Origin of the sequence: Asprobacillus argus, from assembly GCF_032248395.1 — a bacterium.
In the GTDB taxonomy this organism is placed as follows: domain Bacteria; phylum Bacteroidota; class Bacteroidia; order Flavobacteriales; family Flavobacteriaceae; genus Polaribacter; species Polaribacter argus.
The window spans coordinates 288,358-403,700 of the sequence record NZ_JAVTTO010000001.1 but is presented as its reverse complement, the minus strand read 5'-3'; the positions used below and the strand labels follow the sequence as shown (position 1 = coordinate 403,700).

The window sequence follows — 115,343 nt, the reverse complement described above, 5'->3', positions numbered from 1 at the left end:
TAGAAACTTTTAAGGCGGCTTGATTATAATCTACACCAATAATCGTTAAAGGATAATCGTCTAAAATAGTTCCTCGATATGTTTGATTTTCAATCACTGAGAACAAATGCGTTAAAAATGCACCGTTGCCACAACCCATGTCAAGGATTCCTTTAGGTTGTTCATCAATGGGTTTATTGAACAGATCGATAATGATCTTATCTACAACTTTAAAATATGTGCTATGTGCCCCTCCGCTTCCCCATACATTCATTTCTCTATCAACATGTAACTCATCTGCACTTGTTTCTTGCGTTTTAAGGATCAGTGGATTGCCAAAAATGAGATCGTCCAATTTTCTAAGTGTTGGAATATAAGAAACAGTAACCCCATAAGCACTAGCTCTTTTGGCAAAGAACAACCCGTATTCCTTAAACTCATAAGAGCCGTTTTTTATATTAAACCAGCCAAGATCTGCCAAAATATGTAGTAACTGGTCAAAATCTTCATGGTTTTCATGGAACTCCTCTGGTTTGAATCGAGTTTCCATAAAATATTTATGAAACATTCCGTTCATTCCAAGTCGAACAATAGTTGGTCCTACAATAATGCCTTCAATATGTGCTAAAATTTGTTCCTGAATTTCTCTTTGAGGCTGATTATTTGAGAATTCAATACCATAGTTTAGTTGATACTTTTCATGAATATTTTTCAACTTTAAAAATGGTTCAATCTCAAATTTCCTTGGATGATAATTTTCTGACATTTTTAAAAGTGTCACCACATCCAGATAGAGATAGAAATATTGAAAAGCTATTGAAGATCTCGCATTGATTTCATAATAAATTTCATCATTTTGATTATCAATACATTGATTGAGCCACCCTTGAGAACATAATCCTCGCAATGCAACATTTAGATATCCTTCATTAGCTTTAAATTTTGTAACAAGATCTTTTAGGGTTGCTTTTTTGTGCTTCAGTAAAAAATCGGTTACACCATGTTTTTTTAAGGTGTACGCACTGGGAGCGATAACAATACCATCGAGGTGACGAAAAAGCCTAGCTCTTAAAAGCTTTTTTTGTTCAGGATTCATAGGGATTTAAATAATTCATAAAAGGTTGTTTACGCACTAAGTTAATGAAAAGGAAGGAGAATCGTAAACAGCACAATGCTGTGTTTAACTTACACCCAAACAACCATTTCAATTTTTGTATTAATTTGAAGGTTTGCTTTCTTTCTAATGTCAGCTTTAATAGGTAGTACATAGGTTTCGGCTTTTGTGTCAAACCAAATAGAAGTTTTCCAGGAGTGTTGTTTATACTCTGCAATTACCTTCATTCTTCCCCATCCTTCTTCTTGCCATCCAAAACTCTCTCGTATTTCTTTAGAGATGGTTTTAGGTAGTGATACAAAATGCCAGCCTCCAGTGGGAGCATGTTTCCACATTTTGGTTGAAAATTGATATTTAATCTTTCCAGTCATATATTTTCTTTGAGAGATACTTTGTGCAAAGAACGAGTTTTAATTGTCATTAATTTTAGTTGCTTCTAATTCTGATCAATATGTTGTCAATACTTTGTAGTTGATCTGTTAATACTATAGTATCTAGCCCCTTTTTTTCTAACATCAATTTTTCGCTGCCAATTTTTATAGAACAGTTAGTATATGTTCCAATGCTTCCCGATTCATTTTTATAATACTGTAGGATGCTTTCTGGAGTATAATTTCTTAATTCCAGTTTTTTTACAATCTTGTTAGGTGTAAATACATAAAATGTTTCAAAATTTTGATAAATGAAATGCGTCGAATCTATGTTTTTCGCGTGTTTCGTCCATTCTTCTTTCCAAAATGAAATCTTTTTTCTTTTATGATAGATTCTATGCTGTTTTACCAGTTTATAGGCAATGGGTTTATTAATTGTTAGAAATTCTTTTTTTGAGCAACAAGAACTGAAGACTATCAAAATAAACATTGTGATTAGTGTATGTTTTTTACGCATTTTTTTACAAATAATGTGATTAGATTTTTTTCCGCTATTCCTTCTTCGAAGGTGTTGTTTTTTTGAACATCAAAGTCACTATCATTAAATAGGATACTGAAAAGAGATAACCCTGTTGTAGTTGTAGTTCCGATATCGGCTTCTATCAGTTTTGGATTGCTGTCAGTTGTTTTGTAAATGTATCCTTTCATATACAGTTCGACGTCCACTTCCATGGTACTTTCACAATCGGAATCTGTTCCCTCCTCATTCTTTTCTATTAGAATGATCTCGTCTATACGTAACCGGATGGCTGATTTGCTCTCTGTTACATGTATATTGGCTGTGGCCAGTTCTTGTATAAGTTGCTCTCGAATAGTATGCACGTACGTAGAGTCAATATTCTGTAAAAAGAAACCGAATTGTTTGTCAATATGTATGTTTATTTTGGGATCGTAGGTCAGTTCTATGGAAACAGGAGATGCCAATTTTACTTTTTCAAGAGTGACCTCCTTGTTAAAAAGATTCATAGTTATATGCTTTTCGATAATTGGAGAACAAGCCATAATAAGGACAAGAGAACTAAGGGAGGCAAGCAAGTAGTGTATTTTCATCTTGAGTAACTATTTTTGCTGAACACAGCAAAATTGATGCCAACGAAATTTAGAGCTGTTGCCACCTAAGATTTAAGATGGAAAATAGAGAAGTTAGCGATGCGTTATTCGCTAAATATGGCCCTTTTATGATACTTCTTATGAATGTGATCAAATTCGATAACATAAATATCCGTGTCAATACTAGGTAAGCTATCGCTCGAAGTATAGTATAATAATGTATCTCCATGCGTCAATTCTGCATAGAGGTCACTCCCTGTTGTATTTAATTCCTCCATGTTTTGCGGTACTGACCATTGGTTGTTTAATCGAAAGCTTATGTATAGGTCTCCATAAGGAGAAAGGTTTTCATCTCTGCCAGAAGATTCAAAAATGAGAATATCTCCGTTGTCATTGATTTCTACATTCCATTCACCGCTATCAGCATTAATAACGGCACCCATATTAACAGACGAGGCAAATGTATCTTTTTCTTTTTTTGCAAAATAGATATCACCCTGACCATATCCGCCAGAACGATTCGACGCGAAATACAAATTACCCCATTTATCCGTGCTCGGACTGTATTCACTTCTTTCGGAATTTATTGGAAACGCTAGTCGTATAGGAGAACCCCAAACATTGTTGATACCTCTTTCTACTTTCCAGATGTCCTTGGAAGCTTTCTCTACCCCGATCACAGGTCTTGTAGAAGTAAAGTATAAGGTTTTTCCATTAGCACATAAATGAGGAGCACCGTCATTGTATTCACCAGAAAAGGAAGCAAGTTTAGGAGTAGACCATTTTCCATTTTTATTAACCGAATAGTAGATTGAACTTTTTCCTCCTCCCATGCCCCATTTGCCTGTACTCCGAGTAAAGTATACTTCTCTACCATCGCTTGAAAAAGTAGGCGAAAGTTCTACTGATTTTGTCGATATATTATTATCCTCAAAAACCCGTCGCGCAGGTTCCTTGGATATATTAGAGCAACTGATGTAGCTAAATAGACTACTAAGTGTAAGTAGACCAAACTTAAATAGTGTCTTGTTCATTCCTTAAAGTATTATAGGCAGTTTTTTTTGATCTTTTCCAGTGCTTTCGGAAATGTAGCTGTCATAAAATCGAGATGTTCATCCATGACATCTATTTCAACACAAAGTATGTTTTTATGTACTCCTTCTGTAAGCCTGTAAATTTCGATTGCTCCAGACCATCGTTTTGTTTCATCATCAATCGGTTGTTCCTCTCCGTTTACTACGTTTCCGATATGCCTAAAACCTATAATCTCATTCGGAATATGCGTTTCAATAATACTATAGATACCGCTTTGATCTGGAGCTAGAAACAATACTTTGCTGCCTTCTTTCCAATTATCGGAAATAGCATAAGAACCTTCAAAGAATACACTGGCCCATTCACGATACGCATCCTCATTCCAAAGAGCATTCCATATCTTGGCTTTCTCTGCTTCTATATCAATTGAAAACTGTAACCTGTTGATCATTATTTTATTTTTAAAGTTAGCTATTCTTCTCGTTTTTACTTGAAGAGATCATATCCAGCGTCTTACTTTTTGACAATACAAATGATATTCTTCTCCAAAATCTTTTCTCAAACGAGGTTCTTCCACAAGCAATATGAATATATTGAAAGTTATAAAGATAAAAAGAGAATACACCCATAGGTCTGCGGATTGAAGAAACAGAGCTTCTCCTATAAGCATAAGTACTACGCCAACATACATGGGGTTTCTGGAAAAATAATACAACCCAGAAACAACCAATTTTTTTGTGGGATCAACAGGAGAGAGTGTCCCGCGTCCTTTTACAGCAAAACTGATAATACACCAAAGCATTATTGTAAATCCAATCAGAAATATAAGGACCCCAATATAATGATGCCATGACCAGGCCTTATCGAATATACTAGTGATATCGAAACTGGTAATCCACCATGGTATGAGCCCAGCTACTAATCCTGGTTGCAATATTGTAAAGAGCAGGTTACGTATGAATAGCGATATCATACTATTTTAAATTAGTTGTTCCATCTACTACTTCTTTATATGCGGATTCCATGAGTTCGCAGTGCTATTGAACTGCCAAAAATCCATTAAATACATATTTTCATTGTTCCCACCACCGAATAGCATCATACTTTTTTCCAGAGTATTGAAGATCAATCCGGGTTTTCCTGCTCTTGCAGGGCCTTCAGTGGTTTTCAGAATCCATTTCTTCCCGTTCCAGCTCCAGGTATCTCCAAGATACCCTTTGTTATAGCCTCCAAAAAGCATGATCTTTTTTGAATCTGGATCATATGCCATTGCATGATGATCCCTTGCCATTTTAGTGTTCTCATCTTTTAGCATCCATCCCTGCGAGATACTCCATTCCCAGGTATCTCCGTATATCGTTTTACCATTATCATCCCTATGACCCCCCCCAAACAATACCATCTTTTTACGTTGCTGATCGTAAGATAAAGTGTGTTGAAATCGTGGAGCAGGCGATTGTTTCGGAGTTAGCCTTTTCCACTTACCATTTCTAAAAATCCAAGTATCATTTAAAGATTGCTTAGAAATATTTGAACCTCCAAAAAGGAAAATATCTCCATTATCACTATTGAAAGCTATTCTATGAGATTGCCTTGGAGTTGGCCCTTCATTGCTTAGCAGGGTCCAGTTCGTTCCGTCCCAGGACCATAGATCGTTAAGAAGCTCTCTCTGTTGATTCTTTCCGCCAAATACGATTAGACGATCTCTAAATGAATCATACACCATTGCATGACCACTTCTTGGAGTAGGGGCCATTTTTGATTTTACCAGTTCCCATTTCTTACCATCAAATTTCCAAAGATCATTGAGTCTTTTTTTAGTAGTACTACAGAAACCTCCAAAAAGAAAAATGTTATTTGTTTTACTATGATAGGTAAGAACTGGTTGATTTCTTGGGCAAGGGCTCTCTTGACTCTGTGAATAGACTTGTTCTATAGGAAGTATAAGTATAAACAGTACTATTTTAAGTAGACAATGTTTAGCAAAAATATGGGTCATACATTCTTTGGTACGAATCAAATTGGGAGATCGACCGCATTAAAGTTAGTTATTTTGTTTTAGTTTTCTAGGTAAACTCTCTCCTATATGCAGTTTTTATGAATCTCTAAATAACTTGCCCTCCTTCAATACAGTATGAATGTCTTTTGTATGGGAGATGTCAAGTAACGGATTACTATTTAAAATGATCAGGTTTGCCTTTTTACCGATCTCTACAGAACCATAGGCCGTATCAATATTGAGAAATTTTGCAGGATTTATGGTTGCCGTTTTTAACGCTTGTAATGGTGATAAGCCAGATGCAACCAGGATGCCTAATTCGTCTTGAAGCTCATATATATTGTTGTCGTTAAGAATACCTCGATCCGTACCTGCTAGTAACAATACCTCATTATGCGCCATCCATCGAATGATATTGTTAAAGACACGCATCATACGAAGCCCTTTCGCTCTAGCTGCTTCTCCTTCTAAATTAGCGTACATATCATTCATAGCATACAAAGTAGGAGTTAACGCAATACCGTTCTTTTTAAAGTAAGTCGATAATTTAGAAATATACGTGGAGTCTAAAGCATGCAGACCTTCGTTAAGGTTGTTTACCCCATTAGCCTTCTTTAAAACGATGCTGCTAATGAGGGAGTTTATATGCTCAATACATTTGATTCCAACTGAATCCAATTCAAATAGCCCAATGCCTACGGGAATGTGCCCCGCAATTTTTATACCTATTTCATTTCCGGCTTTCTTCAGTTCGACTAATTTGTGAGTCGGAAAGTAATTGTGAACTTTTAAAAAATCTATCCCTATAGCTTCCAGATTAGAAACCAGCTTTTTTATATCGGTAGTATCATGGACCTTTAAATGAAAGGGATCATTAGTTTGAGTACCATCCAGTGTATAACCTGCAAAATAAATATCTGGGCCTAGTAGATCTCCATTTCGGATCATTTTTTTTGCTTGTGCAACGGTGTCCGCAATCCCTCCCATATCTCTAATTCCGGTAATTCCACTCTTTAATAATCTATGGAGTTCAGGGATGCTATTCTCTTTTTCTACAAGATGCATATGCATGTCAAATAGACCTGGAATAACATATTTCCCGGTACAGTCTACTACTTGTGTAGCTGTCTTTTTAGCCAGCTCGTTATAATCTCCCATTTCTTTGATAACACCATTTTCTATCAAGATTGAATTGGTATACAATTGCCCGTTTGAAACATCAATGATGGTTGGATCTTTTAATAATATTGATTGCTCATCGGAGTTCTTGCAAGAAGTAATAATGATGCAAGTCAATGCAGCAATTACCGTTTTAAACAAATGTTTCATACTCTAACGTTGTTAAATGATTATCTTAAGATAAGGTATTACAAGTTAGTTATTTTGTTTTGATCAACTCAATACCGATCAAGAAAAAACCTGTTCCCAAGATTACACCTCCAATGATACCTCCTAATACAGGTGTCAATAGTCCTGAAATAAATGGAATAATCAAAAACCCTGTAATGACTAGTGCAGGCCCTATTCGTTTTAATTTTTTACTGAGTAAAAGTGATATGCTATTCAAGATCCAACCAAAGGAAAATAGCGATAATGCGATCAAAGCACCGATACTATATCTGCCTATATGATCGGAAGAACCTACTTTATTTACGGCTTCAAGGTGTATATTGGCCATATCAGGAAGCACAAATATTTGATGCCATTCATTTGCTAACATAAAGGCACTGCCAAAAAAAGCCAGTAAAAAAGTAACTAACCTAAATAATTTGAGATGTTTAATTTCGGTATGATATAAGAAAATTCCGATGGTACCAAATAAAAGAAAAGCTACAGTCGATGCAGCAAAGATCATTCTATAAAAAAAAGGAGTGGATGCTTGCAATTCACCAAAGGGTGCTCCAAAATCTACAAAGGGTAAAATAATTGTGTTGGGTATTGCAAAAAAAATCCCTGCCATTACCAGAGCGTATCCACTGTATTTTGTCAACTGATTCATAAGGTATTTGTATTTAAAATATTTGTACTAGGACGACAATATAGGAGAAGAGGTTACAGTCTAATAGTTTAGGTTGCTAATGCTCATTAGAAATCAACCGTTGATTCATGCTTTTATTTTGGTGTGTTATAACGCCACAATGAATTATGGCTAATAAATGGAATCGTGAGCACTGGTCTAAAGGAGAAAGATAAACGCGAGTTATAGGATTAAACTATGATTTTTTGTTAAAAGAATTAATCGTTAGCAATTCGAGTCAGGATCGGTTTACCCTAAGGTAACCGAACCTACTCTTCATAATGAAGTGGAGAGTGAAGCACATTGCCCTTATACATTATTGTATATAGTTTTTAACTCTATTTCGCTATGAGATCATGGGCCTTTATTAGGCTCTCTATACCAGAATCCATATTTCCATTCATCAACCATAACCCTGTCGTTAGTAAAGAATTACCCGTGAAATTTTGTTCTACTAAAGTCAAATTTTGATTTGGATTTATGATCAGAAACCTTTCTCCATAACCATCTGCCCATATAGTATTAGTGTCAGATGAAAGCCACCACTGATAACCGAACCCATCATAACGCCCATAATTTATATGATTTTCTTTAAGGTTACTATAAGAAATAGTGCTTTGAGCTACCCACTTTTTGGATACTATTTGTTTTCCACCCCACTGCCCTTCATTTGCAATCATTGCACCTATTCTGGCTAGATCTCTTGTACTCAAATAAATGTAATATTGCTTGTGTTTTGATTCTTTTTTGGGCCAAAACCAGGGGTCTCCTAAGATCACATTTTGTTCTGAAAAATCTTGAAGTCCCATTGGTATGGCAAGGTACTTCTCCATAAATTTTCCAATAGACATTCCTGTTTCTTGCATAAATATTGTTCCTAAAGCATTGGCATCAAAATTATTTGAGAAAAAATAATCACCAGGTTTATAACTCTCTCTTTTGGGTCTATCCGTTATTTGTGAATCGTGCTCTCCTTGAGATGGTAAATAAATGCCAGATTTAAACATTAACAAATGTTGTATAGTAGCTGTTTTCTCTTGGTTGGTTAAAGGGATTGATTCATCAATTTTGAGTTCGGCAAGAGTCTTTTTAATATTAACTAGCCCCCTGTCAACGGCTATCCCATACAATATTCCAAGAATAGATTTACGTATAGAGGCCGTATTCATGATTTTATCTGTAGGGCCATATTCGTATATTATTTTTTCATTTTGAAGAATAACGATGGACCTAGTTCTCTTTGGCTCTTTTTTTGGTGTTAAGATGTTTTTAATTGTTGTATCAATAGGGTCTCCATAAATTAATTCAGTTTGAAATTTAGGATCAGTATTGGTAACCCTTGGAGTGGCAAGATAGATAAACAGAAAAGTTAAGAGCAATAATAGAATAGCGAGTGTTCTTTTTAAGAATTTTTTAATTGTCATAGGTGTTAATTATTTGATATACACAAAGGACAAAAACTTAACTGAATCTGTTACTGTAAAATCAAATGATTAACTCTCAATACGTGTTTTGAGAGTAAATAATAGAAGGTTATTCATTGTTTTTTTGTTGGATAAATTCTTTTGGGGAAACTCCCGTGTTTTTTTTGAAGATGCGATAAAAACTCGCTTCAGAATTAAAACCAGATTCTAGAGCAATACCTAAAATAGACATGTGGCTATAATTCTCATCTTTCAATTTGGATTTTACGTCTTCCAGGCGATATTGGTTTATAAAATCTCTAAAGCTTAATTTATAGTATTGATTGATAATGTGAGATAAATCTCTTTGAGGGATGTTAATCATATAGGACAATTCTCGAATCGTAAGTTTTGGGTATAGGAAAACTTTATCGACGTCCATTACTTTTTGCAGTTGCTCAACAGTTTCTTTGAATTTGACATCAGATATTTTAGAAGGGAGATTAGTAGTAGTAGCAATTTCATTTTTACTAAACGTATAATCTGGTTGAAGATATCCTTTTAATCCTAAATAATATATCATAAAAGCAATGAATAGATTAAGTAAATTGTAATGCAGAACGGTTGTGTCTCCTAAATCAAAGAATATGTCTAAAAAATGATTTACAAGCAAAAAGAGGCCAATTAATAGAGAAAGCTTAAATATATTCTTCAACCAACTAAAATCAGGAAATGTACTATCTGATATTGTATTGTCAAGCCATTTTTTATAATTCATAAGCTCTTTATAGCTATAAAATAGATAAAATGGCAACAAAAGTAGTAGTAGATATTCTTCGGACTGTTTTACAAAATCAAAACTAAAACTTTGTGCAATACTATCTTTTTCATTAAAATCATTTACTCGTAAAACCGAAAAATAAACTATAAAAGCATAGATCTGAGCTAGTAAAAATGGAATAAAGTGTATCCAATGTCTAGGTTTAAAACGAAATCTTGAAGTGACAAGTGATTTTATATAAAAATAAATGAGCGGAGAAAGAGCTAACTCGATACCATTTGGAAAAAACCGAAAGAAATTGGTCTCCCAAAGATGGAATGTATGTAAAAGAGGTTTGGTACTTAAAAAACAAAAAGAAAGAAGCGCTAAAGCAAGAAGTTTATTACTTTGTATATTTTTTTTTGAGTTGAGTAATAATATGCTAGTAATGATTCCTTGGATTATTCCAAGTAAAATTAATAAATCAAATAAAGAGAATTGAGGATTCAAATTAAATATGTGAAGTTTTAAATTATGCACGACGATCTTGTGCATGGATTATTCTGTTTGGACTAAGATAGCAAAAAGAACAGTCTAATATTTAGTAGCTAGAAATTTTAGATAGGTATATTAAAGCAATGAATTATACACGTTTTTGTGCTTTCGTTATTTGAATCTTACATCAAGTTCTTGTTGAATAGACTTTATGAGGTGTTCATTAGTACTCATAAAACGCTTCCAATCACTTATTTGAGCTCGTAAAATAAGATATTTCCCTGTTAATATTCTGTGATATTTTGGATTGTTAGAAATACCTTTAATATCAATATTGGGAAAATTTGTTTTTAGCCCTAACACCATAGCATATTCTTGGGTACCGCCAAGTAATTCATTAAAATCAGCTGATAAGTCTTTCATTATAGGGATTATAGTTTTATCGGCACCGAGAGTTTGAACCGCAATTTCATAATAATCCAAAATTTCCCCCTTCAAAGTATCGGTTGAAATCAATGAAAATTTGCCCGAAGATAAATTTTCGACATAAGTTCCTTTTGAAATTAAAAATTGGTTGAAATATAGAAAAGAAGCGTTGTGTCTTAAGAAGTCCATGATATTATAATTTGAATTAGAACTAATGTTATAAAACATAGTATCCATTACTTTAAGGCTATATTGATTGTTTGCTGTGGATCGAGCCAGTCCAAGTTTATCTTTTTCTAAGTCCTTCAGTAGATTTTCTAGAAGCAGTTGTTCTATTTCTCTGTCTTTTTGGTAATCATTCCAATTATTTATTGAGAGAGCGATCAAAATTCCAATAACAACTAAAATTATTTCCCCAATAGCATAAATCAAGTATTTGCTGAATTTATTTTCAGACAGCAGTTTATGGCGAATTCGCCGAAAGAATTTTATCATTGGAAGTTGATTTCTCTAAAGGTAGTTTATTTGAACTAGAACTGTTTCAAAAATGAAGTACAACGGATTTGTTAGCAATTAGTTTGTGTGTGCAAAATTATTTTGTACACACAAACTACCTTATAATTTAGACCCTTAGCCCTTATTATGCTTATACTATGTTGGTTAACGGTATTTGTAATCTAGTGAAATTAATTTTAGAATTGTCTACATTCGAAAAAAATTATAGTTGGATTACAGGAATCAAATAGGTAAACTTAACGCAATCACAAAAATAATATGTAAGGCAAACTAAATCTGAATTACCAGTTTTTAGGTTTAAAGTTTTCATCAAATCTGTTGTTTCTCCTGAAATACTTGAAACAATACAATCTCCTTCTCTTGTAGAAGAAAGCCATTCATTTATGTCTCGAGCGGTTTGAGAAAGTTCAACTACTGGATTATCTGGATATAAAAATTGATTATCTAATTCTAAATCTAAATTATTTACATTGTCATAAATATATTGTAATTCATCCATAGTAGGAATTCTCCATGTATTCATGTTGGATAGATTATCATTTATTCCCTGAATAATTTCATCTGCATTTAATAAAATAGGTTCATGTAGAAAAGCCATGATATAAAAACCTGTTCCATTTATCTCTAAAATTAACCCTTCTTGTTTTAACCTTTCTTCATCATACCCCAATTCTATAAAATCTAAAGTAGTAGGAGCATGGATTGATTGAGCTGTTGCTAATTGATGTGGTGTATAAAAATTTAATAAAGCTTCTATATCTCTATTTACTTCTAAAAGTTCCTCTAGAGAATAGTCTTCACTCATTCTTTTTATTATGCTATGGTGTGATTCAGAATTATTATTTGAAACGGTCCATTTAATTTCATATTCCTCATAAATATTACCTTTTAAAAATGTTCTAGAACTAGATTCATCAGAAAAAATCCCGACCACTTGATTATTTGATAAAATTTCCCATTTTCCGGTTTGTCCTACTAATAATGGAGTTCCCTGTAATTCTATTTCTCCATCATTAAGATTTACATTTAAAACCTCTATTTCTACTGTTTGTGGCAATGGAAGTTCATTTTCGCTACAAGCAGAAAAAACCAGACTAAAAGTTAAAAAAAAGATGATGATTTTAAATTTCATGTGAAAATTACTTTGTGAATTTGGTTTTATTTAATGTTTGCCAACCAGTTATATGTCTTTAAATATATGCTTTTTTCATATGTTTCATCGGGATAATAAAACATTTTTCTAATGTTTTTAAGGATCATTGCATTTTGAGCGTTTTTTGATGTCTTGTTTTCTGGCTAAAATCTATCATTATCTAGCTTGTAACTAACGTTCTAGTGTATGATTTCGTTACGTGTGTTAAGCGACTAATTTAGCAAAAACAAACCGAACCTGCCAACCAGCCTGTCCTGAGCGCAGTCGAAGGGTAGGCTCTAACTAGCAACTGGCTTTCCATGATTGTCTAATCATATTTCTTAATAAATCTATGTAATTCCAGCCTATTTTTCTCGAAGCCAATAAAGTCAAACTATCTTGATTTCCTCTATGTGGTCTTGATGGTCCAGTCATATTAGGTTTCATATTTAAATCGAACAAGAAATAATCTCCTTTTTCGTCTGCACGACAATCTATTCGTATTGGTGCTTTGATATTTAACAATTCGCTCGCTTTTTCACATTGTCTGTAAGCATCAATTATTTTTTTTGAACTTAGCTCGTTATTTTCAAGAACTGAACTGTTTTCCATTACTGCTACAATTCCGTTATATGGTACTATTCCATCTTTATGATTAAATCTTTTTACAGCAGGAAGACACCAAGGATTTTTATAAATCTTTTCCTGTTCGTCAATCAAATAATTTCCAGAAGGCATTACAGTAACTGTTATTTCTTGTCCGCTGAAAAATTGCTCAACATAAACTGTATTTCCATATTCGTTATTCGAGAATATTTCTTTTAGTGTATTGTCCAATTCTCTTTGATTTCTAACCAGCGAAACACCTTGACTTCCTCTTCCTCTTATTGGCTTAACGACTATTGGGAAATCAATATCCAATTTGCAATTGGTCAAATTTTCTTTTGAGATTAATTTCGTTTTAGGAATAGAAATTTTATTTTTTCTTAAAAGTTCATTTGTAAAATATTTGTCATCGTACATATCAACTTGACTTGGTAATTGTCCGATAAATTGAAAATTTCGTTCAAAGAAGCTTTCTATTTCGTGGGTTTTGTATAAAACAGTGTTTAACCAAAAGGTGTTTGCTCCTTTATCTAACGCATCTTGAATTCCTTTTTTTGTATCAGGAAATACCCAATCTAAATCTGTTTTAATGTTTGGCTTACTGATTGGCGTAACTATCCTAATACCATTTTTTTGCAATTCATAAGCGATGTCAGCTCCACTATCCGAATAACCACCTGGTTTCATTGGTTTCTGAATGCCATTTTTTATTGGCGGAAGTTTGGATTGGTATAGAATTGCTATTGATTGCACTGTATTTTTTTAGCTTATTGCTAACGTTTTTGTGTATGGCTCGTTGCAGAAAATCAACTATGATCTTCCGCCGTAACCGAAAGATAGCAAATTGCAAGGAATTCTGATTAGGAATTCAGCTGCAATGAGCTATACACGTTGTTGTGCTCTTTTCATGGATTTGTTATTTACTACTGGTTAGCACCGTCCATTTGGTTTTAAATTTCATAGTTTCTTGTTTTTTATATTCTTCTTTAATTTTCTCGTCAGAATAGCCCATGTCTTTATACATTTTAGTCATTGTTTTACTTTCGGCAAACTTTTGATGCATTACACCTGTAGTACCAATAATACCAACCCAGCTATTTGCGGAAGCGTCCGACACTAAAACAACTGAAGCGGTTCCAGATGCTGAAAAACTTGGCCCTTGTTGAAAAATACCCTTTACTTGAGCGAAGACATTCCCGTTTAATGTGGTAATAAAATTTGCATCGGTCCAATGCCACATTTCTATTACTTCTTTATCAGGCATTTGCATGGCTAAACTCCAGCCAACTCTAATTGGGTTCCCATTGTTTACATATTTTATTAATTCTTCTAAGCTTCCTGAGATAGCGTTGCCTTTTCTGTCTGCTTCATAGATAACTTTATAAGCACTATTGTCTTGTCCAAAAGATAGTATTCCTTTAAAAAGGAATATTATTAACATAAGGTGTTTTGTTTTTTTCATGATTGTTTGATTTATTGATTGTTAGTACTTAAGACCAGCGATTTGCTGAACCTTTTGAAATTTTTTTTAAAAAAAGAAGGAGACTTTTTCAAAAAAGTTACGTGTTTATATTTCACTTTTTGAAAGTAGTAATTGTGTGAAAATAAAGTAGTTAACGATTCTTATTTAGTGTTAATTATTGTTAACTAAAAAGTATTGGTTATAATGAAGCCCAACGGTCTGTGTGCGGCTAGTATCCCAAAGGGTATGCTCTATGCACCTTGTTGTACTTTCGTTATTTTTTTATTTCTATTTCAATCCTAGTTATAAGACTTTCAACCTGTTTAATCATCGATTCGATTTCAGGCAACGACCTTTCGTAAGAATCCATAGCATTCATTAGTCCACTTCGAAATTTTCTTGAGTCTAACACCTTTTTAAAATCTTGTTTGAGCGCTATGATCATATTTTCTATCTCACTGGGTTTCAATCGCTCATTTATTCGAAATTCTTTGTTTAAATTAGGTTCAAGGACTAAATAGTTGTATGGATCTATAAGGTCGGCAGCTGGCCATAAATTTGATACATACGGTTCCTTATTCGTCTTGTCATCATTTATTAAAGATTTGTAAGACCTATCTAAACTCAATAACCCATCTTTTATAGAATCACTTTTAATAATATTTAAATTCCCACTGCTCATTAATTCGAGGAAAGTGTTTTGATTTGAAGTTGTTTCTTGCCAACTCGAAATAGTCAGCATATTAGGTAATTGATATATAATTGAATCTATTTTGGTCTCTATTGAAAAATCAATAATAGCTTTTGCTGCTCTTATCTGGTTTTCCCGCCTAGAATGAATACTTTCTAGATAAGCCTTGTCTTTATTCAAATCCACTAATAGGCGCTTCAAGAAAACGTTCTCCACTCTATCGGCTTTATTCTGTTCATTCCAATTATTAATCTGAAGTGCTATCAAAATTCCAATGACCACAAGTACAATTTCTCCAATAGCATATTTCAGATACTTTCCGGTTTTCCCTTCGGAAAGTAAGTTTTGTCTGATTCGTCTAAAAAATTGAATCATAATTTCTATTTATGTTTAGTGAATGCCCGCAAGCGGCTATCTCAACCAAAAGTCTACTAGACTTTTGATTTTGTTTCACAAAATTGAGTTTCGATAATCTAAAGAATTTTATCATTGGTTAGTTGTTTCTCGAAAGTTAGTGTTTTTTCTTTTTTATTCATTCAGCTCGCTGAATTATAGCCATTGTTGGCTGTAGTATTTAATTATTCAATTTTATCTCCTAACCATGCTATGCCTAATTTTATTCCAATAAATATTCCAATTCCAGTAACTAAGAACATTATTCCTTCGCCATATAATTTATTGAATTTTATAGCAATAAAAATTGTTTTTAGGAATCCATAAGATATTATCCAAAACGCAACAAAAAGATGAAGGTTTAAGCTCTTAGAATAATTTAAGGAAATTGGATTTTCATTCCAATTCGGCTTTTGGAATTTAATTCCAAATACACTCCAAAGTTTAATCACTAAAGGAAAAAAAAGTAATGCAACAAGAAAAGTGATTAAACTTATACCTAAATAAAAGTCATTTCGTTCCTCAGCATTCTCGTTGTAGTCAAAAAGAATCAACGATAGTACACATATTACTAATATAACTAAAGCTTTAACTTTTCCAGTTTTATTCCAATTTTTCATTTCAATTATATTACAGCCAACGGTTTTGTGTATGGTTAGTTGCGTGTTTCAACAACTAATTTAGTAAACAAAAACGAACGCGAGAAAATTCCGAAGGAATTTTCCAAATAAGCACTTGCCATAGCAATTAACTTTACACGTTGTTGTAAGCAGTTATTTATCCTCAATTTTAAATATAGGACTTTGTATTTCAGCGAAACATTCTGGATTCGGTTTAATACTCGGATTGTTGAAAAAATCATTCGCTGCTTGCATTGCACATTGATTAGTCCAATTGGTAGTTGGGCCGTGTTTCCAACCTCTAAAAACCAAGTGAAAACTATTCGTCAGATTATTGGCCATTGATTCAGCCCATTTAACAGGCGTTTCATTGTCATATTCGCCACTTATTAATAGAATTGGGATATCACTTTTTATCGCTTCATTCTCTATTTTTGAAACTTTCTTAACATTCCAAATATTACAGACTTCATTCTTAAAAACTGCTGGTGACAATCCCATAACTGCTGGATATTTGTTTGTTTCCAGAGTGATTTTTTCTTGAGAATTGAATGGATTTTCTTCCGCACACCATACTGATAGCCGCATTCCTTGTCCAATTCCTTTTTTGGGTTCTTGGAATACATACTTAAGTCTTTCCTTTACAGAAGACAAATCATTATCAAGTAATTTTTTTATCTCGAAGGGAATATTAGAAACACTTCCTGTATTAGCAGAAGTAAAAACGGTTATTAAATCTTTTCCTTTTAAATAAAATGTTTCTAAATTTCCATTTATAGGATTTTCTATTTGCACTAAAAGTGGATTGATTGTTTTTTCTTCTAAGTATTTGAGAAATCGAGTTTTAATATTTGGATAAGCATTATTACAATCAGCATCTGCTTTGCAGTCGTTAAGTATTACCTCTAGTGATTCTAGAATATTCTTCACACTTTCTTCATCGTAATTGACTTCCAATGGAAGTGGTGAGTCCATTACTACACTTCTAATTTTATCTGGATAATCTCTAATTAAAACCTGACCAATTTTAGTACTGTAAGACATAGTAGCTAAATTATATTTTTCAATTCCCAGCACATTTATTAAGTCATTTATATCGGCAGCAATTTGGTTTGTAGTGTATCTATTTAGGTCAATCCCGTTTTTTCGCAATCTTTCATTGCATTTTTTGGCTGCATTTTGAAATAGACTATCATTTTTTGTTGAATCAAAATTTGGAAGATTCGAATGATAAACTGCTTTAGCCCATTCTGGACAGTCTAAACTTGGTTTTGCAAATTGAGTACCTCTTTGTTCAAATAAAATTAAATCTCTATCATCAAGGTACTTGTAATATTCCATATATTTTGATGCACGCATAGAGGTATAACCTGGTCCGCCAACAGTATATAAAATCGGATCTTTATTTGGGTTATCACTTCTGCTTTTGAATATATAGACTGGGATTTCTATAGTTTTACCATTTGGGTTTTGCCTGTTTTCTAGCACTTCCAAGTATCCAAATGTATAGTTCTGTTCTTCAGGAATTTTATGTGTTGTTTCTTTTGATTCTGAAAATGATGATTTAAAAATTTGCTCAGTTTCCTGAGTGTTTTGACAGCTACTAAAAATAGTAACTAGGATATATGGCAATAAATTGAATTTCATTTTCGAATTATTTGTTTCCAATACAAAGAAACATTTCTTTTTAGTTTAATAAATTCACATTTGTTAAGAAATCAATCCTTTTTTATTCTACTCAAACTTTGTTCGGAAACGCCTAAATATGATGCAATATGTTTTTGTGGTACTTTTTGAAATAATTCCGGATTTTTAATAACTAAACTTTTGTAGCGTTGTTTCAAATCAAGTGTTTGCATATTTGATAGTTTTTCAACTGTTGATAGATATGCTCTTTCTGAAATTATTCTGCCTAATTTTTCTAATTGATGATAATTTTTGTAAAGGTTTATAAGGTCTTTTTTGTTGAATTCATAGTAAACAGATTCAGTAAGTGTTTCAATGCAGATTTGACTTGGTTTTTTTGTTAAAAAACTTTCAAAATCAGTTGCAAACCAATTGGGAAAATAAAAATGATGTGTGTAGTCTTTACCGTCTATATTTTTGTAACCTCGTAAAAGTCCTTTTTCAAGAAATAAAATTTTACTTGTAGCCCTATTTGGCTTGAATAATATTTGATTTTTTTTTACTTCTTTTCTTTTTGATGAGTTCAGAAACAATTCATAAATTTCATCGGATAAATTAATGGTTGATTGAATTATTTCTTTCATTTTGTTTGAAGCACTATTTTTATTTTAATTGCTTACAACGTGTTCGTGTATGGTTTCGTTGCGTGAAGCACTAAGTTAGTAAATTAACAGAAACCTATTGTTCAGAAGCGAGGATTTTCCGAAAGGAAAATCAGACGCAATGAACTATACACGTTGTTGGCTGTTCGTTTTTAGTACCTAAATACTTTGTCCAAAAGTTAATAGGTTATTATCTGGGTCAAGTAAGGCAAACTCTCTTTGTCCCCAAGGTTTATTTTCCAAGGGTCCATTTGGATGAATTTCTATTTTATTTTCAAGCATAGATTTATACAAACCTTCTATATTATCAGTTCTGATATAAATCATTCCATAATTCTCTTTTGGATTAAGTTCTTTAAATTCAAAGAAGTGAATTTCTATGCCATCCTTCTTAACCATTAAATACCCCTCGTAATCACCTAATTCTTGAAAACCTAGTTGGTTTACATAATAACTTCTTGTATTGGATTTATTACGCATTGGTAATTTAGGGTTAATATCTGTTAACATAAATTTACTATTTATCTTAAATTTTTAAATTGACACGTTTTCTTAAATGACTGCCAACGGTCTCGGCTATGATTTCGTTGCGACTTCAGACTGCGACGCGCCTGTGGCAAGTCGCGCTGAAAAAGACGCAGTAGAAATCAAGCGTTTGTTTTTTGTTATTAGGTTTAAAGTTAGCAATTCTTTTCGTTTTTAATCTTTCAACTAGCAATGAATTATAGCCATTGTTGTAGGTAGTTTAATTCAATCATCCTGTGTTTTTTCATCGGATTCAAAATATTCATCATAGATTACGCTAATCACTCCAAAAGTTTCAATTACAAAAAGAGACAAAACTGAGTACTTGAAACCAAGATAGTCTTGAAAATTGATAGTAAAAAAGATTAATACTAAAATGACCAAAGAGTGATTTAAAAATATGATCAATTTGTTTTTATTATCAAATTGACTCTTGAATAAGAATTTTTTTAAAATCAAATATATCCCACTAATTATTAACATAATTAAGTAAATAATTATAGAAGAAATTACAAAACCAAAAGTTATTACCTCTTCATGCTCTTCGATAAAATCTATTAAATATGGATAAAGAATAAAACTCAATAGAATAACCAATACTATTCTTAATATTCTTAAAACAATTTCTCTAGCGATATTTTTTTTCATTTCTAAATTACCTACAACGGTCTCGGCTATGAGTAGTTGCGTGGGTTAGCACTTAACTTTGCAAGTACACACCAAGCTGAAAATCCGCGAGGATTTTCAGAAGTAGGCGAGAACAAGCAATTACTTATAGCCATTGTTGTGGTTAGTGTTTTTTATTTATTTACTTAATTTTAAAATTCTTAATGCTCCTTGAATTACCAAAATAAAAACGATTGTTCCGATAATCAAATCGGGTTTGCTCGAACTCAACCAATTTACCAAAAGTCCAGCGATTATGACTCCTAAATTAATAATCACGTCATTCGAAGTGAAAATCATACTTGCTTTCATATGTGCCTCTTCTTTACTTTTCGACTTTTGTAAAATGTAAAGACAAATTCCATTTGCGATAAGCGCAAAAATTGAAACGATAATCATTGTCGAAAAATCGGGAAGTTTCTCGTCTCCGAAAAACCTCCTTAACACTTCCACAAATCCAATAATTGCAAGTGTTATTTGAAAATATCCAGCAAGTTTCGCAATCCGCTTTTTTCTTGTCAGAGTTCCGCCAACCGCAAACAAGCTAATTCCGTAAACGAAACTGTCCGCAAGCATATCCAAACTGTCTGCAACTAATCCCATCGATTTTGAGATTAATCCAGTTGTCATTTCGATTATGAAAAAGGCAAAATTTATGGTAAGTACAGACCAAAGTAACTTTTTTTGGTTTGCATTTTCTTTAAATTCCGTTTGTTCGGTTTGTTCAGTCGAGATTTTCTTTCCGCCTAAATTCAGTTCGATAACGGACTTTTCGATTTGGTCAATTTGTCCGCTGTGAAAAACAGTTAGTTTTCGGTTGGGAATGTCAAAGTCCAAATTCGCAATACTTGAGATTCCATCCAATTTCATTCGGATTAAATTTTCCTCTGAAGGACAATCCATTTTGGTAATCTCAAATATCGTTTTGTTCATTCAATTTATCGGTTTTTGGACATTAACCACAACGGCCTTGTGTATGAGCTGTAGCGGATTTAAAGCTACAACTTTTCAGTTTACAACATACCTATTAAAATGAAAAAACGATTCAAATATGCACTTAAACCGCTATTGCTTATACACGTTGTTGTACTTTGTTATTCTTTTAAAATTTGAAAGGTTTACATCGTATTATTTTTTAGATGCTAGACTAGCTAAATGCTTAAAAGCTTCTATTATTTTACGACTACGACTATTATCTTCTTTTTCTAAAAAAAAATCAATAAAGTCAACTTCTAATTTATTTGCGGGTTCTCTCTCAACCCCTTTCTTATATGTTCCTTTATATTCGTATCTAGTGCACTTCTCTGTATTAAAATCAAGGAATATTTGTGCTCCTTCATTGTTTACTTTATCAAGTTTTGTGATAGCACATTTAGTGATAGCATAAACACCATCAGTGATGTAAGTAATTTTTAAATCGGTTTTATCTAATTGAAAAATAAAATCATCAGGGGATGTGAAAATAGCAGTTTTAAACTCTGATTTATTCTTATTGATAAATTCAATAGTTTCTTCCCAATTCATTTTATTCGAAGTTTCTTGAGCACTTATGCTTGATATTGAGCTTATTACTATAATTAAAATTGTAATCTTTGTTAGTTTCATATTACTGTTATTTAATGAAGTACAACGTTCTCGGCTATGAGTAGTTGCGTGGTTTAGTACTTAACTTTGCAAGTACACACCAAACTGAAAATCCGCGAGGATTTTCAGAAGTAGGCGAGAACAAGCAATTACTTATAGCCATTGTTGTGCTTAGTGCTTTTTGATTTTATTTATTAGTTCTTCTAATCCAGTCAATTGTTTATTATACTGAGTAATAATACTATCTAAGTTTTTTGACATATAGTCTTTTTCTAATTCTATACCTCTTATTGCATTCAGTCCCTTGGTCATAGCTTTTGCAAGTCCTTTTGTTCTTGGGTCAAGTCTAAGATGAGCTAAAATATCAACTAAGGGAAGGAAAAACTCTCTCCTCAAAACAAATGGATTAAAGTTTCCCTCTTTTAGATAAGGCATTATTTGGGCAGAGTATAAATCTGCAATTGGTCTATACCTTGGGTCATCCAAAGGGTCAGAATTTAATTCCTTTTCAAGTTCAACACCATAATCTTTAAAAGCACTGCTAAAATCTTGCAGACTTAAACTTAAGGAAGTAGTATGTTTTGAAGTTCCAGTTAGGTATCTGTTGAATTTATCTCTTAAGGTTTCGTAAAGATGTTCTAAAACACTTACATAGCCGTGAGTACTATTCGAAATTTTGACAATTTCTTTAAAGTCTGTTTTCTTATTATTAAGCTCAATATACTTTATTAAATCATTTTTGTCGAGAGATTTGAAGACTTCTCCGCTTAGTGAGGAAATCAATTCCAAGTTTCGAATTTTAAAATCTTCTTTTTTATGTTCATCCGAATATTCTTGTAAGAATTGAATTTGCTTTTTTATCGGTTCTTCTACGCTTCTTAATTCAGCTATCCAACGTTCTCCTGATTTTATTAATTTCTTTTTGTCTGAACGTTTTTCAATTATTCCTTTAACCCAGATACCTAAGAATAAGGTGAAAATCGGTAAAAGATATTTTAACCAGTCAACCTTAGTTTTTTCTTTTACCATAACAACTTTAGTAAGATTGTCTTTTGCTATAGGGATTGTTATGTCATTTTTAAAGCTAAGTTTTATAGTGTCAGTTTTTTGCGACTTCTTAGTTTTTACTGTGTCCTCTGGTTGGATTATTTTCTTCTCCTGTTTTAGAGAATCTGATTTTATTCCAATAGAATCTTGACAGTAAAGATTAACTGAAACAAAAATCAAAAATATGGTTAGTGTTCTATTCATTTTTCGCATTAAGCACAACTTCTCGCTAAACGGAAGGTGTATTTATATTTATTATATCGTCTTTAGTGTTAATGATCTTAAAATCAGTAGTATTAGCATCAAGAAAAGTATCCAAAGGACTCTTTATCTTTGACAAAGCCTTGCTGCTAACATGAGTATATATTTCTGTAGTTTTACTACTGCCGTGTCCTAACAATTGCTGTATATAGCGTAAATCTAAACCCTGTTCAAGTAAGTGAGTAGCAAAAGAATGTCGCAACATATGAGCACTTACATTTTTATGAATTCCTGCTTTCTTAGCCATGGATTTAACAATTTTATTTACACTAGATGAACTATATTTAGTTCTTTTTAAACTTTCAAACAAAAAATATTTAGGTTTAAATGTATCTAAATAAATGCTTAAAAGTTGTTGGATTCGATCAGATAAGACCATTGTCCTATCTTTCTTTCCTTTACCATTCCTAACAAATATAAGATTTTTATCATACAATATATCTTCTTTTTTCAATCCTAAAAGTTCACTCATTCTCAACCCCGCAGAATATAATAATGAGAGAATTAATTTGTGTTTTAAATTATCACAGACTTGTATCATTTTTAATACTTCTTGTTCGCTTAAAACTTTAGGGAGTTTCTTTTCTTTCCTTGGTCGCTCAATAGAGATAGCAAATCGTTCCCATCTCAACATATTTTGGTAATAACATTTTAAAGCATTGATCGCTTGATTTTGTGTACTAGAAGAAACTCTTTTTGAATTCACCAAAAAATTGATATACCTTTTTATATCTTCAAACTCAACATTATCTAATAATTTTGGAGATATAAACCCGATAAATTCAGAAAGAAATGAGCAATATGTTTTTATAGTATTTTCACTATATCTTTTCCTTTTTAAGAACAATAAAAACTCTTCAGGAATATTGAATCTTTTAGCTTTCGCAACTGCTTTCTTAGGAGTAATTTCCTGCTGGACTTGTTCTTTATTTTTAAAAGGAATTTTACTGGAGTCAATCAATGCTTTTCCTTTAAAAAGCGAAAAAAGAAATTTTAAGTTTTTCGGATTATTATTAACATGCCAAGCCTTCTGAGATTTACTCCATCGAGAATCTTCAATAGTTTTTAACAATGAGATAAAATCTTCATTATATGGGAAACGAATAAAAAGTTTGTTTTCGTTTTTAAAATAGTTGACTTCTAAAGAAACGGTAGGTAATTTTTTCATTTTTCATAACAATAGCAGTTATAAAAATAATAAAAAAACTTTAATGCGCCTCTAACCAATTTTCGCCAATACCCATTTCAACGTCTAGAGGAACGGCCATTTTGTAAGCATTCTCCATCTCTTCTTTAATAATAGGTTTGATGGTTTCTAATTCGTCTTTATGCGCATCAAAGACCAATTCATCATGTACCTGTAACAACATTTTAGATTTAAAGTTTTCTTTTTCAAAACGATTATGGATGTTGATCATCGCTAGCTTGATAATATCCGCAGCAGATCCCTGAATAGGCGCATTTACCGAATTTCGTTCAGCGGCACCACGTACAATGGCATTTCTTGAATTGATGTCTTTTAAATAACGACGTCTTTGTAAAACAGTTTCTACATAACCATGATCTCTGGCAAAATCTACCTGTTCTGCCATATACGCCCGTAACTTTGGATAGGTCTCATAATAGGTGTCAATCAAGGCTTTTGCCTCTTTTCTAGATAAGTCCGTTTGATTACTCAATCCAAAAGCCGAAACACCATAGATGATTCCGAAATTCACGGTTTTTGCATTGCTACGTTGCTCCCGTGTTACTTCTTCAAGCGGCACATTAAAAACCTTGGCAGCCGTAGAAGCATGAATATCTTCCCCATTTTTAAAAGCTTCGATCATGGTTTCTTCTTCACTCAATGCGGCAATAATTCGTAATTCTATTTGCGAATAATCGGCAGCTAGCAACACATGATTTTCATCACGTGGGATAAATGCCTTACGCACCTGACGTCCACGTTCCGTTCTAATCGGAATGTTTTGTAAGTTCGGGTTGTTAGAGCTCAAACGACCCGTAGCAGCAACTGCCTGTGCATATACAGTATGTACACGTCCTGTTTTTGGGTTGATCTCATTAGGCAACGCATCCACATACGTGCTTTGTAATTTTTTATACTGACGGTATTCTAAAATATCCGCAATAATTTGATGGTCTTTAGCTAAGTAAGACAAGACATCTTCAGCCGTAGAATACTGACCTGTTTTAGTCTTTTTAGGCTTCTCTACCAATTTCATATTTTCGAACAACACAATCCCCAATTGCTTCGGAGACGCAATGTTAAATTCCTCCCCAGCCTGTTCAAAGATGTTTTTCTCTAAACGGGCAATATCGTCAGATAAAGCAACCGATAATTCTTTTAGAAAATCTGTATTTAGGTTAATGCCTTCAATCTCCATAGCAGTTAATACAGAAACTAGAGGGAGCTCGACATCATTAAACAATTTCGTCACATTTCCACTATCTAATTCTTTAGTGAAGTGCTCTTTGAGCTGCAACGTAATATCCGAATCTTCCACAGCATATTCGGTTTGATCCTTTACAGGAACAACGCGCATGGATAATTGATTCTTTCCTTTTTTCCCAATCAACTCGGTAATAGAGACTGGTTGATAGTTCAAATAAGTCTCGGATAAGATGTCCATATTATGACGCATATCCGGATTGATCAGATAATGTGCGATCATCGTATCAAACAATTTTCCTTTCACAGGCATATCGTAATTCGATAGCACTTTGATGTCGTATTTTAAATTATGCCCAATCTTCTCGATCGTTTCACTTTCAAAAAAGGGTCTAAACGCTTCTAAAATGGTTCGTGTTTCTCCTTGATCTTCGGGAAAAGATACATAATACCCTTTTCCAGCTTCCCACGAAAAAGCAATACCGATCAACTCAACTTCCAATGCTTTTAACCCCGTCGTTTCTGTGTCAAAGCATACCGAAGGTTGTTGTAATAACTTCTTAAGCAATAACGCTCTAGATAAAGGTGTATTTACATGTTGATAAAAATGATTCGTGTTGGTAATGGTTTTAAATCCGCTGCTACTTTCTTCTTCAGTTACATTACCTGTTCCCGGAGCAGCAAAAAGATCGAACTGACCATCCGATTTTGCCACGGGTTTTTTAACTACTGGAGCACTTGTTTCCGTTTTTTGGGTTGATTCCTCTGGAGGAGCAAAAGTTTTTTCAAAATTATCTGTAAGCCTTCTAAACTCTAATTCGTTAAAGATCTCTTTGGTAGCATGTATATCTGGCATACACATTTCAAAATCTTCTTGGTGAAATTCTACAGGAACGTCCAGCATGATCGTTGCCAAATCTTTAGAGAGTAACCCTAATTCTTGACTGGCTTCAACTTTCTCCTTCATTTTTCCTTTTAACTCATGGGTGTTTTTAAATAAGTTTTCCATAGAACCATAAGCCGCTAAGAATTTCTTTGCCGTCTTTTCTCCTACACCTGGTAATCCCGGAATATTATCCACAGAATCGCCCATCATTCCTAAGAAATCTATGACCTGTTCTGGCCGCTCTACACCAAATTTTTCCTGTACTTCAGGAATTCCCCAAGTTTCATACCCACCTCCAAAACGAGGTCGATACATAAATATATTTTCAGAGACCAATTGGGCAAAGTCCTTGTCTGGAGTAACCATAAAGGTTTTATAGCCCTCTTTTTCGGCTTTTTTTGCCAAGGTTCCAATAATGTCATCCGCTTCGTATCCTGCTTTTACTACGGCAGGAATGTTCATGGCCTGTAGGATTTTTTCGATATATGGAACCGCAATTCTAATGGCTTCAGGAGTTTCTTGCCTATTCGCTTTATACTCAGGAAAAGCTTCCGTTCTGGCAACACTACCTCCTTTGTCAAAACACACAGCTAAATGATCTGGCCGCTCTCGCTTAATCACATCTAACAATGAATTGGTAAACCCTAAAATAGCGGAGGTGTCCATTCCTTTAGAGTTAATTCTAGGATTCTTGATAAATGCATAATAACCTCTAAAGATCAATGCATAAGCGTCCAGTAAAAAAAGTCTTTTTTGATCTGCCATTTATCTATTTTGTTAAGATTATAAATCTACTAAAAACTTATGTTTTTAAAAGGTGTTGAGCACAGTAATTTTAAGGTATGGGGATTTGCGGGTTCTTATAACTATCCTTTCTTTCTTAGTTCCCAGGAAGCACCACTTCCCATTTCAAAATCCCAATCGCTGATTTGACTATCAATGTTACCCATGATTTCTTCTACTTCTCTGTAAATGGTTGCCAAATTTCTGTAGTTTGCTAAAATATTCTCATTCTTTGGATCTAAATAACGTTCCTGGCACCAAACCAAATAATCTTGAGCATACGCGTACCCTTCTAGCTCACGTAGAACCAGGCAAAGGTTAAGCAAAGGATAATTGTATCTCAGATCATCCAGTTCATCTTCTACATAGAAGTTAAAAGTTTTTCCTCCTAGTTTAAATGTGACGGCTCTATATTCTTTGCTATCTACGAGAAAATCTGTGGTGGAAAAACGAATTTCTACTTTGTGTTTAACATAAATCTCATTCAATGCCTCAATTTCCCGATACTTGCTCATCTCTGGGTTGTTCAAGTTAATAAATGTATAGTAGAGGTGTTACACCGTTAAAGCTACAAAACTTTAACAAGACGTTAAAATGATGCCTAATTTTTCGCAGTATCTTAGCGCATTAAATTTTTATGCATTTATGCCACGTTGGATCATCCCTCTTATTATCGCTGTTGCGGTTATATGTTTACTAGAATTTTATGCCTTTCAGGCGATTAAAACGGTTTCTAAAAATAAACTGATTCGTTGGATCTGGTTATTGATAGGTGTAGGCATCTACCTAAACTTCTTCATCACCATTTTCACAACGCCCAGATCGGCAGGTCAGACAAAAGGATTTCAATTGGCAGCAGGATTAATGCTTACGGTGCTCATTCCAAAGATCATTCTATTGGTGGTCCTATTTGGAGAGGATATATATCGTTGGAGTGTAAAACTAATTTCTGTGATTAGTGGTCCAACACAACCCTTACCAGGAAGACGAACCTTTATTTCTCAAATAGCGCTAGGGTTAGCTGCTATTCCTTTTGCATCTTTCATCTATGGAATGATTCAAGGGAAATACAATTACAAAGTATTGAAGTATCAGTTGGCATTTAAAGATTTGCCTGATGCTTTTGATGGTTTTAAGATAACTCAAATATCCGATATCCATTCGGGAAGTTTTACCAATAAAGAGAAGATCCAGTATGGAGTAGATATGATCAACAAGCAGCAATCGGATGTGATCTTATTTACCGGAGATATTGTAAATAACAAGGCGGATGAAATGGAAGACTGGGTAGAGATGTTTGGTGCTTTAGAAGCTCCTTTTGGAAAGTACTCCATTTTAGGAAATCATGATTATGGCGATTATACGCAATGGGAAACGGAAGATCATAAAAAGGCCAATTTTGATGCGATCAAGAACTTACATCCTAGAATGGGTTTTGATCTTTTGTTAAATGAAAATCGATTTATTGAAAAAGATGGAGAAAAGATTGCGTTAGTAGGTGTAGAGAATTGGGGAACTGGATTTAAACGCGTTGGAGATTTGGAAAAAGCGAAGCAGAACATCGCTCAAACAGATTTTAAAGTATTGATGACACATGATCCATCACATTGGGATGTGCAGGTAAAAGAAGATGAATTTAACTACCATTTAACCTTAAGCGGTCATACGCATGGTCTGCAAATGGGAATCGAAATTCCGGGTCTTATAAAATGGAGCCCAGCTAAGTATCGATATAAACAATGGGCGGGAGTATATGAAGAGTTTGGAAGGTATATAAATGTGAATAGAGGATTTGGGTACCATGCCTTCCCTGGAAGGGTAGGAATTTGGCCAGAAATTACAGTGATAGAGCTGAAAAAAGCTTGATAATCAAGTCATTTAATCAGAAATGTTATATTTGTATATATTAAATGTAGAAATTTTACGTTTAACCCCTATAAAAACTAAGAAAAATGACAAAGTTTGGTGAATTAATCAGTCTTAAAAAACCGGTCTTGATAGATTTCTATTTTGATTGGGAAGATGCTGATAATAGCTTAGATACTTTAAAGGATGTTGCGGCAGCTTTGGGTGATAAGGCCAAGGTAATAAAGATTGACATAAAGAAGAACGAAATGCTTGCTGACGCACTGCGTGTTAAGGGGAACCCAACGTTTATGATCTACAAGGACGGGGAGATGAAGTGGCGCCAAACTGGCGAGCAAGACGCCAATACACTCATTGGTCTTGTACAGCAGTATTTTTAAGAAATTTCTTTAAAAGAATAACCTTCTTTTGTAAAGTGCTCTAAAGCTTTTGGAAGTGCAAATTCCATGTTTTTTCGAGCTTTTAGGCTATCGTGAAATACAATGATGCTTCCTTTTTTGGCATTCATTTTTACGTTTTCCCAACACTTTTCTGGAGTAATTTCAGTGTCGAAATCTGCACTAAGTACATCCCACATGATAATTTGATAACCCTGCTCTAATAACGCTTTCGCTTGCTTTTTTTTGATCTTACCGTAAGGAGGACGAAACAACTTAGAATGTATGTATTGATCTGCTTTGGCTATATTTTCAAGGTATTTTCTAGTCTTGACTTTCCAGCCTTTTAAATGATTGTGTGTGTGATTCCCAACAACATGACCTTCAGACAGAATTCGGTTGTAGATATCGGGATTCTTTTTTACATTTTTCCCAATGCAAAAGAAAGTGCCTTTCGCATTGTACTTTTTTAATTGCTCCAATACAAATTCCGTTACTTCGGGTATAGGACCATCGTCAAAGGTTAGGTATAGTATTTTTTCATCAGAATGAAAATGCCACCTATATTTTGAAAATAGTTTAGGAAATACAGATGGCGTTTTAGATGTGTATAATTTCATTTACTATTCTCCACGTTGCGGAACCTTTAAAAACTCTAAAGACTTTTTCCCTTCGGCTTCATATTTTTTAAATACTTCTTGCGTATCGTACAGCTCAATTTGACGCAATACTTCATCATACATATAAATGTTTGTTTGCAAATCGTCAATGATGAGGTTTATTTCTGATTCAGGGAATGTTTCTAGCCAAAGGATATTTTCTCGAATAAGACCTAGAAGAACATCCGCACTTTCTCGTGCTTTTTCAGCCTCGTTAATTCTGTAGTACAATTCCGGATATCCTAAAGAAATACTATAGTGCCCAAAATCTTTGATAGGCATTTTCTCCAAAGAAAGGTCTAATACTTCTTTAGATCGTAATGTGTCTCCTTCAGCGGCAAAAGCTTCTGCCAAACGAAGCATATTGTTTCGCATGCTAATGGCATTTCTCTTTGTCTGTTCATCAATATAGATCTTACCATCATTAATGCTGCCCCATTCTAATTTCTGTATGTTATTGTACATCTTTTCAGTGTCAATACGTCCCATATCAAACATACTTCTTTCCGTTCTTGACCCATCAGGATTGATCTGTATCATCGGTGTTCTTATTGGCACAAGCTTATAAGCCATACCATCTAACTGAAGATAATCCTTCAGCCAAATGTATTCTTCCTCGTCATTAGAGCCTCCTGTAAAATAGATTGGCTGTTTCCATTTGTTGTTCGCAAGAATGTCTAACATCAAGATCTTGTTCTTTAAAAGGCCTCTATCGCTCACTGTAATGTCAATATAATCAACAATCTTATCAGCATCTTTTTGAGCTACAATACCATTCTTAAGAACTGCTTCCTTATCTACTGGAATACGAATTCTATTCGTTGGATATATTTTTTCTTTAAGGCCATTCTCCGTTTCAACGTAGGTCACATCGCTTTTACTTTGAATCCATCTCATAAAGTAATCGATGTTTACAATAGTATCTTTAAATTGAGGTAGTGGATAGTAATAAGCAACGTCTAACGTTCCATATTTGTATTCGTCATGCTTCAGTTGCGATGGAATTGGAGGTGCGTCATAGGTCTTCCTTTTCATTTGATCAATATACCAATCCGTTGCAAAAAGGCTTGTATTCACCAACTTAATGTCGGTCCTAATACCTTCTACTTCCTGCATATACCACAGTGGGAATGTGTCATTATCTCCAATGGTAAACATGATCGCATTTGGATCGCATGATTCTAAATACGCTTGCGCATTTAAACGCGCCGTATATCTGTTAGAGCGATCATGATCATCCCAGTTTTGAGCACCCATCAATATGGGGACTGCAACTAAGGAAATAATAGAAACCGCCATGGCTACTATTCTTTTATTGGCAAAGGATTTAAAATACTCGTATAAGGCTAGCACACCAAACCCGATCCATATAGCGAAAATGTAAAAACTTCCGACGACGGCATAATCTCGTTCTCTGGGTTCAAAAGGTTTAGGGTTGGTATAAAAGATGATCGCAAATCCAGTAAACAGGAAAAAGATCAGTAAGGTGAAAAAGTTTTTCTGATCCCACCGAACTTGGTATAGTAAGCCTATGATTCCAAGGATCAACGGCAAGAAATAATAGGTGTTTCGCCCTTTATTCTGTAACGCTTCAGAAGGTAAATTTTTCTGAGACCCTCTAAAGAAGGTGTCTACTGCTGGAATACCACTGATCCAGTTTCCGTTTCTGTTATATTGACCTTGAATATCGTTTTGACGTCCAACAAAGTTCCACATAAAATAGCGCCCATACATATAACCGAATTGATATTCGACCATAAATTTTAGGTTTTCACCAAAGGTGGGCCTTCTCTTGCTATTTGGCGGAATATCTGCAATTCGTTTATACCAGGCCTCAGAAGCTGGGTTTGTCATTCTTGGAATAAAACCTTTGTGCTTTCCAGAATAGTTTGGAATTACGTTTTTGTAATTATTTACAATCTCGTATTTACCATTACGCTTCTCATATTTAGGCTTGTCATCCTTGTAGGGATTCTTTTTGTCTCTAGAATCTCCATATTTGTTGGAGTAGTAGGTGTCATAAAAGACATTCGCATCACCATATTGTTCTCTATTGTAATAGGCAAGTAATTCTCTAGCACTAGATGGATCATTTTCATTAATCGTTGTGTTCGCATTCGCTCTAATAGGAAGCATTACCCAAGAAGAGAAACCGATCATGATAAATAAGATCGAAAGAATTAATGTGTTTGCAGTTACCTTTTGCTTTTTTCGGGTATAATTTAATCCCAAATAGAAAAGGACGATTAAAATAACTCCAGCAATAATGGTTCCTGAATTATACGGCATCCCAAAGGAATTTACAAAGAACAATTCAGAAACACTGAAGAACTTTAAGGTAAAAGGGAATAAAAATTTAAAAACAAAAGCCAATACTAATACGGAAATTACCGTGGCTATGGCGGTAGTTTTTAAAGTAATATTCTTGTATGTCTTAAAAAAGTACAATAGAACGATCGATGGAATTACCAATAGTGATAAAATGTGTACTCCAAAGGATAGTCCTACTACAAAACTGATCAGTACTAGCCATTTATTACCTCTAGGAGTATTAATTTCGCTTTCCCATTTAAGTCCGAGCCAAAATAAAACAGCCATTAAAAAGGAAGACATTGCATATACTTCACCTTCAACAGCACTGAACCAAAAACTATCAGAAAAGGTGTAGGCCAAAGAACCTACTACTGCACTGCCTAAGATAGCAATGTGCTTACCTTCAGAGATCTCTCCTGTTTTTAACGCAAGTTTCTTGGCCAAATTTGTAATGGTCCAAAACATAAATAAAATGGTAAATGCACTTGCTAAGGCCGACATGAAGTTGACCATTTTTGCAATCTGTGCAACATCACTTGTAAACATAGCAAAAAAGGCTCCTAGCATTTGAAAAAGAGGGGCTCCTGGTGGATGCCCTACTTCTAATTTAACGGAGGTAGAGATATATTCTCCACAATCCCAAGAACTAACTGTGGGTTCTAACGTTAGCGTGTAGGTTATTAATGCGATTAAAAAAACAGCCCATCCTAAGATGACGTTCCATTTATTATAGTTTAGTGATGACATAGACCAATGAATAATTGTGGCGAATTTACTAATTTCTACGAGAAAAAACGTTTAAGAAGTGGTAAGCGAGATATGAGTGTTATTAAAAGTTTGTTAAAATCAAAAAAATGCATAAAATATTTGCAGGATAAAAAGTTTGACTTAAATTTGCATCCGCATTTAGGTATTGGCCTATGGTGTAATTGGTAACACACCGGTTTTTGGTACCGACATTCAAGGTTCGAGTCCTTGTAGGCCAACAAAAAGCTTCACTGATCAGTGAAGCTTTTTTTATGTTCAAGATTTATATTTTAAAGGTAATCAATGGACGAATGACATTTTTGGATAAGTTTTTAGAGATACTCCCATTAAATAAATGAGATAAACCGCTTCTTCCATGTGTACTTAATGCAATAAGATCGGCATTGATCTCCTTCGAGAAGTTAATAATCCCTTTTACTACAGACACATCGTTGTATACATTGATCGTACTTTTTGGAACACTGAATTCACTTATAAACTCTTTGATCTTTTCTTTAGAGGCAGAAGAGCTTTCAAACTTATCGATAGTATTTACTTTGAGTAAATGGATCTTACTCTTAAACTGTGTAGAGAAATCGACCAATTTGGTAAAGGAGTCTTTGCTTTCATCCTTAAAGTTAGAAGCAAAGACTATATTTTTCATTTTAAAATTCTCTACATCCTTTTTAACAACGATTACTGGAATTTTAGAAGTACGTACCACCTTTTCTGTATTAGAACCTATCAAGATCTCTTCAAAATCTGAGATCCCTTTCGACCCCATTACAATAAGGTCTGCTTCAATTTTAGCGCCGTATTCGGTAATCCCTTCATAAGGATTCTGAAACCGAATACCGTGTTTTACAGTATCATCTTCAGGGAAGAAGGATTCTTTAAGTTTTGTGATCTTTTCTTTAACTTTTCTCAGGTACATCATACTCTCTGGAATACTAAAGTTACTTCCAGCGCCCATGTCAACAATTCCGGTTGGTAATTCGACCATATGAAGCAAGTGAATTTCGCACTCAGAATTCTTTGCAATATTGGACGCAAGCTTAACAGCATATTCAGATTTTTTTGAGAAGTCTACGGGTACTAATATTGTTTTCATATACGGATAGTTTTAGTGGGTTATAACACATCTAAATTTACTAAAAATTATTGATTTATCCTATTTGGTTATTAGTAAACTAGTTACTATATTTGCAGCGAAAATAACAGCAAAAGAGAATGAAGGGGACGTGAGTCCCCTCTTTTTATATTTTAAGATGAATCAAGAGAAAGTTCAAAATCTTGTTACAGAAGCGTTAGAAGAAAATCAGTCATTATTTTTAATAAGTCTACAATTTCTAGCAAATAACAAGATTCATTTAGTAGTTGATGGAGATGAAGGAGTTTCATTAAAAGAAATTGTTAGAATCAGCAGACATGTAGAGCATAACCTGGACAGAGAAGAAGAAGATTTTGCTTTGGAAGTAACATCGCCTGATATTAAAGAGCCTTTGGTTACCCAAAGACAATATTTAAAGAATATCAGTAGAATTCTAAAAGTGAAAACAGAAGATCAGGAATATGAAGGGACCCTAACCAAAGCAGATGACAATGAAATTGTTTTGGAATGGAAAGCAAGAGAACCAAAACCTATAGGTAAAGGTAAAGTTACAGTAGAAAAAATGGCTACGGTGGCATATAAAGATATTAAAGAAGCAAAAGTGAAGATTGTATTTTAAGTATATAATGTAATGGAAAATATAGCGTTAATTGATTCGTTTTCAGAGTTTAAAGACAATAAAAGTATAGACAGAGTAACATTGATGTCTATCTTGGAAGAGGTGTTTAGAGCAGCCTTAAAAAGAAAGTTCGGTTCTGATGATAATTTCGATATTATCATTAATCCAGACAAAGGAGATTTAGAGATCTGGAGAAACAGGATTGTAGTAGCAGATGGAGAGGTAGAAGACGATAATGAAGAAATTGAATTATCAGCAGCACAAAAGATCGAACCTGATTTTGAGATCGGAGAAGATGTGTCTGAAGAGGTAAAATTAATAGACTTAGGAAGAAGAGCAATTTTGGCATTACGTCAGAACTTGATTTCTAAGATTCACGAGCATGATAGCACCAATATCTTTAAACAATTTAAAGATTTAGAAGGAGATATTTATAGTGCAGAAGTGCACCATATTCGTCATAATGCGATTATTTTATTAGATGATGAAGGCAATGAGATTGTATTACCAAAGAGCGAACAGATCAGATCTGATTTCTTTAGAAAAGGAGATTCAGTAAGAGGTGTAATCAAATCAGTAGAGCTTAGAGGTAATAAACCTGCAATTATATTGTCAAGAACGTCTTCTGATTTCTTAGTAAAATTATTCGAGCAAGAGATTCCTGAAGTATTTGATGGATTGATCACAGTGGAAGGAGTTGCTAGAATTCCGGGAGAAAAGGCAAAGGTTGCCGTTGACTCATATGATGATAGAATTGATCCAGTTGGAGCTTGTGTTGGAATGAAAGGTTCAAGAATTCACGGAATCGTGAGGGAGCTAGGAAACGAAAACATAGACGTAATTAATTATACAAAGAATGAGCAATTGTTTATTGCTAGAGCGTTAAGTCCAGCGAAGATTGTTTCTATGGAAATTGAAGCTTTTGAAGAAGAGAAAAATGGGAAGAAAGGTCGTGTTAACGTATTTTTAAAGCCGGAAGAAGTTTCAAAAGCTATTGGAAAAGGCGGTGTAAATATCCGTTTGGCAAGTGAGTTAACAGGATACGAGATCGATGTGCAAAGAGAGGGTCTAGAAGAAGAGGATGTTGAGTTAACAGAATTCGTAGATGAAATTGAAGATTGGGTAATTGCCGAATTTAAAAATATTGGTTTAGATACAGCAAAAAGTGTATTAGACACCAATGTAAAAGAACTTTTAAAAAGAACTGATTTAGAAGAAGAAACTATTTTAGAAGTTCAAAAAATATTAAAAGAAGAGTTTGAGGATTAATCAAACAATACGTAAAAGATAATTTTTACAATAAAGTAAGATAATTTATGGCTGAAAGCAAAACAATGAGGCTTAACAAAGTTCTAAGAGAACTTAACATCTCTTTAGATAGAGCAGTAGAATACCTAGCTAAAAATGGGCATGAAATAGAAGCTAGACCTACTACGAAGATATCTGGAGAAGTGTATCAGGTGCTACTTGATGGTTTCGAAACAGATGCAAATAAAAGAGCTGCATCTAAAGAGGTAGGAGAAGAGAAGAGAAAAGAGAAAGAAGCTATTCGATTAGAACTAGAAGCTAAATTAGAGCAAAAGAAAGCCGAAGAAGCTAAAAAAGAAGAAATCTTTAAAGCGAAAGCTGAAAAGCTTGAGCTTAAAAAAGTTGGTAAGATCGATTTGGACGGCCCAGAAAAATCGAAAGAAGAACCCAAAGAAACGCCTAAAGAACCAGAAGCGGAAGTCGTAAAAGAAGAAGCTGTAAAGGAAGAAATTGTAAAAGAGGAAACACCTAAAGAAGAAAAGGTACAGGAAGTAAAGGCAGAAGCAAAGAAAACGGAGACGCCAAAAACTGAAGAAAAGAAGGAAGAAGCACCGAAGCAAGAGGGAGAAGAAAAAACTTCAGAGTCTGGAACGTTAAAGACACAGTATAAAAAATTAGATGGACCTAGATTAACAGGTAAGAAGATTGATCTTAAACAATTTGAAAAGGCTAAAAAGAAACCTGAAGAAAAGAAAACAGGCACTAATGCCAATTCAAATGACGCCAATAAGCGTAAAAGAAAAAGAATAAGTAAACCTGGAGGAGGACCTGGTCAAAACCAAAATAGAGGAGGTCAAGGTCAAAACCGGGGAGGTAACGGAAATAACAGAGGAAGAGGTCAAAGAAGACAGGTTGTTCAAAAAGAAGAACTGACAGAAGCACAAATCCAAAAGCAAGTAAGAGAAACACTTGAAAAACTTCAAGGAAAATCTTCAAAAGGAAAAGGAGCTAAATATCGTAGAGAGAAGCGTGATGCACACCGTCAGCAATCGGAGGCAGATTTACAAGCGGCAGAAGCAGAAAGCAAAGTACTAAAAGTAACAGAATTTGTTACCGTTAGTGAAGTTGCTACGATGATGAATGTGCCAGTAACAGATATTATTTCTGCGTGTATGTCTCTAGGAATGATGGTGACCATGAATCAGCGTTTAGATGCTGAGACCTTATCTATCGTTGCTGAGGAGTTTAATCATACGGTTGAGTTCGTAGGTGCTGAGGTTGAAGAGGGAGTAGTTGAAGAAGTAGATAAACCAGAAGATCTAGAAAAACGTGCACCAATTATTACGGTAATGGGTCACGTAGATCACGGTAAAACATCGTTACTGGATTATATTAGAAAAGCAAATGTAATTGAAGGAGAATCAGGAGGAATCACACAGCATATTGGAGCGTATTCCGTGAATGTAGGTGATGAAAAGATTGCATTCTTAGATACACCAGGTCACGAGGCCTTTACAGCAATGCGTGCTCGTGGAGCGCAAGTTACTGACCTTGTAATTATCGTTGTTGCAGCAGATGATGACGTAATGCCTCAAACTAAAGAGGCAATTTCTCACGCACAAGCTGCTGGAGTACCAATCATATTTGCGATCAACAAAATTGATAAACCAAATGCGAATCCAGATAATGTGAAAACGCAATTATCTGCGATGAACTTATTAGTTGAAGATTGGGGAGGTAGCATTCAATCTCAAGATATTTCGGCTAAAACAGGTCAGGGAATCGAAGAATTATTAGAAAAAGTATTACTAGAAGCCGAAGTATTAGAGCTTAAGGCAAACCCTAGTAAGAATGCTGTTGGAGCTGTTGTGGAAGCGCAGCTAGATAAGGGTAGAGGATATGTATCTACGATCTTAGTTCAAGCAGGAACCTTAAAAATTGGAGATTATATCCTAGCAGGAAAGCATAGTGGTAAAGTAAGAGCTATGTTCGATGATAAAGGTGTAAATCTTGAGGAAGCAGGTCCTTCTACACCAGTGTCTATTTTAGGATTGGATGGAGCGCCGCAAGCAGGAGATAAATTCAATGTATTTGATGATGAGCGTGAAGCAAAACAAATTGCAACGAAACGTTCTCAACTACAAAGAGAGCAGTCTGTAAGAACTCAGAAAACATTAACGTTAGACGAGATTGGAAGACGTATCGCGTTAGGAGATTTCAAAGAATTAAACATCATCTTAAAAGGAGATGTAGATGGTTCGGTAGAGGCATTAACAGATTCATTCCAGAAATTATCTACAGAAGAGATTCAAGTAAATATCTTACATAAAGGAGTTGGAGCAATTACAGAATCTGACGTATTATTGGCTTCTGCTTCAGATGCGATTATCGTTGGATTTAATGTGCGTCCACAAGGAAATGCAAGAACAGTAGCAGATAAAGAAGAGGTAGATATCAGGTTTTACTCCATCATCTACGATGCGATCAATGATCTGAAAGATGCAATGGAAGGAATGTTATCTCCAGATATGAAAGAAGAGGTAACAGGTAATGTAGAAATTAGAGAGGTGTACAAAATCTCTAAAGTTGGAAACATTGCAGGATGTATGGTGATGACTGGTAAGATCTTTAGAGATTCTAAAGTGAGAATTATTAGAGATGGAATTGTTGTGCATGATGGTGTGTTAACTTCATTAAAGCGATTTAAAGACGATGTGAAAGAAGTAGCAAAAGGATATGATTGTGGTCTTCAGATCAAAGGATTTAATGATATTAAAGAAGGTGATACTATTGAAGCATATCAAGAAGTAGCTGTTAAAAAGAAGTTGAAATAATACGGATTTTCCAAACAGTATATAACACAAAAGAGCCGCAATTATGCGGCTCTTTTGTGTTATTATTGTCTTGAGCTTACCTTCCTAAAGGAACTACAAGAGCTCCGTAGAATTCGTCCTTAAAGGCTAATAAAGCTCTATCGGCTTCTAATTTTGTTTTGTAATTCCCAACCTGAACTTTCCATTCAGGAGATTTATAAATGATGTACGTTTTAACATCTGGAAACTTAATTCTAAACTTAGCTCTGGTCTTTTTTACCTCTGTCTCAAAACCATTATACAGCTGAATTCTATAGCCGTAACCGTACTTTTTGTTATAGGCTCTCTTTTTCTGGATGAACTTTTTCAAAGTATCATTCTGAGCCGTGTTATTCTGAGAATAGCCCGTCATAACTCCGCAAAATAGCAGCGCGATTAAAGCAATATAAAAATGTCCTTTTTTCATTGTCGTTATTGAGGATACAAAAGTAACGAGTTGTTTTTTAATATATTGAAAAGTAAGTTTATTTAGAACGGTTATAAATTACGATTTAACATTCCCTTAGCATTTCAAAATAAAGAGAGATGTAGTACTTTTGTGCAGCTAATCAGAGAATGTTTTTTAGATTTTTTGGATAGCATTTTTTGCAGAAATTAAGATACTAAATTTAGTTTGTAAATATGAAAAGTGTAGAACTACACAATCGATTAACCAAAGTACTTCTCAAGACTTTTACTTTCCTATTACTATTTTCTCTAAGTTTTTCAGCACATGCACAAGATGCGGTGGATGAGGTTAGGCAAAAAGAAGGAAGAAAATTATTCAAATCTTTATGTGCTTCTTGTCACAAGTTAGATAAGAAATTGATTGGGCCAGCCTTAGGTGGTGTCGAAGAGAGAAGAGAAAATGATTGGTTAAAAGCATGGATCAAGGACAATGCAGCATTAAGAGCTTCTGGCGATAGAGATGCCATTGCGATCTTTGAAGAGTACAAAGGCTCGCCAATGACGGCTTTCCCTCAGTTATCAGATAAGCAGATAGACGATATCCTGTATTATACAACAGTTGGAGATCCTGCACCAGTAGACCCTTGTCTTAAAAATCCTAATGGCCCTGGATGTGGCGATGATAAGGGAGGCTCAGGAGGAGAAAGTCCAAAGTGGTTGATCTATTTATTAGCAGTAGTGGTGATTTCTGCATTCTTGATTATTGCAAGTTTATTAAAAACTATCAGTGAACTAAATGGTGCGCCTAAGACACCTGGTGCGATAGGTACACTTGCTGAAGTTTGGGCAGGAATTAAAAAGAACACATTCTTACATGTGATGTTCACGATCTTTATGCTGTTCTTATCAGCTTACTTCATCTTTGGATTATTATTCCAGGTAGGGGTAGATCAAGGGTATGAGCCAATTCAACCCATTGCATTCTCGCATAAGATTCACGCAGGAGATAATAAGATCGACTGTCAATACTGTCACTCCTCAGCAAAACATAGTAAAACATCTGGAATTCCATCTGTAAATGTATGTATGAACTGTCATAAGAATATTTCAGAAGTAGCAGACGATACGAAAATGGAGTTTGACGGAATCACCTATGGTAAAACAGAATTAGATAAGGAAATTCAAAAAATATATGACGCAGCTGGTTGGGATCCTGAAACGCTAGAGTATACAGGAGAAACAAAACCAATCAAATGGGTGCGTGTTCATAACTTACCGGACTTTGCATACTTCAATCACTCACAGCACGTAACTGTTGGAGGATTAGAATGTCAAAAATGTCACGGTCCTGTAGAGACAATGGACGAATTGTATCAATACTCTCCATTAACAATGGGATGGTGTATTGACTGTCATAAACAAACAAAAGTAGACTTAAAAGGTAACGCTTACTACGAGAAGATTCACAAGCAATTAGCTGAGAAGTATGATGTAGAGCAAGTAACTATTGCTCAACTAGGAGGTAAGGAATGCGGTAAGTGTCACTATTAATTAAATAAGAAAGAAAAAAGTATATACATGGCTTCAAACAAAAAATACTGGCAAAGTGTTGAAGAACTTAAAGATAGTTCTGTTGTTGAAACGCTAAGTACAAAAGAGTTTGTAGAAGAAATTCCTACAGACGAGTTCTTAGGTGATAAAAGCACATTAGAAAAGTCTTCTACCTCTCGTAGAGATTTCTTAAAGTATGTTGGATTTACAACTGCTGCTGCGTCATTAGCTGCTTGTGAAGGACCGGTTAGAAAATCGATCCCTTACGTAGTGAAACCGAATGACATTACAGTAGGAGTTGCAGATTGGTATGCTACATCTATGGCAGACGGATTTGACTTTGCAAACGTATTGGTAAAAACAAGAGAAGGTCGTCCAATTTTGGTAATGCCAAATAAAGACGCTAACGGAGTTACTAATGCAAGAGTACAAGCGTCTATTCTTTCTTTGTACGATGATCAATTACGATTAAAAGAACCTAAAAAAGGAGAGAATCAAATTTCTTGGGCAGATGCAGATAAAGAAATTGGTGCTCAATTGGCACAGCTAAGAGATGCAAATCAACCTGTTGTATTATTAACAGGAACTTTAGCAAGCCCTTCTACAGATAAAATTATTTCAGAATTTGTTGCAGCGTATCCAAATGTAAAGCATGTAGTATATGATGCTGTTTCTGAAAGTGGAACCTTGGATGCATTTGAAGCGATGTACGGTAAGAGAGCGTTGCCAAATTATCACTTTGACAAAGCACAAACAATTGTTTCTTTCGGAGCAGATTTCTTAGGAGATTGGCAAGGAGGTTTTGAAAAAGGATATGCGGCAAGCAGAAAACCAGAATCTGGTCATATGTCGTACCACGTACAGTTTGAGGCAAACATGTCTTTAACAGGTGCGAATGCTGATAGTCGTGTGGTTACAAAACCATCGGATCAAGTGTATGCATTGATCAATTTATACAATGCGATCACTGGTGGAAGTTTACCATCAAAATCGACTCCAGTAGATGGAGAAGTAAAGAAGGTGGCAGATGCATTGAAAAAAGCAGGATCAAAAGCAGTAGTAGTTACAGGATCAAACGATAAGAATGCACAGTTAATCGCTATGGCGATCAATTCAGCATTGAATAGTGAGATCATGGATGCTGCGAATCCTACATATAACAGACAAGGAAATGACACTGAGGTAACTCAGTTAGTTTCTGATATGAAATCAGGAAAAGTAGCAGGATTAATTACCTATAATGTAGATCCTGTATACTCTTTAGCAAATGCAGCTGATTTCTCAGAAGGAATAAAGAAATTAACACTATCGGTTGCAATTTCAGAGCAGAACAATGAAACTGCAAATGCGACTCAGTATACATTACCGGCAACTCACTTTTTAGAGTCTTGGGGTGATGTAATGGTTACAGAAGGTCACTACGGATTAATGCAACCAACGATCCAGAAATTATTTAACACCAATCAATTACAAGATGTGTTATTAAGATGGTCTGGAAATACAACAACATATTATGACTACTTAAAAACATTCTGGTCAGCAGATGTATTAGGTGGTCAATCTTGGAACCAGGCATTACATGATGGATTCTTTGCAAAAACAACTGAAACTACGGTTAACCAAGGTTCAGTAGATCTTTCTGCAGCGGCTGCAGCATTGAATGGTAGCAAGCCTTCAGGATTTGAATTGAACTTATTTACATCTACCGCGTTAGGTGATGGTAAACAAGCAAACAACCCATGGTTACAAGAGTTCCCAGATCCAATTACAAGAGCGGCTTGGGATAACTACTTAACCATGTCTATTGCGGATGCAAAAGAATTAGGGTTTACGAATCCAGTAAAAGATAATGGAGCGATCAACGGTAATTATGCGACGGTTACTATTAACGGTACAAAATTAGAGAACGTTCCAGTAATGATTCAACCAGGACAAGCAAAAGGTTCTGTTGGATTAGCGCTAGGGTATGGTAGAACGCATGGTATGAAAGATGTGATGCACGTTGGTGTAAACGCATATGGATTATACGCAAATGGAATGAACGTTCAATATGGAGCAACTATAGAGAAGACTTCAGGAGCAGTGCATGAGTTTGCTTGTACGCAGGTACAAAAAACCATTGCTGGACGTCATGATATCTTAAAAGAAGCTACATTAAAAGAATACCTTACAGTAGATCCTAAGGATCACAAAAAGGGATGGAATGTTCCTGCTATGGTTTCTTATGACCATCAGGAAACTGAAGCTAGTAAAGTAGATCTTTGGGATGAACATAACAGAGAAATAGGACATCACTTTAACTTATCTATCGATTTAACATCTTGTACAGGATGTGGTGCTTGTGTGGTTGCATGTCATGCAGAAAACAATGTACCTGTAGTTGGTAAAGATGAGGTAAGAGTAGGTAGAGATATGCACTGGTTGCGTATCGATCGTTACTATTCTTCTGAGATTGAAACAAGAGAAGAAGCATTAGCAGCAGGAAAAAGAGGTGGAGAATTGTTCGAAGTATTAGAACGTTCTGCAGAAAATCCTACTGTGGCTTTCCAACCAATGATGTGTCAGCACTGTAACCACGCTCCTTGTGAAACGGTTTGTCCAGTAGCAGCAACATCACATGGTCGTCAGGGTCAAAATCAAATGGCATACAATAGATGTGTAGGTACAAGATATTGTGCAAACAACTGTCCATATAGAGTTCGTCGTTTCAACTGGTTTAACTATGCTGATAACAATGAATTTGACTTCAACATGAACAATGAGTACGGTAAGATGGTATTAAACCCAGATGTAGTTGTTCGTTCTAGAGGAGTGATGGAAAAATGTTCCATGTGTATTCAAATGACACAAGCAACGATCTTAAAAGCGAAAAGAGAAGGAAGAGCAATAGAAGCTGGTGAATTCTCTACGGCTTGTTCTGCAGCATGTACAACAGGAGCTTTAGCTTTTGGAGATGTGAACAACGAGAAAGAAGAAGTTGCAAAATTAGTAGAAGATAAAAGAGCTTATCACGTATTAGATTATCTACAAACGAAACCGAATGTAGTGTATCAAGTGAAAGTAAGAAATACAAACGAAGCGTAATTAAAAATTAAGATATAGAATATGTCTCATTACGAAGCACCCATAAGAGAACCCTTAGTATTAGGTGATAAGAGTTACCATGACATTACCGAAGATATTGCAAAACCAATAGAAGGAAAAGCAAATAAAAATTGGTATATGGCATTTTATATTTCTTTAGCAGCAATGCTATGGGGATTTGGATGTATCTTCTATACCATAGGAACTGGTATTGGAGTTTGGGGATTAAGTAAAAACATTGGTTGGGCATGGGATATCACCAACTTTGTATGGTGGGTAGGTATCGGTCACGCCGGAACCTTGATCTCAGCAGTATTATTATTATTCCGTCAAAAATGGAGAATGGCCATTAACCGTTCTGCAGAGGCGATGACGATCTTTGCCGTATTCCAGGCAGGATTGTTCCCGATCATTCACATGGGACGCCCATGGAACGGATATTGGGTATTACCAGTACCAAATCAGTTTGGATCACTATGGGTAAACTTTAATTCACCGTTATTATGGGATGTATTTGCGATCTCTACCTATTTATCTGTATCATTAGTATTCTGGTGGACAGGTTTATTACCAGATTTCGCGATGATCAGAGATAGAGCGATCAAGCCATTCCAAAAGAAGATCTATTCATTACTATCATTTGGATGGTCTGGAAGAGCAAAAGATTGGCAACGTTTTGAGGAAGTATCATTGGTATTAGCAGGTTTAGCAACACCATTAGTACTTTCTGTACACACGATTGTATCTATGGACTTTGCTACTTCGATTAACCCGGGATGGCACTCCACCATTTTCCCACCTTACTTCGTGGCAGGAGCGATCTTCTCAGGATTTGCCATGGTACAAACCTTATTAGGTATTATGCGTAAGGTAACGAACCTAGAAAATTATATTACTCGTTTACATGTCGAGTATATGAATATAGTAATCATATTAACAGGAGGTATTGTAGCCGTTGCTTATGCATCAGAATTCTTTATCGCCTGGTATACAGGATCTCCATATGAAGATTATACATATATGTCTATTGGAGCAGCAACTGGACCTTATGCTTGGGCATTCTGGTCGTTGATCTTATTCAACATTGCGATTCCTCAACTATTATGGTTTAGAAAGATCAGAAGAAGTTTTATCTGGTCATTCATTATCTCAATTGCGATTAACATTGGTATGTGGTTCGAGCGTTTCGATATCATTGCAATTGTATTAAGTAAAGGACATTTACCATCGACTTGGTGGCGTTTTGAGCCAACATTTGTTGATGTAGGTATATTTATAGGTACTATTGGTTTCTTCTTTGTTTTATTCTTATTGTATGCAAGAACATTCCCTGTTATTGCACAAGCGGAAGTAAAAACGATCTTGAAATCATCAGGAGAGAATTTTAAAAAATTAAGAGACGGTAAACATGAGTAGTAGTAAAGTAATTCACGCGTTCTACAACGACGATGAAGTTGTACTTGACGCTGTAAAGAAAGTAAAAGCAGCTCACCATCATATCGAAGAGGTATTTTGCCCATTCCCTGTGCATGGTCTTGATAAAGCAATGGGATTAGCACCTACTAGAATAGCCATAGCGTCTTTTATGTTCGGTGTAACTGGTTTAGCAGTAGCTATTTGGATGACCAATTATATGATGATCCAGGATTGGCCACAAGATATTGGTGGAAAACCAAGCTTTAGCTGGTTTAAGAACATGCCTGCATTTGTACCAATTATGTTTGAAATGACAGTATTTTTCGCTGCCCACTTAATGGTGATCACTTTTTATATGAGAAGTAGAATCTGGCCATTTAAGAAAGCAGAGAACCCAGATCCAAGAACTACAGATGACCATTTCTTAATGGAAATTCCAGTTCACAATAATGAAGAAGAGTTGATGACCTTGTTAAAAGAAACTGGAGCTGTAGAAATTAACGTAGTAGATTCAGATTCCCATTAATATAAATGATAATGAAGAAGTATATAAAATTTAGTATCGTTTTACTAATCGCAGCAACAATGACATCTTGTGGCGATAAAAGAAAGCCTCAAGTGCAATATATGCCAGATATGTATGTATCTGTGCCATATAACACGAATGGAGCTGCTGGAATTAACGGGAAGCCGGTAAACATGAAACCAGTTGCAGGAACTATTGCAAGAGGAAATGTACCGTACGAATATGCAGATACCAATGCAGAGTACGAAAGAGCAAAATTAGAATTGAAATCTCCGTTAGAAACGAATGAGGCAAACCTTGAAAATGGTAAGAAAATGTACGATATCTACTGCATTTCGTGCCACGGAAAGAAAGGTGACGGAAACGGAGTATTATCGCAAAGAGAAAAATTCGAAGGGATTCCAAATTATAAAGACAGAGATATTACAGAAGGAAATATCTATCACGTGATCATGTATGGAAAAGGATTAATGGGATCTCATGCATCACAATTAACTGATAAAGAACGTTGGCAAGTAGTTCAGTATGTTGAAAAGCTTCGTAACGATTTATTAAAATAATAGTACAACAAGAAGAATACGAAAGATATGTATCAATTCTCAGGTAAATTAAAAATATTCTCAATTGCTTTGATCTTGGTTGGAGCGTTAGGTATTGCTTATAGTTTCTTAAATGTTCCGTCAACACCAGAAGAGGCCATGGAAATTGTGGCGAGTCAAGCTGGTCATGGAGATGGACATGGTGACAGCCATGAAGATACTTCTCATGCAGATAAAAAAGACAACCATAAAAAAGAAGGAACAGAAGAGCATCACTCAGATGATAAGAAGGAAGAGCATAAAATGGATGGCGATCATGCAAAGAAGGATGCACATGCTACCACAGATGCTCACGGAGAGGGACATGATGATGCGCATGCAGAACATGTATTACATCAAATGCAAAACAAACCTTGGTCGGCATTCTATGTGGCCTTATTATTTTTCTTAGGAATCAGCTTGTTAGTATTAGCATTCTATGCATCGCAAAGAGTGGCACAATCTGGATGGTCTATTGTATTATTTAGAGTTATGGAAGCAATCACTGCCAACCTAGTACCAACTTCGATCATTATGATTATTGTATTGGTATTGACAGGAATGCATTACAATCACTTATTTGCCTGGATGGGTGAAGGTGTTGTAGATCCTAATAGCGCTAATTTTGACCCAATTGTTTACGGAAAGAAACTTTGGCTAAACACGCCAAGATGGTTAATTATGAGTATTGTATACCTTTTAGGATGGAATGCGTACAGATGGTTTATTAGAAAGAACTCTATCGCTGAAGATACTGCAACTACCATCAAAATCTATAAGAAAAACTATAATGTATCGGTAATTTTCTTAGTATTCTTTATGGTTACTGAGTCTATGGCTTCTTGGGATTGGATCATGGGATTAGACCCACACTGGTTCTCTACCTTATTTGGATGGTATGTATTAGCAACCTTATTAGTAAGTGCAATCACCATTATTGCAATGGTAACTATTTATTTAAGATTTAAAGGATATTTACCAAAAGTAAACGATAGTCATATCCATGATTTAGCGAAATTCATGTTTGGATTTAGTGTATTCTGGACGTATTTATGGTTTGCGCAATTTATGTTGATCTGGTATTCTAACATTCCAGAAGAAGGAACGTATTTCTTAATGAGATTCAACGAGTATAAATTACCGTTCTTGTCTTTAGTGGCAATGAACTTTGTATTCCCAATATTACTTTTAGTAAACAGTGACTTTAAGAGCAAGCCTTGGTTTGTGATCATAGGAGGAATTGTAATCTTAGCTGGACATTACTTAGATCTATTTGTAATGATCATGCCAGGAACAGTTGGAGAGTATTGGTCATTTGGATTAGGTGAAATTAGTGCAGTATTATTCTTTGTTGGAATATTGATCTATGCTACGTTTAATTCATTTGCCAAAGCAGATCCTGTAGCAAAAGGAAACCCATTCTTAAAAGAGAGTGAGCATTTCCACTACTACAATATTGAACACGAAGGAGAAGAAAATCATCATTAATAATAAAATAATTAAGACAAAATAATATGCTAGCTCTATTTTATATTTTTATAGGTGTTGCAATCGGAGTAAGTTTCTGGCAGATTACCAGAATCATGAATTTAAGAGGTGTTATTGCAACTGATAAAGATAATGATACCCAAGGAAAACTGTTTTTAGTATTTACAGCATTTTTCTATGCAATGATGATATACTGCCTGATCGGTATGAATGTTATGATGCTCCCTGAGTCGGCTTCAGTAGAAGGAGAACACGATGATACTTTATTCGATGTTACATTCTGGTTGATTGGTATTGTACAATTTATCATGCAATTCATATTGTTCTATTTCTCTTATAAGTACAGAGGAAAAGAAGGGAAAAAAGCAAAATTCTATGCAGATAGTCACAAGTTAGAATTGATCTGGACGATTACCCCGGCGATTGTATTGGTGGGATTGATCGGGTATGGACTATGGCAATGGAACAATATAATGTATGTATCTGATGATGAGAACCCAATCATAATTGAAGTATACGCACAACAGTTTAGATGGGATGCACGTTATGCTGGAGCTGATAACACACTAGGTTTAGGAAATGTAAACTATATCAAAGGTAGAAATACTATGGGTGTAGATATGAGTGACAAGAACTCTCAAGACGATAAGCAAGTAACAGAGCTGCATTTACCGAAAGGTAGAAAAGTATTATTCAAGTTCCGTTCGCAAGATGTATTACACTCGGCTTATATGCCTCACTTTAGAGCACAAATGAACTGTGTTCCTGGGATGGTAACTCAATTTGGTTTCACGCCAAAGTTTACTACCGAAGAAATGAGAGAAAATGAAGAGGTAATAGCGAAAGTTACAGATATTAATAGAATACGTTCTGCCAACGGAGAAGAGGAATTATACGAATTTGATTACCTATTATTATGTAATAAGATTTGTGGAGCTTCTCACTACAACATGCAAATGAAAATTGTAGTAGAAGAAGAAGAAGATTTCAATAAATGGTTAGCAGAGCAACCAACGTTAGCAGAAGTAATTAAATAAAACATACAGATTACAATTAAAGATTAGATTATGTCAGAGCATCATCATAAAGAAACATTTGTAACAAAATATATTTTTAGTCAAGATCACAAAATGATCTCTAAGCAGTTTTTAATAACTGGTATGATCATGGGAGTCATTGGAGTGTTCATGTCTATGCTATTCCGTTTACAATTAGCATGGCCAGAGAAGTCATTTACAATCATCGAAGCATTTTTAGGACCGCATCAAACAGATGGGATCATGAATCCAGATATGTATTTGGCTTTAGTAACGATTCACGGAACGATTATGGTATTCTTTGTACTTACTGCTGGTTTAAGTGGTACGTTCTCTAACTTATTAATTCCATTACAGATTGGAGCGCGCGATATGGCGTCAGGATTCTTGAACATGATCTCATATTGGTTATTCTTTATTTCAAGTATACTTATGGTGATTTCATTATTTGTAGAAGCGGGACCAGCATCTGCAGGATGGACGATCTATCCACCATTAAGTGCATTACCACAAGCAATTCCAGGTTCTGGAGCAGGGATGACATTATGGTTGGTATCTATGGCTATCTTTATTGCCTCTTCTTTAATTGGATCTTTGAACTATATCGTAACGATATTTAATTTAAGAACAAAAGGAATGAAGATGACAAGACTGCCGTTAACGATGTGGGCATTCTTTATTACAGCAATTATTGGTGTAGTTTCATTCCCGGTACTATTATCTGCAGCACTATTATTGATCTTTGATAGAAGTTTTGGAACGTCGTTCTATCTATCCGATATATTTATTAGTGGAGAGGTATTACACTATCAAGGAGGATCACCAGTACTGTTTGAACACTTATTCTGGTTCTTAGGGCACCCGGAAGTATATATTGTACTATTACCGGCACTAGGAATTACATCAGAGATTATATCTACACATTCTAGAAAACCGATTTTCGGATATAGAGCCATGGTAGGGTCTATTATGGCCATTGCATTCTTATCAACAATCGTATGGGGTCACCATATGTTTATTTCAGGAATGAACCCATTCTTAGGATCTGTATTTACATTTACAACATTATTAATTGCGATCCCATCTGCGGTAAAAGCATTTAACTATATCACCACATTGTGGAAAGGAAACTTACAGCTCAATCCGGCCATGTTATTCTCTATTGGTCTGGTTTCTACATTTGTTTCCGGAGGTTTAACAGGGCTAGTATTAGGAGATTCAGCATTAGACATTAATATTCATGATACTTATTTCGTAGTGGCACACTTCCACTTAGTAATGGGTGTATCTGCAATTTTTGGAATGTACGCAGGGATTTATCACTGGTTCCCGAAAATGTATGGTAGAATGATGAATAAAGCAATGGGTTACTGGCACTTCTGGATCACGATTGTATGTGCGTATGGAGTATTCTTCCCAATGCACTTTATCGGATTAGCAGGATTACCTCGTAGATACTATACAAATACAGCGTTCCCAATGTTTGATGACACAGCAAATGCCAATGTAGTTATTACCATATTTGCATTAGTCGGAGGGGTAGCGCAAATTATTTTCTTAGCGAACTTCTTTATCTCTATTTATAGAGGTCAAAAAGCGAGTCAGAATCCTTGGAATTCAAATACTATTGAATGGACAACACCTGTTGAACACTTGCATGGTAACTGGCCTGGTAAAATCCCAGAAGTTCACCGTTGGGCGTATGACTACAGTAAAAAAGTAGACCCAGAAGATGATGATAGCGATTACTTACACGGAAAAGATTGGGTGTCTCAAACCACACCACTCTTACCAGGAGAAGAGCCATCATAATCATAAAAACAAAACAAAAAACCTTTCCAATCTGGAAAGGTTTTTTGTTTTAGATACACAAAGTAAATTACAGGTCAATTTCTAGTATATTTGTAATATGAATGAACATCTAAATCCCGATAACGAACACTATTCGAATGAGGAGTTAGACCTTGAAAGAAAATTGCGCCCGCTATCATTTGACGATTTTACAGGTCAAGAACAAGCCATAGAAAATTTGAAAATCTTTGTGGCGGCTGCCAATCAAAGAGATGAAGCCTTAGATCATACACTGTTTCATGGACCTCCAGGTTTAGGAAAAACTACGTTGGCTCATATTTTAGCGAATGAATTGAATGTTGGAATAAAAGTAACGTCGGGTCCTGTCTTAGATAAACCAGGAGATTTGGCCGGCTTGTTAACCAATTTAGATGAAAGAGATGTACTGTTCATTGATGAGATACACAGATTAAGCCCGATTGTAGAAGAGTATTTATACTCTGCAATGGAAGATTATAAGATTGATATCATGATCGAGTCCGGGCCCAATGCACGAACGGTTCAAATCAATTTAGAACCTTTTACATTAATAGGAGCTACCACACGCTCAGGATTGCTTACAGCGCCAATGAGAGCGCGTTTTGGGATTAGTAGTAGATTGAATTACTATAGTAAAGAACTACTTACTACGATCATCCAAAGAAGTGCTATGATCTTAAAAGTTCCTATCTCCATGGAAGCCGCTATTGAAATAGCTGGTAGAAGCAGGGGAACACCTAGAATAGCCAACGCGCTACTGAGAAGAGTGCGTGATTTTGCTCAGATAAAAGGAGATGGCACCATTACCATTGAAATCTCGAAATTTGCATTGCAATCACTGAATGTAGACGCACATGGATTAGATGAAATGGATAATAAGATATTAAATACAATTATAGATAAGTTTAAAGGAGGCCCTGTGGGGATTAGTACTTTAGCTACGGCTGTTGGAGAAAATGGAGAAACGATTGAAGAAGTATACGAACCTTTTTTGATTCAAGAAGGTTTTATTATGAGAACTCCAAGAGGACGAGAAGTGACGGAGCTTGCTTATAAACATTTGAATAAAACAAAAGGACCAGATCAGGGAGCGCTGTTTTAAGATATGAATATTAAGAAGATCATACCCATATTAGAATGGTTGCCAAACTATAATTTATCCCGTTTTCGAGGAGATTTTATTGCTGGGATAACCGTGGCTATTATTTTGATTCCTCAAGGAATAGCCTATGCATTGATTGCGGGTTTACCTCCAATCTACGGGTTGTATTGTGCATTGGCTCCTCAAGTGATGTATGCCATTTTTGGTTCTTCTAGACAAGTGGCCATCGGTCCTGTTGCTATGGATTCACTGATAGTAGCAACTGGGGTTTCTACTTTGGCCTTAACAGGGTCTGATAGTTATATTGCCATCGCCATATTGTTAGCGTTGATTGTTGGGATCGTACAATTCTTAATGGGGGTACTTCGACTTGGGTTTATCGTAAATTTCTTGTCTAAACCTGTAATTACAGGATTCGCTTCGGCAGTTGCACTCACCATTGGTTTAAACCAATTCAGAAACTTATTTGGGATTGATTTTATTCAAAGCGATCAAGTACAGTATTTATTGATTGATTTTTGGGATAAGTACGTGGAAGTAAACACGCATACGGCTATTATCGGATTAATATCTGTGGCTGTAATATTATTTTTTAGAAGGATCAATAAGAAAATACCAAATGCGCTTATTGTGGTGGTTATGGGAATTTTGATCATGCGTTACTTTGGAAGTAGCTTCGATGATGTTTCCATCATAGAAGACATTCCTTCTGGATTACCAGGATTTTCATTCCCTCAAATAGATATTGATATTATTAGAGAATTAATGCCTATTGCCCTTACATTGGTTATGGTAGGTTACCTGGAAACGATATCCATAGGAAAATCATTAGAAGCAAAACAAGACGAATATAGAGTAAGACCTAATCAAGAGTTGATTGCTCTAGGTTTAGGAAATATAGTAGGATCGTTCTTTAAAGCATACCCTACCACTTCTAGTTTTTCCAGATCAGCAATCAATCAGGAATCAGGAGCCACTACAGGAATGGCCTCTTTGATTTCCGTAATTATGGTAGTGCTAACCTTGTTATTTTTAACACCGTTGTTTTATCATCTACCTAAAACGGTCTTAGCAGCCATTATTATCGTAGCTGTTTTTGGTTTGGTAAATATTAAAGAAGCGATTTATTTGTTTAAAGCAAATAACTTAGATTTTTGGCTTCTAGTGGCCACTTTCTTTTCTACGTTAACCTTAGGAATAGAATATGGGATCGCAACTGGAGTAGGCTTGTCATTGATTGTTTTGATCTTCAGAACATCAAGGCCTTACTTTACGGAATTGGGAAAGGTACCAAACTCTAATTTCTATAGAAACAAAGAACGCTTCCAAGATGTAGTGTTGCAAGATGAAATTTTAGTTTTCAGATTTGACGCGCAGCTGTTCTATGCCAATGCGAATTACTTTAGAGATAATTTAGATCAAATTGCAGAGAAAAAAGGAGACGGACTGAAACTGATCGTCATTGACGCAGAGAGCATCAATAGAGTAGACAGTACAGGAATTGAAATGCTCATAGAACGAATAAGGTATTACCAAAAGAGGAATATATTATTTTATTTTGCTGGGGTGAAAGGCCCCGTGAGAGATGATATGTTCAGAGGAGGGATATTAAAAACGATAGATATTAATCACTTTTTTATGAGAGTAAATGGTGCCGTTAATTATTATAAAACAGGAGATAGAGAACATCAAAAGAAGTACGCAAACTATATACATCAGTCGTACGATTAAAATTTATATACAATGAATATTCAACAGATATATACAGGATGCTTAGCTCAGGGAGCATATTACATAGAAAGTGAAGGTGAAGTAGCGATTATAGATCCACTGAGAGAGGTGCAAGATTATATAGATAGAGCGGCAAAGGATAATGCCAAGATCAAGTATATTTTTGAGACGCATTTTCATGCTGATTTTGTAAGTGGGCATGTTACATTGGCAGAAAAAACAGGAGCAACAATCGTGTTTGGACCCAATGCCACAACAAAATACAATGCGCATGTTGCAAAGGATGGAGAAGTATTTAAAATAGGGAATATTACTATTACGGCTGTTCATACACCTGGACACACCATGGAGAGTACTACCTATTTGCTAAAAGATCAAAGTGGTAAAGATCACGCCATTTTTAGTGGAGATACCCTGTTCTTGGGTGATGTTGGAAGACCTGACCTGGCGCAAAAAGGAGATATTACACAAGAAGATTTGGCGGCCACTTTATTTGATAGCTTACGAAGCAAGATTATGCCTTTAGCGGATGATGTGATCGTATACCCGGCACATGGAGCAGGATCGGCTTGTGGAAAAAATTTAAGTAAGGAAACAGTAGGTACGCTGGGAGATCAGAAGAAGACAAACTATGCCTTGAGAGAAGATATGTCTAAAGAAGAGTTTGTAAAAGAGGTAACGGATGGCCTAATGCCTCCACCAGCATATTTTCCTTTGAATGTTAAATTGAATAGAGAAGGATATACGGCTATTGATGATGTCATTAAAAAAGGAGCAGTTCCTTTATCTACCAAAGAGTTCGAAACTATTGCGAACGAAACGGAAGCGGTGGTGATCGATGTAAGACATCAATCAGAATTTATTCAGGGATTTATACCGCAATCAATTTTCATTGGTTTAGGAGGTACATTTGCTCCCTGGGTTGGAGCGTTGATCAAAGATATTGAACAACCTATTCTGTTAGTTGCTCCTGAGGGTAAAGAAAAAGAGGTAATAACACGCTTGTCTCGAGTTGGTTTCGATAATGTATTAGGGTTTTTAAATGGAGGTTTCGATACCTGGAAGAATGAAGGAAAAGAAGTCGACACATTACTTTCAGTTTCTGCGGAAACACTGGAACAAAAAATAAATGAAGATGCATTGGTTTTTGATGTACGAAAACCTGGAGAATATGAGAATGAGCATATCGAGAACGTACCAAGTACACCTTTAGATTATTTGAATGACCATATAGCAGAGTTTCCAACAGACCAGGATTTTTATGTGCATTGCGCTGGAGGGTACAGATCTGTGATTGCAGCTTCAATCTTAAAAGCTAGAGGATATCACAAGGTAATCGACGTGGCAGGAGGTTATGGTGCCATCAAAAAAACGGGCATTATAAGAACAGATGTGACTTCTTGTTCTTCAACAAAATAATTATGAAAACCTTCCTTCTTGTTCTTGGCATGATACTTATGTTCGCTTCTTGTGTAGAAGGGCAAACGACATACAAGAACATTTCTAAGCAAGATTTAGTGAATGTTTTGAAAGGAGAAAATGTTCAATTAGTAGATGTTAGAACACCAGCAGAATATGACCAAGGTGCGATTAAAGGGGCTATTTTGATTGACTTTTGGAACGAAAATTTCCTTTCAACAATACGGAAAAAGCTAGATAAAAATAAGCCTGTCTATTTATACTGCAAGGTAGGAGGTAGAAGTAGCAACGCAGCAAAACTTCTTGTGAATAATGGCTTTAAAAAGGTGTACTCTTTAGATGGAGGGTATAGTTCTTGGATCCAGAAATAATATGCCTATTTGATATAAAAAATGAACCCACCTCCGAAGAGGTGGGAAATTGCTATGAAAAAGAGTGTAAGTACATAGTACTTAAGGTTTAAGCAAGAGTAATAACTCCTACTTAAGCGTTTAATATGGTTATAGTATTCAAAAAGAAACGAAGATTGTTTGGGGGCTTTGAATAACAATTTTTAGTACGTATACTGCAAAGTTATTTTATTTTGAAGAGCTTGTTTTTCGTTTATATGCGATATATAATGTGGGAAACCGCAACACATAAAAAAACCCGAAGCATCTGCTTCGGGTTTTCCATACTTAAAATTTCAATGTAAGACCCACTAGAAAGTTTATAGTGGCTTGCGGATAGTAACCAGCACCATCTACAGTTGTTACTATTCCTGGATTGGTCCACGTATCATCGAAGGTAAAATAATACCCTCTGTCAACATATTCGGTATTAAAAATGTTATTGATAAGACCAGTGATAACAATCGAGTCAAAAATCTTCTCAGTATTAATCTGGTAAACGATATTTAGATCACTGGTAAAGTAACTGTCTAATACGTCTAGCGCAGAAACCTTACTGTTCAGATTACTCATAAACTGCTTCCCAACAAACTTAGACAAAAATGATATTTGAAAGTTCTCTGTAGGATGATATACAAACGCGTTTCCTACAATTACATTTGGAGAAAATGATAAGGCTGTATTCCCTAAGTTTTGTAATGTACCATCTACGGAAGCATAAAAATCTCTGTTCTTATTAGAACTAAAAGCTGCATTCGGGCGTACAGAAAATTGATCATTTAATCGAATGTCAGCATCAATTTCTAATCCTAGTCGATAACTTTTTCCACTTGTTGCTCGCACCGGTGCTCCAACACCATCTAATGCACCAGTTAATACTAACTGATTTTTATAGTTCATAAAATAGATGTTGGTGTTTAAACTAAGATTCGTTTTCTTTAATCGCCAACCGAACTCAATATCATCTAACGTTTCGTGGGTTGTTATACCACCTTCAAAGTCATTTCTATTGGGTTCCCTATTTGCTCTAGCATAGGATAGATACAAATTGTTCTCATCCGCAACTTTATAAATAAATCCAACTTTTGGATTAAAGAAACTAAAATTGGCATCCACGTCAATAGGGTCTCTATCAGAGGTAAGCCCTGCCGTTTTATATGTTACAAAACGTCCTTGCAAATCAATATACCCTGAAATACTTTCACTAATATCGAAAGTGGCTTTAGAGAATACACTGAAATCCGTTTTTTTAGAATCACTAAAATAATAACGATCTCGTATGTTGGTATTAGGAGCTAGGTCGCTTCCCCAAATTACTTCGCCGAAATGATCTCCAGCATAGTTACTATAAGAAATACCAGAAATAATATTTAGATCCTCTTTTTGATAATCTAGGTTAAAATTCGCTACATAGAAGTTGTTGTCTAGCCACCTTCTTACAATAACATCGCTGCCATCTACGATTAAATTATTGAAATCAGCAGCATTCTCTCCAGCTTTAAATTGCTCAAAAAAGCCCTGACCTTTGGTGTAGTTCAACCCTAGGTTTGTAGACCAGTTTTCATTTAATTGCTCATTCCAGTGCAATTGATAATGATTCTGACCATAATCGTCCACTTCATTGTCGTAAGTATACGGATTTTGTCTTCTGTTTTGTGCCAATTGCTGAGGCGTTAGTCCTGCCCAAGCTTGATATGTTACTTCAGTACCCCCGAAAGCAATCGCCTTGATCAAGGTATTCTCATCCGAATACGTTCCCTGTAAAAAATAGGATTTTAGATCTGCAAATGCGCGATCTACGTAACCGTCGGAATGAATGTTTGACAAACGACCTGAAATCTCGAAATTTTCATTCAATTTACCAGTGCTGAATTTTACCGTATGTTTTCTTGTTCCGAAAGAACCAAATGAATTAGACACCTCTCCAGAGGCATTCTCAGAACTAGCATCTGTCAAGATATTTAAGCTAGCCCCAAAAGCTCCAGATCCATTAGTAGAAGTACCTACACCTCGCTGTAATTGTAAGTTTTGAGTAGAAGAAGCAAAGTCTCCAAGATTTACCCAAAAAGTACCATGACTTTCAGCATCATTATACGGAATTCCATTAATCGTTACGTTGATACGTTCGCTATTAGAACCTCGTACATTTAGGTAGGTATACCCAACTCCTGCTCCTGCATCTGAAGAAGAAATCACCGAAGGTAAATAGTTTAATAACATAGGGATATCCTGCCCTAAGTTTCGTTTCGCTATTTCCTTCTTGCTTAAATTAGAATAGGTAACCGGAATGTTAGAAGTGGCTCTAACCGCCTTCACTAAGACTTCGTCTAAAACATTTTCTTTAGCAGAAAGGTAAAAGTCTAAAACGATGTCTTGATTCGTGATCTTTACGGTTTGAGATTGGGTCTCATACCCTAAGTATCGAACTTGAACTTCATAAGATCCAGGGCTCAGAGCAACTTGATATTTTCCATCAAAATCGGTACTGGTTCCTTTTTTTAGTTCAAGAATAAAAACGGAAGCACCAGCTAGTGCATTCTTGTTTTTGTCATAAACTTTTCCTGATAAAGTTGTGGTCTGTGCATTTGCAAATCCTATTGCAAATAGGCTTAAAAAAGGTACTATAATCTTCGCTTTTTTAAATAATGATATACATTTCATTTATAAAATAAAATGAATAAAAAGAGGCAATTATTCGTGTTTTTGAATAATTAAATTATCGAAGTTTTCACTTCTTTTTCACTCACTACAAAAGCCCTTTGGACTTTTGTGAGTTCGCTTCCCTAAACAGCATTACCTGTTCTAGGTTCTACGGGTATGATCTCAGCCATTTACATTCTGTAAATTAAGCACCCCTTTGAGAGAACGTGGCAAAATTAGTATTGTTTTTTGAAATAATGAACGATTATTCCACTTTTCTTAAGAGTGTTTTTTTATAATATTTAGAGAAAATATAGACATATTCTGGACCATTAATTAGCTCCATAAGCTCAATTTCCAAGATTTTTGATATAGCAATAAGTTTTAATAAGTGGATTCTGCTATATCCTTTTTCAAGTTTGTGATATGCATTTTGACTGATATTCAATTTATCGGCCATATAATCTTGTGAATACCCTTTTTCTAACCTAATTTTTTTTATTCTTTCTCGGATTTCATCTACTAACTGTTGTGCAGCATTCATCTACGCGAGGGTTTTATAAGCAATCTGTATGCGAATCTAAAAAGATTCCTAATATTTCTTTTACAATGTAAAAGTAGCAAAAAGCCAATGAAACAACCTTCACCGTTTTTAGGGATATTTATAGCTTTTTCTACTAACTTAAATCCGTTAGGGATTTTTGCTATAAGTTATAGCAAAAAGCTATTTTATTGATTATGAATGATTTGTATGTTTGCAAAAGCCTTTTTTAAAGGAAGTGCTTTTCGTTAAAGTAACATAAAGAGTATTCTTAGGGGAAATAGAAACTTTACTGTTACCACAGAACAAATTCCTTTAATTTTTGAGAGAGGGGGAAATAAAAAGGAGTTAGTATCTAACTCCTTTTTTATTCTAAGTTTGGCTTTTTTCTAAGAACCTTCTTGTTCGATTGACTCTGCTTGTTTTGTAATCTCTTCTGAATCGAGGCCTTACTAGGTTTGGTGGCTTTTCTTTTTTTAGGAATCACAAGCCCTTTTTTCAATACTTCAAAGAAACGCAGGATAACTTTTTCCTTGTTTGTATGTTGGCTTCTGCTATCACTAGCATTCAATTGTAATATTCCGTCCTTTGTAAGCTTTGAACTAAGATGCTTTTGAAGCACTTCTTTTTCTTCCGTTGATAATCCTTTTGAGTTTGGTATGTCAAAAAATAGTTCAACTTTAGAAGAAACTTTATTTACATGTTGTCCTCCAGCACCTGAACTTCGTACTGCTTTAAACTTCAATTCTTTATAGATAATATCACGATTCATGACTGTAAAGAATCTGAATATGAATATAGATTACGTTTATCTTTTAAAATGGCATCAATTGCCTCTACAGCAATTTTTAGACGTGTTTCTTTATCGCCTTTTAACAAGATATAAGGGCGATTAGATTTTTCTAAAGCATTTTTAAAAGCATTGAACATTTCCAAGCGTTGTTCGGGTCTATCTCTAAGATCATCAGCAACCCACGGTGTATCAATATATGTTAGGAAATATAGATCATAGCTATTTTGTTGCGCAGCTTCGGCTAATAAGGGATCAACAAAACCACCATAATACTCTTCGGAATAGACTTTTGTTTCTAAAAGATCTGTATCACAAATTAATACCCTGTCTGCTCTTTTAGCCAACCTATTTTCTAAAGCTATTTGCCCGTATGCGATGGGCATAATATCCTTTGGTTCACAGGTTCTACGCTCTTGATTCCACACTTTTTGCAAATAAGGACGTGCATATTCTTCTACCCAAACCGTATCATAATGCCTTGCTAATTGATCTGATAAAGTTGTTTTACCCGTGCTTTCCGGACCAAACAGCACAACTTTCACGAGATTGATGTCTTCTTGTCTAAGGTTTTTTTCCATGATGTATATCCAAGATATGCTAAAATTAAAAATATAGTAAACTGAATTCCAGAAAATCCTAAACCTTTAATGAAATATAAAGGAACAGATATAATGTTTCCTCCAATCCATAAGATCCAGTGTTCAATTTTTTTGTTGGCCATTAACCACATAGCGGCAAAAAAGATTCCAGTTGTAAAAGTGTCAAAATAATCCGTTAGTCGATCAAAACGGTTGAAATATACATATACAATGATCACAAAAATGGCAGTAGACGCAAAAATTCCTAAAGCTTTAAGTTTATCGACTCGAGAAGTTCTTGTAATTTCAAGATGACGACTATTGACCATACGCGTCCACATATACCATCCATAAATACTCATCAAGGTATAATAAATATTAATGATCAAATCTCCATAGAGTGTAAACTTATAACATATGTAGACGTACAAAGCAGTACTTATAATGCCAGTTGGATACACGAAAATATGCTCTTTTTTGGCGTACCAAACGCTTGCGATTCCAAATACCACAGCTAAAATTTCTACAATAATGTTGACCGTAGTTACCGTTCTATAGGGCTCTAAGAAAAAATCAAAAAGTTGGTTCATACGTGCTTCTATCAGATTTTACAATTTTCATATTTACAACCACATGTTCTTGATGTTCAAATGAATTACGTATCTCATCTGTTAAAAAAGGCATTAAAGTATTAAAATCACCATAAATCTGAGTACTTAAAGGGTTTTCTAAAACCGTAAAATCAGAATTCCTTAGGGCCTTGATAAAGTTAATAATGGGTGTTTCAAAATCATTTTGAAGAGGAAGTAAGGTCAGTTCAACGGATATTTTCATTGGTAATTTCTTTTTTAAGTTCGTTAAAGAATGCAGTGTTTTGTTCAAAAGCTGTCCCGATAACTACCATATCTGCACCGGCTTCATATGCTTGATTCAACTGGCCTATTGTTCGAATTCCGCCACCAACAAGGAGTGGGTCATTGAGTTCATTGCTTAGAGCATTTATAATTGCCGGACTTACTGGAATATTAGCACCAGAACCTGCTTCTAGATAAATTAATTTGTTACCCATATACTCACCTGCCAACGCAGTATGAAGAATTTGAGTAAGGTCTTTTTGTGGTAAAGGATTGGTATTGCTAGTGCGCTGAACCGAAGTTTCTATGCCTCCATCTATTAAGAGATATCCTGTAGGGATAACTTCTAAACTACTTTTCTTTAGTTTTGGAACTGCTGCAATTTGTTGCGTAATCAAATATTCTGAATTTCTTCCAGAAATCAAGCTTAAAAACAAAACTCCATCTGCTTTTGTTGTTACCTGCGAAAAATCACCAGGAAACAGAATAACCGGTAGAATGGTATATTTTTTAATTTCAGTAACTATATGTTCAATTTGATGATCTACATCAGTACTACCACCTACAAAAATATGTGTAGCAACAGAAGCGTTTACTAGTTTTATAAAACTATGAACTTCTCCGATCTTCATTTTTTCAGGATCAATAAGAACAGCCAATAACTTTTGACCCTTCTTTTTAGCAGCGACAATTTCGGTGTATATATTCATCGATTAAAAAGCATAAACACAAGTAAATCCTTCAAACTCTAAAAAATGAATGCTATGATTGGAAACCATTCCTTCGTAGCGAATTTGACCTGTGGTTTTCGTATCTGCAAACTTAAAATCTTCTATGTAGATATGATGTAAAAAGAGAAGTTTTTTCTTTCCATAGATCTTATATAACGACTCTTTTCCTCCCCATACGATGGTTAGCTTACTTACTAAAGCGTCGTGATTGGCAATGGTTTTGTACTCCTCAAAAGGTGTGAATTTATGCGCAATTTTCACAATCTTATCTCGCTGTTTTTCGATATCAATTCCTACAGGTGAGTCCTGAGAAATAATGACTGCCGTAAACGTAAAAGAATGAGTTATGGAAATATGATTACCATCGTGTAAATGAGGCTTTCCATATTGATCATAAAACAAATCAGCATCTGTATAGCCGACATTCTTTAACAAATGTCGAATACTTAAAAAACCCTTTTGATGAATTTCAGACCGCATACTTTCCAATCTTTCAGCACTTTGGATTTCCAAAGAAATACCAGAAGATAATTCCTCCAAAGACTCTTCTATCTTCCAGATCAACACTTTAGTGTTTTTGTTAACCGTTATCGTTTTATAAAGAGCCATATATTTTAAAAGTTATTACGTAACTTTGCATTCTGAATTTTGATACAAAACAAATATAAGAATATGAGCACAAAAACAGCTACGTATGTACCATTCAAAGTTAAAGATATTTCTTTAGCGGAATGGGGAAGAAAGGAAATTGAATTAGCAGAAGCAGAAATGCCTGGTTTAATGTCTTTACGTGAAGAATATAAAGATGAGCAACCTTTAAAAGGTTCAAGAATTGCTGGATGTTTACACATGACGATTCAAACTGCTGTGTTAATTGAAACATTACAGGCTTTAGGGGCGGAAGTTACTTGGAGTTCTTGTAATATTTTTTCTACGCAAGATCAAGCTGCTGCTGCGATTGCCGCTGCAGGAACGCCTGTGTATGCTTGGAAAGATATGACGGAAGAAGAATTTGACTGGTGTATTGAGCAAACCTTATTCTTTGGAGAAGATAGAAAACCATTAAACTTAATCTTAGATGATGGTGGAGATCTAACGAATATGGTATTGGATAAATACCCTGAATTGGCTGCTGGAATTAACGGACTGTCAGAAGAAACTACAACGGGAGTACACCGTTTATACGATAGAGTAAAAGCTGGAACATTACCAATGCCAGCGATCAATGTAAACGATTCAGTTACAAAATCTAAGTTTGATAACAAATACGGATGTAAAGAATCTGCTGTAGATGCAATTCGTAGAGCAACCGATATTATGTTAGCTGGTAAGCGTGTAACGGTTTGTGGATATGGAGATGTTGGAAAAGGAACCGCGGCTTCTTTTAAAGGAGCAGGAGCTATTGTGACGGTTACTGAGATCGACCCTATTTGTGCATTACAAGCGGCAATGGACGGTTTTGAAGTAAAGAAATTAGAAACGGTTGTTGGAAACTCTGATATTGTGATTACCACAACTGGAAATAAAGACATCGTTCAAGGACGTCATTTCGAAGCAATGAAAGACAAGACAATTGTATGTAACATTGGTCACTTCGATAATGAAATTGACATGGCCTGGTTAAATGGAAACTTTGGAGATACGAAAGATACCATCAAACCACAGGTTGATAAGTACAATGTAAATGGAAATGATATTATTATTTTGGCAGAAGGACGTTTGGTGAATTTAGGATGTGCAACAGGACATCCAAGTTTTGTAATGTCTAACTCATTCACAAACCAAACCTTGGCTCAAATTGAATTATGGACAAATCGTGATGCGTATGAGAACCAAGTATATATGTTACCAAAACACTTAGATGAAAAAGTAGCAAAATTACACTTAGCGAAGATTGGTGTGGAGTTAACAGAATTACGCGAAGAGCAAGCAAGCTATATTGGTGTAACGGTTGACGGACCATACAAACCAGAACACTATAGATATTAAGAAACCTGTCATTGCGAGGCCTGTCCTGAACTTGTTTCAGGAACAAATGACGTGGCAATCTCTTTTGGATTGCATAAATATATAAAAACCCTCACAAGAAATTGTGAGGGTTTTTAATACCCTGTAACTAACAAACGCTTTGCTCCTTTTAGCCCACATTTTTGGTATTTGTTATAAGCATTCGCAGCGCGTTCTCGTATTTGCAAATTGGTTTCTTTTTGGATCCAACCATCTATCGCCCACTTTAAGGTATAAGCCTCTGGAGCCATTAAACCTGTACTCCAAACTAAAGGGATGGCCTTTGTTTGTTTTAGGTAGGGCGTAAAATAACTTTTACTAATACACGCCAACATAATAGCATCTCTTTTCATCTTATTTTTTGGCGTAAAATTTCCTCTCACAGAGAACTCCATCAACCCATTATGTCCAATATAGCTTAGTAAGTTTGCGTTTCCTCCAAACTTTAGGTTAACACTATTGTGGTTTATGCTTTCTTCATTATTCCCTGCTGTCGCTTCTAAAAAATGGGTAATCGTTTGTTTGATATACTTACCATCATAGGCATCCGCTAATAAATAGGTATTACTAGTTGCATGTTTGAATAGAACACGCTCTAGGATTTTAGGATTATCACTTTTAACAGACTTGATAAAGACCCAGTCTTTACTTCTTTTAAAATGAGTTTTTACTCCGTATAATGCTCCCCAATATAAATTTGTTCTTGGGTTCTGGCCGTTTCCCAATGTTTTTGGAACTGGAACGATACCCTGATTTGCATTATCACATAGGGCTACAAATACATGAATAGTTCTTTGAGAAAATAAACAAGTGCTTGAGAATAAAATAAATAGAAATAGAATCTTTTTCATATCAATAGAAACTATAAAAAGAGAAATTTAGTATTTAAAAAACATACCAGATCAATTTTTTATATTTTGGCTTAAAATTAAAATCAATGACACCCTCCAAAAAAATTGGCTTACTCTTAGCACCTATTTTATTTTTTATTGTGGTCAACCTACCTTTTCACCTAGTTTCTGAAACTGGAGATGCTGTAATTGCAGTTGCTATTTGGATGGTTGTTTGGTGGATCACAGAAGCAGTACACATTGCTGTTACGGCACTATTACCGCTCATTCTATTTCCATTATTAAAAGTAATGCCCATAGGGGATGTAGGAGCAAACTATGGAAGTCCGATCATTTTTCTCTTCTTTGGAGGATTTGTGTTAGCCCTTGCTTTAGAGAAGGTAAACCTGCACAAGCGTATTGCATTAACGATTATTAAATTGACGGGAACCACACCCAATAAAGTCATCCTAGGTTTTATGCTGGCCACAGCTTTTATGAGTATGTGGATCAGCAATACAGCCAGTACGGTGGTGATGCTACCCATTGCTATTTCTGTGATTCGATTATTGATAGATGACGAGGATGGCTTTACCAAAGGAGATCGGAATTTTGCCTTAAGCATTATGCTAGGAATTGCATTTTCAGCGAATGCTGGAGGAATTGCAACTGTGATTGGAACACCGCCAAATTCGGTACTGATCGGGTTATTGGAAAACGAGTATAATACCCAAATATCCTTCTTGAAATGGATGACTATTGGATTGCCTTTTTCAATATTGATGGTGACCTTTTGTTATTTGGTATTGGTAAAATGGATGTTTCCGTGCAACCATATTCAATTTACAACTTCGGGAAATGTAATTTCTGAAGAGCTAAAAAAACTTGGGAAGATCTCTAAGCAAGAACGAAGGGTAATGACCATATTCTGCATCACAGTTTTCCTATGGATCACCAGAACCATCATTAATAAGATCTTTCCTGGATTGAAGCTGTCTGATACCATTATTAGTTTAATTGGTGCTGTTTCTCTTTTTGCAATTCCTATGAATTACAAAAAAGGGAGTTTTGTGCTTAAGTGGAACGATACGGAAAAGCTGGCCTGGGGAATCTTAATCCTTTTTGGAGGAGGTTTAGCTTTGGCTAAAGGAATGGCCTCAAGTGGATTGGTAGATGTGATTACCGAGTCTATAAAAAATGGAGGATTTAGTGCCCCTGTTGTGGTGAGTCTATTAATTGTATTGATGCTGTTTATGACCGAATTGATGAGTAATGTAGCATTGGTAGCAGTATTAGCTCCGGTAGTGGCAGGAATAGCCATTGGATTAAACATTCCCATGTTAAATGTGTTAATTCCGGTGACTATGGCATCTAGTTGTGCTTTTATGTTACCTATGGCAACACCACCCAATGCGATCGTCTTTGCCAGTGGTTATGTGAAAGTAAGTCAGATGGTCCGAGCAGGTGTCATCTTGAATTGCATTGCTATTATATTACTGATCTTATATTATCAATTCGTGATCCCGTATATATTTTAAAACGCGATTATTGAAATAGCTGTTGCTGTTCTAATGTAAGTATAAGTAGATTTACATAATCGTTAACTGTCTTTTTGATAGAGGAGGGGTCAATAATATCTATAGATCCTTTCCAGATAAGTTCTCTGTCTTTTGTTGGACAGATGCAATAGAGCGAAGTTTCTGCGCGATATACTTTGTACTCATCATAATACTTCGGGTTATAATAGATTTCTTGATGCCTATAATAATCTTCTTGAAATGGCATATCAAGGTATTCCTTATCTCTGTATGTTTTCGAATATGTTTTCTGTGTTTTGGATCCAACGACCTTGGTAAATAATACCGCGTCAAAAAAATTGGCTGTGAGTATGTTTTCAATCACTTTTAGCTCTGCGTAGCTTTTTTTATCAGTGGTAAATGTTGGATCAAACAGTTCTAAGCTCATAACAGCTTCGATACCCTTTGCGGTATATTCTTCTTTAAGGAGTTGTTCAAATTCTTTACGAGCTTCTAAATTAGGAGTCATACCTACAATGAGAATTTTAGAAACATATAAGGTGTCGACCGTAGGGTTTTTCCATTGCTCGACGAGTTGTGTTGAAGAACATCCTAGGGTTAATAATGATGTACATATGAGTAGAAAAAATACTTTTAAATAGTTCATGATTCTTTAATTTTTAGAGATGTTATCTGCTTGTTTTACAGGTATTCTAAAGTAGTAGCTAAATAGGAGCTATACTATGATATTTATCAACTTTCCAGAGTGTTTGTTCTTATTTTCAAAAGAAAAAACATACTACAGAATTTCGCTTTCTTTTTTGCAGATTACCGTAGTAGAAATACTTGTAATATGCTTATTATTAGGGATCTAAATTTGTTTAGATATTTAAATCCTAACCCTCAACACCCAGAAATAATGAGATATTATACTTTAAAAAGAGATATTAAAAGTGATCGAAAACAATTGGTCGTAGATAATATTCTAAAACTCAAACGATCTTTGGAAAATAATATTCCTAAAAAGAGACTAGACGCTAACTTGTTAATCGCAACCTGGAATATTCGAGATTTTGATTCCAATAAATTTGGTCATGGACCTCGATTGGCAGAATCATTTTACTATATCGCTCAAATCATTTCGGCTTTTGATCTTGTCGCTGTTCAAGAAGTAAGTAAAGATTTGAGAGCATTAAATAAACTCATGTTTGTTTTAGGTCCTCAGTGGGATTTTATTACTACAGACGTAACATCCGGAAGAAGTGGAAATCAGGAGCGTATGACCTTTATATATGATACACGTAGAGTATCCTTTAAAAATGTAGCAGGAGAGGTTGTATTGCCCAAGAATAGATTAATTAAAGGGGATGTCCAGTTTGCTAGAACGCCTTTTGTGGTTTCTTTTCAATCAGGGTGGTCTAAATTCAGTTTATGTACGGTTCATATTTATTTTGGAGCAGATTCTGGAGCAAAATTGGAGCGACGAAAAAGCGAAATAGAAGGAATTGCTAAATTCCTGAAAAAGAAGGCCGATAATGATAAGCAAACATTGATTGTATTAGGAGATTTCAATATTGTCGATCATGAGCATGAGACGATGAAGAAATTGATCAAAAATGGATTCGATATTCCAGAACAAATTAGAAATAAACCTGTTGGGACAAATACATTTCAAACAAAACACTATGATCAAATAGGAATCCGGTCAAAATCAGAATTCTTTAAACTTGGAGAGAACAATGACAGTGCTGGCGCTATTAATTTTTATAGGAGTGTGATGCGAAAAAATCAATTTGACGAGTATAGAGAATTTGTAGAAAAATCTGTAAGTAAACAAATTGCCAATAAAAAACAAACGTTGACTAAACTTGAAGCAAAGGCTACTCCTGACCTTGAAAAGATTCAAAATGCCAAAGAAGCATTAGCCGATTTAGAAGGTGTGCTTGCAAGTGATCAGAAGTTATTAAATTATTACTATAAGGTGTGGAAAACCTTCCAGATATCGGATCATTTACCCATGTGGGTAGAAATTAAAACCGATCATAGTACTACGTATTTAGAGAGTATTCCTTAGTGGTTTGGAGTCAATTTTCTTAGATATATTGATGTTTAAAAATGCATTCTATATATTTATATATTATTTTCTAATCATACTATAGCTACTTCTGAATGATGCGTAAGTCTTTAATCGTGTATTTACTTTTTGTTGTAACGAACTTGCCTGGACAAGAAAAGCCTTTGCAAAGTACTATTAAGAGCCTAAAGGAGCGTATACAATTATCCTCAAAAGCAAAGAAGTTAGCATTACTTGATAGCTTATGTAAGGTTACTCAATTCCAAAGAAATCTTAACTATGATTCTATTGCTGAAGCAGCTGTGGCCTATGCTTTTGAATTGGATTCCGCGAAATTTGCCGTAAGACATATGTCTAACCTCATTTTTTATTATACCAACCGAGCGGGAAATCCGCAAGAAGGTATGCGAATTTTTAATGATTTTCTAGAGAAAAAACTGAACGTGAGTGATTCGAAATTACTTGCTCAGATGTATACAGATGGGGGAGATAGTTATTACTTTTCTGGTAAAAGAAAAGAATCTATTGACTTTTATGATAAAGCCGAACAATTTGCATTGAGTATTCAAGATTCATTAAGATATGCCTTGGCTAGAAGGTATAAGGCCGGTGCTCATTCTGACTTAGGAGATTATGTTACCGCATTTAAATTGCTTACTGAGGTTGTTGATATTTTCAATAGGAGAAAGGATACCATGAATGTTATAAGTACAAGACTTTCCATAGCAACCTTGTATAATAAAATAGGATTCTTAGAAGAATCTAAAAAAGAACGAGAAGAAATTATTGCAATTGGTCGTCGTATTCATCATCATGAATCTTTAGTGCCTAATTTGTTCAATGCCTCCTTAGAAGAAGATCAGCTTGGTAATCAGAAAGCAAGAATAAAACATTTAAATGAAGCATATCAGCACATAATAGAACCTGGATTTAATTCTGGAATTGCACCAGTAATTCGATACGGTTTGTTAAGCGCCTATTCAGAAAATGACAGCCTTGTTAAGGCAAAAAACATCCTGCAAATTATCAAAAAAGATCTAGCTAAAAGGAAGGTAATTCCATATGAAGATTTTTATAGGTTGGCGCTGTCAGATTATTATTACTATGTAACCAAAGAATATAAGAAGTCTTTAGTTGAAGCGAAGTGGGTACTAGCGTACCGAAAAACGAGATACTCCATTATGGGGGTTAACAATGCGAATAAAAGATTGTCAAAAATTTATCAAGCGCTAGGTGATTCTAATAATTCATATAAGCATTATGTCGATTATATCACATTGAAAGATTCGGTAAATAGTGTACAAAAAACACAAGCGCTAACGTATTATCAAACATTGTATGAAACAGAAAAACGAGATGCTAAAATAGCCGAACAAGAATCCAAGATTACGCTATTGGATCAGCAAAATAAGGAAAAGCAAGGCTGGATGCTATTTGGAGGGATAGGATTATTGACCCTTTTTACAATTGTATATTTATACAGATTAAGTATTTATGCAAAAAGAAAAGAGGAATTGCAGCAAGATTTTACCAAGAATTTGATAAAAGAGCGCGAGAATGAGCGCATACATTTGGCAAGGGAACTGCATGATAGTATTGGGCAAAAAATGATGCTTCTTACTAAGAAAACAAAATCCGTTGGAGACGATTCTATGCAAGATCTAGCAAAAAATACTTTGGATGAATTACGTGAAATTTCAAGAGAATTGTACCCTGCAGTCCTCGAACGACTTGGGTTGAGTAAATCTATTGAGGCTTTGATAGATGAAGTAGATAGAAAATCTAAGATCTTCTTTACACATGAAATAGAGAATATTGATGAAGACATCACTAAAGAATCGGCTATTCATGTATATAGACTCATACAGGAAGCGCTAAGTAATATGTTACAGCACTCTAAGGCGAAAGCAGCTTCTATAACCATTAAAAAAGAAACCGCTACAATCAAAGCGGTTATAAAAGATAATGGGGTTGGCTTTACCGTTCCAGATATTACCTCTGAAGTTACCAGTTTTGGGATCAAGACCTTTTTTGAGAGAGCCAAGATACTGAATGCTACTGTTCATATTGATAGTAAGATCAATAATGGAACAGTAATAGACCTGGTATTACCTATTTAATAAGGGGTAATCAAAATCAATAAAACGTTTTAACTATTATTTGGTAGCTGTAACTTTTAATTGAGATTTAATTACTGCAAATAGTCTCTTCTTAAATTGCTGGTGACCCAGATAAAACCGACCTACAATATCCATCAATTCATAATGTACCTGTTTTTGTTCGGCTTCATTTGTATGTAGATGCACTCCGTCGACTAGTGAGGAGAGTTTTTCCTGATGAGAAATTACTTCTGAATAAAGTACATTACACTCTTTTTTAAGAGGTTCTAATTTCCCTATCAATTCTAATTCAGAAATGGATTCGGAAGGATTCGGAATCGCAGTAATTATTTTTTGAAGCAGATGCTCAAAAAATAACTGTTCATCATGAATAAACCCTAGTTCTGATTCCCAGTTTTTTGAAGCTTCATACATCTCCTCGGCGGATAACCACTCTACATATCTTAATTGCCATTTATGTGTTTTCATAATTTCAAAGTTTTAGAGAATATTCTATTTTTTAGATGCTCTTTCTGCAGTATAAAAATCTCGCACCAAAGCCTTCATTTGATTGTCGGTCATGCTATCTTCCTTTCTAACAATAACAACCTTCTGATCTAGATATTTATAATGGGTAGCTAATTCTTTTTTAAACTTTTCATTGGTTCCCGCTGGGCCGAATATAGCTAGGGCATCAGCATCTTTAACTAAGGCGATAATTTCTTTAAAGAAGTTTTTAAGTTGATGCTTTTCGCGTTCTAAATATCTACTATCCTGAACCACATCTTGAGGACCACCTTTTAAACGCGTTCCTGACCCTCCATGAATTCGATAGTGTTCTATATTAGAAGGAACCCATACTATTGTTTCTTTGCCTTTTTCTAGGATCACGATACATGCGTTGTCCTTATCTATCCAAATACCAATATCTTTCATGATGATGAATTTTAACAACACTAAAGTACATTGAAAATCAACCATTTAACATGATAAATATCAGTGTCTAAGAAGTGTTTTTGTTCTAACTTTATAGAGGTTTATTCTAAAAATGAATGAGAAATGAATCCATGGACTACTTGTTGTCACAGTTTTTATTGCAACGTTGCAAAAGTATTTTATGCCATCGCATATATCGATGGAGAAATACGAGACGAAGAATATACTTCTTTTAAAGAAGCATTAAAGAAAGAGTGGGTTGAAAAACACAAAGGAAGGAGGGAAGTAGTTGATGAAATAGTAGCGCGTTTTGAAGCTTTAAAAAAGGAGAAAAGAATTGCCGTAGATTGTTTTCAGGAGTTTGTCGCGTACAAAAAAGAGCATGAAAAATTATTTACGAACCCAATGCGATCTACTATATGGGAATTAGCTTGTTCTATAGCCGATGTTGTCAATAAAAAGAACAAATCGGAATTGATCTTATTAGCACATTTAGGAAGGCATTTGGGACTTATAAAACCTCGTGTTCAGTAGTTACTCTCTAATAACCTTCAACAATTTTTTAGCAGTTCCAGATTGTACAGACACATAATAAATACCACTGGCTAAATGGGTCATATCGATCTGTTTTGTGAGTTGCGACAAGGTTGAACTGATCATTTGCAACTGCCTTCCCTTAAGATCATAAATGGTCACCGAATCAAAGTGTACAGAACTTTCAATAGTAAGTAATTCATTAGTTGGATTTGGAAAAATGCGTATATCAGATGCAGCAAATACATCATCTACACTAGCAGTATTATCAATCGTGGTTTGTTCGGTATTGGTAATAATGGGGAAGTTAAAATCAAAATAGATCTCTGCATTGTTTTCAAAAGTATCACCCACTACTAAAGACGGCAGTGTTTTTATTTTAAAAGCGATATACCCATCATTATTTGCATCATCAAAAGGCAAATTGATCCCCTCAAAAATGAATTCTACCTCGTTGGTGTTTTGTATTCTGGTGACCATATCATGACTGGAATCATAGATGAATATGGTTGATATGTCGAACTTATCAGTATCAATGATATCTTTAACCACGACATTCACGGCACTTGCTGTACCTGTGTTTTCAAAACGGATCAGGTAATGTACATATTCACCAATAAGATCTGGAGTTACGATATTTCCTTCCAAACAAGTCTTGTCATTCGGATCATAGGAATTTACCACGGTTTGTTTAAGGGTAAAAGTGTTGTCATTGACTCTTTGGTCATTGGTGGTAGGTGTAATCGCAGCATCGTAACAGAGGATTTCACCTCCATTTAATGGAGGAGTTTCCATAGGCGAATTTAAATTCATAGTCACGAAAATCTCTCTGGTCTCAGATGGAGTGAGATTGGCATAATCCCAAGATAAAAAATTAGGTGTCGAAGCCGTAAAGTTAGGAGTGCTCGAAACCAGGTCCAAGACATTGTCATCGTAGGTTAAAGTAACACTCCCAGAGACGGTAGATGTTCCATTGTTTTTATACACGATTTTATATTCTGCATCAAATCCGGGACGAGCGAGTTCTAAGGGAATGACTTGAATTTCCAGATCCTGCACTACACCATTGGCGGTTAAGCAAAAATCTTGTTGATGTGGAGAAGTATCTGTAGAGAAATCCACTGTAAAAGAAGCAGGAGAAACATTAAAATAGGAAGGATTCTCTAAGACATATTCTATCGTATAATTACCTTCAGGCAATGCGATGTTATAGCTTCCATCGGCATTGGTAGAAAAAGTTCCACTTTCATTATCAGCATTTGTTACTTTTAATTGTAAAGTTCCGTAATCAACATCATTGGTGTCACATCCATCATTATTTAAATCTAATCTTACATTTCCTTCTGCATAAAAAACCTCTCCACCTGGAATAAATGTACAGAAAGAATTTATTGCACAATTAAACCCAAGTAAATCGACATAATATTGAAAGTTCGGTATATCTTCCGAATCTCCGCATATATATGTCAAATTATGACAGTCATGGATATTGACGTAAATTTCACGACTCCCGTTTTTTACGAACAACGTTTCTAATAGCTCATTTCCCATAAGGTATAGACGCTCTAGTTTTGATTGATAAGCTAAGTCTAAAGACGTTAATTGACTATATCCACAACTTAATTCGGTTAAATGTACCAAATTTGATAGGTCCAAATGGGTAAGATTGTTTCTGGATAAACTTAGTGTTTCTAATGAATTTGTACCATTGGGTTTAATAAATGTATTAAGCTGACTGTCACCTGCGGATAAAAAACGTAATAAAGACAAATTGGATACGTCCAAAGTGGTAAGATCGTTACCTCCACATCCTAGCGATGTTAAATTGGTTAAATGATTCACCTGTAGAGCAGATATTCGATTATTACCAATTCCCAGGACGGACAGATGAGATAAACCATTAAGGTCTATTGAAGCAAGTTGATTGACACCAGTATCTAACCGAGTTAGATTTGATAAACTTCCTAAATCTAACGATGTTAATAGATTATTATTACAATTTAAATCGGTAATATTTGACAACCCGTCTAAATCTAAAGAAGTTAATTGATTGTTACTACAGTTTAAATCGGTAATATTCGATAAACCGTTTAAATTTAAAGATGTTAGTTTATTTTGGTAACAACTTAAAACGTTTAAGTTGATCAACCCTGCTAAATCTAAAGAAGTCAGTTCATTCCTGTCGCAGTATACATTAATTAAATTTGACAAACCATTCAAATTTAGCGAGACAAGTTCGTTAGAATGGCAATACAAATAACTTAAATCGGATAAGTCCGTGATGTTTAAAGCAGCGAGTTCATTATTATTAACATTCAAAGATGTAAGATTTGAAAGTCCGGTAAGATTCAAAGAAGTAAGTTGATTGTTATCGCAATCTAATGTTGTTAGACTTGATAAACCGCTAATATCTAGAGTTGTAAGATCGTTTGACACACAGCGTAATATCTTAAGATTTATAAAACTGGAAATCCCTTCCAATGAGCTTATATTTTCATTAAATACATCAATTTCAGTTATGGCTTCCGCTTCAGATACCTGGATTTCCCCATCGTTATTAGTATCCACTCCATCTGCAATTAAAGCGGCTTTAAAATTAGCATCAGGGATGGTTACAGTCTGGCTGTAGGAAATTTGTGTTAATAAGAGGGCAAATAATAGTAGTGTTTTTTTCATAACGGTTATTTTGATACTCAAATATAGAAAAAATGTACCATTGATAATGAGTGTTTTGAGTTATCAGTCAAGAATAGTTGATCTATTACGATGGCCTATTCTCTAATAACTTTCAACAATTTTTTAGCAGTTCCAGACTGCACAGATACATAATAAATACCACTAGCAAAATTTGATAGATCGATCTGCTTCGTCAGTTGTGGTGTCGTTGAACTGATTAGTTGCAATTGTCTTCCTTTAAGATCATAAATGGTTAGCGAATCAAAGTGTACAGAACTTTCAATAGTAAGTAATTCATTAGTTGGATTTGGAAAAATGCGTATATCAGATGCAGCAAATACATCATCTACACTAGCAGTATTATCAATCGTGGTTTGTTCGGTATTGGTAATAATGGGGAAGTTAAAATCAAAATAGATCTCTGCATTGTTTTCAAAAGTATCACCCACTACTAAAGACGGCAGTGTTTTTATTTTAAAAGCGATATACCCATCATTATTTGCATCATCAAAAGGCAAATTAATCCCCTCAAAAATGAATTCTACCTCGTTGGTGTTTTGTATTCTGGTGACCATATCATGACTGGAATCATAGATGAATATGGTTGATATGTCGAACTTATCAGTATCAATGATATCTTTAACCACGACATTCACGGCACTTGCTGTACCTGTGTTTTCAAAACGGATCAGGTAATGTACATATTCACCAATAAGATCTGGAGTTACGATATTTCCTTCCAAACAAGTCTTATCGTTTGGATCGTATGAATTAACAACGGTTTGTTTAAGGGTAAAGGTGTTGTCATTGACTCTTTGATCATTCGTGGTAGGAGTAATAACAGCTTCATAACAAAGAATTTCACCGCCATTTAAAGGAGGTGTTTCTGTAGGCGCATTTAAATTCATCGTAAAGAGAATCTCTCTAGTTTCAGAAGGCGTTAAATTGGTATAGACCCAAGAAAGTTGGCTTGTACTAGCAATTGATTCATTGGGTGTTGCAGAAACAAAATCAAGCACATCGTCTTGATAGGTCAACGTCACATTTCCGGAAACTGTAGATGTACCGTTGTTCTTATATACGATCTTATAGTCTGCATTAAATCCCGGCCTGGCTTGCTCTAATGGAATGATCTGAATCTCCAGATCCTGAACCGCACCATTGGCGGTTAAACAAAAATCTTGTACATAAGGAGAAGTGTCTGAAGGGAAACTTACAGTAAAAGAAGCAGGAGACACATTAAAGTAAGAAGGATTCTCCAATACATATTCTATGGTATAACTATCTTCTGGTAAGGCAATGTTATAGCTACCATCTGCATGGGTAGAATAAGTATCACTAACGTTCTGAGAATTGGTGATCTTCAACTTCAGACCGCCAAACCCTATATCATTAGTGTCACAGCTATCGTTATTAAGATCTAGTCGAACATTACCCTGAACATAATAGACTTCTCCACCAGGAATGAAAGTGCAGTAAGTGCTAACATGACTATTCACATATCCCGTTGTCGTAACCAGTGCTTCTATTCTATCCTTTTCATCGGCATCTACACAGACCAAGTGTAAATTGGGATTTGAAGAAAAATCTGTAATGTTCTCTGCAGAACCATTTTTTAAATTAAGATATTCTAATTGATTATTTCTACAGTTTAATTGAAGTAATCTAAACAAATTAGAAAGATCTAGAGTTGTGAGTTGATTATAGTTACAGTCGAGTTGAGTTAAAGTAGTCAGATTGGAAAGATCTATAGTTGCTATGTTATTATCATATAAACGCAACGTTCGAAGGGAGTTTGAATTATTTGAAGTAATAAGATTTTCAAGTTCACCACCAGTACATTTCAGATCAGTTAATGTAGTTAAGTCAGAAATATCTAATGTAGTAAATAGATTACCCCCACAATTTAAATCCTTCAAGTTTGTTAAACTTGATAGATCTATAGTAGCAAGTTGATTTCCGCTGCAATCTAAATCTGTTAATTCTGTCAAATTTGACATATCCAATGCAGTAAGCAAATTTCTATCACAATCTAGTTTTTTTAATTTTGTATGATTTGACACATCTAATGCAGTAAGCCGATTATCACCGCAGTATAATGCTGTTAATTCCGTCAAGCTAGAAACATCCAGAGTTGTAAGTTGATTACCACTGCAACCTAAGACTGTTAACTCTGTTAAGTTAGAGACATCTAATGTAGTAAGCTCATTACCACTACAAATTAAACTCTCTAAGGTTGTTATATCTGACACATCTAGCGTGGCAAGTTGATTTCGCCCAAAGTTCACAACTTTTAATGCGGATAGATTTGATAGATGTATTGATGTTAATTCATTATTATCGAAGTTTATTTCATGCAATTTGGATAAACTAGAAAGATTCACTGATGTTAATTCATTGTTTCTACTCAATAATCGTTCAAGATTTGTGAAGCTTAAAACCCCTTCTAAAGAACTAATGTTTTCACCAGTCACATTAATTTGAGTCACGGCTTCCGCTTCAGAAACCTGTATCTCACCATCATTATTAGTATCTACGCCCTCAGCAATCAATGCTGCTTTAAAATTTGCATCAGGAATCGTTACAATTTGACTGGAGGAAATTTGAAAAATAATAAGTGCAAAGAGTAGTAATGGTTTTTTCATAGCAATTTTGGTTCATAGTGTATCTATAAGATGTATAAAACCTACAGTGGTTGCGTCTTATAAGATTGTTATGATTATTATATTAGGTTTTTGCATATAATTTACTGTCTATGCGGAGGCATATTCCAACGTGTTGGATCGTGTTTTAGGAAAAAATCCTTTAAAAAGTAATTTCGGTTATACTTTGCATAATCATCATAAATAAAGCGAGATGGTTTCTTCCAAACGTTTTTTAGACGTATTGAAAATGCATTGTTGTTTAGATCATTGAAATCGACATAGACAAAATCATAAGAAGGGAATTGAACCCTTTTTTGAGTCCAAAAATTATCAAATGGATTTTCAGAAAAATAGTTGAACGTATAGATGCTATTCGGTAATTTCTCTTTGTTTTCTTGAGTCTCTTGCGCATAAAGTATATTACCTAGAAACAAACCAAGGACGCATATAAGTGGTGCTTTTTTCATATCAATATCAGGTTAAAAATGAATGCTTTACGTCTTAAAGATACTATTTTGCAAGTAAAAATCAACCAAATCCTATACAAACTATCCTAACCATCCCTCACTATCTAAACTTCGGTATTGAACGGCTTCCGAAATATGATGTGGTAAAATTCTTGTTTCTTTTTCTAGATCGGCGATCGTTCGCGACACTTTAATAGCACTTTGCTACACATAGCTCATAAAGACTTTATTCCACGTTAAACCCGTTTTTTTGTATAAATTCTTTAGTAAGTCTTTTTCTTTCCTCCGAATCCTCTTTGCGGCTTCCTTCAAAATAAAAATGTCCTGCTCCGGCATAGGAACGCCAAATGAAATTATTCTTGGTTTTTTGAATGGCATCCCTGAATTTTTCAAATTCAGAAAATTCCACCATATCATCATTCTCACCATGGAAGGCTAGGATAGGGGGAAGGTTGTCCTTTATAAGATAAAGGGGTGAGATCGTTTTTGTGTCGTAAGAAACGTTGTAAACATCTCTACCTTCAATGTCGTATGGGCAAGAACCTAAAATGATAGCATTTGGTTTTGAACTATATTTTGATGTCACCCCAAAATCTTTAGGGTTTTCAATCATACTTGAAACCAAGGCTAAATGAGCCCCTGCAGAAAAACCATCTGCCAAAATCTTGTTTGGGTCAATTCCTAATTCATTCGCATTTTCACGTACCCAAGCTATGGCAGCTAGTGCATCACTTACCGAAGCTTTTACATCTGTACCGTATACATTTCTTTTTCGATAATCGAAAGCGATTGCAACTCTTCCATCTTTTGCTGCACCTTGACAAGCTCCATAACTCCATTCGGGTAGTCCAATTGCCCAACCACCCCCGTTAAAAAATAGATGTGCAGGCTTTGGTTGAGTTTTATCATGATTTTCTGGGTAGAAAATATGAGCACTAAGCGTAATACCATCTACCGTTTTATAAGCCTTTATTTCGCTGGCAGCATTCCTTCTATCTTTACCCATTTGGTAGGTCTTCTTGATTTGCTTTATAAAATCCTGATTTTTGACATCTTCCAAAGCTTTTGAGTAAGCGTAATCAAAAGCCTCGACGCGATAGGTCCAAATATTGGAAGTAAAATGTCCCTTAATGAAAAAATCTTTCACGCTTTGATGAGCGTCTAACTCTGCTATGGCATCATAACGATTGTCTAAACGTTTTAAAGGAACATATTCAAGATGTGAAAACTTGTACTTTCCAGCAGAAAGAATGTCAAAATAATAATTCATACATCTTTTATAATGCTTAAAATGAACTAAGTAAGGGTTATCAAAACTTCCCTTCATCACATTTTCAAAATAGTCTTTGGAGACAGTTGCGTTTTTCTTAAAGTTAGCAAAACGATGATAGTTATTTGGATACAACAACTGATAGCGTTTGTGTACGAATTTTGTTTCAGTTAATAAGCTATCAACTATTCGCGAATTTATTTCTTTAGAATTTCTTTCGTATTTCTTAACTAATCTCTGCACAGTTTGTTCCAAAGAATCTATTGTTGCGTTAAAGCCGTCTAATTCTTGACTGAATATCTTTCCACGATTGACTGTCACATAAGAATCATTTTTTTTGAGGAGATTGTTGTGAGCCTCTTTTATGTCGATTGGGTCTTTTTCAGGATTCTTTTTACAGGATTGCAATGGATTTGATAATAAAAGAAGTGCAAGGACGAAAGAGAATTTATTCATATTATTTATTGATTTGTTTTCGATAACAAATATTCAATTTTTGCAATTAAAAATATAAAATCATAAAAAAAACATGGTCCTATTACGTGCGATGAGACTCTTTTATGGCTAGTGTTCTGTAGACTGAAGGTGATACTCCTGTTTTATTTTTGAATACTCGATAGAAGCTACTTTTTGAGCTAAAGCCACAAGAAAGTCCAATTCCGGTAATAGAATGACTTTCAATAGCATTAGATGTTAAAATGGTTTTGGCTTCTTCTACTCGAAATGAATTAATAGAATCATAAAAACTACTATCTAATTCTTCACTAAAAAATGCTGATAGTTTGCGTTGTGAAACATCCATTTTATCCGCAATCATCGTCAAATTCAAATCGGGTAATAAATATAATTTTTCCTCAGTCATACATTTATAAAATTGTTGCCTCAATACATCTTTTTCTTCATCTTTTAAGTAAGAGTTTTTACTCTCTAATTCACTATTTTTTGTCGGATGGTCTTGAATTAAGAAATCAGGCAAGAAAATTTCGGATTGTGTAATTCCATAATATCCGAGGTATGCCATAGCTACTATCATAAAAGATATGGTGATATAAGCATCCCAAGAAACATCATATCCAAATAAAATTTCACTACCATTTCCAATAAAGGCAACTATACGAACAAGTAGAAGGCAGATTAAAAGCTTTTCAATCCATAGAAAGTCTTTTTCTTTAATGGTTGAGTAATTCTGCTTCATAGTTTTACTCAAAACATAGAAAAGTTTTATTGAAATGCTAAAATATACGATTCCGTACACATCTTTTATCAATGCTATGATATGTCCATCAATGAATTTAGCATATTGAAAATCAAAAGAACTAGGAGCCGTGTAAAACGTAAAATAGATGATAAAAGGAACAAAATGAATTAAGTTCTTTTTTAGTAAATCCGGTTTATTGCTAAAAATTGATTTTAAGTAGAGAAATATTAGCGGAGGTGTTAAAAATCGGGCGCCATCCTGAAAAAAATTAGTAATAAATTTTAAGGTCTTTAGCTCATGCAGGTGAGCATAGAAAAAAATAAGAACATTCAGAATTACAAGCCAAAAAACAATCAATATATATTGCGGTAGTTTCTTTTGTTTTAAACGCAACAAAACTATTAATGCTACGATATTCAGTAAAATACCTGTAATAAATATGAAGTCTACTGCTAATTTCATTAATGTTTAGTCTATTGAATGGGGACCTTTTAGAATTTTCAAATATAATTAATTTTAGTACTGAAATATTTCTACCCCAACCAACCCTCTCTATCCAAACTTCGGTATTGGATGGCTTCCGAAATATGATGTGGTAAAATTCTTGTTTCTTTTTCCAGATCGGCGATCGTTCGTGATACTTTTAAGATACGGTCATAGGCTCTGGCAGATAGGTTTAATCGTTCCATAGCGATCTTAAGCAGTTCTTTACTTTCGTTGGAAAGTTGACAAAATTCACGAATCTGCCGCACATGCATTTGTGCATTGTAATGGAGGTTCTTATAGGCTTCGAATCTCTTGGCTTGAACTTCCCTGGCAGCGGTAACCCGCTTCCGAATGTCGATACTGGATTCACCTTTTCGTTCATCGGAGAGTTTGTCAAAAGGAACCGGAGTCACTTCAATATGAATATCGATCCTGTCAAGTAAGGGACCGGAAATTCTGCTCAGGTAGCGCTGCATTTCCTGTGGAGATGAAGCCAACGGATTGGTTCCATCGTTAAAGAATCCAGATGGACTAGGATTCATGCTGGCAACTAACATAAAACTACTTGGATAGGTAATGGTAAACTTGGCTCTAGAAATGGTCACTTCTCTATCTTCTAGAGGCTGACGCATGACTTCTAATACAGAACGTTTAAACTCGGGGAGTTCATCCAAGAAAAGAACACCGTTATGAGATAATGAAATTTCTCCTGGCTGCGGATATTGTCCGCCACCAACCAAAGCAACATCAGAAATAGTATGATGAGGTGACCGGAATGGACGTTGATACAGCAGGCCATTGTTCTTTGTTTTTCCTACTACGGAGTGAATTTTTGTGGTTTCTAAGGCTTCGTGCAAGGTCATGGGAGGTAGGATGGAAGGTAGTCGTTTAGCTAACATGGTTTTTCCAGATCCTGGTGGACCGATTAAAATAATATTATGTCCTCCAGCGGCGGCTATTTCCATACATCGCTTTATAGATTCCTGACCCTTAACATCCGAAAAATCAAATTCGGGAGTTTCCATGTTCTTATAGAATTCGGAACGGGTATCTACAATCGTTGGAACAATTTTTTCTTCTTTATTAAAATGACGAATGACGTCTAAAATAGAATCCACACCTAAGACTTTAAGATCATTCACAATAGCCGCTTCTTCTGCATTTTCTTTGGGAAGGATGAAATAGGTAAAACCCTCCTCTCTAGCTTTGATAGCCATAGGTAAAGCACCTTTTATAGGTTGCAAGGTTCCATCTAAAGAAAGTTCTCCCATGATCAAATACTCTGAAATGTTTTCGGAGGCTATCTGCTTCGACGCCATTAAGATTCCAACCGCTAGTGTAAGATCATAAGCAGCACCTTCTTTCCGTAAATCGGCGGGAGCCATATTTATCGTGATTTTCTTACCTGGTAATTTGTAGCCATTGTTTTTTAGAGCAGCAGAAATTCGATAGCTGCTTTCTCGTACCGCATTGTCAGGTAAGCCAACCAAGTGATACCCAATCCCTTTATCAATATTAACTTCTACTGTGATAGTGGTAGCTTCAATACCAAAGACGGCACTACCAAATACTTTTACTAGCATGTTTTTTCTTTTTCAATTAGCAGTAGAAAGATACTAAAAATTTGTGAAGCTAAATCTCATTTTAGAGATATAGATGTGACTTTTATAAAAAAGAGGTGTCATATTTTGTGTAACATAATAATTAAAAAGAAAAATGGCAGGAATACTAGACCTATTAAACAGTGACTTAGGAAAACAAATTATATCAGGTGTATCGGGATCTACTAATGAAGACCCAAATAAAACAGCAGGAGTACTAACTATGGCATTACCTGTTTTGACAAAAGCACTACAACGCAACGCAGAAACTCCTGAAGGAGCTCAAAGTTTAATGGGAGCTTTATCCAATAAGCATGATGGAAGCATTTTGGACAATTTAGGAGGTCTGTTTACAGGTGGGGTAGATGAAGAAGTAAAAACAGATGGCAGAAAAATTTTAGGACATGTTTTAGGAAGTAAGCAAGCAGGAGTGCAGCAGGTAATTGGGCAGAAAACAAATATGAGTTCGGGAGCTGTAGGAAATATCTTAAAAGTGGCGGCTCCAATTTTAATGGGGATGATCGGAAAGCAAAGGCAACAACAACATATTAACGATTCGAATGGCTTAAGTGGAATGCTAGGTGGATTGCTGGGAGGAAATTCGGCGCAAAATGAACAAAGCTTTTTGGAGAAAGTTTTAGATGCGGACGGAGATGGAAGTGTAATCGACGATGTAGCAGGAATGTTTCTAGGAGGGGGAGACACTAAAAAAAGTGGAGGCGGAATAGGAAATCTACTAGGTGGTCTTTTTGGAAAATAATTTGAAGTCAAAGTATACATATTAAAAAAGCATAATTATAATGGTAAAGTCAAAATATCAAAGTGTATTAGAACTAGGAATGACTCTAGAAATTCAAGACGGAAACGTCAGTGAAGAGAATGGCATTTTACATGTCCATGGAACAGCAAAAAATCAATATGAAAAAAACCTTCTCTGGGATGAGATAAAAAGAATTGGAGGGCAAGAGCCTACAGATATCATGGCCGATATTAAGGTTGCTGATACTTCTTTATACGCCCGCCATACCGTAAAGAGCGGAGAATCTTTAAGTAAGATAGCCAAACATTACTATGGAAATCCAATGAAATACACGGCAATTTTTGATGCCAATACACATATTTTAAAGAACCCAAATGTTATTCATCCGGGTCAGGAGCTAGTGATTCCAAATCTTTAAAAACTAAACCACTTAATATTAACCTTAAATCAATTTAAAAATGGGGAAATTCGTAATTACGACGGACAAATCTGGGCAGTTCAGATTTAATTTAAAAGCAGGAAATGGTCAAACTATTTTAAGTAGTGAAGCTTATAAGACCAAAGCATCTTGTAACAACGGAATCGAGTCAGTGCAAAAAAATTCACAAGACGATAGTAAGTTTGAAAGATTAACTGCTAAAAATGGAAGTCCTTACTTCAACCTTAAAGCAACGAATGGTCAAGTTATTGGAACAAGTGAAATGTATTCTGGAAATGATGCCATGGAAAATGGTATTGCTTCTGTAAAGAAGAATGCACCAGATGCATCTGTAGAAGATAATTCTTAATACTTACTTTGGGTATTTTAAAAAGAGAGGCCAAACGGTCTCTCTTTTTTATGTTTATTATTTTTTAAGAGCATCTGAAGGCTTAGGAACAAAATGCCCTTTACCACCAGCTCTGTCATCGTCAAAAGTAGTAGGAACGTCATCGTTTAAAGTACGTTCATTCCAGGTAATATGTTCCGATCCGTCATCTTTCTTAACCATCGTAATACAATCTTCAACGGGGCATACCAAAGAACACAAGTTACAACCCACACAATTCTCTTCAATAATATTAGGAATTCTATTTGTTGGGTCATCCGATAATGCAATCGCCTGATGCGCTCCATCATCACAAGAAATATAGCACAGTTCACACCCAACACATTTATCTGGATTGATCTCGGCTACTACTTTATGTTTTAAATTTAGATGCTTCCATTCTGTCACATTTGGCAATGCTTTTCCAGCAAAATCATAGATCGTATTATACCCTTTTTCTTCCATAAACTGTCGCAAACCAGCTTCCATTTCTCTCACGATACCAAAGCCATAGTGCATTACGGCAGTACAAACCTGTACAGAAGTAGCTCCTAATAAGATAAACTCCACAACATCTCGCCAAGTTTCAATACCTCCGATTCCCGAAAGAGGAACCTTTCCAATTTCCGGATGTTGTGCTAAATCTTTCAACATGTGCATGGCAATTGGTTTTACTGCAGGACCGCAGTAACCACCATTAGTTCCTTTACCATCAACGATAGGGTAGGGTGCGTAAGAATCCAGATCAATCCCTACAATACTCTTGATCGTATTGATTAATGAAATAGAATCTGTTCCTCCTTGCACAGCTGCTAAACCAGGATCCGTAATATGAGAAATATTAGGAGACAACTTTGTAATTACTGGAATTTGAGCTGCTTCTTTTACCCATTCTACAATGGTTTTTAACACTTCAGGTTCTTGCCCAACGGCAGACCCCATTCCACGTTCACACATTCCATGTGGGCATCCGAAGTTTAGTTCAATACCATCTGCACCGGCGTTTTCCACGTCTTTAATAATTTGCTCCCATTCGGCTCTACTTTCTACCATTAATGACGCGATTACCGCGTGATCTGGAAAGTACTTTTTGACTTCTTCAATCTCTCTTAGATTGTCGGCTAAAGGTCTGTCTGTAATTAGCTCAATATTATTAAAACCCATCATACGGGTGTTGCGATAGTTCACAGACCCATATCGACTAGACACATTTACTACGGGCACACCTAATGTTTTCCATACGGCACCTCCCCAACCAGCTTCAAAAGCTTTCATAATTTGATATCCTGAGTTCGTAGGTGGAGCGGATGCCAACCAAAACGGATTTGGAGCCTTTATTCCGCCAAAATTTATTGATAAATCTACCATGTCTTTGTCTTATTTAGTTAACCAATTATGAATTCCTCTTGCTGCCATTTTTCCATCGTAAGCTGCATTCACAACTTCTGCACCGCCATTAATGGCATCACCACCCGCGAAATACTTAGGGTTCGATGTCTGGAATTCATCATTAATTTCAATTCGTGTTTTAGCATCTAATTTTAGATCACTTATTAGGTCATAGAAATGACCTTGTTTTGCTTGTCCAGTAGCTTTAATAACCATATCGCAACGCACGATGAAGGTGTTGTTCATATTGGTTTGAAGTTTCCCGTCTACAATTTCAGTTTTTGCAAACTTAACACCCTCTACACTACCATTTCCAACAATTGCAATAGGGGTTACATGAAACAAACTATCTACACCAGCACTAATAGCTAGATCATATTCGAAACCATAAGCACCCATATTCTCTCTAGAGTTTCTGTAGGCTAATACTGTTTTTCTTGCTCCCATTCGGGCCGCTTCGGAAGCGGCATCCATAGCAGTATTTCCACCACCAATAACTACTACTTTCGCAGGGACTTTCAGTTTATGATGCTTCATTCGGAGTTCCTCGATAAATTCAACCGCTCCAACAACTCCTTTCTTATTCTCTCCTTCGAGGTGCAACGTAGCTGTTTTGCCCAATCCTACACCTAAAAAGATAGCATCGTAGGTTGCTTCCAATTCTTTTATACGTTTTGGAGTATCAATGGGACTATTATAAATGATATTAAAACCTAGTTGACTTTGTAAATAGTCTACTTCTTTTAAAACTTCCTCATTGGTAATTTTATATGGAGCGATTCCATAAACGGTTAGTCCAGAAGGTTTTTCTTTTGCCTCGAAAATATCAACCTCATAGCCTAAAGTTCTAGCTTCACTAGCACAGGCGAGACCAGCAGGACCAGCTCCAACTATGGCAATTTTCTTTCCGTTAGATACACCTACCGTAAAAATCTCTTTTCCGGCATCAATAGTTTTGTTTGTCGCGTAATTCTGAAGTCGACCAATTTGAATAGGTGGAACATCTTGATGATTATAGACACAAGCACCTTCGCACAAAACACCTGTGGGGCATACAATTCCGCAAGCATTTCCTAACCAGTTGGCATCAAAAATAGTCTTAGATGCTCCAGTAACATTATCAGTGTGAATTTGTTTGATAAAGAGAGGGATGTCTATACTTGTAGGGCACGCTTGAATGCAAGGTGCGTCATAACAAAACAAACAGCGAGAACTTTCGTAATACGCTTCTGTATCATTCATCAAAGGTTTTTTCTGCTTAAAGTTTTTTTCAAACTCAGCTTCCGTTGTGGGTCTTTTATATTCTGCCATATTATAAGTCAGTTAAACGTCCATATGTTTCTGGTCTTCTATCTCTAAAGAACTGCCATGTAGATCGTACTTCTTCTATCAAATCTAAATCAAATTCTGCCACTAATAATTCGTCATCATCACGAGATGCCTCTGCAAAGATTTGCCCACGAGGATCTACAAAATAAGACTGGCCATAAAACTTTCCTAAGTTCCACGGTTTTTCTTCTCCTACACGATTGATACATCCCATAAAGTAGCCGTTGGCAGCTGCATGTGCTGGCTGTTCTAGTTTCCATAAATACTCGCTTAATCCAGCTACGGTAGCAGATGGATTGTAAACGATTTCCGCTCCATTTAATCCTAGTGCTCTTGCGCCATCAGGGAAGTGTCTATCGTAACAGATATAAACACCTACTTTCGCATATTTTGTTTGAAAGACTGGGTAGCCCATATTCCCTGGTTTAAAGAAGAATTTCTCCCAAAACCCAGTTGTGTGTGGAATATGATTCTTCCTGTATTTTCCTAAATAGGTACCATCAGCATCAATTACTGCTGCGGTATTGTATAGCACACCAGGTGATTCCTTTTCATAAATTGGAACTACAATGACCATATTATGTTTTTTTGCCAATACTTGCATTTTCTCAGTAGTTGGTCCGGGAACAGATTCTGCAGATTCATACCATTTTTTATCTTGTCCTGGGCAGAAATAAGGGGTATTAAAAATCTCTTGTAAACAGAGTATTTGAACACCTTGTCGCCCAGCTTCTTCGATATATGGAATATGCTTGTCGTACATGGCATCCATAATTTCTTGTATAGTCCCCTCTCCTTCCGTCATAGGAAGACTCATTTGTATCAATCCTGATTTTACTTTTCTTGGCATAATATGTTGTTTCTAAATTACTGTTATTGATGTTTTTCCTCTTGGGATAAATTGCCCGTTTCCTGCATTTAATTTGCATTCTTCATTTTCGATGGCAACTTGTCCTCTTAAGAGCACTGTTTCTGTTTTCCCTGTTACCTTCTGACCTTCATAGGCTGAATAGTCACAATTCATATGATGTGTTTCTACTGAAATGATATGCTCTTTCTTGGGGTCGAAAATGACAATGTCTGCATCACTCCCAATGGCGATAGTTCCTTTTCTTGGATACATTCCAAAGATTTTAGCAGCATTGGTAGAACTCACTTCGACATATTTTGTTAGTGAGATTTTTCCTTTGTGTACACCTTCGGAAAACAATAGTTCCATGCGATGCTCGATAGCCGGATGTCCATTCGGAATCTTTGAGAAATCGCCTTTCCCCATTTTCTTTTGCTCCCACATAAAAGGACAGTGATCTGTACCAACAACCTGTACCAAGCCTTGGTTTATTCCTGACCATAATGCAGCTTGATCTTTCTTTTCACGAAGTGGAGGACTCATAACCCATTTAGCGCCTTCAAAATCTTTCTCGTATAGAGAAGCATCTAACATAAGGTACTGAGTACAGGTTTCTACGAAAACTTTTTGATTACGTTGTGTTGCTATTCTTACAGCATTTAAAGCTCCTTCACAGGTCATGTGTACGATATATCCAGGACATCCCGTATAATGCAACATATCAGAAAACCGTGCAGAGGCTTCCGCTTCTGTTACTTCTGGTTGAGATAGATAATGATATAGTGGAGATAGGTTACCTAATGCTTTGTTTTTTGCGATCAATGAGTCGATCATATCTCCATTAGTAGCATGAACGGTTACCAATCCGCCATGTTTTTTGACTACTTTCATGAGCTGCACCATTTGACCATCATCAATCATTAACGCTCCTTTATAGGCCATAAATGTTTTAAAAGATGAAATACCTTCTTCTTCAATCATTTGTACAACCTCCTTCGCCACATTATCGTTAAAATCGGTTACAGCCATATGATAAGAGTAATCTCCTATAGCTTTTCCCTGAGATTTTTGCTGCCATGTTTTTAAGGCATTATGAAGGGTGTCTCCTTGTGTTTGTAAAATGAAATCAATAACCATAGTTGTTCCTCCATGCAGGGCAGCTCTGGTTCCTGTTTCATAATCATCACTAGAATAGGTTCCCATAAAAGGCATATCCAAATGCACATGAGGGTCTATTCCTCCAGGAAAAACTAATTTTCCGGTTGCATCTATAATTTTTTCTGCATCATAATTCAAATCTTCGCCAATGGCAACAATGCGCTCTCCTTCAACATATATATCTGCTATATACGTTTCGGCAGCCGTAACGATTTGACCATTTTTAATTAAAATTGACATATTTTTATCTTTCTCTGTTCTTTAAATTTACAAGATTTTACTCGGTTATACTCTTAATCTCACTATTTACATACTGTTTTGATGTAATTGAACTTACAATTATCCCTATAATTATGGCTAAAATGAAGGAAGGTCCAAGCTCTCCTAATTTTTCGAAATAGATTCCGACTCCATCTAATGATGTGAAACCAAATTTAAAAAGAGGCACGGATAAAAATCCTGTAATCATTGAAGCTATAGCTCCTTTTGTATTAAACTTATTCCAAAAAAGAGATAGGATTATTGTGGGACAAAAAGTAGCCGCTATTCCAGACCATCCAAAAATAACAAACCAAAAGATGGTTCTCTCGGGGGTGGTAATAGCAACAATCATTGCTATGATTAAAGCAAACACGGCTAACAGCAATGTAATAATTTTTGAAATTTTTGCTAGCTCAACTTCCGTCTTTTTAGGTTTATATATCTGTTGGTAAAAATCTCTTGAAATAGCACTTGAGGCTACCACCAATAATGAATCAATGGTTGACATAATTGCCGAAAGAACTGCCGCGATATATAGACCAATCAGTGTTAACGGCATTATTTCTTCTACTAAAAGAGGTAGTACATTTTGTCCGCCATTTCCTAAAATATCTTCTGGATTGGCATCTATGGATGTCAATAAATATCTTCCAAAAATTCCAATGAGAACTGCACAAGAGTCCGTGAGTATAGTAAAGACAAAAGCCACCCAACGTCCTTTTTTGATTTCGGAAATCCCTTTTATAGACATGAACCTCACAAATAATTGCGGAGATCCCATAAAGCCTAATCCAATAAAGACAAACCCTAGGATAGTAAAAATGTTTATGAGCGTTAGCCCTCCTTCTCCCCATATGTTTAAAAAGGAAGGATCTAATTTTGTTAATTCTTGAGAAATGGAAACATCAGAACTAATAGAAACATAGGCAACTATTGGTAATCCAACGAGTCCTATAAGCATTATTAAACCCTGAAATAAATCGGACCAGGCGACGGCCACAAAACCACCAGAAAAAATATAAGTGAGTACAATCAAAAAGCCTACAATAGCACCGGTAAAATAATTCCAACCTAAAAAAGATTCAAAAGCAGAACCTGTGGCATCAATCTGAGCACTCACATAAATTATTACGAATAGTGATAGTGCTGTAGCGGCCACTATACGTAGGGTATTCCCTTTTGGCTTAAACCTACTTACCAGATAATCGGGAATGGTAATAGAATTGTATTTATCAGAAAGTTTCTTAAACTTTTCAGCCATAAAAAACCACGATACTGTTACTCCAATAACTTCACCTAGCACCACCCAAAAGGCTGAAACACCAACCATAGCACCTAAACCTGTTAATCCTAGTAGGAGCCATGCAGATTCGCCAGTAGCTCTGGCAGAAAAGGCAACGACCCAAAAATTAAGTTTTTTACCTCCAACATAATAATCCTTTGTATTTTTTATCCGCTTAGCGGCAAAGTACCCTATTAAAAAAAGGACTGAAAAATAAAGGAATAATATGATGTATTTCGTATTCAAATTAGCTTGGTTTTTTCATTAGTAGCGCGTATAAAACAAAAGATATGATGAATCCTGTAAACCATGATAGGGAATACAAGAAATTCAATGCTGGAACCCAATACCCAATAAGTGCCAAGAAAACACCAACAAATAATGCAATCATTGCAGCTTTGTTAAAGCCGGTTTTGTTATAGGAATATATACCATCTTCTTTATAGAGCTCTGCCAGCGCTAGATTTTTCTTTCTCACCAAAAAATAATCGGCTATCAAAATTCCTAGAACAGGCCCTAATAATCCACTTACGAAAATCAGAAAGCCTGAAATTTCATTCAACAACCACCAAGGCATAATTAATATCCCAAGAATTCCTGTAATAGTACCTCCCTTTTTAAAACTGATTTTCTTAGGTAATAGGTTAGAAAATGCATTAGAAGGTGCAATTACATTAGCAGCAATATTGGTGCTTAAGGTGGCAATTAACATAAATACTTGTGCGACAATAACAACTACTGGGTTCTTAAATTTGGCAATTAAGGAAACTGGATCCCAGGGAGCATCATCCGCGATTAAAATATCTTTAAAATTGATAATGGCCGCACAGGTGACAAAAATACCGACAAAGGAGTAGAGTAACATAGTGGCTGGAAGTCCAATAAACTGTCCTGCAACTTGATCTTTTTGCGTGGCAGCATATCTTGTAATATCTGCAATACTGATGGACATAGTAGCCCAGAATCCAACCATAGCTGTTAACCAAAGTAGATAGCTCCAAAGTTTACTTCCAGAAGCATCATTACTTACCATAGTAGCAGTTACAATACTTGATAGTACTTCATTGCCATTATCTGTAGTTCTAAACTGAACCTGTACATTTTCAGTATTCGTAATTGGTATCGGGTTTTCGGTAAAAGATTCCCATGACGTATTTGAGTCTGAAACAATGTTATATTCTGAAGCTTTTAAAGCACCTTCTTTGTCCTTTAAAGAATGTAAGTTGAGGTAGAAGAGATTGTCTTTTTCTGAAATTTTAGCTGCAGTATGTTGTAGTTGTTTTCCTTGTTCTAGAACCACAGAAAAGCCATCTGCCTTTGCATAACTCCAGTAGATTAGTACTAATCCCATAATAACAAGAATAGGAGCAGAGAAGGTTTCTAACCATTTGATACTTTCTGTGCCTCTCCAGATAAAATACATGTTAATAACCCAAAAAATTCCAAAGCCAACGAATTTCCCAAAGGATAAACCCAATTCTCCTGTTGCTCCTGTAATGGCATTAAAAATGGCATAGATGGCTAAACCACCGATCCAGGTTTGTACACCAAACCAACCGCAAGCAATAATACCTCTGGTAACTGATGCCAAGTGTACACCTTTTGTTCCAAAGGCTGCTCTACCAATCACAGGAAAAGGGATGCCATATTTCACACCGGCATGACCATTCAACACCATGGGGATGGTAATAATTAAATTAGCTAGACCAATAATAATCAGCGCTTCGTACCAGTTCAGTCCTGTTTTTATCATATAAGAGGCTAACAAATAGGTAGGAATACATACGGCCATTCCTACCCAAATAGCAGCAAGGTGCCATTTGCTCCAGGTTCTATTTTCTTTAGAAACTGGCGCTAAATCCTCACTATATAAAGATGAGTGAGAAATATCTTCTTCTAAACCTACAATGTCTTTACTCATGATATATAATATTGATCTGCAATTTCGATAACTTGTGAAATGATATTCAATCCTTTGTCTACGTCTTCTTTGGTTACATTTAACGGAGGGGCAATAAAGATCCAGTTCCAACGAACGAAAGTGAACATGCCCAACTCACTGACTTTCGCGGCCATTTTTAAAGTGACCTCCATCTCGTCAGGTTTCGCGTTCCACGGCGTTACTGGTTCCTTCGTTTCTCGATTTTTTACTAATTCGATACATCCCAAAAGTCCAGTATTTCTAAAATCTCCAATAGAAGGATGCTTTGCTTTTAATTTTTCTACTTCAGCCTCAATATAACTTCCCATTTTGGCAGCTTTGTCAACCAACCCTTCTTCTAGTATGATATTTAGGTTTGCTAAAGCGGCAGCACAGGAAACAGGATGTGCAGAATATGTTAACCCCAATACCATTGGATTATCATTAAAATGATTTGCGATAGTATCTGTAACAGTCATTGCTCCTAATGGTAAATATCCTGAAGTTAATCCTTTAGCCATAACCATGATATCAGGTGTTACTTCATGATGGTCAATTCCAAACATTTTACCTGTTCTTCCAAAACCACTCATAGTTTCATCATCAATAAAAAGAATACCATATGCATCGCACAACTCACGTACTTTTTTCAAATACATGGGAGGATATTTAATACATCCTGACGATCCAGACTCTCCTTCAAAGAGGATAGCTGCAATACTATCAGGATTTTCAAATTTCACAATACGTTCTAGGTGGGCAAAAGCACGCTCGCCACACTGTTCTATGGAATCAGAATTCCACGGACAACGATATGCGTATGGATTTTCTACGTGTACAACATTTGGCATTGCTTGACTGTCTACCGGAAATTTCCTAGGATCTCCTCCAGCAGAAATAGCGCCGTAGGTTGCTCCATGATAGGCTCTATAATGTGTTATTATTTTATGTCTTCCAGTGTAGATTCGTGCTAATTTGATTGAATTTTCTATAGCTTCTGCTCCTCCTAACGTAAAGAACGTTTTAGTAAGGTTTCCAGGTGTAATTTCTGCTATTTTCTTTCCGAGTTGACCTCGAATATCTGTAGCCATTCCAGGGTACACATAACTTACTTCTTGCATTTGTTTAGTAACGGCATCCGTAATTCGCTGATCTCCATGACCAATATTTACATTCATTAATTGAGAAGAAAAGTCTAAATATTTTTTCCCGTCTCTATCATATACATAGGATCCCTTCGCTCGCAAAGCATTGATAGGATTTAACCCACCCTGTTTAGCCCAAGAGAACAGTGTATAGTCAAGGTTATCTTGTATGATTTGTTGATTACTCATATGGTTGAGATATTAAAAAGTTAGGACGCTAGCTCATCCAGTTTATTTGGGCTTCAGGATTCCATTTAGTCGTTGTCTTTTTATTCTGTGTCCAGAATTCTATAGAACTACGACCTGTAATATCACCTACACCAAATTTTGATTCGTTCCAACCTCCAAATGAGAAAGGTTCTCTTGGAACTGGAACGCCAATATTTACACCAATCATTCCGGCACTTGCGCGCTCCATGACTTGTTTAGCAAGTCCACCGCTCTGTGTAAATACAGCTGCTGCGTTTCCATAATTAGATCCATTTTCAATTTCGATCGCTTGATCTAGATCTTTTGCTCTTATAATGGAAATAACAGGTCCGAATATTTCTTCTCTTGCGACAGACATATCAATAGTTACATGGTCAATTATAGTAGGCCCCACATAAAAGCCTCCTTCTTTTCCAGGGACTGTTGCATTCCGTCCATCCAATAAAATAGTAGCACCATTCCTTTCTGCCTCGGCAATATATCCTTCGATACGTTCTTTTGCTTCTGCGCTAATAACAGAGCCTAAGTTTTCTCCTGGAACAATGGCTTTTGCATCTTCTACCATTCTATCTATAATGTGTTGTATTTTATCTACACCGACCATAACGGAAGCAGCCATACAGCGCTGTCCTGCACACCCCGACATAGATGCTACTACATTTGATGCTGTCATCTCAGGATTTGCATCAGGTAATACTAATAGGTGATTTTTAGCACCACCTAAAGCTACACATCGTTTTAGGGTAGCAGTCGCTCTCTTGTATACAATTTTCGCAACCTTAGTAGATCCTACAAAAGAAACTGCCTCGATATTAGGATGATCGCAAATAGCTTCTACAACTTCTTTTCCTCCGTTTACTAAATTAAAAACACCATCGGGTAACCCTGCTTCTTTTAAAAGCTCAGCCATTCTAACAGTGCTTAACGGAACTACCTCAGATGGTTTCATGACCATCGTGTTTCCTAATACTAATGCATTTGGCATGGTCCAATGAGGGACCATGTTCGGGAAATTAAACGGTGTAATAGAAGCGACAACACCTAAAGGTTTTCGTTCAATTCTACATTCTACACCCTTACTTACTTCTTGAATTTCATTTACCACAATTTGAGGCATAGAAACAGCAAACTCGCAAAGCTCCATACTTTTCTCTACTTCTGCCTTAGCTTCTCCATAGGTCTTTCCGTTTTCAAGTTGAACTAATTGAGTAAGTTCATCCATGTTTTTTTCGAGTAAGGTTCGGTATCTAAAGAAGATTTGGACACGTTCTTTAAAAGTCATTCCTGACCAGGTAGGAAAAGCTGCTGTTGCTGCTTTTACAGCGGCATCTACATCACTTGATGTTGACAATGGGATTGACGAGATTTTAGAACCATCTATTGGGCTTAACACATCCATAAAGGATTGCCCGTTTCTTTCAAATTTACCGTTGATAAAATTCTTAACTTCCGAGAGTGTTTCACTTACATTCATAATCAAAGGGACTTCATTAAATTTTAAACAAAAAAATAAGAATGCTTCAAAAATCAACGTAAAAAATTGATGATTTTCTAGTGCACCCTTATCAAATATATAAAATTAATATTTATTAACCTATTTGATTGTTATAATGACAATCTCTCTGTAGTCAATTTAGAGTCTTCCAAACCACAAAAAAAGCTTCATTAAAATGAAGCTTTTTTTGTTTTATTATTTTTTTAGTTTAGGCGGTATTCCCTTTTTAAGCCAGTTGTAATAATCACCTATATCCGTATACTGTTTTGGTGGAGCTAATATTTCCAGGTCCGTGTTTAGCAATACATAATAGGGTTGTGAAGCTGTTTGAAAATTAACTATTTGGAAAGTTGCCCATTTATCTCCAATGGTTCGAATTCTCTTCAGATTTCCATTACTTCTTATAAACTCAAATTGTTCCTCTTTGGGCAATTTTTTTCGATCATCTACATACAAGGAGATCAAAATATATTCTTTCTTCAGGATGTTGTATATAGCATCATCACTCCATACATTTTCTTCCATTTTTCTACAGTTTACACAGGCCCAACCTGTAAAATCTAAAAGTATGGGTTTATTCTCTGCTTTTGCGACTGCTAAACCAGCGTCAAAATCTTTGTAGCAGTTTAATCCTAGTGGACATTCACTTTCTTGCTGATATACACTATAGAATTGAGGAGGAGGAAATCCACTTAGTAATTTTAAGTTCCATGTTGGGTTTTTGAGAGTCCCAGGAATCAAGTATATGATAAATGCAACTGTTAGCACTCCAAAAGACACCCTAGAAAAACTTAATTTTTTATCAGGTCCATCATGCGGAAACTTAATTCGTTTAAATAAGTACAAAGCCAATCCTATAAAAAGAACGATCCAAATTCCAATGAACACTTCACGTTTTAAAAGACCAAAGCGAACAACTAAATCAGCATTGGAGAGGAATTTAAAGGCAAAAGCTAATTCCAGAAAACCTAGAACTACCTTAGTTGTATTTAGCCAGCCCCCAGACTTAGGTAGGGAATTTAGCCAACTAGGGAATAGTGCGAATAAAGCAAAGGGTAATGCCAATGCTGCTCCAAAACCTGTCATTCCTGCTGATAGTTGCATTGCCTGATTTCCTGTTGCGTTCAACGATCCAGCTAGCAAAGAACCAAGGATAGGTCCGGTACACGAGAATGAAACAATGGCCAAGGTTAAAGCCATAAAGAAAATTCCTATAAGCCCGCCTACACTAGAAGCTGAGTCCATTTTATTTCCCCAAGAACTCGGTAAGGTAATTTCGTAATATCCAAAAAATGAAAAAGCAAAAAAGACCAGAATTGCAAAAAAGAAAATGTTTAACCATACATTGGTAGATATATCATTTAAAATATTGGGATCTAGCCCATCAATTAAATGAAAAGGAACACTTAAAAGTACATATATTAATATAATAAAAACGCCGTATAATATTGCGTTTGTAATGCCCTTTGCCTTGTTTTTTGATTGTTTGGTGAAAAAAGACACGGTTAATGGTATCATTGGAAATACACATGGTGTTAACAGTGCTAATAAACCACCAACAAAGCCAAGTAGAAAGATGTATAATAAACTACTACTTTCGTTACTTTCCTCTTCTAAAAGATGTGTATTCTTTAGGTCCAATTTCATTGCATTGGACAGCGTGATACTTCTTTCTGATATTTCTACAGGTTTTTCTTCAACAACTGCTCCATCTAGGGAAAAAGTATAATCGTCGTCAAAAGGAATACATACACCACCCACTTTACAGACTTGATAGAACAGGTTCAGTTTTATAACCGTAATGTTGGTATTTGTAAGTTGAATTCTCTGCGTTAAAACAGCTTTATATTTAAAGAAGATCTCTTCTTTTTCCCAAACATCGCTGTACTCTTTGTCGGTTTTACTTTCCTTGGCTTTTCCTATTAACTTAAAATCAGGTTTTTCGTCAACAGCCGATATTTCCAGTGGTAGGGAAGCTCCTTCAGGGTTGTATTGAGAATATAGATGCCAATTTTCCAAAATAACTGCAGAGAAGACCAGATCATATTCTAGATCTGAAATCTTTTGAACAGAGGTTTTCCAAACTATGGGTTCCTTTTCTGTTTGAGCATAGGAGGTAATTGTAAAAAACAATACAAGTAAAGTGATCAATTTCTTCATTAGGATCTCGTAATTTTTAATATACTTTTTGTTGATTTGGAAACACTAAATCTTCTATCCTGACGCATGCCTATAACCCAGATAATTGTATCCATAGCATCCGTTAATAGCCAAACATTTTCCTTGTCGATTAAAGACAACTTACGGTCTTTGAATAATTGACTTAGCTTTTTAGTTCCTTGCATACCTATAGGACAAATATAGTCGCCATAACCCCATTTTCTTACATGTAGCGGGAAGTTTAACAAATCTTTATCCACTAAGATATCTACGCTGCTTTTTATCACTTTTTCTTTAGTAGCTTGCATATGAAGTGAGATCGGGATGTCTATTTTATCCATAGTTTCAAGAATCTCATATACTTTATTTTGCGAAACTGTTGCTTCTGTTTTCGTAAGCATTAAAAATTGTCGATCTTTTAGAAGTCGATATTCTTTTGCAAATACCTGTTTGCCAGATTGAGCAGATAGCAGGCTTACGACGTCATTCCACTCTGTAAATCCGTATTTTTTTAAGACCTGATATAGATACGCTTTAGGGTAAGATAATTTTAAAATTTCGTCAATATTCATTTTTAGAATACCCAAATTATCTTTCGTAATTATATTTTCTGACACTTTTTGGATCTCGGCATCAATCATATCTTGACTTTCATTTAGATGTTCGAGTGTTTTCTTGAACGAATCTAAGATGTTTGGGTTGATATCCTGCAAAACAGGTAAGATCTTATGACGAACTTTATTCCGTATATACTTTACGGAAGCATTGGATTTATCTTCTCTCCACTCTATACCAGTTTTGATGGCAAACATGGTAATTTGATCTCTTGAAAAAGCCAGTAACGGTCTTACAATGTTTCCGTTGATCGGAGGGATTCCAGTAAACCCTTCCAACCCACTCCCTCTAGTAAGGTTGATAATAAATGTTTCTAAATTATCATTGGTGTTGTGGGCTGTAAGCACGTATTTCAATTGGTGTTCCTCTAAAACTTTTTGAAACCATTGATAGCGTAATTCTCTAGCTGCCACTTGAATCGACTGTTTGTGATTCTTGGCGTGTGTATCCGTATCGAAGGAAGTAGTACGTATTTTTTTTCCTAAACTCGATGCCAATTCTTGCACAAACTTTTCATCATCATCGCTCTCATTACCTCTTAATTTAAAATTACAATGTGCTAAAACAAAATCTATTTCCAGTTCATTACAGATGTGAGTCAATACCACGCTGTCAATACCTCCAGAAATAGCAATAAGTACAGGCTCATTCCGTAGGTATGGAAAATGATTATCTAAGTGTTCTTTAAATTGCTGTAGCATGGGATCAAAAATAGCCAATTTTGTCTGTATTTGGGCTAATATGTTGGTTCTGATACTTTTTTGGTAAGCACCATCTTCATTGCTTTCGCCTTTAACAAACATTCTTCGTATTCTTTTTCTGGAGTCGATTTGGAGGTTATAGCCCCACCAACGGAAAAAGAAACGTAGTTGTTTTCTGCATTATAGAGAATACTTCTTATAACAACATTGAAATCGAAATCACCTTTTGGTGTGAAATACCCTATAGCCCCAGAGTATAATCCTCTTTTTGTTTCTTCTAATTTCTCAATAATTTTCATTGCCGAGATTTTAGGTGCTCCGGTCATACTGCCCATAGGAAAGGAGTCTCGTATTACATCAACAGGATGTACATCTTGTTTTATCTCAGAGGTTACGGTAGATATGAGTTGGTGAACTTGTTTAAAAGAATATACTTTACATAACTCTTCCACGGTCACACTCCCTTTCTTTGCGGTTTTAGCTAAGTCATTCCTAACAAGATCAACAATCATAATATTTTCTGCTCTCTCTTTTTCATCTCGATACAGATCCGCAGCAATTTTTTGATCATCAACGACACTTACCAAACGTTTTGCTGTTCCCTTTATGGGTTGAGAAATAATTTTTGACCCTTCCTTTTTTAGATAGCGTTCTGGTGATGCCGAAGCTAAGAAATGATGCTCTTTTTTGAAGAAAGTAGCAAAAGGAGGTTCAGAAATTTCATTTAAGTCTAAGTAGGCTTTAACGGGATCTAACTTGCAGTCCTCAGCATAAAATTCCTGGCAAAAGTTAGCTTCGTATATATCACCTCTATGAATATGTTCTAAAACTTTTGAAACTTTTTGGTAATATTCATCTTTATGGATTCGAAGTTTAATATTCACCTCAGAAGGTGCAGATGCTGTTGTATTTGTCTTTGTTAAAATCGTTTCAAAATCCTTCTCGATTTCATCATCTACTATTTTTAAATATTGAAACTCTAACGTATTTCCTTTTAAGAAAAGGATCTTTTGTGGCTGAAAAAAGAAGAGATCATCAAAATGAAGTCCATCAAAGTTATTGGAAGATAAATTCTCCGTATCATTCTTTATATCATAGCTTAGATATCCAAAAATATAATCCTGCGTAATGGTTTGAAATTCTTTTAACTTTTCAAAGGCATTTTCATAATCCGTTTGTATAGCAGTAAACTCTTCAATAGCAAGTACGGCATCAAAAGAAGAGTAATTCTGATCATAATCATTCGAATCTAACCATAGGGCAACCTCAAAACTATTTGACCAATACAGAAGGTTCTTTTTAAGCTCCTTCATATTTTGTATTTGAAATGTTCTAATCGTCCTTTGCATCATCAATAACTATAACTTTTTAATCGGGATTTTAACGCTAATTCCTGTTTGAACATCTGGTGCATTATTTAATCGTAAATCTTCTTTTAGGTAAATAGAGATTTGATAGTTATGTTTTCCATAGGTATATATAAAATTCCAACTTGACAAGTTTTGATATAATTTTTCAATACCATTTTGCCAACCAGAATGGATTTGGCTCCATAAACCTATCAGATAATAATAAGAAGCTTCTCGTTTTTTATTGTATCTGGTTTGGAACATATAATTAATTCCAAAGGAGTGATAATTTCCCTGAGCAGTGTATTTTGTAAACTCCAACATTCCCTCAAGGCTCCCTAAAAACTGATTGTTTCCTAGATCGATAACATCTTTAAAGTTAATCAGGTTCTTTCGCAAGACTCCAGCTCCAAAACCAAATCGAAGTTCATTATTACTTTTCAATAACCATTTCTTAATTACATTAGATGAAAAACCAATATCTATTGAAGGGTTAAATTTAGAGGTATTGAGACCCATATGTGTTCCCATATTTACATAAATATTCTTTTCATGGTTAGACAAGAACTCAGGGTAGTAAAAATGATTTAATTCGATACCGCTAAAGATGAAATCTCCGTTTTGTAATTCTAGCACTCGACCATTTCTATCAGTGTACTTTACATTAACTTGATTTAATCCGTAAAATTTCCTTCCGAAAGGATCTTCGCCTCCTGCAATATTGCTGTGAAACCATTCTAAACTCTGATCACTGGTAAAAAGAGAAAAAGGATAATTTCCTTTAGTAACCAAGTACGTTCTAAGCGTTATTCCTAATTCATGATTCTCTGCTATTTTTGTATTGAAATCAAACCGAAAACCTTTATATACAGCATCAATAACGATATTCATATACTCTGCAGGAGTAGTTGCTTGATCAACAAAAGTAAATCTTCGATTATACCATATAACCTGACTTAATTCCTGTCTGACAGTTTCATCTTTAGGTAAGTATGTTTCCACAAAAGGATGAAAATTGTTACCGCTCTCCATAGAGAACCTAAATGAAGATTTTTTGGGAGGCGCAATCTTAAAGTTTTGATGGATACGAGCACTAAACATCCCAAAATGATGCGTAGAGAGCAAACTAGGTTTTTCAATACCATTTTTAATAGATATGGTATCTCTCTCTTGTCCAAAAGAAATGGAACATACACACAATATGAATGATAAGAGTAGTGCCCTAAGCATGAAATAAAAGTACGGTAAACTTTGAGATAAAAAAAGGCAACTGATATCAGTTGCCTTTTGTAAGATATATTTTACTAAGCATTTAATGGTTGTCCATCCCAAGCCGCTTTAGCTGCTTCCTTTAAAGCTTCTGAGTACGTGGGGTGCCCATGACAAATTCTAGCCAAATCTTCTGCCGACGCTCTGTATTCCATAGCTACTGCAGCTTCCATAATTAGATCTGCTGCTCTTGCCCCAACAATATGTACACCTAAAACTTCATCAGTATTTTTATCAGCTAACACTTTTACAAACCCATCGATATCCATACTTGCTCTAGATCTTCCCAAGGCGCGCATTAAGAATTTACCAGATTTATAATCGATACCAGTCTCTTTTAATTCTTGTTCTGTTTTACCTACAGCAGCAACTTCTGGCCATGTATACACAATTCCAGGAATTAAGTTATAATCGATATGTGGTTTTTGTCCAGCGATAAATTCGGCAACAACAACTCCTTCTTCTTCTGCTTTATGTGCCAACATAGCTCCCTTTACAACATCACCGATTGCATAAATATTGGAAACGTTTGTTTGTAAATGATCATTAATCTCTACCTGACCTCTTTCGTTAACTTTTACACCTACGTTTTCTAACCCCAATCCTTCAGTATATGCTTTTCTCCCAACAGAGACCAAACAATAATCGCCATCAAATTCAACTTCCTCTCCTTTTTTGTTCGTTGCTTTTACCACAACTTGATCTCCAGTTCTTTCAACAGCTTTTACGCCATGACTTGTAAAGAACTTAACTCCTTGTTTCTTAAGCACCTTTTGTAACTCTTTGGAAACGTCAGTATCCATACCCGGTACAATTTTGTCCATATATTCAATAACGGCCACTTCTGAGCCTAATCGTTTATATACTGAACCTAGCTCTAATCCAATTACACCACCACCAATAACTAATAATTTCTTAGGAATTTCCTTCAATTTTAAAGCTTCTGTAGAAGTAATGATTCGTTCTTTATCAATTTGAATAAACGGTAAAGATGAAGGCTTTGAACCTGTAGCAATAATGATATTCGTTCCTTCGATTGTTTCTTCAAAACCATCATTTTTTGACACTTTCACATGTGTCGCATCAACAAATGAACCTAAACCTTCATATACATCAATCTTATTTTTGTCCATTAGGTACTTAATACCACCAGTAGTTTGCTCTACAACAGCAGCTTTTCTTTCTACCATTTTCCCAAAATCAACTTTTGGGGCCTCTACACTAATTCCATGCGCTTCAAAATTATGAATGGCATCATGATAATGATGAGAAGAATCTAATAGTGCTTTAGATGGAATACATCCTACATTTAAACATGTTCCTCCTAAAGTGGTGTACTTTTCAATGATGGCTACTTTAGAACCTAATTGTGATGCTCTTATGGCAGCAATATATCCTCCAGGGCCTGAACCAATAACGATTAAATCGTATTTCATTTTAATAAAATTTTATAGATACAAAAGTACGGATATTTGTCTAGAAAAATCAAAATTTGAATAGAATTGCTATCTTTAAAACTTAAAATATTATTTCCATGAAAATTATTAAAAAAATACTCGTTTTCCTATTGGTTGTTTTTGTAATCATGCAATTTTTTGGGCCAGATAAAAATCAAGGAGAGCTTAGCTCTTTAGATGCTTTTTTAGCAGAAGCAAATCCGCCAGAAAATGTGAAAATGATTTTAAAAGAAACATGTTTTGATTGTCATAGTAATGTGACAAGATATCCTTGGTACAATAGGATTACGCCCGTGAACTATTGGATTGATGGACATATCGATCATGGAAAAGGAGAGCTTAATTTCTCTAAATGGAGTTCGTATTCTTTAAAAAGAAAGGAGCATAAAATGGAAGAGGTTTGGGAAGAAGTAGCTAAGAAAAAAATGCCATTAGCATCATATACTTGGACACATTCAGATGCGAACCTTACTCAAGAACAAATTGATATCGTAGTGACGTGGGCAAAGAAGATTCAGGCAGATTATAAAACGCAAATGAAAGCTAATTAGTTGAATCTTACATCCGCAAAACAGCATATTTTTATAATAGGCTCAGTATGGGTAGAGCCTAAGTCGTCTGCAGCAGGAAGTAGGATGTTACAACTCATTGAATTGTTTCTAACTCAAGGTTGGGAGATAACTTTTGGAACGACATCTAAAAAGAACGCGAATTCATTAGATCTTATCGAACTTGGAGTCAAGGAAGTTTCATTGAAATTAAATGACGAGAGTTTTGATCACGCAATATGCAAATTATCTCCTTCCATTGTAGTTTTTGACAGATTTATGACAGAAGAGCAATTCGGCTGGCGTGTCATGGAGCAATGCCCTGGAGCACTTAGGATTTTAGATACAGAAGACTTACATTGTTTGCGTAAAACCAGACATGAGGCGCTTAAGAAAGGAATAGTATTTTCGGAAGAGCTATTGCTAAGTTCAGAAATAGCAAAACGAGAAATAGCTGCTATGTACAGATGTGATTTTTCTTTAATCATTTCAACCTACGAGCTACAACTATTAGAACAAACATTCAATTTGGATACCGATTTGATGTATCATTTGCCATTTTTATATCCTAAAATTGATCAAGAGAAAGAACAGTTATGGAAATCTTTTAAAGAACGAGAACATTTTATTTCAATAGGAAACTTCCTACATGCACCAAATACTGATGCAACTATTCAATTAAAAAAACATATTTGGCCACAGATAAGAGCAAAATTGCCAGAAGCAGAGCTTCACATATATGGGGCGTATCCTACGCAACAAGTGCTGGAATTTAATAATGAGAAAGAAGGGTTTTATGTTCATGGCTTTATAGAGGATGCAAATGAAGTTATTGAAAAGAGTAGAATTTTATTAGCTCCGCTTCGTTTTGGAGCCGGGATAAAAGGAAAATTAACCGACGCTATGTACAATGGAACCCCTTCTGTAACCACAACTATTGGCACTGAAGGAATGCATGAAGAATTGGAGTGGAATGGTTTTGTTGAGGACGATCCATGTCAGTTTGTTGAAAAAACGATACAATTATATTCAGAACAAGACATCTGGGAGCGGGCACAACAGAATGGAGTAAAAATTATAAACTCTTTGTATGATAAGCAAAAACTAGATAAGGCGTTTGTCAGTCATATTACGCATATTCAAAGTAACTTGAAGGCTTTTCGGAAGAAAAATTTCATTGGAAGCCTGTTCCAGCATCACACATTGCAAAGCACCAAATATATGAGCAAATGGATTGAAGAAAAGCAACGAAATCAATCTATAGGAGGTACATAATCTAGCGGCAATGTTTCTGCCATTTTTTCAAAACCCCAATACCCTTCAAAAAATATATCTAAAGGGTTGATTACTTGACCTGTGCGCAAAATATAAGGATATGGTTTTGTAATGACCAGGGCCGAGGTCTGAGGACCAGGAGCCTTTTTTCTGCCAAAAGCATAGGTGTTTATGAAATTGATCTCCTCTTTTTCTTTGGTATAGATGATACTCAAGTAATCTTTAAACACAAGAAACGTTTTATCTTTTTCTTTTTTTATGATTTTATTATAAGGCACATTTTGTTTGTATAGATAATCACTAAATTTTGGTAACCTCGATTTTCTCACTGTTATAATAGCAGAGTCCAAAGCCGTTTTGGGGTTGATAATCTTTTTTGGAAAACTAAATGAAGTTCTTTGTGATCGAATAACTTTTCTAGCATTTTCAATTTCTTTATCACTAGGTCTATTTGGATTTTTAACTCTCCTAAATTGATTGACTACAAATCCATCTTCGCTTAGGTTTGTGGTCAATAAAGATTTGAAGAAGTGAGTTTTTGAACCTTGGTATGCCTTCAATCTATTTTTTTTCCATTTCCTTTTTTTGGATCTACTACCCTTTAAATCTTCGTATCGTGTATAGCCAACATAAGTGATCTTTTCTGGATCTCTAGAGAAAGAAACCAAATCGTATGTTACCAAATACCCAAGAGCTTTATTTTCTATTTTTAAAGGAACTTTGGCAAAAGCTTCTAATTTCATCGTTGTTCTATCAAATTCAAAGTGTAGAGCCTTGGGGTTTAAAATCTTTACATTTTTGGAAAATGCACTGGTTCCGATAAAAGATATTTCAAATTGTGCTAAATTATGTTTCCAAGCTTGGTCGTATATCGTATTCCTTAGGACAATCTCGTCAAGAAGGTTTGCTTCCTCTTTCATTTTAAAGATCAATGGGGAGGCATAATCTTCGGTATTTAGATCGTAATTGATAGTTTTAAAACCGAGAAATGAGACGATAATATCGTATCGTCCATGGCTTACCTTTAACTCAAAATTACCATTACCATCGGTGGTAGTTCCTATAGATGAATTATTGATATATACGGCAGCACCTTCCAAAGGAGTGCTTTTTGAAGATACATTTCCTTTAATTGTTAGTTGAGCGTGAGATAATTGAACAACTAATAGGAATAGTATGTAGAGCGTCTTTTTCATTTTTGATATTTCTATAAAAATAGAAACAAAATGAATAAGAGCGTAATTTTAAAGGTTAATTAGTGTTAATCCGTCAGTAATCCAGCTCTTTTTAAAAGTGCATCCACAGTTGGTTCTTGGCCTCTGAATCGCTTATACAGAACCATGGGTTTTTCTGTTCCACCTTTTGACAGTACATGCTCTTTGAATTTTGCAGCTATCTCGCTGTTAAAAATTCCTTGTTCTTTAAAATATTCAAAAGCATCAGCGTCCAATACTTCTGCCCATTTATACGAATAGTAGCCAGCCGAATAACCGCCTTGGAATATATGAGAGAAAGAAGTACTCATGCAGTTTTCTTTTACGTCTGGATACAGTTGAGTTTCAGAAAAAGCGTCTGCCTCGAAGGTCTTTACATTCTCAATATTAGAAGGGTCTTGTCCATGCCATGCCATATCTAGTAAGCCAAAACTCAATTGTCTTAAGGTTTGCATCCCTTCATGGAAACTGGCAGATTCTTTAATTTTGGTTACATATTCCATCGGAATAACCTCATTGGTTTCATAATGTTTAGCAAATAGTTCCAAAGCCTCTTTTTCATAACACCAATTTTCCAAAACCTGACTAGGAAGTTCTACAAAATCCCAAGAAACAGAAGTTCCAGATAAACTATTATAAGTGGTATTGGCAAGCATTCCATGTAAGGCATGACCAAATTCATGAAAGAGTGTAGTAACCTCATTAAATGTTAATAAAGAAGGTTTTGTTTCTGTTGGTTTAGTAAAGTTGCAAACAATTGAAATATGAGGCCTGTCATTAATATCATTTTTGATTTGTTGTGACTTAAAAGATGTCATCCAAGCACCATTTCTTTTCCCTGCTCTAGGGTGAAAGTCTGCATATAAGTAAGAAATAAAATTGCTATTTCCATCAGAAACTTCATACGTTTTTACATCTTCATGATATTTGTCAATAGTATAAATCTGTTTAAAATGAAGACCATATAATTTTGTTGTTACTGAGAATACACCATTAATAACATTCTCTAACTTAAAATAAGGTTTCAGAAGTTCTTGATCTAAGTTAAAAAGCTCTTTCTTTAATTTTTCAGAATAATAAGCCCCATCCCATTTTTGCAATTGATCAATACCGTCCAGTTTTTTTGCATAATTCTCAAGATTTTTAAATTCTCTTTCTGCAGCGGGTTTAGCTTTTAAAAGCAAGTCATTAGAAAAATCAAGCACTTTTTTAGGGGTTTCTGCCATTCGATCTTCTAGTACAAAATGTGCATGTGTTGGATATCCTAATAAATTTGCCCTTTGGTGTCGAAGATTAACGATTTTTAATACAACATCTTCATTGTTATTTTTGTTTTGCTGAAATGCTTTTTTCCCAAATGCAATAGAAAGCTCCTTACGAAGTTCTCTGTCATCAGCATAGGTCATAAACGGAATATAACTTGGATAATCCAGTGTGAAAACCCATCCGGTCACTCCTTTTTCTTGAGCTAGCATTTTAGCCGCTTCCTTGGCACTTTCAGGAAGTCCAGAAAGTTGGGATTTATTAGTGATTACTAATTCATAAGCATTAGTTTCTGCCAATACATTCTCTCCAAATTGCAATGATAGTTTTGACAATTCAGCATCAAGTTCCCGTAATTTTTGCTGACTACTTTTATTCAAGTTAGCACCATTTCTAGAAAACCCCTTATACTGTTTTTCTAGCAGTGTTTCTTGTTCGGGAGTCAATGACAGACTTTCTTTTTGATCATATACAGCTTTTACCCTGGTGAAGAGTACTTTGTTTAAGATCATATCATTTTTAAACTCACTTAGCCAAGGCGAAACTTCTTTTGCAATTTGCTGGATTTCATCATTCGTCTCAGCGCTATTTAAGTTGAAAAAAATACTAGATACCCTGCTTAATTTTTCTCCCGTAAAATCGAGTGCCACCGTTGTATTTTCAAAAGATGGAGTTTCATCATTAGAAATGATCTGTGAAATCTCATTCTTTGCAATTTCAATGGCTTTTTTAAATGCTTCTTTGTAATCGGTATTCTTTATTTCAGAAAAAGGAGCAGTATCAAATTCTTGTAAAAGTGGATTCATTTTGATGCTAAATTAGTAAGACAAATATAATTATCTGACAGGGAAAATGAGCCTTAATTTTCTATAGAAAATTGTTAAAAGTGTCGGATTACAGTCAACGATAAAAAACGACCGTTTATCGATAAATTAAATCCATTTATCTAAAAGAAACTACATTTTTGTTAGGAGCAATATATTTTTGTGACCAAAGCGCAAATTACGTGTCATACAAGTAGTTAAGTTAAAAGTCGTGAGGAGAATTTATGTATTAATTACGTTTTTATTTGGTTTTCAGGCGTTTGGTCAAACTCCATGTTCATCTGGATTGATCGCCAATGGCGTAGATGATTATATCACCGTTCCAAATACGGATGCCATCAATTTGCAAAATACAAGGAATAGAACTATCGAGTTCTGGTTTAAAACATCTGATATTACTACAAAGCAGGTCATATATGAAGAAGGCGCTCAGGTAAATGCATTTTTGGTTTATTTAGAAGGAGGAAGAATATATTTAGGTGCTTTTAGAAATAATGCCTCTGTTGCTGCAGATAGAAGAATGTTTAGATCTGGAGCAGGGGATATTGAAACAGATCAATGGAACCATGTAGCTCTTACTCTTGAAGATACTGTCTCGCCAGACCTAACCTTAAAATGGTACTTAAATGGTGTAGAACAAGATTCTCAAGATGGGCTTCAAGTCAATACGCATTCAGGAGATATAAGTATTTTAAGAAATGGAGGGGAGTTACGTTTTCCTTCGAGCCTTGCTTCAAATTGGGTAGCGAGTTCTGTAGGAGGATCAACAGCAGAAACATACAACGCTGGCTTTACTGGGAATGATGGAAGCGATTTAAACTATGGGGGTAACCTTGCGTTGTTTAGAATTTGGAATGTAGCTAGAACTCAATCTGAAATTGACACAAATAAATCTACTTTTTTAAGCTCAGGAACTGATCTTGTGGCTTACCTGGAGGAAGATAGGATTAATTATCAGGTAGACGGAGATACTTCCATAGCTTCTGCTCTAAACAATGGAAGTGAAACATACACAGTAATCCCTAACACAGATGCTATCAACCTTCAAAACACGAGAGATAGAACGGTTGAGTTTCAATTTACAGCGACAGACATTACTTCAAGACAAGTGTTGTTTGAAGAAGGAGGAGGGACCAATGCAATTACTGCGTTTATTGAAGGAGGAAGATTTTATTTTGGAGCCTATCGAAACAATGCCGATTCTGCAGCTAATAGAAGGTTTTTTAGATCAGCGGCAGGAGCAATATCTATAAACACAACATATCATGTAGCCATTACTTTGGAGGATACAACCTCTCCGGATTTAACGTTGAAATGGTATTTAGATGGAGTAGAGCAAGATTCGCAAGATGGTTTACAAGTGAACTCACATAGTGGAGATATCAATGTTGGAAGAGGAGATGGTTCTATTCGGTTTCCCAGCGACTTAGTATCAAATTGGACAACAAGCTCAGTTGGAGGTTCTACTTCTGAAACCTATAATAATACAACCACTACGGATAGTAATACAAATGATTTTACAGGGAGTATAGACCTTTTCAGAGTTTGGAATGTGGCAAGAACGCAGTCTGAAATTGATACAAATAAAGCTACACTTTTAACATCAGGAACCAGTTTAGTGGCTTACCAGGAAGGCGAGACATTCAATTATATGCCTAATGGAGGAAGCTCTATTTCAGCTAGTGTTAGCACGAGTGGAGTTTTTATTTGGGATGGAAGCAGCACAAGCACTTGGGAAACAACTACCAATTGGGTCGCTGATACGACGCCGAGTGCAACCAAAGCGCAAGAGGTTGTTATAAATGACGGAACAAACGATCCTGAAATAACTACTGAAGTGTTGATCGGTAGTTTAACCGTGAATGCAGGAGCGGAGTTGATAGTTAAAAGCGGAGGTACATTAAACATATACTACGATTTGGTCAATAATGGGACTATTACTGTTGAAGATGGTGGGGCGCTAATCTTTAATTCATGTTCTCAAACCCCGTCGGGTTCAGGAACCTATACTATACAAAGAAACTCACCAAGTTATGCAGAGAAGTTTTTCTTCTCATATTGGAGTTCTCCTTTAACTGAAGCTGATTCAGATCCAACCATTTTATTTCCAAATAGCCCAATTATATATGCATTTAATGCAAATCAGATGACTGCCGATTGGGTGTTTAATGCTGGTGCCAACCTAAAACCAGGTAATGGATATGCGGTGAGATCGGAAGATGCAGGTTCTTTTTCTGCTAGCTTTACAGGGACTCCCAATTTTAGAGATATCAGCGTGATGCTATATAATAATGAGAATGCGGACGCTTCAGATACAGTGTCTTCTGGAGGAGATAATTTGGTAGGAAATCCATATACATCTGCGATAGATTGGGATCGGGTAATTACAGATCCTGATAATGCTGATTTGGAAGGGACGATTTATGTTTGGGATCAAAATGCAACATATCAAGGAAATAACTCAGTAGATGATTATCTTGAATATAATATCACAGGAGGAGCAAGTAATACGACCACTGGGAAATTAGGAACTGGGCAAGGATTTTTTATTCGAGTTACATCTGCCGCGACGCTAACTTTTAAAACAACACACCAGATAGCTGCAAATAATACACAGTTTTATAGAGGAAATTCAGAGGTGTTGACGCAAGATAAAAAAGAAGGAAGGTCTTGGTTAGAGCTTTCTAAAGGGAACTCAAGATCTCCTATATTAATTGGCTTCTTAAAAGGAGCGACTAATGAATTTGATAGATTATATGATAGCCCTTATAATGATAAGAATACTGTATTTGGACTTTATTCTATTAGTGATGCGTTAAAAAAATCAGCTATACAAGGCTTACCACGATTAACGGACTACTCTAAAACGGTTCCGCTTGGGTTTGTGATTGATGAAGTAGGAGAGCAAACCATTAGAATTACAGAAGAACATATAGATAGCGATTATGATATCTACTTAGAAGATACAGAATTAAACATATTTACAGATTTAAGGAAGAAAGAATACACTTTTACGATTGATACGCCAGGAGAAAATAATACCAGATTTAAGATGCACTATACACAGTCATTGCATCTGGATAAAAGCCTTTTACCTGAAGAAAGCGAACATCATTTATATGTCAATGCTACCAAAGATATAGAGGTGTTGTTGAGAGGTAGTTTATCTACTGCATCTGTTAAAGATGTCAATGTTTATGATATTCAAGGAAGGAGAGTGGCAATGCTCCAACAAAGTATTAATGAAAAAAGAAAATTGAACATGTCCAATTTGAATTCAGGACTTTACATTGTAAATGTAACATTGTATAACTCAGAAAAAAGATTGACTAAGAAAATAATAGTATCAAATTAGTAGGTTGTTATTTGAATTTTGAATCAAGTGAAAACGGTTTTAAGAAATTTCTTAAAACCGTTTTTTATATTGTGCTAAAGCATAAATAATGTGTTTCATTTCTTAACGCGTTCAGATGCTTTGTTTACTTTTAATTTTAAGCCTTCCTTATACGCAACAATTTTGTCTAATACGCATTTATCTGAAGCCCCGATTATCTGCGCGGCTAGAATACCTGCATTTTTTGCACCATCTAAGGCCACGGTCGCTACAGGAACACCACCAGGCATCTGTAAGATAGAAAGTACAGAATCCCAACCATCAATTGAGTTTCTGCTTTTTACTGGAACACCGATTACGGGTAATGGACTCATAGAAGCAACCATACCTGGTAAATGAGCTGCGCCTCCGGCACCAGCGATAATAGCTTTTATGCCTCTGGCGTGAGCATTTTTTGCATAATCAAATAATTTTTCAGGAGTTCTATGAGCAGAAACAATATCTACTTCAATTTGAATATCAAAGCTCTCTAAGATATCGATTGCTTCTTGCATTATTGGAAGATCTGAATCACTTCCCATTATTATTCCTACCATAACTATTTGCTTATAACATTAATTGTTTCTTTTACTTTTTGAGCTATTGCTCGCGCTTTTTGGATATCCTTATTAACCACGGTAACATGCCCCATTTTGCGGAAGGGTTTTGTTATTTTTTTTCCATAGATATGAGGGGTTACACCATCCATTTTTAATACGTCTTGCATGTTTTCATACAACACCTCTCCAGTATGCCCTTCTTTACCCACAAGATTCACCATAATTCCAGCGGCTTTACTGTTAGTGTTCCCTAAAGGAAGGTTTAGAATGCTGCGAATGTGCTGTTCAAATTGACTGGTATAGCTCGCCTCAATACTATAGTGTCCAGAATTATGCGTTCTGGGAGCTACCTCATTTACTAGAATCTCATCCTCATGCGTTTGAAACATTTCTACAGCTAATAAACCGATGAAATCAAAAGCATTGGCAACTTTTAATGCAATATCTCTTGCTTTTTCAGAAACTGATTCATCAATTCGAGCTGGACAAATTACATATTCAACCTGATTGGCTTCTGGATGGAATTCCATTTCCACAACTGGATATGTCTTTGTTTTTCCATCTTCATTTCGTGCCACAATTACTGCCAATTCGTTTTTGAACGGAATCAGTTTTTCAGTTATACACTCTACATCAGGTAAACTTTCCAAATCTTCATAGTTACGAACTATTTTTACACCGTTCCCATCGTATCCAAAACGAGCGGCTTTCCAAACAAAAGGAAAATCTATAATGGAATTTTCATACGAATGCTTAAGTTCTTCTTTATAAGCATAATGAGAGAACTGAGCGGTTGGAATCCCATGGTCTGTATAGAATTGTTTTTGTCTTGCTTTATTTTGAATGATCCTAATATTCGACGGCTTTGGGTAGATTGGTAAACCTTCCAATGCTAATTTTTCAAGAGCATCGATATTCACATTTTCAATCTCAATGGTCAAAAGGTCTACCTGCTTTCCAAAGGTATAGACGGTATCAAAATCTAATAAATCACCTTGGTGAAATTCGTTGCAAATTTGGGCGCAAGGCGCTTCGTTAGACGCATCGAGAATCACTGTATAAATGTCGAATTTTTGAGTTTCGGAGAGCAGCATTCTTCCTAACTGACCTCCTCCAAGAACGCCTAATCTAAAATCGGAAGAAAAATAATTTTTCAAAGTATGATTTGATTGCTGTTTTCTAGAGCAAAAATAACAATCTAATCGATAAGAAACTACTAAAAATTGGTGATTCTTATCACTGTAGGACTGATAACACGTACTAAATATTCTTTTGCGAAACAAGTAGCACCTGCGGTTAAAGGTGAACCATTTAAATAATTATACTCGTTGTCATCACATGTGCACTTTAAAATTATGTTGTTTTCGACAACCATAGGTCCGCATGCAGATTGATCTTGTTCAGGACAACGTCTATCAAAAGCTTTAAATTGAGAGCCATTCAGGTTAAAAACAACAATACCTCTATGTCCTCCTACGGTATAGCTCCATCCTCCAGGAACCTTCAAATTGATAAATCCAGGAAGATCCAGATTTAATGTCTCATCAACAACATTAGGGGTAAAACAGCTGTTAGGAGGTTCTCCATCAGAGCAATTGACAAAGGTTATTATAATAAGTAAGTAAAATAGCTTTTTCATTCTATAAATTGAGCAGTGTTCTTTAAAACGCTAGCAATTTACAAATATTTTGTACATTTGTACTCTAATCTCATTCTGTAAAAAGGTAATGAGATTTTCTATTTATAAGAAGTGATGAAAGTAATCCTAAAGTATTAGGTTTAAATTTAATGATTATGAGTGAAATTTCGTATTACACAAAAGAAGGGTTGAAGAAGTTAAAAGATGAACTTTTACAACTTGAGCAGGAGGAAAGACCAAGAGTGTCTCAGGAAATTGCAGATGCGAGGGATAAAGGAGATTTAAGTGAGAACGCTGAATATCATGCCGCTAAGGAAGAGCAATCCTTGCTAGAAACGAAAATCGCAAAGCTCAAGAACGTGGTGGCAAATGCTAGAATTATAGATGAGTCTCAATTAGATACTTCCAAGGTGCTTATTCATTCTAAAGTGAAGATTAAGAACACCACAAACGGTATGGAGTTTAGTTATACATTAGTTGCCGATTCTGAATCTGATGTTAGAAATGGAAAACTTTCTGTGAATTCACCTATTGGTAAAGGATTATTGGGTAAGCAAGAAGGAGATGTTGCTGAGATTCAGGTCCCAAATGGGATAATGAAATTCGAGATTATTAGTGTATCCAGATAATTCTGTCAAATGAAATATTTTAAACGCTTTGCATTTGCAAAGCGTTTTTTATTTTTACAAGAAATACAACAGAACGAATGAGCATTTTTACCAAGATTGTCAAAGGAGAGATTCCAAGTTACAAAATTGCAGAAGACAATAACTATTATGCATTTTTAGATATTTATCCGAATGCGAAAGGGCATACTCTGGTTATACCTAAACAAGAAGTAGATAAGATATTTGATCTCGATATGGATACCTATACAGGGTTAATGCAGTTCTCGTACAGAGTGGCAAAAGCTCTTGAAAAAACAATTAGTTGCGAACGAATTGGAATGAGTGTTGTTGGGCTGGAGGTGCCACATGTACATGTGCATTTAATTCCCATTAAAGGCATGTCTGATATGCAGTTCATAAAGAAGGAGAAACTTAGTAAGGAAGAATTTGAAACAATTGCCGAACAAATATCAGCCAATTTTGTTTAGCTGAATTTGAATACTGGTTCCTTTGTCGATTTCAGATTTTTGCACAAATATTTTGCCTTTATGATAATCTTCAACGATACGCTTTGATAGCGACAGTCCTAATCCCCAACCTCTTTTTTTAGTGGTAAAACCTGGTTTGAATATTTTCTTATAAAGCGACTTTGGCATTCCTTTTCCCGAGTCAGTTACTGTGATCTTCACTTTTTTAGAAGCATCTTCTATTTGCAATGATAGCTCACCTTTTCCTTTCATGGCATCCACAGAGTTCTTCAATAAGTTTTCAATAACCCAACTGAAAAGTTCTACATTTAAGTTTACTAAAAGAACATCATTAGTAGTACTATTAAAGTGAAACTCTATTTGTTTAGAACTTCTTCTTTCCAAATAATCGAAAGCAGTTTTACAAACCGAAACAATATCTTCTTTGTGTAATTCGGGAACTGAACCGATCTTAGAGAATCTATTGGCAATGGTATTTAATCGCTCTACATCTTTTTCAATCTCCCCAACATAAGTGTCATTAACATTTTCGGTTTTTAAAATAGCGATCCAGCCTAATAGCGAAGATAGTGGTGTTCCTATCTGGTGAGCGGTCTCCTTTGCCATGCCGGTCCATAATTTGTTTTGTTCTGATACCTTATTGGTGTTAAAAAACATATAGATCACTGCTAAAAAGAGTACAATAATGAGTATTAGGGCTAATGGATAATAACTTAACCTGTTTAATAGATCTGAGTTTCTATAGTAAATATATTGTTTATTGGATCCAGGGTAGTTTATTTCAATAGGGTCATTTTCACTTTTCATGATCTCCAATTGCCTTTTTAGATATTCAGGATCTTTTGCTTTGATGGAATCCAGATTCCTATAGGAATCACTTCCGGTTAGGATATTACCATTCTCATCTACCAGGATCATTGGAATGTTGTTGTTGTTTTCAATAACCTTTGATTCAATCTTATAACTATCCTCTAGGTCTAAGTTGGTTGCAATCTCTTCCAAAGCAGCAGCCATGATCTCCATTTTTAGTCGTTCTTCTGTTTTAAATTTAATAAAGAAAGTATAGGTATTCCATAAAATTAAAGAGACAATTACAATGGAAATTACAATAGCAATTCGCTTTAAAAAAATGGTATTCTTGAATGCAGACATGTTTCAAATATAAGTTATTATTGAATATAACTACTTTGTGAATTTGATAGTATATTTACACTATAAAAATTTGATATATGTTATCAATCGATCCTAAAGAGATTTCAACAGGGAAATTACATGGCTATTTATTAGGTGCAGTGGCCCCAAGGCCTATCGCTTTTGCCAGTACCATAGATGCAGACGGAAACCCTAATTTATCTCCTTTTAGCTTTTTTAATGTTTTTGGGGCTAATCCGCCTATAATGATCTTTTCGCCTGCAAGGAGAGTTCGAGGTAACACCACCAAACACACACTGCAAAATGCTGAAGAGACTAAAGAAGTAGTGATAAATGTGGTTAGTTACCCTATTGTACACCAAATGTCTTTAAGCAGTTCGGAATATCCAGCTGGGGTGAATGAATTTGTGAAAGCGGGTTTTACGATGTTACCTTCGGACAAGGTAGCTCCTTTTCGTGTGGCAGAATCACCAGTTCAGTTTGAGTGTAAAGTAAAAGATATTATCTATACAGGAGAAGAAGGTGGTGCTGGAAATTTGATTGTATGTGAAGTTGTTAAAATACATATTAGTGAAGGTGTTTTAGGAGAAAATGGAGCGATCGATCAGTATAAAATTGATCTAGTAGCAAGGGCAGGAGGTAGTTTTTATAGCAGGGCAAGAGATGGCTTCTTTGAGATCCCGAAACCTATTACTACATTAGGTATAGGTGTAGACAGTATTCCTGAAGATATTAGAAATAGTACTGTTTTAACGGGAAACAATTTAGGAGTTTTAGGAAATGTAGAATCTATACCTAGTCAAATAGATGTTGATAACTTTGCTAAAGAACATCCAGAATTTATGGGAATAGAAAA

100 protein-coding genes, 1 tRNA gene and 1 pseudogene (2 of these 102 only partly in view) are annotated in these 115,343 nt (G+C 35.3%); 32 read left to right on the top strand and 70 right to left on the bottom strand.

Annotated features, from left to right (window positions below):
- The 28 genes from RQM59_RS01810 to RQM59_RS01675 form a co-directional block, all read right to left on the bottom strand.
- Positions 1–1,075 carry the 5' portion of a class I SAM-dependent methyltransferase gene (locus RQM59_RS01810; RefSeq protein WP_349240346.1) on the bottom strand. The gene continues 542 nt to the left of window position 1, outside the view, so only the first 1,075 of its 1,617 coding nucleotides appear in the window; it begins with the start codon at positions 1,073–1,075; its stop codon lies off the left edge, out of view.
- Between the two features lie 89 nt (positions 1,076–1,164).
- Positions 1,165–1,464: a DUF1905 domain-containing protein gene (locus RQM59_RS01805; RefSeq protein ID WP_349240345.1), complete on the bottom strand. Its 300-nt coding sequence runs from the start codon at positions 1,462–1,464 to the stop codon at positions 1,165–1,167.
- A 55-nt stretch (positions 1,465–1,519) separates the two neighbouring features.
- Entirely contained in the window at positions 1,520–1,954 is a 435-nt protein-coding gene (locus tag RQM59_RS01800) for a hypothetical protein (protein WP_349240344.1), read from the bottom strand.
- A 5-nt stretch (positions 1,955–1,959) separates the two neighbouring features.
- Entirely contained in the window at positions 1,960–2,490 is a 531-nt protein-coding gene (locus tag RQM59_RS01795; RefSeq protein ID WP_349240343.1) for a hypothetical protein, read from the bottom strand.
- 188 nt (positions 2,491–2,678) lie between these two features.
- Positions 2,679–3,608, bottom strand: coding sequence for a TolB family protein (locus tag RQM59_RS01790; protein WP_349240342.1), 930 nt, complete (start codon positions 3,606–3,608; stop codon positions 2,679–2,681).
- Positions 3,609–3,619: 11 nt separating this feature from the next.
- Positions 3,620–4,060 carry a hypothetical protein gene (locus RQM59_RS01785; RefSeq protein WP_349240341.1) on the bottom strand — a complete coding sequence of 147 codons (441 nt, stop codon included), beginning with the start codon at positions 4,058–4,060 and terminating at the stop codon, positions 3,620–3,622.
- A 48-nt stretch (positions 4,061–4,108) separates the two neighbouring features.
- Positions 4,109–4,582, bottom strand: a complete 474-nt coding sequence (locus RQM59_RS01780) for a methyltransferase family protein (protein WP_349240340.1) — start codon at positions 4,580–4,582, stop codon at positions 4,109–4,111.
- Between the two features lie 27 nt (positions 4,583–4,609).
- Complete coding sequence (locus RQM59_RS01775) at positions 4,610–5,608, bottom strand: Kelch repeat-containing protein (RefSeq protein WP_349240339.1); 999 nt, start codon at positions 5,606–5,608, stop codon at positions 4,610–4,612.
- 96 nt (positions 5,609–5,704) lie between these two features.
- On the bottom strand, positions 5,705–6,937 hold the full coding sequence (locus tag RQM59_RS01770; RefSeq protein WP_349240338.1) for an amidohydrolase family protein: 1,233 nt from the start codon (positions 6,935–6,937) through the stop codon (positions 5,705–5,707).
- Between the two features lie 49 nt (positions 6,938–6,986).
- Entirely contained in the window at positions 6,987–7,607 is a 621-nt protein-coding gene (locus RQM59_RS01765; RefSeq protein ID WP_349240337.1) for an LTA synthase family protein, read from the bottom strand.
- 356 nt (positions 7,608–7,963) lie between these two features.
- The gene (locus RQM59_RS01760) at positions 7,964–9,049 is read right to left on the bottom strand and encodes a serine hydrolase domain-containing protein (RefSeq protein ID WP_349240336.1); all 1,086 of its coding nucleotides are present in this window, start codon (positions 9,047–9,049) and stop codon (positions 7,964–7,966) included.
- A gap of 109 nt (positions 9,050–9,158) precedes the next feature.
- A complete protein-coding gene (locus RQM59_RS01755) occupies positions 9,159–10,298 on the bottom strand; it encodes a helix-turn-helix domain-containing protein (RefSeq protein ID WP_349240335.1) in 1,140 nt (379 codons plus the stop codon).
- A gap of 156 nt (positions 10,299–10,454) precedes the next feature.
- Positions 10,455–11,204 (bottom strand): DUF6090 family protein, encoded by a 750-nt coding sequence (locus RQM59_RS01750; RefSeq protein ID WP_349240334.1) that lies wholly within the window; start codon positions 11,202–11,204, stop codon positions 10,455–10,457.
- A gap of 223 nt (positions 11,205–11,427) precedes the next feature.
- Positions 11,428–12,357 carry a hypothetical protein gene (locus tag RQM59_RS01745; protein WP_349240333.1) on the bottom strand — a complete coding sequence of 310 codons (930 nt, stop codon included), beginning with the start codon at positions 12,355–12,357 and terminating at the stop codon, positions 11,428–11,430.
- Between the two features lie 303 nt (positions 12,358–12,660).
- Positions 12,661–13,716, bottom strand: a complete 1,056-nt coding sequence (locus RQM59_RS01740) for an ATP-grasp domain-containing protein (protein ID WP_349240332.1) — start codon at positions 13,714–13,716, stop codon at positions 12,661–12,663.
- A 163-nt stretch (positions 13,717–13,879) separates the two neighbouring features.
- Positions 13,880–14,425 (bottom strand): hypothetical protein, encoded by a 546-nt coding sequence (locus RQM59_RS01735; RefSeq protein ID WP_349240331.1) that lies wholly within the window; start codon positions 14,423–14,425, stop codon positions 13,880–13,882.
- Between the two features lie 274 nt (positions 14,426–14,699).
- Positions 14,700–15,491 carry a DUF6090 family protein gene (locus RQM59_RS01730; protein WP_349240330.1) on the bottom strand — a complete coding sequence of 264 codons (792 nt, stop codon included), beginning with the start codon at positions 15,489–15,491 and terminating at the stop codon, positions 14,700–14,702.
- A 203-nt stretch (positions 15,492–15,694) separates the two neighbouring features.
- Positions 15,695–16,129 (bottom strand): hypothetical protein, encoded by a 435-nt coding sequence (locus RQM59_RS01725; protein ID WP_349240329.1) that lies wholly within the window; start codon positions 16,127–16,129, stop codon positions 15,695–15,697.
- Between the two features lie 153 nt (positions 16,130–16,282).
- On the bottom strand, positions 16,283–17,776 hold the full coding sequence (locus RQM59_RS01720) for an alpha/beta hydrolase (RefSeq protein ID WP_349240328.1): 1,494 nt from the start codon (positions 17,774–17,776) through the stop codon (positions 16,283–16,285).
- Between the two features lie 71 nt (positions 17,777–17,847).
- Entirely contained in the window at positions 17,848–18,399 is a 552-nt protein-coding gene (locus tag RQM59_RS01715) for a Crp/Fnr family transcriptional regulator (RefSeq protein WP_349240327.1), read from the bottom strand.
- Between the two features lie 177 nt (positions 18,400–18,576).
- A complete protein-coding gene (locus tag RQM59_RS01710; protein ID WP_349240326.1) occupies positions 18,577–18,927 on the bottom strand; it encodes a bleomycin resistance protein in 351 nt (116 codons plus the stop codon).
- A 240-nt stretch (positions 18,928–19,167) separates the two neighbouring features.
- On the bottom strand, positions 19,168–19,590 hold the full coding sequence (locus RQM59_RS01705) for a hypothetical protein (protein WP_349240325.1): 423 nt from the start codon (positions 19,588–19,590) through the stop codon (positions 19,168–19,170).
- A gap of 156 nt (positions 19,591–19,746) precedes the next feature.
- The gene (locus RQM59_RS01700; protein WP_311352366.1) at positions 19,747–20,541 is read right to left on the bottom strand and encodes a cation efflux transmembrane domain-containing protein; all 795 of its coding nucleotides are present in this window, start codon (positions 20,539–20,541) and stop codon (positions 19,747–19,749) included.
- Positions 20,542–20,736: 195 nt separating this feature from the next.
- Positions 20,737–21,213 carry a hypothetical protein gene (locus tag RQM59_RS01695; protein ID WP_349240324.1) on the bottom strand — a complete coding sequence of 159 codons (477 nt, stop codon included), beginning with the start codon at positions 21,211–21,213 and terminating at the stop codon, positions 20,737–20,739.
- 150 nt (positions 21,214–21,363) lie between these two features.
- The gene (locus RQM59_RS01690; RefSeq protein ID WP_349240323.1) at positions 21,364–22,443 is read right to left on the bottom strand and encodes a hypothetical protein; all 1,080 of its coding nucleotides are present in this window, start codon (positions 22,441–22,443) and stop codon (positions 21,364–21,366) included.
- A gap of 25 nt (positions 22,444–22,468) precedes the next feature.
- The gene (xerA, locus tag RQM59_RS01685) at positions 22,469–23,668 is read right to left on the bottom strand and encodes a site-specific tyrosine recombinase/integron integrase (protein ID WP_349240322.1); all 1,200 of its coding nucleotides are present in this window, start codon (positions 23,666–23,668) and stop codon (positions 22,469–22,471) included.
- A 40-nt stretch (positions 23,669–23,708) separates the two neighbouring features.
- A complete protein-coding gene (gene polA, locus RQM59_RS01680) occupies positions 23,709–26,540 on the bottom strand; it encodes a DNA polymerase I (protein WP_349240321.1) in 2,832 nt (943 codons plus the stop codon).
- Positions 26,541–26,641: 101 nt separating this feature from the next.
- A complete protein-coding gene (locus tag RQM59_RS01675) occupies positions 26,642–27,073 on the bottom strand; it encodes a hypothetical protein (protein WP_349240320.1) in 432 nt (143 codons plus the stop codon).
- A 130-nt stretch (positions 27,074–27,203) separates the two neighbouring features.
- Here RQM59_RS01675 and RQM59_RS01670 point away from each other — a divergent pair, with 130 nt between their 5' ends.
- Positions 27,204–28,424: a metallophosphoesterase gene (locus RQM59_RS01670; RefSeq protein WP_349240319.1), complete on the top strand. Its 1,221-nt coding sequence runs from the start codon at positions 27,204–27,206 to the stop codon at positions 28,422–28,424.
- Between the two features lie 86 nt (positions 28,425–28,510).
- The gene (locus tag RQM59_RS01665; protein WP_349240318.1) at positions 28,511–28,804 is read left to right on the top strand and encodes a thioredoxin family protein; all 294 of its coding nucleotides are present in this window, start codon (positions 28,511–28,513) and stop codon (positions 28,802–28,804) included.
- On the opposite strand, the gene RQM59_RS01660 is transcribed toward RQM59_RS01665, so the two are convergent.
- Positions 28,801–29,421, bottom strand: a complete 621-nt coding sequence (locus RQM59_RS01660) for a polysaccharide deacetylase family protein (protein ID WP_349240317.1) — start codon at positions 29,419–29,421, stop codon at positions 28,801–28,803. The genes RQM59_RS01665 and RQM59_RS01660 overlap by 4 nt on opposite strands.
- 3 nt (positions 29,422–29,424) lie before the next feature.
- Positions 29,425–32,520, bottom strand: coding sequence for a glycosyltransferase family 117 protein (locus RQM59_RS01655; RefSeq protein WP_349240316.1), 3,096 nt, complete (start codon positions 32,518–32,520; stop codon positions 29,425–29,427).
- A 167-nt stretch (positions 32,521–32,687) separates the two neighbouring features.
- Here RQM59_RS01655 and RQM59_RS01650 point away from each other — a divergent pair.
- Positions 32,688–32,759 (top strand) — tRNA-Gln (locus RQM59_RS01650).
- Between the two features lie 44 nt (positions 32,760–32,803).
- On the opposite strand, the gene RQM59_RS01645 is transcribed toward RQM59_RS01650, so the two are convergent.
- The gene (locus tag RQM59_RS01645; protein ID WP_349240315.1) at positions 32,804–33,631 is read right to left on the bottom strand and encodes a universal stress protein; all 828 of its coding nucleotides are present in this window, start codon (positions 33,629–33,631) and stop codon (positions 32,804–32,806) included.
- Between the two features lie 157 nt (positions 33,632–33,788).
- On the opposite strand from RQM59_RS01645, the gene rimP reads away from it, so the two are divergent.
- The 3 genes from rimP to infB are packed head-to-tail and all read left to right on the top strand — an operon-like array spanning position 33,789 to position 38,332.
- The gene (gene rimP, locus RQM59_RS01640; protein ID WP_349240314.1) at positions 33,789–34,250 is read left to right on the top strand and encodes a ribosome assembly cofactor RimP; all 462 of its coding nucleotides are present in this window, start codon (positions 33,789–33,791) and stop codon (positions 34,248–34,250) included.
- Between the two features lie 12 nt (positions 34,251–34,262).
- Positions 34,263–35,519 carry a transcription termination factor NusA gene (gene nusA / locus RQM59_RS01635; protein WP_349240313.1) on the top strand — a complete coding sequence of 419 codons (1,257 nt, stop codon included), beginning with the start codon at positions 34,263–34,265 and terminating at the stop codon, positions 35,517–35,519.
- 47 nt (positions 35,520–35,566) lie between these two features.
- On the top strand, positions 35,567–38,332 hold the full coding sequence (gene infB, locus RQM59_RS01630; RefSeq protein ID WP_349240312.1) for a translation initiation factor IF-2: 2,766 nt from the start codon (positions 35,567–35,569) through the stop codon (positions 38,330–38,332).
- A 76-nt stretch (positions 38,333–38,408) separates the two neighbouring features.
- Here the strand turns inward: infB and RQM59_RS01625 are convergent, their stop codons facing one another.
- Positions 38,409–38,777 carry an SPOR domain-containing protein gene (locus tag RQM59_RS01625; RefSeq protein ID WP_349240311.1) on the bottom strand — a complete coding sequence of 123 codons (369 nt, stop codon included), beginning with the start codon at positions 38,775–38,777 and terminating at the stop codon, positions 38,409–38,411.
- A gap of 215 nt (positions 38,778–38,992) precedes the next feature.
- On the opposite strand from RQM59_RS01625, the gene RQM59_RS01620 reads away from it, so the two are divergent.
- The 12 genes from RQM59_RS01620 (at position 38,993) to RQM59_RS01565 (ending at position 54,891) form a co-directional block, all read left to right on the top strand.
- Entirely contained in the window at positions 38,993–40,309 is a 1,317-nt protein-coding gene (locus tag RQM59_RS01620; RefSeq protein ID WP_349240310.1) for a c-type cytochrome, read from the top strand.
- Between the two features lie 27 nt (positions 40,310–40,336).
- Positions 40,337–43,393 (top strand): TAT-variant-translocated molybdopterin oxidoreductase, encoded by a 3,057-nt coding sequence (locus RQM59_RS01615; protein ID WP_349240309.1) that lies wholly within the window; start codon positions 40,337–40,339, stop codon positions 43,391–43,393.
- A 21-nt stretch (positions 43,394–43,414) separates the two neighbouring features.
- On the top strand, positions 43,415–44,809 hold the full coding sequence (gene nrfD, locus RQM59_RS01610; RefSeq protein WP_349240308.1) for an NrfD/PsrC family molybdoenzyme membrane anchor subunit: 1,395 nt from the start codon (positions 43,415–43,417) through the stop codon (positions 44,807–44,809).
- Positions 44,802–45,335 carry a DUF3341 domain-containing protein gene (locus tag RQM59_RS01605; protein ID WP_349240307.1) on the top strand — a complete coding sequence of 178 codons (534 nt, stop codon included), beginning with the start codon at positions 44,802–44,804 and terminating at the stop codon, positions 45,333–45,335. Before nrfD ends, RQM59_RS01605 begins: the two co-directional genes overlap by 8 nt.
- An 11-nt stretch (positions 45,336–45,346) precedes the next feature.
- Positions 45,347–45,895 (top strand): c-type cytochrome, encoded by a 549-nt coding sequence (locus RQM59_RS01600; protein WP_349240306.1) that lies wholly within the window; start codon positions 45,347–45,349, stop codon positions 45,893–45,895.
- Between the two features lie 27 nt (positions 45,896–45,922).
- Entirely contained in the window at positions 45,923–47,401 is a 1,479-nt protein-coding gene (locus RQM59_RS01595; protein WP_349240305.1) for a quinol:cytochrome C oxidoreductase, read from the top strand.
- A gap of 26 nt (positions 47,402–47,427) precedes the next feature.
- Complete coding sequence (locus tag RQM59_RS01590) at positions 47,428–48,438, top strand: cytochrome c oxidase subunit II (RefSeq protein ID WP_349240304.1); 1,011 nt, start codon at positions 47,428–47,430, stop codon at positions 48,436–48,438.
- A gap of 30 nt (positions 48,439–48,468) precedes the next feature.
- Complete coding sequence (locus tag RQM59_RS01585) at positions 48,469–50,250, top strand: cytochrome c oxidase subunit I (RefSeq protein WP_349240303.1); 1,782 nt, start codon at positions 48,469–48,471, stop codon at positions 50,248–50,250.
- A 97-nt stretch (positions 50,251–50,347) separates the two neighbouring features.
- Positions 50,348–51,370 (top strand): Holliday junction branch migration DNA helicase RuvB, encoded by a 1,023-nt coding sequence (gene ruvB / locus RQM59_RS01580; RefSeq protein WP_349240302.1) that lies wholly within the window; start codon positions 50,348–50,350, stop codon positions 51,368–51,370.
- A 3-nt stretch (positions 51,371–51,373) separates the two neighbouring features.
- On the top strand, positions 51,374–53,101 hold the full coding sequence (locus tag RQM59_RS01575; protein ID WP_349240301.1) for a SulP family inorganic anion transporter: 1,728 nt from the start codon (positions 51,374–51,376) through the stop codon (positions 53,099–53,101).
- Between the two features lie 12 nt (positions 53,102–53,113).
- Positions 53,114–54,520, top strand: coding sequence for an MBL fold metallo-hydrolase (locus tag RQM59_RS01570; protein ID WP_349240300.1), 1,407 nt, complete (start codon positions 53,114–53,116; stop codon positions 54,518–54,520).
- 2 nt (positions 54,521–54,522) lie between these two features.
- The gene (locus RQM59_RS01565; protein WP_349240299.1) at positions 54,523–54,891 is read left to right on the top strand and encodes a rhodanese-like domain-containing protein; all 369 of its coding nucleotides are present in this window, start codon (positions 54,523–54,525) and stop codon (positions 54,889–54,891) included.
- 306 nt (positions 54,892–55,197) lie between these two features.
- Here RQM59_RS01565 and RQM59_RS01560 read toward each other — a convergent pair whose 3' ends face one another.
- The 8 genes from RQM59_RS01560 to RQM59_RS01525 form a co-directional block, all read right to left on the bottom strand.
- Positions 55,198–57,570 (bottom strand): TonB-dependent receptor, encoded by a 2,373-nt coding sequence (locus tag RQM59_RS01560; protein ID WP_349240298.1) that lies wholly within the window; start codon positions 57,568–57,570, stop codon positions 55,198–55,200.
- Positions 57,571–57,814: 244 nt separating this feature from the next.
- Positions 57,815–58,093, bottom strand: a complete 279-nt coding sequence (locus RQM59_RS01555) for a helix-turn-helix domain-containing protein (RefSeq protein WP_349240297.1) — start codon at positions 58,091–58,093, stop codon at positions 57,815–57,817.
- A gap of 364 nt (positions 58,094–58,457) precedes the next feature.
- Entirely contained in the window at positions 58,458–58,862 is a 405-nt protein-coding gene (gene arfB, locus RQM59_RS01550; protein WP_349240296.1) for an alternative ribosome rescue aminoacyl-tRNA hydrolase ArfB, read from the bottom strand.
- Entirely contained in the window at positions 58,859–59,461 is a 603-nt protein-coding gene (locus RQM59_RS01545; RefSeq protein WP_349240295.1) for an AAA family ATPase, read from the bottom strand. The genes arfB and RQM59_RS01545 overlap by 4 nt, the downstream gene beginning before the upstream one ends.
- The gene (gene pnuC, locus RQM59_RS01540; protein WP_349240294.1) at positions 59,422–60,051 is read right to left on the bottom strand and encodes a nicotinamide riboside transporter PnuC; all 630 of its coding nucleotides are present in this window, start codon (positions 60,049–60,051) and stop codon (positions 59,422–59,424) included. The genes RQM59_RS01545 and pnuC overlap by 40 nt, the downstream gene beginning before the upstream one ends.
- Positions 60,035–60,295, bottom strand: a complete 261-nt coding sequence (locus tag RQM59_RS01535; RefSeq protein WP_349240293.1) for a YkoF family thiamine/hydroxymethylpyrimidine-binding protein — start codon at positions 60,293–60,295, stop codon at positions 60,035–60,037. Before RQM59_RS01535 ends, pnuC begins: the two co-directional genes overlap by 17 nt.
- Positions 60,279–61,025: a phosphoglycerol geranylgeranyltransferase gene (locus RQM59_RS01530; protein WP_349240292.1), complete on the bottom strand. Its 747-nt coding sequence runs from the start codon at positions 61,023–61,025 to the stop codon at positions 60,279–60,281. The genes RQM59_RS01535 and RQM59_RS01530 overlap by 17 nt, the downstream gene beginning before the upstream one ends.
- 3 nt (positions 61,026–61,028) lie before the next feature.
- A complete protein-coding gene (locus RQM59_RS01525) occupies positions 61,029–61,655 on the bottom strand; it encodes a 4'-phosphopantetheinyl transferase family protein (RefSeq protein WP_349240291.1) in 627 nt (208 codons plus the stop codon).
- A 63-nt stretch (positions 61,656–61,718) separates the two neighbouring features.
- Between RQM59_RS01525 and ahcY the strand changes: the two genes are divergently transcribed.
- Complete coding sequence (gene ahcY / locus RQM59_RS01520) at positions 61,719–63,035, top strand: adenosylhomocysteinase (RefSeq protein ID WP_349240290.1); 1,317 nt, start codon at positions 61,719–61,721, stop codon at positions 63,033–63,035.
- 113 nt (positions 63,036–63,148) lie between these two features.
- Here ahcY and RQM59_RS01515 read toward each other — a convergent pair whose 3' ends face one another.
- A complete protein-coding gene (locus RQM59_RS01515; RefSeq protein ID WP_349240289.1) occupies positions 63,149–63,904 on the bottom strand; it encodes a hypothetical protein in 756 nt (251 codons plus the stop codon).
- A gap of 86 nt (positions 63,905–63,990) precedes the next feature.
- Between RQM59_RS01515 and RQM59_RS01510 the strand changes: the two genes are divergently transcribed.
- A complete protein-coding gene (locus RQM59_RS01510; RefSeq protein ID WP_349240288.1) occupies positions 63,991–65,421 on the top strand; it encodes an SLC13 family permease in 1,431 nt (476 codons plus the stop codon).
- Positions 65,422–65,428: 7 nt separating this feature from the next.
- Here the strand turns inward: RQM59_RS01510 and RQM59_RS01505 are convergent, their stop codons facing one another.
- Positions 65,429–66,067, bottom strand: coding sequence for a hypothetical protein (locus tag RQM59_RS01505; RefSeq protein WP_349240287.1), 639 nt, complete (start codon positions 66,065–66,067; stop codon positions 65,429–65,431).
- A gap of 252 nt (positions 66,068–66,319) precedes the next feature.
- Here RQM59_RS01505 and RQM59_RS01500 point away from each other — a divergent pair, with 252 nt between their 5' ends.
- On the top strand, positions 66,320–67,474 hold the full coding sequence (locus tag RQM59_RS01500; protein ID WP_349240286.1) for an endonuclease/exonuclease/phosphatase family protein: 1,155 nt from the start codon (positions 66,320–66,322) through the stop codon (positions 67,472–67,474).
- A gap of 95 nt (positions 67,475–67,569) precedes the next feature.
- On the top strand, positions 67,570–69,594 hold the full coding sequence (locus RQM59_RS01495) for a histidine kinase (RefSeq protein WP_349240285.1): 2,025 nt from the start codon (positions 67,570–67,572) through the stop codon (positions 69,592–69,594).
- A gap of 36 nt (positions 69,595–69,630) precedes the next feature.
- On the opposite strand, the gene RQM59_RS01490 is transcribed toward RQM59_RS01495, so the two are convergent.
- Together RQM59_RS01490 and RQM59_RS01485 are read right to left on the bottom strand one after the other, a co-directional pair.
- Complete coding sequence (locus RQM59_RS01490; RefSeq protein WP_349240284.1) at positions 69,631–70,062, bottom strand: hypothetical protein; 432 nt, start codon at positions 70,060–70,062, stop codon at positions 69,631–69,633.
- Between the two features lie 24 nt (positions 70,063–70,086).
- On the bottom strand, positions 70,087–70,509 hold the full coding sequence (locus RQM59_RS01485) for a hypothetical protein (RefSeq protein ID WP_349240283.1): 423 nt from the start codon (positions 70,507–70,509) through the stop codon (positions 70,087–70,089).
- 123 nt (positions 70,510–70,632) lie between these two features.
- Here RQM59_RS01485 and RQM59_RS01480 point away from each other — a divergent pair, with 123 nt between their 5' ends.
- On the top strand, positions 70,633–71,043 hold the full coding sequence (locus RQM59_RS01480) for a tellurite resistance TerB family protein (RefSeq protein ID WP_349240282.1): 411 nt from the start codon (positions 70,633–70,635) through the stop codon (positions 71,041–71,043).
- Here RQM59_RS01480 and RQM59_RS01475 read toward each other — a convergent pair whose 3' ends face one another.
- From RQM59_RS01475 to RQM59_RS01445, 7 genes and pseudogenes are all read right to left on the bottom strand, one after another.
- Positions 71,044–73,719, bottom strand: a complete 2,676-nt coding sequence (locus RQM59_RS01475) for a T9SS type A sorting domain-containing protein (protein ID WP_349240281.1) — start codon at positions 73,717–73,719, stop codon at positions 71,044–71,046. It lies immediately after the preceding gene.
- Positions 73,720–73,814: 95 nt separating this feature from the next.
- Positions 73,815–76,364, bottom strand: coding sequence for a T9SS type A sorting domain-containing protein (locus RQM59_RS01470; protein ID WP_349240280.1), 2,550 nt, complete (start codon positions 76,362–76,364; stop codon positions 73,815–73,817).
- A 101-nt stretch (positions 76,365–76,465) separates the two neighbouring features.
- Positions 76,466–76,831: a hypothetical protein gene (locus tag RQM59_RS01465; protein WP_349240279.1), complete on the bottom strand. Its 366-nt coding sequence runs from the start codon at positions 76,829–76,831 to the stop codon at positions 76,466–76,468.
- 81 nt (positions 76,832–76,912) lie between these two features.
- Positions 76,913–77,026: pseudogene (locus tag RQM59_RS01460) on the bottom strand (magnesium chelatase subunit ChlI family protein); the annotation flags it as partial.
- 31 nt (positions 77,027–77,057) lie between these two features.
- Positions 77,058–78,557, bottom strand: a complete 1,500-nt coding sequence (locus RQM59_RS01455) for an alpha/beta hydrolase (protein WP_349240278.1) — start codon at positions 78,555–78,557, stop codon at positions 77,058–77,060.
- Between the two features lie 82 nt (positions 78,558–78,639).
- Positions 78,640–79,761: an AraC family transcriptional regulator gene (locus RQM59_RS01450; RefSeq protein WP_349240277.1), complete on the bottom strand. Its 1,122-nt coding sequence runs from the start codon at positions 79,759–79,761 to the stop codon at positions 78,640–78,642.
- 71 nt (positions 79,762–79,832) lie between these two features.
- A complete protein-coding gene (locus RQM59_RS01445) occupies positions 79,833–81,368 on the bottom strand; it encodes a YifB family Mg chelatase-like AAA ATPase (protein WP_349240276.1) in 1,536 nt (511 codons plus the stop codon).
- A 133-nt stretch (positions 81,369–81,501) separates the two neighbouring features.
- Between RQM59_RS01445 and RQM59_RS01440 the strand changes: the two genes are divergently transcribed.
- From RQM59_RS01440 to RQM59_RS01430, 3 genes are read left to right on the top strand one after another with little or no spacing between them, the layout of a single operon-like run.
- Positions 81,502–82,146 (top strand): DUF937 domain-containing protein, encoded by a 645-nt coding sequence (locus tag RQM59_RS01440; RefSeq protein WP_349240275.1) that lies wholly within the window; start codon positions 81,502–81,504, stop codon positions 82,144–82,146.
- A gap of 40 nt (positions 82,147–82,186) precedes the next feature.
- On the top strand, positions 82,187–82,564 hold the full coding sequence (locus RQM59_RS01435; RefSeq protein ID WP_349240274.1) for a LysM peptidoglycan-binding domain-containing protein: 378 nt from the start codon (positions 82,187–82,189) through the stop codon (positions 82,562–82,564).
- Positions 82,565–82,604: 40 nt separating this feature from the next.
- Positions 82,605–82,934 carry a YegP family protein gene (locus RQM59_RS01430; protein WP_349240273.1) on the top strand — a complete coding sequence of 110 codons (330 nt, stop codon included), beginning with the start codon at positions 82,605–82,607 and terminating at the stop codon, positions 82,932–82,934.
- Positions 82,935–82,991: 57 nt separating this feature from the next.
- Here the strand turns inward: RQM59_RS01430 and preA are convergent, their stop codons facing one another.
- The 13 genes from preA to lpdA all read right to left on the bottom strand — a co-directional run bounded on the left by preA (position 82,992) and on the right by lpdA (position 101,522).
- Positions 82,992–84,320: an NAD-dependent dihydropyrimidine dehydrogenase subunit PreA gene (gene preA / locus RQM59_RS01425; protein ID WP_349240272.1), complete on the bottom strand. Its 1,329-nt coding sequence runs from the start codon at positions 84,318–84,320 to the stop codon at positions 82,992–82,994.
- Between the two features lie 9 nt (positions 84,321–84,329).
- Positions 84,330–85,652: an FAD-dependent oxidoreductase gene (locus tag RQM59_RS01420; protein WP_349240271.1), complete on the bottom strand. Its 1,323-nt coding sequence runs from the start codon at positions 85,650–85,652 to the stop codon at positions 84,330–84,332.
- 1 nt (position 85,653) lies between these two features.
- Positions 85,654–86,520, bottom strand: a complete 867-nt coding sequence (locus RQM59_RS01415; protein ID WP_349240270.1) for a nitrilase-related carbon-nitrogen hydrolase — start codon at positions 86,518–86,520, stop codon at positions 85,654–85,656.
- Positions 86,521–86,532: 12 nt separating this feature from the next.
- Positions 86,533–87,918, bottom strand: a complete 1,386-nt coding sequence (gene hydA / locus RQM59_RS01410; RefSeq protein WP_349240269.1) for a dihydropyrimidinase — start codon at positions 87,916–87,918, stop codon at positions 86,533–86,535.
- A gap of 37 nt (positions 87,919–87,955) precedes the next feature.
- Positions 87,956–89,467, bottom strand: a complete 1,512-nt coding sequence (locus RQM59_RS01405) for a sodium/proline symporter (RefSeq protein ID WP_349240268.1) — start codon at positions 89,465–89,467, stop codon at positions 87,956–87,958.
- 1 nt (position 89,468) lies between these two features.
- A complete protein-coding gene (locus RQM59_RS01400) occupies positions 89,469–91,142 on the bottom strand; it encodes an NCS1 family nucleobase:cation symporter-1 (RefSeq protein ID WP_349240267.1) in 1,674 nt (557 codons plus the stop codon).
- Positions 91,139–92,476 carry an aminotransferase class III-fold pyridoxal phosphate-dependent enzyme gene (locus RQM59_RS01395; RefSeq protein ID WP_349240266.1) on the bottom strand — a complete coding sequence of 446 codons (1,338 nt, stop codon included), beginning with the start codon at positions 92,474–92,476 and terminating at the stop codon, positions 91,139–91,141. Before RQM59_RS01395 ends, RQM59_RS01400 begins: the two co-directional genes overlap by 4 nt.
- Positions 92,477–92,504: 28 nt before the next feature.
- The gene (locus RQM59_RS01390; protein ID WP_349240265.1) at positions 92,505–93,971 is read right to left on the bottom strand and encodes a CoA-acylating methylmalonate-semialdehyde dehydrogenase; all 1,467 of its coding nucleotides are present in this window, start codon (positions 93,969–93,971) and stop codon (positions 92,505–92,507) included.
- A 216-nt stretch (positions 93,972–94,187) separates the two neighbouring features.
- The gene (locus tag RQM59_RS01385; protein WP_349240264.1) at positions 94,188–96,152 is read right to left on the bottom strand and encodes a protein-disulfide reductase DsbD family protein; all 1,965 of its coding nucleotides are present in this window, start codon (positions 96,150–96,152) and stop codon (positions 94,188–94,190) included.
- Positions 96,152–97,570: a tRNA lysidine(34) synthetase TilS gene (tilS, locus tag RQM59_RS01380; protein ID WP_349240263.1), complete on the bottom strand. Its 1,419-nt coding sequence runs from the start codon at positions 97,568–97,570 to the stop codon at positions 96,152–96,154. The genes RQM59_RS01385 and tilS overlap by 1 nt, the downstream gene beginning before the upstream one ends.
- The gene (gene pabB, locus RQM59_RS01375) at positions 97,504–98,817 is read right to left on the bottom strand and encodes an aminodeoxychorismate synthase component I (protein ID WP_349240783.1); all 1,314 of its coding nucleotides are present in this window, start codon (positions 98,815–98,817) and stop codon (positions 97,504–97,506) included. The genes tilS and pabB overlap by 67 nt, the downstream gene beginning before the upstream one ends.
- Before the next feature lie 9 nt (positions 98,818–98,826).
- A complete protein-coding gene (locus RQM59_RS01370; RefSeq protein ID WP_349240262.1) occupies positions 98,827–100,047 on the bottom strand; it encodes a hypothetical protein in 1,221 nt (406 codons plus the stop codon).
- 74 nt (positions 100,048–100,121) lie between these two features.
- The gene (lpdA, locus tag RQM59_RS01365; protein ID WP_349240261.1) at positions 100,122–101,522 is read right to left on the bottom strand and encodes a dihydrolipoyl dehydrogenase; all 1,401 of its coding nucleotides are present in this window, start codon (positions 101,520–101,522) and stop codon (positions 100,122–100,124) included.
- A gap of 98 nt (positions 101,523–101,620) precedes the next feature.
- Here lpdA and RQM59_RS01360 point away from each other — a divergent pair, with 98 nt between their 5' ends.
- Together RQM59_RS01360 and RQM59_RS01355 are read left to right on the top strand one after the other, a co-directional pair.
- A complete protein-coding gene (locus RQM59_RS01360) occupies positions 101,621–102,094 on the top strand; it encodes a heme-binding domain-containing protein (RefSeq protein WP_349240260.1) in 474 nt (157 codons plus the stop codon).
- Positions 102,095–103,366, top strand: coding sequence for a glycosyltransferase (locus RQM59_RS01355; RefSeq protein WP_349240259.1), 1,272 nt, complete (start codon positions 102,095–102,097; stop codon positions 103,364–103,366).
- Here the strand turns inward: RQM59_RS01355 and RQM59_RS01350 are convergent.
- Both RQM59_RS01350 and RQM59_RS01345 read right to left on the bottom strand, forming a co-directional pair.
- A complete protein-coding gene (locus RQM59_RS01350) occupies positions 103,345–104,562 on the bottom strand; it encodes a carboxypeptidase-like regulatory domain-containing protein (protein WP_349240258.1) in 1,218 nt (405 codons plus the stop codon). The genes RQM59_RS01355 and RQM59_RS01350 overlap by 22 nt on opposite strands.
- Before the next feature lie 65 nt (positions 104,563–104,627).
- Complete coding sequence (locus tag RQM59_RS01345) at positions 104,628–106,649, bottom strand: M3 family metallopeptidase (protein WP_349240257.1); 2,022 nt, start codon at positions 106,647–106,649, stop codon at positions 104,628–104,630.
- Between the two features lie 229 nt (positions 106,650–106,878).
- Here RQM59_RS01345 and RQM59_RS01340 point away from each other — a divergent pair, with 229 nt between their 5' ends.
- Entirely contained in the window at positions 106,879–110,022 is a 3,144-nt protein-coding gene (locus RQM59_RS01340) for a DUF8693 domain-containing protein (RefSeq protein ID WP_349240256.1), read from the top strand.
- A gap of 95 nt (positions 110,023–110,117) precedes the next feature.
- Here RQM59_RS01340 and purE read toward each other — a convergent pair whose 3' ends face one another.
- From purE to RQM59_RS01325, 3 genes are read right to left on the bottom strand one after another with little or no spacing between them, the layout of a single operon-like run.
- Positions 110,118–110,597, bottom strand: a complete 480-nt coding sequence (gene purE / locus RQM59_RS01335) for a 5-(carboxyamino)imidazole ribonucleotide mutase (RefSeq protein ID WP_349240255.1) — start codon at positions 110,595–110,597, stop codon at positions 110,118–110,120.
- A 2-nt stretch (positions 110,598–110,599) separates the two neighbouring features.
- Entirely contained in the window at positions 110,600–111,757 is a 1,158-nt protein-coding gene (locus RQM59_RS01330; RefSeq protein ID WP_349240254.1) for a 5-(carboxyamino)imidazole ribonucleotide synthase, read from the bottom strand.
- Positions 111,758–111,816: 59 nt separating this feature from the next.
- Complete coding sequence (locus RQM59_RS01325; RefSeq protein ID WP_349240253.1) at positions 111,817–112,239, bottom strand: Rieske (2Fe-2S) protein; 423 nt, start codon at positions 112,237–112,239, stop codon at positions 111,817–111,819.
- Positions 112,240–112,394: 155 nt separating this feature from the next.
- On the opposite strand from RQM59_RS01325, the gene greA reads away from it, so the two are divergent.
- Positions 112,395–112,868, top strand: a complete 474-nt coding sequence (gene greA, locus RQM59_RS01320; protein WP_349240252.1) for a transcription elongation factor GreA — start codon at positions 112,395–112,397, stop codon at positions 112,866–112,868.
- 77 nt (positions 112,869–112,945) lie between these two features.
- Positions 112,946–113,335, top strand: coding sequence for an HIT family protein (locus RQM59_RS01315; protein ID WP_349240251.1), 390 nt, complete (start codon positions 112,946–112,948; stop codon positions 113,333–113,335).
- Here RQM59_RS01315 and RQM59_RS01310 read toward each other — a convergent pair.
- Positions 113,318–114,487, bottom strand: a complete 1,170-nt coding sequence (locus tag RQM59_RS01310) for a sensor histidine kinase (protein ID WP_349240250.1) — start codon at positions 114,485–114,487, stop codon at positions 113,318–113,320. The two genes, RQM59_RS01315 and RQM59_RS01310, sit on opposite strands and share 18 nt — an antisense overlap.
- A 77-nt stretch (positions 114,488–114,564) precedes the next feature.
- On the opposite strand from RQM59_RS01310, the gene RQM59_RS01305 reads away from it, so the two are divergent.
- Positions 114,565–115,343: the 5' portion of a flavin reductase family protein gene (locus RQM59_RS01305; protein WP_349240249.1), read on the top strand. 82 nt of this gene lie beyond the right edge of the window; 779 of the gene's 861 nt are visible here — the first part of the coding sequence; it begins with the start codon at positions 114,565–114,567; its stop codon lies off the right edge, out of view.

What these genes read in the sequence shown, in the direction of transcription:
- rimP (WP_349240314.1), top strand. Translation starts at nt 33,789, where the DNA reads ATGAATCAAGAGAAAGTTCAAAATCTTGTTACAGAAGCGTTAGAAGAA.
- RQM59_RS01800 (WP_349240344.1), bottom strand. Translation starts at nt 1,954, where the DNA reads ATGTTTATTTTGATAGTCTTCAGTTCTTGTTGCTCAAAAAAAGAATTT.
- RQM59_RS01435 (WP_349240274.1), top strand. Translation starts at nt 82,187, where the DNA reads ATGGTAAAGTCAAAATATCAAAGTGTATTAGAACTAGGAATGACTCTA.
- RQM59_RS01385 (WP_349240264.1), bottom strand. Translation starts at nt 96,152, where the DNA reads ATGAAGAAATTGATCACTTTACTTGTATTGTTTTTTACAATTACCTCC.
- RQM59_RS01590 (WP_349240304.1), top strand. Translation starts at nt 47,428, where the DNA reads ATGCTAGCTCTATTTTATATTTTTATAGGTGTTGCAATCGGAGTAAGT.
- RQM59_RS01780 (WP_349240340.1), bottom strand. Translation starts at nt 4,582, where the DNA reads ATGATATCGCTATTCATACGTAACCTGCTCTTTACAATATTGCAACCA.
- RQM59_RS01315 (WP_349240251.1), top strand. Translation starts at nt 112,946, where the DNA reads ATGAGCATTTTTACCAAGATTGTCAAAGGAGAGATTCCAAGTTACAAA.
- arfB (WP_349240296.1), bottom strand. Translation starts at nt 58,862, where the DNA reads ATGAATCGTGATATTATCTATAAAGAATTGAAGTTTAAAGCAGTACGA.
- greA (WP_349240252.1), top strand. Translation starts at nt 112,395, where the DNA reads ATGAGTGAAATTTCGTATTACACAAAAGAAGGGTTGAAGAAGTTAAAA.
- preA (WP_349240272.1), bottom strand. Translation starts at nt 84,320, where the DNA reads ATGGTAGATTTATCAATAAATTTTGGCGGAATAAAGGCTCCAAATCCG.
- tilS (WP_349240263.1), bottom strand. Translation starts at nt 97,570, where the DNA reads ATGTTTGTTAAAGGCGAAAGCAATGAAGATGGTGCTTACCAAAAAAGT.
- RQM59_RS01705 (WP_349240325.1), bottom strand. Translation starts at nt 19,590, where the DNA reads ATGAAAAAAAATATCGCTAGAGAAATTGTTTTAAGAATATTAAGAATA.
- RQM59_RS01785 (WP_349240341.1), bottom strand. Translation starts at nt 4,060, where the DNA reads ATGATCAACAGGTTACAGTTTTCAATTGATATAGAAGCAGAGAAAGCC.
- RQM59_RS01715 (WP_349240327.1), bottom strand. Translation starts at nt 18,399, where the DNA reads ATGAAAGAAATAATTCAATCAACCATTAATTTATCCGATGAAATTTAT.
- RQM59_RS01370 (WP_349240262.1), bottom strand. Translation starts at nt 100,047, where the DNA reads ATGCTTAGGGCACTACTCTTATCATTCATATTGTGTGTATGTTCCATT.
- RQM59_RS01535 (WP_349240293.1), bottom strand. Translation starts at nt 60,295, where the DNA reads ATGAAAATATCCGTTGAACTGACCTTACTTCCTCTTCAAAATGATTTT.
- RQM59_RS01455 (WP_349240278.1), bottom strand. Translation starts at nt 78,557, where the DNA reads ATGAATAAATTCTCTTTCGTCCTTGCACTTCTTTTATTATCAAATCCA.
- RQM59_RS01745 (WP_349240333.1), bottom strand. Translation starts at nt 12,357, where the DNA reads ATGAAATTTAAAATCATCATCTTTTTTTTAACTTTTAGTCTGGTTTTT.
- RQM59_RS01475 (WP_349240281.1), bottom strand. Translation starts at nt 73,719, where the DNA reads ATGAAAAAAACACTACTATTATTTGCCCTCTTATTAACACAAATTTCC.
- RQM59_RS01775 (WP_349240339.1), bottom strand. Translation starts at nt 5,608, where the DNA reads ATGACCCATATTTTTGCTAAACATTGTCTACTTAAAATAGTACTGTTT.
- RQM59_RS01525 (WP_349240291.1), bottom strand. Translation starts at nt 61,655, where the DNA reads ATGGCTCTTTATAAAACGATAACGGTTAACAAAAACACTAAAGTGTTG.
- RQM59_RS01790 (WP_349240342.1), bottom strand. Translation starts at nt 3,608, where the DNA reads ATGAACAAGACACTATTTAAGTTTGGTCTACTTACACTTAGTAGTCTA.
- RQM59_RS01445 (WP_349240276.1), bottom strand. Translation starts at nt 81,368, where the DNA reads ATGCTAGTAAAAGTATTTGGTAGTGCCGTCTTTGGTATTGAAGCTACC.
- RQM59_RS01310 (WP_349240250.1), bottom strand. Translation starts at nt 114,487, where the DNA reads ATGTCTGCATTCAAGAATACCATTTTTTTAAAGCGAATTGCTATTGTA.
- RQM59_RS01700 (WP_311352366.1), bottom strand. Translation starts at nt 20,541, where the DNA reads ATGAACAAAACGATATTTGAGATTACCAAAATGGATTGTCCTTCAGAG.
- RQM59_RS01595 (WP_349240305.1), top strand. Translation starts at nt 45,923, where the DNA reads ATGTATCAATTCTCAGGTAAATTAAAAATATTCTCAATTGCTTTGATC.
- RQM59_RS01690 (WP_349240323.1), bottom strand. Translation starts at nt 22,443, where the DNA reads ATGAATAGAACACTAACCATATTTTTGATTTTTGTTTCAGTTAATCTT.
- RQM59_RS01750 (WP_349240334.1), bottom strand. Translation starts at nt 11,204, where the DNA reads ATGATAAAATTCTTTCGGCGAATTCGCCATAAACTGCTGTCTGAAAAT.
- RQM59_RS01505 (WP_349240287.1), bottom strand. Translation starts at nt 66,067, where the DNA reads ATGAACTATTTAAAAGTATTTTTTCTACTCATATGTACATCATTATTA.
- RQM59_RS01395 (WP_349240266.1), bottom strand. Translation starts at nt 92,476, where the DNA reads ATGAGTAATCAACAAATCATACAAGATAACCTTGACTATACACTGTTC.
- RQM59_RS01765 (WP_349240337.1), bottom strand. Translation starts at nt 7,607, where the DNA reads ATGAATCAGTTGACAAAATACAGTGGATACGCTCTGGTAATGGCAGGG.
- RQM59_RS01515 (WP_349240289.1), bottom strand. Translation starts at nt 63,904, where the DNA reads ATGAAAAAGATTCTATTTCTATTTATTTTATTCTCAAGCACTTGTTTA.
- RQM59_RS01500 (WP_349240286.1), top strand. Translation starts at nt 66,320, where the DNA reads ATGAGATATTATACTTTAAAAAGAGATATTAAAAGTGATCGAAAACAA.
- RQM59_RS01400 (WP_349240267.1), bottom strand. Translation starts at nt 91,142, where the DNA reads ATGAGTAAAGACATTGTAGGTTTAGAAGAAGATATTTCTCACTCATCT.
- RQM59_RS01565 (WP_349240299.1), top strand. Translation starts at nt 54,523, where the DNA reads ATGAAAACCTTCCTTCTTGTTCTTGGCATGATACTTATGTTCGCTTCT.
- purE (WP_349240255.1), bottom strand. Translation starts at nt 110,597, where the DNA reads ATGGTAGGAATAATAATGGGAAGTGATTCAGATCTTCCAATAATGCAA.
- ahcY (WP_349240290.1), top strand. Translation starts at nt 61,719, where the DNA reads ATGAGCACAAAAACAGCTACGTATGTACCATTCAAAGTTAAAGATATT.
- RQM59_RS01710 (WP_349240326.1), bottom strand. Translation starts at nt 18,927, where the DNA reads ATGTTAACAGATATTAACCCTAAATTACCAATGCGTAATAAATCCAAT.
- RQM59_RS01795 (WP_349240343.1), bottom strand. Translation starts at nt 2,490, where the DNA reads ATGAATCTTTTTAACAAGGAGGTCACTCTTGAAAAAGTAAAATTGGCA.
- hydA (WP_349240269.1), bottom strand. Translation starts at nt 87,918, where the DNA reads ATGTCAATTTTAATTAAAAATGGTCAAATCGTTACGGCTGCCGAAACG.
- RQM59_RS01530 (WP_349240292.1), bottom strand. Translation starts at nt 61,025, where the DNA reads ATGAATATATACACCGAAATTGTCGCTGCTAAAAAGAAGGGTCAAAAG.
- RQM59_RS01655 (WP_349240316.1), bottom strand. Translation starts at nt 32,520, where the DNA reads ATGTCATCACTAAACTATAATAAATGGAACGTCATCTTAGGATGGGCT.
- RQM59_RS01345 (WP_349240257.1), bottom strand. Translation starts at nt 106,649, where the DNA reads ATGAATCCACTTTTACAAGAATTTGATACTGCTCCTTTTTCTGAAATA.
- RQM59_RS01625 (WP_349240311.1), bottom strand. Translation starts at nt 38,777, where the DNA reads ATGAAAAAAGGACATTTTTATATTGCTTTAATCGCGCTGCTATTTTGC.
- polA (WP_349240321.1), bottom strand. Translation starts at nt 26,540, where the DNA reads ATGGCAGATCAAAAAAGACTTTTTTTACTGGACGCTTATGCATTGATC.
- xerA (WP_349240322.1), bottom strand. Translation starts at nt 23,668, where the DNA reads ATGAAAAAATTACCTACCGTTTCTTTAGAAGTCAACTATTTTAAAAAC.
- RQM59_RS01670 (WP_349240319.1), top strand. Translation starts at nt 27,204, where the DNA reads ATGCCACGTTGGATCATCCCTCTTATTATCGCTGTTGCGGTTATATGT.
- RQM59_RS01620 (WP_349240310.1), top strand. Translation starts at nt 38,993, where the DNA reads ATGAAAAGTGTAGAACTACACAATCGATTAACCAAAGTACTTCTCAAG.
- RQM59_RS01665 (WP_349240318.1), top strand. Translation starts at nt 28,511, where the DNA reads ATGACAAAGTTTGGTGAATTAATCAGTCTTAAAAAACCGGTCTTGATA.
- RQM59_RS01390 (WP_349240265.1), bottom strand. Translation starts at nt 93,971, where the DNA reads ATGAATGTAAGTGAAACACTCTCGGAAGTTAAGAATTTTATCAACGGT.
- RQM59_RS01735 (WP_349240331.1), bottom strand. Translation starts at nt 14,425, where the DNA reads ATGAAAAAAACAAAACACCTTATGTTAATAATATTCCTTTTTAAAGGA.
- RQM59_RS01415 (WP_349240270.1), bottom strand. Translation starts at nt 86,520, where the DNA reads ATGCCAAGAAAAGTAAAATCAGGATTGATACAAATGAGTCTTCCTATG.
- RQM59_RS01660 (WP_349240317.1), bottom strand. Translation starts at nt 29,421, where the DNA reads ATGAAATTATACACATCTAAAACGCCATCTGTATTTCCTAAACTATTT.
- RQM59_RS01545 (WP_349240295.1), bottom strand. Translation starts at nt 59,461, where the DNA reads ATGGAAAAAAACCTTAGACAAGAAGACATCAATCTCGTGAAAGTTGTG.
- nusA (WP_349240313.1), top strand. Translation starts at nt 34,263, where the DNA reads ATGGAAAATATAGCGTTAATTGATTCGTTTTCAGAGTTTAAAGACAAT.
- RQM59_RS01440 (WP_349240275.1), top strand. Translation starts at nt 81,502, where the DNA reads ATGGCAGGAATACTAGACCTATTAAACAGTGACTTAGGAAAACAAATT.
- RQM59_RS01760 (WP_349240336.1), bottom strand. Translation starts at nt 9,049, where the DNA reads ATGACAATTAAAAAATTCTTAAAAAGAACACTCGCTATTCTATTATTG.
- RQM59_RS01725 (WP_349240329.1), bottom strand. Translation starts at nt 16,129, where the DNA reads ATGAAAAATTGGAATAAAACTGGAAAAGTTAAAGCTTTAGTTATATTA.
- RQM59_RS01615 (WP_349240309.1), top strand. Translation starts at nt 40,337, where the DNA reads ATGGCTTCAAACAAAAAATACTGGCAAAGTGTTGAAGAACTTAAAGAT.
- RQM59_RS01560 (WP_349240298.1), bottom strand. Translation starts at nt 57,570, where the DNA reads ATGAAATGTATATCATTATTTAAAAAAGCGAAGATTATAGTACCTTTT.
- ruvB (WP_349240302.1), top strand. Translation starts at nt 50,348, where the DNA reads ATGAATGAACATCTAAATCCCGATAACGAACACTATTCGAATGAGGAG.
- RQM59_RS01805 (WP_349240345.1), bottom strand. Translation starts at nt 1,464, where the DNA reads ATGACTGGAAAGATTAAATATCAATTTTCAACCAAAATGTGGAAACAT.
- RQM59_RS01325 (WP_349240253.1), bottom strand. Translation starts at nt 112,239, where the DNA reads ATGAAAAAGCTATTTTACTTACTTATTATAATAACCTTTGTCAATTGC.
- RQM59_RS01605 (WP_349240307.1), top strand. Translation starts at nt 44,802, where the DNA reads ATGAGTAGTAGTAAAGTAATTCACGCGTTCTACAACGACGATGAAGTT.
- RQM59_RS01480 (WP_349240282.1), top strand. Translation starts at nt 70,633, where the DNA reads ATGAATCCATGGACTACTTGTTGTCACAGTTTTTATTGCAACGTTGCA.
- RQM59_RS01600 (WP_349240306.1), top strand. Translation starts at nt 45,347, where the DNA reads ATGAAGAAGTATATAAAATTTAGTATCGTTTTACTAATCGCAGCAACA.
- RQM59_RS01495 (WP_349240285.1), top strand. Translation starts at nt 67,570, where the DNA reads ATGATGCGTAAGTCTTTAATCGTGTATTTACTTTTTGTTGTAACGAAC.
- RQM59_RS01470 (WP_349240280.1), bottom strand. Translation starts at nt 76,364, where the DNA reads ATGAAAAAACCATTACTACTCTTTGCACTTATTATTTTTCAAATTTCC.
- pabB (WP_349240783.1), bottom strand. Translation starts at nt 98,817, where the DNA reads ATGCAAAGGACGATTAGAACATTTCAAATACAAAATATGAAGGAGCTT.
- RQM59_RS01510 (WP_349240288.1), top strand. Translation starts at nt 63,991, where the DNA reads ATGACACCCTCCAAAAAAATTGGCTTACTCTTAGCACCTATTTTATTT.
- RQM59_RS01770 (WP_349240338.1), bottom strand. Translation starts at nt 6,937, where the DNA reads ATGAAACATTTGTTTAAAACGGTAATTGCTGCATTGACTTGCATCATT.
- infB (WP_349240312.1), top strand. Translation starts at nt 35,567, where the DNA reads ATGGCTGAAAGCAAAACAATGAGGCTTAACAAAGTTCTAAGAGAACTT.
- nrfD (WP_349240308.1), top strand. Translation starts at nt 43,415, where the DNA reads ATGTCTCATTACGAAGCACCCATAAGAGAACCCTTAGTATTAGGTGAT.
- RQM59_RS01585 (WP_349240303.1), top strand. Translation starts at nt 48,469, where the DNA reads ATGTCAGAGCATCATCATAAAGAAACATTTGTAACAAAATATATTTTT.
- RQM59_RS01490 (WP_349240284.1), bottom strand. Translation starts at nt 70,062, where the DNA reads ATGAAAACACATAAATGGCAATTAAGATATGTAGAGTGGTTATCCGCC.
- lpdA (WP_349240261.1), bottom strand. Translation starts at nt 101,522, where the DNA reads ATGAAATACGATTTAATCGTTATTGGTTCAGGCCCTGGAGGATATATT.
- RQM59_RS01730 (WP_349240330.1), bottom strand. Translation starts at nt 15,491, where the DNA reads ATGATTCAATTTTTTAGACGAATCAGACAAAACTTACTTTCCGAAGGG.
- RQM59_RS01465 (WP_349240279.1), bottom strand. Translation starts at nt 76,831, where the DNA reads ATGAAAAAAGCACCACTTATATGCGTCCTTGGTTTGTTTCTAGGTAAT.
- RQM59_RS01720 (WP_349240328.1), bottom strand. Translation starts at nt 17,776, where the DNA reads ATGAAATTCAATTTATTGCCATATATCCTAGTTACTATTTTTAGTAGC.
- pnuC (WP_349240294.1), bottom strand. Translation starts at nt 60,051, where the DNA reads ATGAACCAACTTTTTGATTTTTTCTTAGAGCCCTATAGAACGGTAACT.
- RQM59_RS01695 (WP_349240324.1), bottom strand. Translation starts at nt 21,213, where the DNA reads ATGAAACTAACAAAGATTACAATTTTAATTATAGTAATAAGCTCAATA.
- RQM59_RS01675 (WP_349240320.1), bottom strand. Translation starts at nt 27,073, where the DNA reads ATGAGCAAGTATCGGGAAATTGAGGCATTGAATGAGATTTATGTTAAA.
- RQM59_RS01430 (WP_349240273.1), top strand. Translation starts at nt 82,605, where the DNA reads ATGGGGAAATTCGTAATTACGACGGACAAATCTGGGCAGTTCAGATTT.
- RQM59_RS01570 (WP_349240300.1), top strand. Translation starts at nt 53,114, where the DNA reads ATGAATATTCAACAGATATATACAGGATGCTTAGCTCAGGGAGCATAT.
- RQM59_RS01575 (WP_349240301.1), top strand. Translation starts at nt 51,374, where the DNA reads ATGAATATTAAGAAGATCATACCCATATTAGAATGGTTGCCAAACTAT.
- RQM59_RS01360 (WP_349240260.1), top strand. Translation starts at nt 101,621, where the DNA reads ATGAAAATTATTAAAAAAATACTCGTTTTCCTATTGGTTGTTTTTGTA.
- RQM59_RS01555 (WP_349240297.1), bottom strand. Translation starts at nt 58,093, where the DNA reads ATGAATGCTGCACAACAGTTAGTAGATGAAATCCGAGAAAGAATAAAA.
- RQM59_RS01450 (WP_349240277.1), bottom strand. Translation starts at nt 79,761, where the DNA reads ATGAAATTAGCAGTAGACTTCATATTTATTACAGGTATTTTACTGAAT.
- RQM59_RS01645 (WP_349240315.1), bottom strand. Translation starts at nt 33,631, where the DNA reads ATGAAAACAATATTAGTACCCGTAGACTTCTCAAAAAAATCTGAATAT.
- RQM59_RS01485 (WP_349240283.1), bottom strand. Translation starts at nt 70,509, where the DNA reads ATGAAAGATATTGGTATTTGGATAGATAAGGACAACGCATGTATCGTG.
- RQM59_RS01420 (WP_349240271.1), bottom strand. Translation starts at nt 85,652, where the DNA reads ATGGCAGAATATAAAAGACCCACAACGGAAGCTGAGTTTGAAAAAAAC.
- RQM59_RS01350 (WP_349240258.1), bottom strand. Translation starts at nt 104,562, where the DNA reads ATGAAAAAGACGCTCTACATACTATTCCTATTAGTTGTTCAATTATCT.